This is a genomic window from Thalassospira tepidiphila MCCC 1A03514, from assembly GCF_001662875.1.
Taxonomy (GTDB): Bacteria; Pseudomonadota; Alphaproteobacteria; order Rhodospirillales; family Thalassospiraceae; genus Thalassospira; species Thalassospira tepidiphila.
Genome location: NZ_JPVZ01000004.1, coordinates 1 through 115,343, shown reverse-complemented (window position 1 = coordinate 115,343; position 115,343 = coordinate 1). Strand labels below are relative to the sequence as shown.

Annotated in this window: 103 protein-coding genes and 2 tRNA genes (1 of these 105 running past the window's edge); 42 read left to right on the top strand and 63 right to left on the bottom strand. The window is 55.8% G+C overall.

What is annotated here, in order from left to right; translation table 11 throughout:
- The 4 genes from TH4_RS10805 to TH4_RS10790 all read right to left on the bottom strand — a co-directional run.
- Nucleotides 1-274 carry the 5' end (the start) of a TonB-dependent siderophore receptor gene (locus tag TH4_RS10805; RefSeq protein ID WP_064781120.1) on the bottom strand. Its footprint begins 1,910 nt before the window's first position, so 274 of the gene's 2,184 nt are visible here — the first part of the coding sequence; its start codon is at nucleotides 272-274; the stop codon falls past the left edge of the window.
- A 148-nt stretch (nucleotides 275-422) separates the two neighbouring features.
- Nucleotides 423-1,310: a helix-turn-helix transcriptional regulator gene (locus TH4_RS10800; protein WP_064781119.1), complete on the bottom strand. Its 888-nt coding sequence runs from the start codon at nucleotides 1,308-1,310 to the stop codon at nucleotides 423-425.
- Nucleotides 1,311-1,543: 233 nt separating this feature from the next.
- Nucleotides 1,544-2,050: a disulfide bond formation protein B gene (locus tag TH4_RS10795; RefSeq protein ID WP_064781118.1), complete on the bottom strand. Its 507-nt coding sequence runs from the start codon at nucleotides 2,048-2,050 to the stop codon at nucleotides 1,544-1,546.
- 43 nt (nucleotides 2,051-2,093) lie between these two features.
- On the bottom strand, nucleotides 2,094-2,681 hold the full coding sequence (locus TH4_RS10790) for a YqaA family protein (RefSeq protein WP_064781288.1): 588 nt from the start codon (nucleotides 2,679-2,681) through the stop codon (nucleotides 2,094-2,096).
- 214 nt (nucleotides 2,682-2,895) lie between these two features.
- Here TH4_RS10790 and TH4_RS10785 point away from each other — a divergent pair.
- Nucleotides 2,896-2,981, top strand: a tRNA-Leu gene (locus TH4_RS10785).
- Between the two features lie 150 nt (nucleotides 2,982-3,131).
- On the opposite strand, the gene TH4_RS10780 is transcribed toward TH4_RS10785, so the two are convergent.
- Nucleotides 3,132-4,172, bottom strand: a complete 1,041-nt coding sequence (locus TH4_RS10780; RefSeq protein ID WP_064781117.1) for a LacI family DNA-binding transcriptional regulator — start codon at nucleotides 4,170-4,172, stop codon at nucleotides 3,132-3,134.
- Nucleotides 4,173-4,356: 184 nt separating this feature from the next.
- Here TH4_RS10780 and TH4_RS10775 point away from each other — a divergent pair, with 184 nt between their 5' ends.
- From TH4_RS10775 to TH4_RS10740, 9 genes are all read left to right on the top strand, one after another.
- Entirely contained in the window at nucleotides 4,357-5,379 is a 1,023-nt protein-coding gene (locus TH4_RS10775) for an ABC transporter permease (RefSeq protein ID WP_064781116.1), read from the top strand.
- 59 nt (nucleotides 5,380-5,438) lie between these two features.
- On the top strand, nucleotides 5,439-6,449 hold the full coding sequence (locus TH4_RS10770) for a substrate-binding domain-containing protein (protein WP_008889917.1): 1,011 nt from the start codon (nucleotides 5,439-5,441) through the stop codon (nucleotides 6,447-6,449).
- A gap of 99 nt (nucleotides 6,450-6,548) precedes the next feature.
- Entirely contained in the window at nucleotides 6,549-8,096 is a 1,548-nt protein-coding gene (locus TH4_RS10765) for a sugar ABC transporter ATP-binding protein (RefSeq protein ID WP_064781115.1), read from the top strand.
- Nucleotides 8,093-9,157, top strand: coding sequence for an ABC transporter permease (locus tag TH4_RS10760; protein ID WP_209272247.1), 1,065 nt, complete (start codon nucleotides 8,093-8,095; stop codon nucleotides 9,155-9,157). Before TH4_RS10765 ends, TH4_RS10760 begins: the two co-directional genes overlap by 4 nt.
- A 10-nt stretch (nucleotides 9,158-9,167) precedes the next feature.
- Complete coding sequence (locus TH4_RS10755; protein ID WP_008889920.1) at nucleotides 9,168-10,169, top strand: dihydroxyacetone kinase subunit DhaK; 1,002 nt, start codon at nucleotides 9,168-9,170, stop codon at nucleotides 10,167-10,169.
- 12 nt (nucleotides 10,170-10,181) lie between these two features.
- Nucleotides 10,182-10,817, top strand: a complete 636-nt coding sequence (locus tag TH4_RS10750; RefSeq protein WP_064781286.1) for a dihydroxyacetone kinase subunit L — start codon at nucleotides 10,182-10,184, stop codon at nucleotides 10,815-10,817.
- A gap of 152 nt (nucleotides 10,818-10,969) precedes the next feature.
- Nucleotides 10,970-11,971, top strand: coding sequence for an aldo/keto reductase (locus TH4_RS10745; RefSeq protein ID WP_245227840.1), 1,002 nt, complete (start codon nucleotides 10,970-10,972; stop codon nucleotides 11,969-11,971).
- Nucleotides 11,972-12,343: 372 nt separating this feature from the next.
- Nucleotides 12,344-12,442: transfer RNA gene (locus tag TH4_RS20650), tRNA-Ser, on the top strand.
- Nucleotides 12,443-12,655: 213 nt separating this feature from the next.
- Nucleotides 12,656-13,603 (top strand): cyclase family protein, encoded by a 948-nt coding sequence (locus TH4_RS10740; RefSeq protein ID WP_064781113.1) that lies wholly within the window; start codon nucleotides 12,656-12,658, stop codon nucleotides 13,601-13,603.
- Nucleotides 13,604-13,705: 102 nt separating this feature from the next.
- Here TH4_RS10740 and TH4_RS10735 read toward each other — a convergent pair whose 3' ends face one another.
- The 19 genes from TH4_RS10735 to TH4_RS10645 form a co-directional block, all read right to left on the bottom strand.
- Nucleotides 13,706-14,860 carry an iron-containing alcohol dehydrogenase gene (locus tag TH4_RS10735; RefSeq protein ID WP_064781112.1) on the bottom strand — a complete coding sequence of 385 codons (1,155 nt, stop codon included), beginning with the start codon at nucleotides 14,858-14,860 and terminating at the stop codon, nucleotides 13,706-13,708.
- Between the two features lie 21 nt (nucleotides 14,861-14,881).
- A complete protein-coding gene (locus TH4_RS10730) occupies nucleotides 14,882-16,357 on the bottom strand; it encodes an NAD-dependent succinate-semialdehyde dehydrogenase (RefSeq protein ID WP_167351213.1) in 1,476 nt (491 codons plus the stop codon).
- 18 nt (nucleotides 16,358-16,375) lie between these two features.
- The gene (locus TH4_RS10725) at nucleotides 16,376-17,530 is read right to left on the bottom strand and encodes an iron-containing alcohol dehydrogenase (protein ID WP_064781284.1); all 1,155 of its coding nucleotides are present in this window, start codon (nucleotides 17,528-17,530) and stop codon (nucleotides 16,376-16,378) included.
- A gap of 35 nt (nucleotides 17,531-17,565) precedes the next feature.
- Nucleotides 17,566-18,228 (bottom strand): ABC transporter ATP-binding protein, encoded by a 663-nt coding sequence (locus TH4_RS10720; protein WP_008889927.1) that lies wholly within the window; start codon nucleotides 18,226-18,228, stop codon nucleotides 17,566-17,568.
- On the bottom strand, nucleotides 18,225-19,001 hold the full coding sequence (locus TH4_RS10715; protein WP_064781111.1) for an ABC transporter ATP-binding protein: 777 nt from the start codon (nucleotides 18,999-19,001) through the stop codon (nucleotides 18,225-18,227). The genes TH4_RS10720 and TH4_RS10715 overlap by 4 nt, the downstream gene beginning before the upstream one ends.
- Nucleotides 18,998-19,945: a branched-chain amino acid ABC transporter permease gene (locus TH4_RS10710; RefSeq protein ID WP_063089114.1), complete on the bottom strand. Its 948-nt coding sequence runs from the start codon at nucleotides 19,943-19,945 to the stop codon at nucleotides 18,998-19,000. The genes TH4_RS10715 and TH4_RS10710 overlap by 4 nt, the downstream gene beginning before the upstream one ends.
- Before the next feature lies 1 nt (nucleotide 19,946).
- A complete protein-coding gene (locus TH4_RS10705; RefSeq protein WP_008889930.1) occupies nucleotides 19,947-20,846 on the bottom strand; it encodes a branched-chain amino acid ABC transporter permease in 900 nt (299 codons plus the stop codon).
- 94 nt (nucleotides 20,847-20,940) lie between these two features.
- Nucleotides 20,941-22,254 (bottom strand): ABC transporter substrate-binding protein, encoded by a 1,314-nt coding sequence (locus TH4_RS10700; protein WP_064781110.1) that lies wholly within the window; start codon nucleotides 22,252-22,254, stop codon nucleotides 20,941-20,943.
- 21 nt (nucleotides 22,255-22,275) lie between these two features.
- Nucleotides 22,276-23,613 carry an ABC transporter substrate-binding protein gene (locus TH4_RS10695; RefSeq protein WP_064781109.1) on the bottom strand — a complete coding sequence of 446 codons (1,338 nt, stop codon included), beginning with the start codon at nucleotides 23,611-23,613 and terminating at the stop codon, nucleotides 22,276-22,278.
- 244 nt (nucleotides 23,614-23,857) lie between these two features.
- Nucleotides 23,858-25,228, bottom strand: a complete 1,371-nt coding sequence (locus tag TH4_RS10690; RefSeq protein ID WP_064781108.1) for a sigma-54-dependent transcriptional regulator — start codon at nucleotides 25,226-25,228, stop codon at nucleotides 23,858-23,860.
- Nucleotides 25,197-26,873 carry a sensor histidine kinase gene (locus tag TH4_RS10685; protein ID WP_245227838.1) on the bottom strand — a complete coding sequence of 559 codons (1,677 nt, stop codon included), beginning with the start codon at nucleotides 26,871-26,873 and terminating at the stop codon, nucleotides 25,197-25,199. The genes TH4_RS10690 and TH4_RS10685 overlap by 32 nt, the downstream gene beginning before the upstream one ends.
- Nucleotides 26,874-27,063: 190 nt before the next feature.
- Nucleotides 27,064-28,686 (bottom strand): acyl-CoA dehydrogenase family protein, encoded by a 1,623-nt coding sequence (locus tag TH4_RS10680; protein WP_064781107.1) that lies wholly within the window; start codon nucleotides 28,684-28,686, stop codon nucleotides 27,064-27,066.
- 11 nt (nucleotides 28,687-28,697) lie between these two features.
- Nucleotides 28,698-29,159 carry an acyl-CoA thioesterase gene (locus TH4_RS10675; protein WP_064781106.1) on the bottom strand — a complete coding sequence of 154 codons (462 nt, stop codon included), beginning with the start codon at nucleotides 29,157-29,159 and terminating at the stop codon, nucleotides 28,698-28,700.
- A 22-nt stretch (nucleotides 29,160-29,181) separates the two neighbouring features.
- Nucleotides 29,182-29,661, bottom strand: a complete 480-nt coding sequence (locus tag TH4_RS10670) for a MarR family winged helix-turn-helix transcriptional regulator (protein ID WP_157193935.1) — start codon at nucleotides 29,659-29,661, stop codon at nucleotides 29,182-29,184.
- Between the two features lie 26 nt (nucleotides 29,662-29,687).
- Nucleotides 29,688-31,010 (bottom strand): TRAP transporter large permease, encoded by a 1,323-nt coding sequence (locus TH4_RS10665; RefSeq protein ID WP_064781105.1) that lies wholly within the window; start codon nucleotides 31,008-31,010, stop codon nucleotides 29,688-29,690.
- Complete coding sequence (locus TH4_RS10660; RefSeq protein ID WP_064781104.1) at nucleotides 31,007-31,567, bottom strand: TRAP transporter small permease; 561 nt, start codon at nucleotides 31,565-31,567, stop codon at nucleotides 31,007-31,009. The genes TH4_RS10665 and TH4_RS10660 overlap by 4 nt, the downstream gene beginning before the upstream one ends.
- A gap of 1 nt (nucleotide 31,568) precedes the next feature.
- Nucleotides 31,569-32,621: a TRAP transporter substrate-binding protein gene (locus tag TH4_RS10655; RefSeq protein WP_063089098.1), complete on the bottom strand. Its 1,053-nt coding sequence runs from the start codon at nucleotides 32,619-32,621 to the stop codon at nucleotides 31,569-31,571.
- Between the two features lie 156 nt (nucleotides 32,622-32,777).
- Nucleotides 32,778-33,557: a crotonase/enoyl-CoA hydratase family protein gene (locus TH4_RS10650; protein ID WP_064781103.1), complete on the bottom strand. Its 780-nt coding sequence runs from the start codon at nucleotides 33,555-33,557 to the stop codon at nucleotides 32,778-32,780.
- Nucleotides 33,558-33,589: 32 nt separating this feature from the next.
- Nucleotides 33,590-34,354 (bottom strand): SDR family NAD(P)-dependent oxidoreductase, encoded by a 765-nt coding sequence (locus tag TH4_RS10645; protein ID WP_063089097.1) that lies wholly within the window; start codon nucleotides 34,352-34,354, stop codon nucleotides 33,590-33,592.
- A gap of 244 nt (nucleotides 34,355-34,598) precedes the next feature.
- Here TH4_RS10645 and TH4_RS10640 point away from each other — a divergent pair, with 244 nt between their 5' ends.
- From TH4_RS10640 to TH4_RS10615, 6 genes are all read left to right on the top strand, one after another.
- The gene (locus TH4_RS10640; protein WP_245227836.1) at nucleotides 34,599-36,461 is read left to right on the top strand and encodes a feruloyl-CoA synthase; all 1,863 of its coding nucleotides are present in this window, start codon (nucleotides 34,599-34,601) and stop codon (nucleotides 36,459-36,461) included.
- Between the two features lie 5 nt (nucleotides 36,462-36,466).
- Nucleotides 36,467-37,717 (top strand): thiolase family protein, encoded by a 1,251-nt coding sequence (locus tag TH4_RS10635; protein WP_064781101.1) that lies wholly within the window; start codon nucleotides 36,467-36,469, stop codon nucleotides 37,715-37,717.
- Between the two features lie 206 nt (nucleotides 37,718-37,923).
- Entirely contained in the window at nucleotides 37,924-38,952 is a 1,029-nt protein-coding gene (locus tag TH4_RS10630) for a TRAP transporter substrate-binding protein (RefSeq protein WP_064781100.1), read from the top strand.
- A gap of 65 nt (nucleotides 38,953-39,017) precedes the next feature.
- Nucleotides 39,018-39,599 carry a TRAP transporter small permease gene (locus TH4_RS10625; RefSeq protein ID WP_064781099.1) on the top strand — a complete coding sequence of 194 codons (582 nt, stop codon included), beginning with the start codon at nucleotides 39,018-39,020 and terminating at the stop codon, nucleotides 39,597-39,599.
- Nucleotides 39,599-40,894 carry a TRAP transporter large permease gene (locus TH4_RS10620; protein ID WP_064781098.1) on the top strand — a complete coding sequence of 432 codons (1,296 nt, stop codon included), beginning with the start codon at nucleotides 39,599-39,601 and terminating at the stop codon, nucleotides 40,892-40,894. Before TH4_RS10625 ends, TH4_RS10620 begins: the two co-directional genes overlap by 1 nt.
- Nucleotides 40,895-40,904: 10 nt before the next feature.
- Complete coding sequence (locus TH4_RS10615) at nucleotides 40,905-41,360, top strand: DUF3237 domain-containing protein (RefSeq protein ID WP_063089091.1); 456 nt, start codon at nucleotides 40,905-40,907, stop codon at nucleotides 41,358-41,360.
- A gap of 74 nt (nucleotides 41,361-41,434) precedes the next feature.
- On the opposite strand, the gene TH4_RS10610 is transcribed toward TH4_RS10615, so the two are convergent.
- From TH4_RS10610 to hutI, 7 genes are all read right to left on the bottom strand, one after another.
- Nucleotides 41,435-42,982 carry a TRAP transporter large permease gene (locus TH4_RS10610; RefSeq protein WP_064781097.1) on the bottom strand — a complete coding sequence of 516 codons (1,548 nt, stop codon included), beginning with the start codon at nucleotides 42,980-42,982 and terminating at the stop codon, nucleotides 41,435-41,437.
- Nucleotides 42,982-43,503, bottom strand: a complete 522-nt coding sequence (locus TH4_RS10605; protein ID WP_008889950.1) for a TRAP transporter small permease subunit — start codon at nucleotides 43,501-43,503, stop codon at nucleotides 42,982-42,984. The genes TH4_RS10610 and TH4_RS10605 overlap by 1 nt, the downstream gene beginning before the upstream one ends.
- A 75-nt stretch (nucleotides 43,504-43,578) precedes the next feature.
- Nucleotides 43,579-44,673, bottom strand: coding sequence for a TRAP transporter substrate-binding protein (locus TH4_RS10600; RefSeq protein WP_008889951.1), 1,095 nt, complete (start codon nucleotides 44,671-44,673; stop codon nucleotides 43,579-43,581).
- A gap of 77 nt (nucleotides 44,674-44,750) precedes the next feature.
- A complete protein-coding gene (hutU, locus tag TH4_RS10595) occupies nucleotides 44,751-46,427 on the bottom strand; it encodes a urocanate hydratase (protein ID WP_064781096.1) in 1,677 nt (558 codons plus the stop codon).
- Nucleotides 46,424-47,227, bottom strand: a complete 804-nt coding sequence (gene hutG, locus TH4_RS10590) for an N-formylglutamate deformylase (protein WP_064781095.1) — start codon at nucleotides 47,225-47,227, stop codon at nucleotides 46,424-46,426. The genes hutU and hutG overlap by 4 nt, the downstream gene beginning before the upstream one ends.
- A gap of 2 nt (nucleotides 47,228-47,229) precedes the next feature.
- Complete coding sequence (hutH, locus tag TH4_RS10585; protein ID WP_064781094.1) at nucleotides 47,230-48,771, bottom strand: histidine ammonia-lyase; 1,542 nt, start codon at nucleotides 48,769-48,771, stop codon at nucleotides 47,230-47,232.
- A gap of 51 nt (nucleotides 48,772-48,822) precedes the next feature.
- The gene (hutI, locus tag TH4_RS10580; RefSeq protein ID WP_064781093.1) at nucleotides 48,823-50,025 is read right to left on the bottom strand and encodes an imidazolonepropionase; all 1,203 of its coding nucleotides are present in this window, start codon (nucleotides 50,023-50,025) and stop codon (nucleotides 48,823-48,825) included.
- 82 nt (nucleotides 50,026-50,107) lie between these two features.
- Between hutI and TH4_RS10575 the strand changes: the two genes are divergently transcribed.
- Both TH4_RS10575 and TH4_RS10570 read left to right on the top strand, forming a co-directional pair.
- Nucleotides 50,108-51,481 (top strand): formimidoylglutamate deiminase, encoded by a 1,374-nt coding sequence (locus TH4_RS10575; RefSeq protein ID WP_064781092.1) that lies wholly within the window; start codon nucleotides 50,108-50,110, stop codon nucleotides 51,479-51,481.
- A complete protein-coding gene (locus TH4_RS10570) occupies nucleotides 51,478-52,179 on the top strand; it encodes a histidine utilization transcriptional repressor HutC (protein WP_064781091.1) in 702 nt (233 codons plus the stop codon). Before TH4_RS10575 ends, TH4_RS10570 begins: the two co-directional genes overlap by 4 nt.
- Nucleotides 52,180-52,260: 81 nt before the next feature.
- Here the strand turns inward: TH4_RS10570 and yghX are convergent, their stop codons facing one another.
- The 3 genes from yghX to TH4_RS10555 all read right to left on the bottom strand — a co-directional run bounded on the left by yghX (nucleotide 52,261) and on the right by TH4_RS10555 (nucleotide 55,115).
- The gene (gene yghX, locus TH4_RS10565; protein ID WP_064781090.1) at nucleotides 52,261-53,148 is read right to left on the bottom strand and encodes a YghX family hydrolase; all 888 of its coding nucleotides are present in this window, start codon (nucleotides 53,146-53,148) and stop codon (nucleotides 52,261-52,263) included.
- Between the two features lie 308 nt (nucleotides 53,149-53,456).
- Nucleotides 53,457-54,410, bottom strand: a complete 954-nt coding sequence (locus tag TH4_RS10560) for a D-2-hydroxyacid dehydrogenase family protein (protein WP_064781089.1) — start codon at nucleotides 54,408-54,410, stop codon at nucleotides 53,457-53,459.
- 42 nt (nucleotides 54,411-54,452) lie between these two features.
- Nucleotides 54,453-55,115 (bottom strand): dienelactone hydrolase family protein, encoded by a 663-nt coding sequence (locus tag TH4_RS10555; protein WP_064781088.1) that lies wholly within the window; start codon nucleotides 55,113-55,115, stop codon nucleotides 54,453-54,455.
- Between the two features lie 230 nt (nucleotides 55,116-55,345).
- Between TH4_RS10555 and TH4_RS10550 the strand changes: the two genes are divergently transcribed.
- Nucleotides 55,346-56,188: a fumarylacetoacetate hydrolase family protein gene (locus TH4_RS10550; protein WP_064781087.1), complete on the top strand. Its 843-nt coding sequence runs from the start codon at nucleotides 55,346-55,348 to the stop codon at nucleotides 56,186-56,188.
- A 357-nt stretch (nucleotides 56,189-56,545) separates the two neighbouring features.
- Entirely contained in the window at nucleotides 56,546-56,932 is a 387-nt protein-coding gene (locus tag TH4_RS10540; protein ID WP_167351212.1) for a DUF2218 domain-containing protein, read from the top strand.
- Between the two features lie 140 nt (nucleotides 56,933-57,072).
- Here TH4_RS10540 and TH4_RS10535 read toward each other — a convergent pair whose 3' ends face one another.
- Entirely contained in the window at nucleotides 57,073-57,960 is an 888-nt protein-coding gene (locus TH4_RS10535) for a LysR family transcriptional regulator (RefSeq protein ID WP_064781084.1), read from the bottom strand.
- A 169-nt stretch (nucleotides 57,961-58,129) separates the two neighbouring features.
- On the opposite strand from TH4_RS10535, the gene TH4_RS10530 reads away from it, so the two are divergent.
- A complete protein-coding gene (locus TH4_RS10530) occupies nucleotides 58,130-59,629 on the top strand; it encodes a CoA-acylating methylmalonate-semialdehyde dehydrogenase (RefSeq protein WP_064781083.1) in 1,500 nt (499 codons plus the stop codon).
- Between the two features lie 82 nt (nucleotides 59,630-59,711).
- On the opposite strand, the gene TH4_RS10525 is transcribed toward TH4_RS10530, so the two are convergent.
- The 4 genes from TH4_RS10525 to TH4_RS10510 form a co-directional block, all read right to left on the bottom strand.
- On the bottom strand, nucleotides 59,712-62,477 hold the full coding sequence (locus TH4_RS10525; RefSeq protein ID WP_064781082.1) for a sensor histidine kinase: 2,766 nt from the start codon (nucleotides 62,475-62,477) through the stop codon (nucleotides 59,712-59,714).
- A 3-nt stretch (nucleotides 62,478-62,480) separates the two neighbouring features.
- Nucleotides 62,481-62,660, bottom strand: a complete 180-nt coding sequence (locus TH4_RS10520; RefSeq protein ID WP_064781081.1) for a hypothetical protein — start codon at nucleotides 62,658-62,660, stop codon at nucleotides 62,481-62,483.
- Nucleotides 62,661-62,743: 83 nt separating this feature from the next.
- Nucleotides 62,744-63,127: a response regulator transcription factor gene (locus TH4_RS10515; RefSeq protein WP_040823096.1), complete on the bottom strand. Its 384-nt coding sequence runs from the start codon at nucleotides 63,125-63,127 to the stop codon at nucleotides 62,744-62,746.
- A gap of 118 nt (nucleotides 63,128-63,245) precedes the next feature.
- Nucleotides 63,246-64,823: a helix-turn-helix domain-containing protein gene (locus TH4_RS10510; RefSeq protein WP_064781080.1), complete on the bottom strand. Its 1,578-nt coding sequence runs from the start codon at nucleotides 64,821-64,823 to the stop codon at nucleotides 63,246-63,248.
- A 202-nt stretch (nucleotides 64,824-65,025) separates the two neighbouring features.
- Here TH4_RS10510 and TH4_RS10505 point away from each other — a divergent pair, with 202 nt between their 5' ends.
- The 5 genes from TH4_RS10505 (at nucleotide 65,026) to TH4_RS10485 (ending at nucleotide 70,217) form a co-directional block, all read left to right on the top strand.
- Nucleotides 65,026-66,387 (top strand): ABC transporter substrate-binding protein, encoded by a 1,362-nt coding sequence (locus TH4_RS10505; RefSeq protein WP_082923636.1) that lies wholly within the window; start codon nucleotides 65,026-65,028, stop codon nucleotides 66,385-66,387.
- Nucleotides 66,388-66,505: 118 nt separating this feature from the next.
- The gene (locus TH4_RS10500) at nucleotides 66,506-67,522 is read left to right on the top strand and encodes a branched-chain amino acid ABC transporter permease (protein WP_008889976.1); all 1,017 of its coding nucleotides are present in this window, start codon (nucleotides 66,506-66,508) and stop codon (nucleotides 67,520-67,522) included.
- Between the two features lie 2 nt (nucleotides 67,523-67,524).
- Nucleotides 67,525-68,703, top strand: a complete 1,179-nt coding sequence (locus TH4_RS10495; protein WP_063089073.1) for a branched-chain amino acid ABC transporter permease — start codon at nucleotides 67,525-67,527, stop codon at nucleotides 68,701-68,703.
- Between the two features lie 3 nt (nucleotides 68,704-68,706).
- Complete coding sequence (locus TH4_RS10490) at nucleotides 68,707-69,468, top strand: ABC transporter ATP-binding protein (protein WP_063089072.1); 762 nt, start codon at nucleotides 68,707-68,709, stop codon at nucleotides 69,466-69,468.
- Entirely contained in the window at nucleotides 69,465-70,217 is a 753-nt protein-coding gene (locus tag TH4_RS10485; RefSeq protein WP_008889979.1) for an ABC transporter ATP-binding protein, read from the top strand. Before TH4_RS10490 ends, TH4_RS10485 begins: the two co-directional genes overlap by 4 nt.
- A gap of 94 nt (nucleotides 70,218-70,311) precedes the next feature.
- Here TH4_RS10485 and TH4_RS10480 read toward each other — a convergent pair whose 3' ends face one another.
- Entirely contained in the window at nucleotides 70,312-70,782 is a 471-nt protein-coding gene (locus TH4_RS10480) for an Lrp/AsnC family transcriptional regulator (protein ID WP_008889980.1), read from the bottom strand.
- A 163-nt stretch (nucleotides 70,783-70,945) separates the two neighbouring features.
- Between TH4_RS10480 and hppD the strand changes: the two genes are divergently transcribed.
- Complete coding sequence (gene hppD / locus TH4_RS10475; RefSeq protein ID WP_064781079.1) at nucleotides 70,946-72,058, top strand: 4-hydroxyphenylpyruvate dioxygenase; 1,113 nt, start codon at nucleotides 70,946-70,948, stop codon at nucleotides 72,056-72,058.
- 64 nt (nucleotides 72,059-72,122) lie between these two features.
- On the opposite strand, the gene TH4_RS10470 is transcribed toward hppD, so the two are convergent.
- The 4 genes from TH4_RS10470 to TH4_RS10455 form a co-directional block, all read right to left on the bottom strand.
- A complete protein-coding gene (locus TH4_RS10470; RefSeq protein ID WP_209272246.1) occupies nucleotides 72,123-72,575 on the bottom strand; it encodes a GNAT family N-acetyltransferase in 453 nt (150 codons plus the stop codon).
- Between the two features lie 104 nt (nucleotides 72,576-72,679).
- A complete protein-coding gene (locus TH4_RS10465) occupies nucleotides 72,680-73,993 on the bottom strand; it encodes a TRAP transporter large permease (RefSeq protein WP_064781077.1) in 1,314 nt (437 codons plus the stop codon).
- Complete coding sequence (locus tag TH4_RS10460; RefSeq protein WP_064781076.1) at nucleotides 73,993-74,529, bottom strand: TRAP transporter small permease; 537 nt, start codon at nucleotides 74,527-74,529, stop codon at nucleotides 73,993-73,995. Before TH4_RS10460 ends, TH4_RS10465 begins: the two co-directional genes overlap by 1 nt.
- The gene (locus TH4_RS10455; protein ID WP_083997060.1) at nucleotides 74,526-75,584 is read right to left on the bottom strand and encodes a TRAP transporter substrate-binding protein; all 1,059 of its coding nucleotides are present in this window, start codon (nucleotides 75,582-75,584) and stop codon (nucleotides 74,526-74,528) included. Before TH4_RS10455 ends, TH4_RS10460 begins: the two co-directional genes overlap by 4 nt.
- 203 nt (nucleotides 75,585-75,787) lie before the next feature.
- Between TH4_RS10455 and TH4_RS10450 the strand changes: the two genes are divergently transcribed.
- Nucleotides 75,788-76,630 carry an IclR family transcriptional regulator gene (locus tag TH4_RS10450; RefSeq protein ID WP_064781074.1) on the top strand — a complete coding sequence of 281 codons (843 nt, stop codon included), beginning with the start codon at nucleotides 75,788-75,790 and terminating at the stop codon, nucleotides 76,628-76,630.
- Between the two features lie 10 nt (nucleotides 76,631-76,640).
- Here the strand turns inward: TH4_RS10450 and TH4_RS10445 are convergent, their stop codons facing one another.
- Nucleotides 76,641-77,069, bottom strand: coding sequence for a MarR family winged helix-turn-helix transcriptional regulator (locus TH4_RS10445; RefSeq protein WP_064781073.1), 429 nt, complete (start codon nucleotides 77,067-77,069; stop codon nucleotides 76,641-76,643).
- 80 nt (nucleotides 77,070-77,149) lie between these two features.
- On the opposite strand from TH4_RS10445, the gene hmgA reads away from it, so the two are divergent.
- The 3 genes from hmgA (at nucleotide 77,150) to maiA (ending at nucleotide 80,271) form a co-directional block, all read left to right on the top strand.
- On the top strand, nucleotides 77,150-78,520 hold the full coding sequence (hmgA, locus tag TH4_RS10440; protein WP_064781072.1) for a homogentisate 1,2-dioxygenase: 1,371 nt from the start codon (nucleotides 77,150-77,152) through the stop codon (nucleotides 78,518-78,520).
- A gap of 66 nt (nucleotides 78,521-78,586) precedes the next feature.
- Entirely contained in the window at nucleotides 78,587-79,606 is a 1,020-nt protein-coding gene (locus TH4_RS10435; protein ID WP_064781071.1) for a fumarylacetoacetate hydrolase family protein, read from the top strand.
- Between the two features lie 11 nt (nucleotides 79,607-79,617).
- The gene (gene maiA, locus TH4_RS10430; protein WP_064781070.1) at nucleotides 79,618-80,271 is read left to right on the top strand and encodes a maleylacetoacetate isomerase; all 654 of its coding nucleotides are present in this window, start codon (nucleotides 79,618-79,620) and stop codon (nucleotides 80,269-80,271) included.
- A gap of 18 nt (nucleotides 80,272-80,289) precedes the next feature.
- On the opposite strand, the gene TH4_RS10425 is transcribed toward maiA, so the two are convergent.
- The gene (locus TH4_RS10425) at nucleotides 80,290-81,882 is read right to left on the bottom strand and encodes a gamma-glutamyltransferase family protein (RefSeq protein ID WP_083997077.1); all 1,593 of its coding nucleotides are present in this window, start codon (nucleotides 81,880-81,882) and stop codon (nucleotides 80,290-80,292) included.
- Nucleotides 81,883-82,022: 140 nt separating this feature from the next.
- On the opposite strand from TH4_RS10425, the gene TH4_RS10420 reads away from it, so the two are divergent.
- Nucleotides 82,023-82,736: a GntR family transcriptional regulator gene (locus TH4_RS10420; RefSeq protein WP_008889992.1), complete on the top strand. Its 714-nt coding sequence runs from the start codon at nucleotides 82,023-82,025 to the stop codon at nucleotides 82,734-82,736.
- Nucleotides 82,737-82,843: 107 nt separating this feature from the next.
- On the opposite strand, the gene TH4_RS10415 is transcribed toward TH4_RS10420, so the two are convergent.
- Nucleotides 82,844-83,269, bottom strand: coding sequence for a nuclear transport factor 2 family protein (locus TH4_RS10415; protein ID WP_064781282.1), 426 nt, complete (start codon nucleotides 83,267-83,269; stop codon nucleotides 82,844-82,846).
- Nucleotides 83,270-83,539: 270 nt separating this feature from the next.
- Between TH4_RS10415 and TH4_RS10410 the strand changes: the two genes are divergently transcribed.
- The 4 genes from TH4_RS10410 to TH4_RS10395 all read left to right on the top strand — a co-directional run bounded on the left by TH4_RS10410 (nucleotide 83,540) and on the right by TH4_RS10395 (nucleotide 89,485).
- Complete coding sequence (locus TH4_RS10410) at nucleotides 83,540-84,727, top strand: ABC transporter substrate-binding protein (RefSeq protein ID WP_064781069.1); 1,188 nt, start codon at nucleotides 83,540-83,542, stop codon at nucleotides 84,725-84,727.
- Nucleotides 84,728-84,832: 105 nt separating this feature from the next.
- Complete coding sequence (locus TH4_RS10405) at nucleotides 84,833-85,708, top strand: branched-chain amino acid ABC transporter permease (protein WP_040823102.1); 876 nt, start codon at nucleotides 84,833-84,835, stop codon at nucleotides 85,706-85,708.
- Complete coding sequence (locus tag TH4_RS10400) at nucleotides 85,708-88,272, top strand: branched-chain amino acid ABC transporter ATP-binding protein/permease (protein ID WP_209272245.1); 2,565 nt, start codon at nucleotides 85,708-85,710, stop codon at nucleotides 88,270-88,272. The genes TH4_RS10405 and TH4_RS10400 overlap by 1 nt, the downstream gene beginning before the upstream one ends.
- A complete protein-coding gene (locus TH4_RS10395; protein WP_064781068.1) occupies nucleotides 88,265-89,485 on the top strand; it encodes an amidohydrolase family protein in 1,221 nt (406 codons plus the stop codon). The genes TH4_RS10400 and TH4_RS10395 overlap by 8 nt, the downstream gene beginning before the upstream one ends.
- Before the next feature lie 51 nt (nucleotides 89,486-89,536).
- Here TH4_RS10395 and TH4_RS10390 read toward each other — a convergent pair whose 3' ends face one another.
- From TH4_RS10390 to TH4_RS10355, 7 genes are all read right to left on the bottom strand, one after another.
- Nucleotides 89,537-90,874, bottom strand: coding sequence for a sensor histidine kinase (locus tag TH4_RS10390; protein ID WP_064781067.1), 1,338 nt, complete (start codon nucleotides 90,872-90,874; stop codon nucleotides 89,537-89,539).
- On the bottom strand, nucleotides 90,871-91,560 hold the full coding sequence (locus TH4_RS10385) for a response regulator transcription factor (protein WP_064781066.1): 690 nt from the start codon (nucleotides 91,558-91,560) through the stop codon (nucleotides 90,871-90,873). The genes TH4_RS10390 and TH4_RS10385 overlap by 4 nt, the downstream gene beginning before the upstream one ends.
- Before the next feature lie 93 nt (nucleotides 91,561-91,653).
- On the bottom strand, nucleotides 91,654-92,256 hold the full coding sequence (locus TH4_RS10380; RefSeq protein WP_064781065.1) for a nucleotidyltransferase family protein: 603 nt from the start codon (nucleotides 92,254-92,256) through the stop codon (nucleotides 91,654-91,656).
- 10 nt (nucleotides 92,257-92,266) lie between these two features.
- Nucleotides 92,267-93,262, bottom strand: a complete 996-nt coding sequence (locus tag TH4_RS10375) for an XdhC family protein (protein WP_064781064.1) — start codon at nucleotides 93,260-93,262, stop codon at nucleotides 92,267-92,269.
- An 87-nt stretch (nucleotides 93,263-93,349) separates the two neighbouring features.
- Complete coding sequence (locus tag TH4_RS10370; RefSeq protein ID WP_064781063.1) at nucleotides 93,350-95,524, bottom strand: xanthine dehydrogenase family protein molybdopterin-binding subunit; 2,175 nt, start codon at nucleotides 95,522-95,524, stop codon at nucleotides 93,350-93,352.
- Between the two features lie 3 nt (nucleotides 95,525-95,527).
- A complete protein-coding gene (locus TH4_RS10365) occupies nucleotides 95,528-95,989 on the bottom strand; it encodes a (2Fe-2S)-binding protein (protein WP_008890003.1) in 462 nt (153 codons plus the stop codon).
- 285 nt (nucleotides 95,990-96,274) lie between these two features.
- Nucleotides 96,275-96,508, bottom strand: coding sequence for a hypothetical protein (locus tag TH4_RS10355; RefSeq protein ID WP_064781061.1), 234 nt, complete (start codon nucleotides 96,506-96,508; stop codon nucleotides 96,275-96,277).
- A 212-nt stretch (nucleotides 96,509-96,720) separates the two neighbouring features.
- Here TH4_RS10355 and TH4_RS10350 point away from each other — a divergent pair, with 212 nt between their 5' ends.
- The gene (locus TH4_RS10350; RefSeq protein ID WP_062955801.1) at nucleotides 96,721-97,158 is read left to right on the top strand and encodes an Lrp/AsnC family transcriptional regulator; all 438 of its coding nucleotides are present in this window, start codon (nucleotides 96,721-96,723) and stop codon (nucleotides 97,156-97,158) included.
- A 166-nt stretch (nucleotides 97,159-97,324) separates the two neighbouring features.
- On the opposite strand, the gene TH4_RS10345 is transcribed toward TH4_RS10350, so the two are convergent.
- From TH4_RS10345 to TH4_RS10320, 6 genes are all read right to left on the bottom strand, one after another.
- Complete coding sequence (locus TH4_RS10345) at nucleotides 97,325-98,398, bottom strand: ABC transporter ATP-binding protein (protein WP_064781059.1); 1,074 nt, start codon at nucleotides 98,396-98,398, stop codon at nucleotides 97,325-97,327.
- A 1-nt stretch (nucleotide 98,399) separates the two neighbouring features.
- The gene (locus TH4_RS10340) at nucleotides 98,400-99,776 is read right to left on the bottom strand and encodes an alpha,alpha-trehalase (protein ID WP_245227832.1); all 1,377 of its coding nucleotides are present in this window, start codon (nucleotides 99,774-99,776) and stop codon (nucleotides 98,400-98,402) included.
- Nucleotides 99,773-101,002 carry a carbohydrate ABC transporter permease gene (locus tag TH4_RS10335; protein ID WP_064781058.1) on the bottom strand — a complete coding sequence of 410 codons (1,230 nt, stop codon included), beginning with the start codon at nucleotides 101,000-101,002 and terminating at the stop codon, nucleotides 99,773-99,775. Before TH4_RS10335 ends, TH4_RS10340 begins: the two co-directional genes overlap by 4 nt.
- Nucleotides 101,002-102,315: a sugar ABC transporter permease gene (locus TH4_RS10330; RefSeq protein ID WP_083997059.1), complete on the bottom strand. Its 1,314-nt coding sequence runs from the start codon at nucleotides 102,313-102,315 to the stop codon at nucleotides 101,002-101,004. The genes TH4_RS10335 and TH4_RS10330 overlap by 1 nt, the downstream gene beginning before the upstream one ends.
- Nucleotides 102,316-102,386: 71 nt before the next feature.
- The gene (locus TH4_RS10325) at nucleotides 102,387-103,874 is read right to left on the bottom strand and encodes an ABC transporter substrate-binding protein (RefSeq protein ID WP_245227830.1); all 1,488 of its coding nucleotides are present in this window, start codon (nucleotides 103,872-103,874) and stop codon (nucleotides 102,387-102,389) included.
- A gap of 122 nt (nucleotides 103,875-103,996) precedes the next feature.
- Nucleotides 103,997-105,082 (bottom strand): substrate-binding domain-containing protein, encoded by a 1,086-nt coding sequence (locus TH4_RS10320; protein WP_157097738.1) that lies wholly within the window; start codon nucleotides 105,080-105,082, stop codon nucleotides 103,997-103,999.
- Nucleotides 105,083-105,825: 743 nt separating this feature from the next.
- Between TH4_RS10320 and TH4_RS10315 the strand changes: the two genes are divergently transcribed.
- Nucleotides 105,826-106,986, top strand: a complete 1,161-nt coding sequence (locus TH4_RS10315; protein WP_245227829.1) for an MFS transporter — start codon at nucleotides 105,826-105,828, stop codon at nucleotides 106,984-106,986.
- Nucleotides 106,987-107,113: 127 nt separating this feature from the next.
- Here TH4_RS10315 and TH4_RS10310 read toward each other — a convergent pair whose 3' ends face one another.
- The gene (locus TH4_RS10310) at nucleotides 107,114-108,355 is read right to left on the bottom strand and encodes a saccharopine dehydrogenase family protein (RefSeq protein WP_064781055.1); all 1,242 of its coding nucleotides are present in this window, start codon (nucleotides 108,353-108,355) and stop codon (nucleotides 107,114-107,116) included.
- Nucleotides 108,356-108,434: 79 nt separating this feature from the next.
- Entirely contained in the window at nucleotides 108,435-109,532 is a 1,098-nt protein-coding gene (gene nspC / locus TH4_RS10305) for a carboxynorspermidine decarboxylase (protein WP_064781054.1), read from the bottom strand.
- A 445-nt stretch (nucleotides 109,533-109,977) separates the two neighbouring features.
- On the opposite strand from nspC, the gene TH4_RS10300 reads away from it, so the two are divergent.
- A complete protein-coding gene (locus TH4_RS10300; protein ID WP_008890016.1) occupies nucleotides 109,978-110,466 on the top strand; it encodes a VOC family protein in 489 nt (162 codons plus the stop codon).
- 41 nt (nucleotides 110,467-110,507) lie between these two features.
- Here the strand turns inward: TH4_RS10300 and TH4_RS10295 are convergent, their stop codons facing one another.
- A complete protein-coding gene (locus TH4_RS10295; RefSeq protein WP_083997058.1) occupies nucleotides 110,508-111,539 on the bottom strand; it encodes a LacI family DNA-binding transcriptional regulator in 1,032 nt (343 codons plus the stop codon).
- Nucleotides 111,540-111,714: 175 nt separating this feature from the next.
- Between TH4_RS10295 and TH4_RS10290 the strand changes: the two genes are divergently transcribed.
- From TH4_RS10290 to TH4_RS10280, 3 genes are all read left to right on the top strand, one after another.
- Nucleotides 111,715-113,268, top strand: coding sequence for a sugar ABC transporter ATP-binding protein (locus TH4_RS10290; RefSeq protein WP_064781053.1), 1,554 nt, complete (start codon nucleotides 111,715-111,717; stop codon nucleotides 113,266-113,268).
- Nucleotides 113,261-114,274 carry an ABC transporter permease gene (locus TH4_RS10285; RefSeq protein ID WP_064781052.1) on the top strand — a complete coding sequence of 338 codons (1,014 nt, stop codon included), beginning with the start codon at nucleotides 113,261-113,263 and terminating at the stop codon, nucleotides 114,272-114,274. The genes TH4_RS10290 and TH4_RS10285 overlap by 8 nt, the downstream gene beginning before the upstream one ends.
- A gap of 64 nt (nucleotides 114,275-114,338) precedes the next feature.
- Nucleotides 114,339-115,295, top strand: coding sequence for an ABC transporter substrate-binding protein (locus TH4_RS10280; RefSeq protein WP_040823275.1), 957 nt, complete (start codon nucleotides 114,339-114,341; stop codon nucleotides 115,293-115,295).
- Nucleotides 115,296-115,343 lie beyond the last annotated feature (48 nt).

Genomic DNA, 115,343 nt, shown 5'->3' with positions numbered 1-115,343 from the left:
GGCCGATAACGGATACGGATTGCGGGATTTCCTCAATGGCGGTGCCGGTTTTTGAGCCGGTTGCACTGTGTGTAGCAACATATCCGTTTACAGGAGCATGTGCAGGCTCTGCTTCGGACTCAATGATCAGAGGTTTAAGGGTAGTGCTTTCGCCGTCACGTTCTGTCGCGTCATCTGCAGACTGCGCCAGCGCAAAATCGGGTGCGGCAAAAACCAACGCAAGTGCCGTACCCAGCAAAAGGGTCGAAGACAGTTTCTGTCCTGTAAAACGCATTTGGGATTCCCTGTATCGGTTGTCTTTGACGACGACCTGTCGGGCGGGAACCGGCGGGCCATCTATGATGATGGCCTTTCCGATATCACGCGGTGGGGGATGGAATATTGAACCGGATTTCGGCGTATTGAACGGGATTTGGCTTAAGTTACGCGATCTGTTCCTTGCGCCAGGCACCCGGCGTGGTGCCAACGATTTTGCGGAACACGCGGGTCAAATGCGCCTGATCGGCAAAGCCGACCCGAAGGGCGACCGAGGCAAGCGGCGTCTCGGCATCTTTAAGCAAGTTCTTGGCCCGCTCCACCCGGGCTTTCATCTGCCACTGTTGCGGCGGCATGCCGGTACTTTCGCGAAAGGCCGAACAGAAATAGGATTGTGAGAGCCCAGTCAACTGTGCCAGTTCATCAAGGCGGATGGTGCGTCCGCAATTCTGTTCGATATAATCGACAGACTTGCGCAAATGGTAGGGTGCCAGTTTGCCCCGTTTGCGCTGCGGTTCATTGGCTTGACCGGGCTGCAGCAGGGCTGCGGTCAGTGCGCTGATCAAACCTTCGCCATAGATCTGCGGGCTTTGGTGTTCGCTTTGCAGGTCGTCGGCCAGCAACCGGACCAACGTATTGATGCGCGGATCGCAAAAACCGATGCGCGGTGTTTCCAGGGTCGCGCGGTCAAGTGGCACGCCCATGCTGTTTTCAAGTGCGTCGACATCAAGATGGATATCAAGATGACGCAGACGACACGCGCCAAAAATCTCGGATGAGACCTCCATCCCCGCCGGGATGTAGGACAGGCATCCTTTGCCGCGACGTTGCTGATCTGCCGCGTCATCTGAGGAACGGACGTTGATACGCCCATCGCCCACGCAATCAAGGATCGCTACCAGACGCGGGGCTTGCGAAACGTAGGTTCCCCCGGCCTCTGCTTCACATTCCACATGCCATAAATCGGAAATGGCGGTGTTCCAGCGACGGAACCGCAGGTCATCAAGAAGGGAAATCCCTTCGATGTGGCTGGTCATATGCGGATGGAATGCCATGGCGCTCACGACAATGGGGTCCTTTATGCAGTCGGAACTTATGGTGCGAATGGGTCTCAATATAACTGGGAATTTTCTGCAAACAATAACAATTCTCATTATCATGCGAAGAATTGTCAGATTTCTGAGCAATTGTTCGCGCAAAAGGCGAACCGTAGAAATGCAAAAACCCGCCTGACGTGTCAGACGGGTTTTGTGAGGCTTGGTTTCAGCAGCTTCGAAGGTGTTCGCGGTTATTTCTTCATCCAACGCGACGGCGCAATCAGGCAGAAAACAGTGAGCGCTGCTGAAAAGAACACGTTGATGGTCGGCATGGTGATGCCAAACAGGGTCCAGTCGATCTTGTCGCAGCGAATGATCGGTTGCGCCATAAGCTGCGCCTTGAGGTCCGCGACCGATGCGGCACCGCTTTGCACGCCGCCACACATGGCGGGTCCTTCCCACCACAGTTCCTGAACACCAACGTGGTAAAAAGCGATTGCTGTCCCGACGGCAAAGGTCGCAGCACACAGATAAACCACCGCCCGTGCGGCGGCAGGAAAGCGGATCAGCAACAGCGCGATGATCGAAAGACCGGCAACCACATAAAACGGCACACGCTGATAAAGACACAGCACACAGGGAAGCAACTTCTGGACATATTGCGCGTAAAACGCAAAGCCGATGCTGCCTGCTGAAACCAGCAGCAGGGCAAGGGGCGGAAAGGCCGGGATGAAGCGTGGGCGCAGCAAATTGAACATCAGTGGGTCCGTTTATTGGCGTGCATAAGAATTTGGCGTCGGGTCAACCATGCGGGATCAGTTTGATTGCGGCAAACCCGCCGACAAGAACCACGATAAATATGGTGAAAACGAGGCCCAGTCGACGTTCGATGAAGTCACGGATGACAGGGCCGAATTTCCAGATCAGGGCGGCAATGACAAAGAACCGCAATCCACGCGCCAGAACCGATGCCAGCGTAAAGACAACCGGGTCAAGTGCGGTCACACCCGACAGGATGGTGATCACCTTGTAGGGGAATGGCGTTACACCGGCAATGAACACCGCCCAGGCACCCCAATCATTATAATAGTCGCGGAACTGATCAAACTTGTCGGCATAGCCATAAAGCTCCAACACAGGCTGTCCGACCGTTTCAAACAGGAAGAATCCGATACCGTATCCGACAAGTCCGCCAAGCACCGACCCGACGAGGCAAATCAGCGCATAACGCCAGGCGCGCGTCGGGGCGGCAATGATCATCGGGATCAGTAAAATGTCAGGCGGGATCGGAAAGACAGAGCTTTCAATTGCTGCAATGAAAAACAGGGCCCAGCCGGCATGGCGGTGGCCGGCAAGGTTCATGGTCCAGTCATAGAGGCTGCGGATCACGGCATAGCGCCTTGTCATGTTGTCTGCGAATTGGGAGCGGCGCTTGGCCTTGAAAACAGGCCAGATCAAACCGCATTTTGCCAGCAATCGCAATGGCGCAGTTTATCCGTATCTACGCAGACGTATTTTTGCACAAAGCCCCATTGACCCGGCGAAATTTACGGCTATTATCCGGCCCGTTGATGGAGGGTGCGCACACGCACCCGAATTGCCTGCCCCTGTGGCGGAATTGGTAGACGCGGCAGACTCAAAATCTGTTTCACTTAGTGAGTGGGAGTTCGATTCTCCCCGGGGGCACCATCGCTTTTCAAACCCGGCCGTAATCGGTTGGGTTTTGTTCTTTTAGCTTTCCACATCTTTTCCAGACGCTGCGAATTAATCGATATGTGCCACGTTGAGATACGGGGTGCTTAAAGGCAGTGTTGGCAATGGTGATGGAACATTGCGTTATCAGCCGGTTTTCTTCGGGGTTGTACTTGCGCGGACAACAAGCTCTGCGCCGACCTGAACCTTGACCGCAGGCAGGGAGCCCTCTGCATTTAAGAGTTCATCAAGTACCGTAACAGCCATGCTTCCGATTTTGCGTTTCGAAACATCTATCGTCGTTAAGGACGGGTCAAGAGTGGCGCTCATTGGAAGGTTATCAAACCCGACGATCGAGATGTCCTGTGGAATCTTATATCCTTTTTCTTTCAGGGCTTTGGTAAAGCCATATGCCATGATGTCGTTCGCGCAAAAATAAGCTTCGGCAACGCTGTCGTGATTGGAAAGCGCCTCCAAGCTATCTTCATATGCCGAGGCGATGGTGGATCCGATTGACAGGATGTGACTGCTGTTCACTGTCAGTCCGAGATGGTGCATGTTTTTCATGAAGGCTTTCTTGCGCAGAGCAAAGTTTCGGGTCTGCGTTTCACTGCCGACAAAGCCAATTTTACTAAAACCAAGATCTTTTAAGTGCGAAAGCACGGTGTAAACCGCATCGCCATTGTTCATGTCGACGAAGTTTGCATCAATGAGATCATAAAAAGAATCAATAAAAACAGTTGGTAATCTGAAGTCCTGGATTTTCTGAATATCTTCACGCGTTAGCTCGGTGCCAAGTATGATGGCGGCCGTTGCATCCGAATTTGCCAGGATGTCTGTGATGTCACTTGCTGTGACATTTTCATAGCTTAAAACCTGCAGCTTATAACCACGACTGGTTGCCTCTGATGACATGCCGTCAATGTAATCAGAAATGAAATGGCTATGGTCACGGTTCACAGTATGACCGTGTTTAGCGATCTTGAGAAACTTGATGGTTTTCGCCGTTTTTTCGCGATTTTTGGGAGCGCGCGGCAGGTAGTTCAACGAAGAAACAACTTCAAGGACCCGTGAACGGGTAACGCCGGAAATTTCACCCTTGCCATTCAGAACAAGCGACACCGTCGAAGGGGAGACGCCCGCCTGTTCGGCAATCTGTTTGATCGTCGGTTTATTATTTTTTTTCATGTACTTAACCTTGGTGCTCTTCCCTGATTCTTCATTGTTTATGTTTTTTAGTAAACATCCTGCCGGATATCAATGCAACTGTGATGTAACAGTTTGTGTCAAACAGATGCTTGCCAACATAAAAATGAATTGATAGTTTTTAGTCAATAAACATAAAAATTTACTAAAAGTATGGGGAGGATCCATGCGCTTTTTTGACGGGCACCTGACCGTTCTAATCGGGCTGATCATCACGTTGATGACGGCGGGCGCGATTGTTTCTGATGGAAACTATCTTTCGCTGTTTAATCTTCAGTCGATGGCGGGCCAAGTGCCTGAAATCGGGTTGTTGGCGATCGGTGTTTTGCTGGCGATGTGTGTCGGGAATGGCGGCATCGAATTGTCGGGGATCGCGTTGGCCAATCTTTCGGGCGTCGTCGCTGCGACCATTGCTGTAAGTTTTTTCTCTGCCTCTCAGGACCCGGAGATTTTCTCGCTCATCTTTATCGTGGTGGCATTGGCAACCGGGTTTCTTGGCGGTTTGCTGAACGGCCTGTTGATTGCCTATCTTAAAATCACGGCGATCCTTTGCACGCTGGGCACGCAAATGCTGTTTATCGGGCTTGCCGTTGCGATTTCCGATGGTCGTTCGGTAAGGGTTGGTGCACCGGGCCCGCTTTATGAAATCGGCAACGGATTGTTGTTTGAAATCCCGATCAGTTTCCTTTTGTTCATCGGGGTTGCCTGCATCATCGGTTTTGTTCTGCGCTATACGCCGTTTGGCATGTGGCTGATGCTCAATGGGTCAAACCCCAAGGCCGCTGAGTATGCCGGGTTTCCAAAAAACAAAGTGATTATTTCGACCTATACCGTAAGCGGCATCCTGTCGTCGCTTGCCGGGATCATAATTGCCGCGCGGACCATCAACGTGAAGTGGGATTACGGCACATCCTACCTTCTGGTGGCAATCCTGATTGCGGTGATGGCCGGTGTTAAACCCGAAGGCGGTTATGGGCGGGTGATCTGTGTTGTTCTGTCGGCAATCACGCTGCAGATGATGTCGAGCATGCTCAACTTCATGGGCCTTTCAAACTTTATTCGTGATTTCGCTTGGGGGGCCCTGTTGCTTGGATTCCTTGGGATCGGGCGGTTCAGATTGCTTGATCTGATTAACCTGCAAAAACATGCGATCTCTGCCTCTGTGCGCAGCCCTCACGCACAGAAGTAATCAAAAATCAGAGGGAAACATCTGGCCAAACAGAATATTTCCAATTGGGAGGAAACATTATGAAAATTGCCAACCTTATGAAAACCACAGCTTTCGCACTGGCTGCGATGTCTGTTCTTGGTTTTGCTGCTCCGTCCTCGGCGCAGGACACAAAATCCATTACGACTGTCGTTAAAATTAGCGGTATTCCATGGTTTGATCGTATGGAAACCGGTGTTACCAAGTTTGCCGAACAAAACCCCGAAATGGATATTCGTCAGGTCGGTCCGGCAACGGCGGATTCCGCCCAGCAGCTTCAGATCGTCAATGATCTTGTGGCAACTGGCGTAGACGCACTGGCTGTTGTGCCGATGGATCCAGATATTCTCGAAGGTATCCTTGGCCGCGCGATGGATCGCGGCACAATCGTTGTGACGCACGAAGCCGATAACCAGACCAACACCCATGCCGATATCGAAGCATTCGATAACAGCGATTATGGTGCGGCCCTGAACGAACGTTTGGCGCAGTGCATGGGCGAAAAAGGCAAGTGGACAACGTTTGTTGGATCGCTGGGAAGCCGTACGCACATGCAGTGGGTTGGTGCCGGCGAAGAAAATGCCAAAAAATATCCGGGTATGGAATTGGTCGACCCGAACAATGAATCGTTCGATGATGCCAATGGTACCTATGAAAAAGCCAAGGAAATCCTCCGCAAACATCCTGACATCAAGGGCTTCCAGACTTCGGCTGGCAACGATGTTCTTGGTGTCGGACGTGCGATCGAAGAAGCTGGTCTTGCCGGCAAGGTCTGCCTGGTTGGTACCGGTCTTCCGAACCCGTCAACGGCCTATCTGGAATCTGGTGCGATCACCGCAATTGGTTTCTGGGATCCGCAGAAAGCTGGCATGGCAATGAATGCCGTTGCCAAGCTGATGCTTGAAGGCAAAGAAGTTACCGATGGCATGGACCTTGGTGTTGAAGGCTACGAAAGCGTGACCGTCACACCAGGCGCAGGCAAAGGTCTTCTGATTGTTGGCAATGGCATGGTCCTTGTCGATAAGGAAACCTACAAAGATTACCTTTTCTAAGCGAACCCGGTTGAGGCAGCCCGGAATGTGTCTTGGCATGTTTCGGGCCGCCCGGCCTCGTCAAAGGCCGGGACATGTCAGCAGGAAAGGGTCTGACTGGTGACGCAAAACACGCAGAAAAATCGCTGTTTTCTTGAACTAAGAAACATTCACAAACGTTTTGGCGGTGTCCATGCCCTGCGCGGTGTTGACCTGTCACTTGAAGCCGGGGAGGTATACCACCTGCTGGGCGAAAACGGTTGTGGTAAAAGCACCGTGATCAAGATCATGGCCGGGGCGCATCCGCCCAGCGAAGGCCAGATTGTTCTTGATGGCGAGGTGTTTAACGAACTTACCCCCATTCAATCTCTCGATTTCGGGATTGAGACCGTCTATCAGGACCTGTCTTTGATCCCCAATCTGAGCGTAATGGAAAATGTTGCCCTTGGGGAGCAACTGGTCGAAGGCCACGGCAGGCTTCTGCGCCGTATTGACCGGGCGCGGATGCAGAAAACGGCGACCAAAGCCCTGTCGCAAGTGGGCCTGGACGTAACACCCGAACTGATGTCGACGATTGTCTCGGAACTGCCTTTGGCAACACGTCAGCTTGTGGCAATTGCCCGTGCGATTGCCTGTGAAGCACGCCTTGTCATCATGGATGAACCGACGACGTCGCTGACCCGTCGCGAGGTGGAAAACCTTATTGATGTGGTCTCACGTCTGCGGTCGCAAAATGTCGCGGTGCTGTTTGTCACCCACAAACTCGAAGAATGCTATCGTATTGGCGGGCATGCGATCGTATTTCGTGACGGGCAATGCGTGGCACAAGGACCGATTGAAAGTTATAGCAGGGCCGATTTGGCCGAACTGATGACAGGTCGTCAAATCAGCGAAAAGCGATACCGCGAAGGTAGCCCTTCGGAAGATACGCTGATGTCGCTTTCGAACTTCAGCATGCCGGGCCGTTTCAACGATGTCGGATTTGATCTTCGCAAAGGCGAGGTACTTGGCATTACCGGGCTGTCGGATTCCGGGCGAAATGAACTTGCTTTGGCAATAGCCGGTATCCGGCCTGCGGCAAGTGGCACGATCTCCATCAATGACAAGAACATCCGCATTGCAACAGCATCGGATTCAATTGATGCCGGCATTGCCTATGTCCCGGAAGATCGTCTGTCCGAAGGGCTGTTTTTAAGCAAATCTATCTATCAGAACGAAGTGGCTCTGATCCTGCGTAAACTTGCGGGGTTCATGGGCATTCTCGACATGAAGAAGGGTAAGGAAATTGCCCGCGAAATTTCGGCCGACATGCGTCTGAACACCGCAGATATCGAATTGCCGGTTTCATCGCTTTCGGGTGGGAACCAGCAACGCGTTCTGATTGGTCGCTGGTTAAGCATCAATCCGGAAATTCTCGTGCTGCATGGTCCAACTGTTGGTGTCGATGTCGGGTCAAAGGACGCGATCTATCAGACAATTCAGAAAATGGCTGAAGACGGTATGGGGCTGATCATCGTCAGCGACGATTTGCCTGAACTTCTTCAAAACTGTGACCGCATACTTGTGATGAATGCCGGCGAGGTCGTCTCAGACCTCAATGGGGCATCCGCAAGTGAAGACGATATTTACCAGGCGATGCTTGGTTCAGTACAGGAAGGTGCAGCATGAGTTCGGCTGGAACCTCAAACAAACCTGCTCCGGGCCATGTATCGGCATCCGGGCAATTGCAGCAGCGCCGGGGATTGGGTGATCTGATTGCCAAGAAACCGGAAATGGTGACCTTGGGTCTTCTTATTGCCATTTGTATCGCTGTCGCCATTGCAAACCCAGCCTTTTTGCAGCCATCCACCCTGATTGATATTGGCCGCGCCAGTGTCGTGACCGGCCTGTTTGCATTGGGTGTTTTTGTGATCCTGGCAGCAGGGGGCATTGATGTGTCGTTTACGGCCATCGCAGCACTGACGATGTATTCGATCACACTGCTGGCAATCAACCATGCACCGAACATGCCGATCTATGTCGTGTTTCTGATCGCGGTTGCCGGTGGCATTGCGCTGGGTGTTCTCAATGGCTTTCTGGTTTATACGCTGCGTGTGCCATCTCTGATTGTCACGATTGGTACGCAGTACCTGTTTCGGGGCGGCTTGCTGGCTTTTGTCGGCACGACCTGGATCATGGAGTTGCCCGGTCAGATGGGCACGTTCGGGCGTATTTCCCTGCTAGAATTTGAAACGGCAAATGGCGCAACGGTCAGTTTGCCTGTTTACTTCCTGATCCTGCCAGCAGCAGCGATCCTGACCTGGTGGATCATGCGCCGTACCCTGATGGGACGCGCCATCTTCTCGCTTGGTGGAAGTCCGGATGTCACCGCCCGTCTGGGGTACAACGTCAAGATCGTCCATCTTTTCGTGTTTGGTTATGCCGGTGCTTTGGCCGGCCTGGCAGGCATCGTTCATGTGACGGCCAACCGTTTGGCGAACCCGTTTGATCTTGTCGGAACCGAAATTGCGGTGATTGCAGCGGTTGTTCTGGGCGGGGCCCGGATCACCGGCGGAACCGGGTCGGTGATTGGCACCATGCTGGGCGTTTTGCTTGTCGTTGTGGTCGATAATGTTCTTGTGATGGTTGGAATTCCAAGCACATGGCAACGGGTGTTCGTCGGCGCGTTCATTCTGCTTGCCGCGGCGTTCTTCGTAACCCGTCAGCGCAAATTCAAACCTGCGAAATAAAGAGAAAATCATGAAAAAATTTATGAATGATCCGAAGAATTTCGTCGATGAAATGCTTGAAGGCATCTATCTGGCGAACAAAGAGGTCACCTATGTTGCCGATGACAAGCGCTGCTATGTCAAGGCCGAGCCGGTCAAAGGCAAGGTTGGCATTGCCACCGGTGGTGGTTCGGGGCATTTGCCGCTGTTTCTGGGTTATGTCGGCAAAGGCATGCTCGATGGTGCGGCTGTTGGCGGCGTGTTTCAGTCACCCAGTGCCGAGCAGATGCTTGAAGTGACCAAGCATATCGATCAGGGGGCGGGTGTCCTTTACATTTACGGCAATTATACCGGGGATATCATCAATTTCGATATGGCGACCGAGCTGGCCGACCTTGAAGACATCAAGGTGATGTCGGTTGTCGGCAATGATGATGTGGCGTCCTCTGTCGTTGGTGAAGAACACAAGCGCCGTGGCGTTGCCGGGATATTCTTCCTTTATAAAGCTGCCGGTGCGGCCGCACAGGAAGGCATGTCACTTGAAGAGGTCGTTCGCGTTGCTGAAAAGGCCAAAGATCGCACACGCACCATCGGTGTCGCGCTGAGCAGCTGCATCATTCCCGAAGTTGGCAAGCCATCCTTTGAAATCGGCGATGACGAGATGGAAATCGGCATGGGGATCCATGGCGAAAACGGTATTACCCGTAAAAAACTGACTGCTGCTGATCCGCTCGTCGACGAGATGATGGCGAAAATCTTCGCCGAGCAGGATTACAAGAAAGGCGACGATGTTGCCATTCTGGTTAACGGTCTTGGCGCGACACCGCTTGAAGAACTTTACATCATGTTCCGTCGTGTTTCCCAATTGATGAGCGAGCGCGACATCAACGTGAAGCATGTTTGGGTCGGTGAATTTGCGACTTCGATGGAAATGGCCGGTGCATCTGTTTCGGTTCTGCATCTTGACGAAGAACTTGATCGCCTGATGGCTGCCAAAGCCGACACGCCATTCTTCAAACATTTCGCGCAGTAATCGGAGGCCATGATGGACACAATTAATACCGGCAATATTGCCGCCCTGTTCGAGGCCTTTCATGCCACATTTCGCGACAAGCGTGATGAACTGATCGCCCTTGATGCCAAAGTCGGTGACAGTGATCTTGGCATCACTATGAATTCTGCGTTTGAGGCTGCCACTAAAACGGTCTCTGACATGGACGGTGAACCGCTGGGCAAGCAGTTCAAAATGGCTGGTGCGGCAATGGCAAAGGCAGCGCCCTCGACAATGGGGACGTTGACAGCAACCGGATTTATGCGCGGAGGCAAGGCTGTTGATGATGCTGACGCGATTGGCACCAAGGAAATGATGGCCTTCTGGCGGGCGTATGCCGACGGGATTGCCGAACGCGGCAAAGCCAAACTTGGCGATAAAACTGTCTTGGATGTGCTTGAGCCCATCGCCCAAAGCCTTGAACAATCTGCCGACCAACACGCCCCGTTGGTCGATGCGGTTGCAGACGCCGCACGTGCCGGACAGGCAGCGCTGGTAGCAACCAAGGATATGGTCGCCCAGCACGGCAAGGCTGCGGCGTTTGCCGATAAAAGCAAAGGTCTTCAGGATGCGGGGGGCACGGTTGCCTTCCTGTTGATTGAAACGCTCGCACGCTTTGTAAAAGGCTGACTTTCTAAGTCTCAGCATGATTGCGCCGTGCTTGGGCGGCATGCTGAGACCTTTTCCTACTTGCGCCACACCGCAATGACTTGCATCGAAAGGACCGGGTTATGGAGTATAGAACACTAGGCAGATCAGGGTTGAAAGTCTCAGCCCTTTCGATGGGAACATTTACTTTTGGCGGCGACGGACCGTTCGCAATGGTCGGTTCGCAACAAGTGCCCGAAGCACGCCGTCTTGTCGATTGCTGCATTGATCACGGTGTGAACCTGTTTGACACTGCCAATATGTACTCGACGGGCCTGTCCGAGCAAATCCTTGGCGAAGTCCTTGACGGCCGACGTGATCAGGTTCTTGTCACATCCAAGGCCCGCATGCGGATTGGCGATGGCCCGAATGATGAGGGGGTAAGTCGCTATCACCTGATCCGGGAATGCGAAAAGACGCTCAAGAATCTGCGCACCGACCACATCGACATCTATTACATGCACGAATGGGATGGCGTCACCCCGGTCGAAGAAAAGATGGCCGCTCTTGATGCTTTGGTCACACAGGGCAAGGTGCGCTATGTCGGTTGCTCAAACTATTCGGGCTGGCACATCATGAAATCATTGCAGGCATCCGAACGGGATCGCCGTGTGCGGTTCGTCACACAGCAAATTCATTACACCCTTGAAGCCCGCGAAGCAGAATATGAACTTCTGCCGATTTCGGTGGACCAAGGGCTTGGGGTTTTGGTCTGGAGCCCATTGGCGGCGGGATTGCTCTCGGGCAAACATCGCCGTAGTCAGCCTGTTGCGGAAGGGTCCCGGCAGGCTGCGGGCTGGACCGAACCACCCATCCGGGATCAGGATCGTTTGTGGGACATAGTTGACGTCCTGATCTCGGTGGGTGAAAAACATGGCGTTGAAGCCGCCCAGATTGCACTGGCTTGGTTGTTAACTCGCCCCGCAGTTTCATCGCTTGTAATTGGGGGCAGCAATATCGATCAGTTCAAAGCTAATTTCCGTGCGTTTGATGTCAAGCTTGATCCAGATGATCTTAAACGTCTTGATCAGGTCAGTGCTCCGCCGTTGATTTATCCTTACTGGCATCAGGGGCAATTTGCACATGACCGTTTTTCCGAAGGTGATTGGGCCTTGCATGCTAGGCCGGGTAAATAGCAGGCCCTCTCGGAAACTATCGTCCATGAGTTAAGCCTGATTTTCTTTTCAATTAGAATAAACCTGTCTTGTTGAGCAAGCTGTGATGCGTGGCCCTCGTTTCCAATTTTGGGGGCGTAAAAGTTGAATGTGCCCATCAAATGAAAGGGATTTTCGTTTGAGAAAGCCCCGAGTTCTTCGGCGAGCGGTCATCTTCGCCTATCGATTTTTCATAGCCTCGCTGAACGGCAGGTTGAATAATCATGTTGTTTCAGCTTTGGAGTTGACAGCAATCTGAGCCGAGAAATCTTAAGTACTGCGGGGTCAGCGGATATGATGAAATCCATTCCGTAAATTCATTCACGAAGTACAAGATACAAGCTCCGAAATGCTGCCTGTATTTTGGAAATGTACTGATTTCATTGAGTTTTCTCCGCCCTCAAAATCTGTTTCACTTAGTGAGTGGGAGTTCGATTCTCCCCGGGGGCACCATCACTTTTCCCAAAAGATAGAATGACAAAAATTGCGAGCTTGGTGAGACAGGCTGATCGCCTGCATGTTTTGCCGGAGCGATAACCGATCATGTCAGGTGTTCGATTGATCGGTTGCCGCTCAAATTCCTTTTGAAGATCACCGTTTTAAGCCATTTTTTGTTGGCATTAGAATTGCTGTTCCCTGAGTCCTTATCAACTTAGGGAGGAAAAAATGCAAAAAGCAAAAATGCTTGTCTCTGCATCCATGATGCTTGGTCTTATCGGCGCAGTCGGTACCGCTTCGGCCGATGACCGGTTCTCATCACCGTTTGGACCTGATGATCAAATCGGGGCAGCGAACTATCTCACTTCGGAAGTAACACTTGCAGCCAGTAAGCTGATTTCCGAAGGCAAGGTCTATTCACTGGGGATGGAAGTTTCACGTGATACACCGGCCTTTGCACCACGTGGTGTCGCTGTGACGGTTTTCTCGCCCGGACAAAGCGGTAACAAAACAATCGGCAGCAATGCAGGAACCTATAACGATGACATGTTCACCGGCTGGCTCGGTGTCGGGACACAGATTGATGGTCTGGGTCATCTGGGTGATCATCATACCTATTATAACAATAACCACGCCGAAGACATGGTCGCAGCCACCGGCCTGACCAGGCTTGGCATCGAACATGTGCCACCAATGGCAACGCGTGGTGTCTTGCTCGACGTTGCTGCGATCAAGGGGACTGATCGTCTTGAAGGCGGCTATGTCATCACCCTTGAGGACATCTTGGCAGCCCAGAAAGCGGCCGGTACCGAAATTCGCAAGGGAGATGTGGCTCTGATCCATACCGGATGGCTTGATTTGGTCGGGAAGGACAATGAGCTTTACGGAACGACCGAACCTGGCCTTGGTCTGGAAGCAGCGGAATGGTTGGCAAATCAGGGTGTTGTCGCCGTTGGCGCCGATACATGGGGGCTTGAAGCTGTTCCCCATGAAGATCCCAGTGCTTTCTTCCCGGTCCATGTGAAGCTTCTGGCAGAAAACGGTGTCTATATTCTTGAAAATATCGTCACCCGGGACCTGGCCGCAGACCGGGCGCACGAGTTCCTGTTCGTTCTCGGGCAGGCGAAGCTTAAGGGCGCTGTACAGATGATCATCAACCCGGTTGCCATTCGCTAAGCCGGTCTGATCATTTGATAACTTTAGAACCGGCGGCCAAGCGACCAAACAGGCCGCCGGTTCTTGTGCCACGATACAAACCGAAGTTTGCAGACGGGCAAATTAATAAACGCTGCGATAAATCGCCTCGATCTCCTTGGCGGTCATGTCGCGCGGATTGCTGTCGATCAGGCGATGGATCTTGGTAAAGACTTCCTCGGCCATTTCCGGCAGGGACTCTTCGGTGACGCCAAGATCGCGCAGGCGGATTTCAAGACCGCTGGCCGGGACCATTTCCTCGATCCTTTTGACGAACGCCTCGGCGGCGGTGTCTTCGCTGTCGAAATCGCCCCCTTCGATCAGGCACGGGGCGAGTTCGGCGTACAGCTTTTTCGCGGCTGGCAGGTTAAAGCGGATCACCTGCGCCATGACCAGCGCATTGGCATGACCATGCGGGATATGGAAACGTGCGCCCAGCGGATAGGCCAATCCATGAATGGCGGCAACCGATGCATTGGCAAACGCCATCCCGGCAATCAGCGATCCCTGCAACATGGCAGAGCGCGCTTCTTTGTCACCTGGATTTTCAATCACCTTCATCAGGTTCTTGCCAAGCAGCGAAAGGGCGGTGACCGCCATGCCATCGGCAATCGGGTTTTTGCGTGTGCGGCTGGTATAGCCTTCGATCGCATGGACCATGGCATCAAGGCCCGTGGCCGCTGTGACCTTTTGCGGCAGGCCATAGGTCAGTTCCGCATCAAGAAGGGCGATATCGGGCATCAGTTGCGGGGTGTAGACAACCTGTTTGAGGTGGTCGTTATCTGTAATTACCGACACCCATGTAACTTCTGATCCGGTCCCGGCGGTGGTCGGGATCTGGATCAACGGTAGGCGGTCACCAGTTGCCTTGTCCACCCCATAGATCTCTTCGATGGTCTGGTCGCTGTTGGCAAGCAATGCAACCAGCTTGGCACTATCAAGCGAGCTGCCGCCGCCAAGACCGATTACGCCATCCGCCTTCCAGTCACGTGCCCCGGTAATGGCGGCTTCGACAATTTTCTGGGGCGGGTCGGCTTCGACGTCAGAAAATACCTGAACCGCGATACCGGCGGCCTCAAGTGCATCTTGCGCCTTTTGCGCAAAACCCAGTTTGACGATGCCCGGATCGCAAACGATGATGACACGGCTGGCGCCGAGTTCCTGCATCAGGCTGCCGGTCTTGGCAATGCCACCGGCTTCGCAGACGATGCGTGGCACGCTTCGGAACATGAAACTCATGATGTGTCTCCTTATCCGGGATCAGTTGGCGTTCCCGGCGAGACCGCCGAGGCACATATATTTAATCTCGACGAAATCATCGATGCCGTATTTCGACCCTTCGCGGCCGATGCCGGATTCCTTGACCCCGCCAAACGGTGCTGCCTCGGTCGAAATGATGCCTTCGTTGATGCCAACGATGCCGTATTCAAGCGCCTCGCCAACCCGCCAGATGCGACCGATATCACGCGCATAGAAATAGGCCGCCAGACCAAACGGCGTATCATTGGCCATGCGAATGGCATCTTCTTCACTGCTGAACTTGAACAGCGGTGCAACCGGACCAAAGATTTCCTCGGAGAAAATCCGCATATCTGACGTAACCCCGGTCAGAATGGTAGGGGTAAAGAAGTTGCTGTCCGGTTTGGCGCGGTCACCACCAAGAACAGCCTTTGCCCCACGTGAAACCGCGTCTTCGACCAGTGCTTCGACCTTTTCGATTGCCTTGGCATTGATCAGCGGGCCCTGTGTGATGCCTTCTTCGGTGCCCAAACCGACACGCAATTTGCCAACGGCCTCGGCCAGTTTGGCGGCAAAGGGGTCATAGACACCTTCCTGAACCAGAATGCGGTTGGCACAGACACAGGTTTGACCGGCATTGCGGTATTTCGAGGCAATCGCGCCTGCGACGGCCGCATCCAGATCGGCATCGTCAAAGACAATAAACGGTGCGTTGCCGCCAAGCTCCAGGCTGACTTTTTTGACGGTATCAGAACACTGACGCATCAAAAGTTTGCCGACCTGGGTGGAGCCGGTGAAGGACAGCTTGCGCACGATCGGGTTGGCAGTCAGTTCACCGCCAATTTCCGCCCCGTGTGATGCCGTGACGATATTGATCACGCCATCGGGGAACCCGGCACGTTTGGCCAGCTCGACCAGTGCAAGCGCGGTCAGCGGGGTATCTTCCGCCGGTTTGATGACGACCGTGCAACCCGCGGCAAGGGCCGGGGCACATTTGCGCGTGATCATTGCCATCGGGAAGTTCCACGGCGTAATCGCCGCAACAACACCAATCGGCTGTTTGACGGTGATGATGCGTTTGTCCGCCCCATGCGACGGGATAACATCGCCATAAATGCGTTTGCCCTCTTCGGCAAACCATTCAAGGAAGGACGCGCCATAGGCTACTTCGCCGGATGCCTCGGCCAGGGGTTTGCCCTGTTCGCGGGTCATCAGCAATGCAAGGTCGGCCTGTGCCGCCATGCAGAGGTCAAACCATCTGCGCAAGACGTTTGCACGTTCCTTGGCGGTTTTGGCCCGCCAAGTTGGAAGGGCGGCATTGGCGGCATCAATCGCACGACTGGTTTCGGCCGCGCCCATATCGGGAACATCGGCAAGATGTTCGCCGGTGGCCGGGTCAACAACCGCAAAGGTCTTGCCGCTGTCGGATGCGACCCATTTGCCGTCGATATGCCCCTGGGTTTGCCAAAGGCCAGTATCATTTAGCTGGATGGTCATGGTGGCTATTCCTTTTCGTTACAGCACGGCGGCATAGATCGCGCGTGCGGCGTCGAACGTCATTTCACGCGGATTGTTGATCAAAAGGCGTTCCACCTTCATCGCATCGGTCGCCAGCATGTCGAGATCGCTTTCCGCCACGCCGACTTCGCGCAAGGTGCGGCTGAACGGCATGCGTTCGACCATGTCGGTCATGAAAGCAATGAAGCGATCACAGGCAGCATCGTCATTTGCGAACTTTTCACCCGGCAGAATGGCGTGGGCGAGTTCGGCATATTGCGATACGGCCGCATCCCGGTTGAATTTCAAAACCTCGATCAGGACCAGCGCATTACTGTGTCCATGCGGGACATGGAAATGCCCGCCCAGAGGATAGGCAAGGGCATGAACCGCTGCGACCGGTGCATTGGCAAAGGCCATTCCGGCCAGCATGGACCCCTGAAGCATGGCTTCACGGGCTTCGCGTGACGGGGTGGCAGAAACCGCATCATCGATATGGGCTGTCATCAGCTGCATCGCGCGGATGGCAAGTCCGTCCGACAGGGCATTTTTCTTGTGCTTGGTGGTGTAGGCCTCAATGGCGTGCACCATGGCATCAATGCCGGTCATGCCCGTGATCGGGGCCGGAAGGCCCATGGTCAGCTTGGCATCAAGCAGTGCGACATCGGGATAGAGCAGGCTGGATACCACGCCCTTTTTCTCGTGCGTCGGCGTGGTGACAATCGAAATCGGCGTGACTTCCGAACCGGTGCCCGCCGTGGTCGGCACCTGAATAAGCGGCAGGCGCGGACCGGTTGCCAGACCGATGCCATAGATCTCGTCAAGTTTCTGATCCTTGCCACACAGAAGGGCGACCAGTTTTGCGGTATCAAGCGATGAACCGCCGCCAAGGCCGATGACGATATCGGCCTTGAAGTCACGGGCACCCTTGACCGCGGCAAGAATGCTTTCCTCGGGCGGGTCTGCCTGAACATCGGTCCAAAGCAGGGTTTCAATCCCGGCTTCTTTAAGGGCTGCATAAGGGGCGTCGATCAGGCCAACCTTCTGCAAGCCCGGATCGGACAGAAGAACGGCGCGTTTCGCGCCGAACTCCTTGCACAGGGTGCCGAGTTGCAAGGCACCGTCGAACTCGCAGATGACGCGAGGGGTGGTTTCAAACACAAAGTCTGACATGGGGACCTCGTCTTTTGACATGTCTGTTGTCGGGATCAGGCGGTTTCCAGTTCAGCCTTGGAAACGGTGCCACGTTCGATGCGATAACTGCCCGCCACCAGATCGGCGGAGTGGCTGTCATCAGATTCAGAGATCAGAACGCACAGCCCGCTGCTGCCAAGATCGGAAATGACTTCCGACAGGCGGCGTGACAGGACCGGTGCGACCCCTTCGAACGGTTCATCGAGCAACAAAAGATTGCGACCGGGCATCAATGCACGCCCGAGCGAGACCAGTTTCTGCTGACCACCGGAAAGCTGCAGCGCACGGCGATCCCGGAACTGGGCGATTTCCGGCAGCAGGTCATAGACCCATTTCAACCGTTCCTCGGCGTCCGCAATACCGTTGGTCCAGGCCGGAAGAAGAATGTTTTCCTCGACCGTCAGGGACGGGATCAGACGGCGATCTTCGGGCATATAGCTGATGCCGGCTTTGGCACGGGCAAAGTCAGCCATCTTGCGCAGGTCCTGCCCATCAAAGGTGATGGTGCCCTGATCTGCGTCCAGAAGGCCCATGATGGCGCGCATCAGCGTGGTCTTGCCCGCCCCGTTATGGCCAATCAGGCCAAACATTTTGCCGGACGGCACCGAAAGCGAGACATCGCGCAGGATCGGAATATTACCGATCGATACATCGAGATTACTGATTTCCAGGGTCATGATGCGCCATTCCCTTGTTTGGTGGTGGGACGATGGCCGGTCACAAGATCGCGGACCTGCTGATCGGCCAGAACAGCCGCAGGTTCGCCATCAGCAATGATTTCGCCGCTATAGAATGCCAGAACGCGCGAGACATAGCGTTCGACCACATCCATGTCATGTTCGACAAACAGCACCGTCACGCCATGCTGACGCACGGCATTCATGACCGTATCCATCAGGTCGGTTTTTTCATCCACGCTGACACCACTGGTCGGTTCATCAAGCAGCAGCATCTGAGGATTGCCGATCAACGCCATGGCGATATCAACCAGTTTACGCGCACCCTGCGGAACGGCGGTTACCAGTGAATCGCGATAGTTTTCGACACCGAATTCCCTAAGGATTTCCTCAGCCCTGGCGATGCGGGCATCGCTGCGAAGGGGGCTTAGGAAACTCGGACGGGCGCTTTCGGCAGCAGCCAGCGCGACAATCAGGTTGTCGATCACGGTCATTTCCGGGAACAGCTGCGCAACCTGGAATGAACGCGCCATACCGGCCCGCGTGATCGCACGCGGGGAATGGCCCATGATGGACTTGCCGTTAAACAGGATCTCGCCGCGCGTCGGCTTGAGATAGCCCGTCACCATGTTGATGAAGGTCGTTTTACCAGCCCCGTTGGAGCCGATCACACCAACGACTTCACCCTTGTTGATCTGAACGTTCAAATCCTTTGCGGCGATGACCGCGCCGAATTCCTTGTTCAGCGAACGTGTTTCAAGAATGCAGGTCATGCCCGTTCTCCTGTTTTTTCACGGCTGACCAGGCTCCACAGCCCTTTGGGCAGGAAGATAATGACCGCAAGCAGCGTGAAACCGAGGATCATCTGCCAGGTATGGGGAACGAATTCGATGGCGTAGGTCCGCACGAACGAGAAGACGATGGCCGCAATAAACGGTGCAGCCACGTGGCCCAAACCACCCAAAAGCGCGATGAAGACAAATTCACCCGATGTGGTCCAATAGGCCATCTCCGGATCAACGTGGCCGGTGGCAAGGGCCGTCAGACCGCCGCCAAGGGCCGATACCGCTGCCGCAGCAACATAGTTGCCATAAAGCAACCAGCGCGGTGACAGACCAAGATATTCAACACGGACTTCATTTTCGCGAACAGCCTCGCAAATGACGCCAATGCCTGCCTTGGTATAACGATGGATCAGAACAGCAACGATCAGACCAGAGACCACAGTCATGGTAAAGACGGTGTGCTGGCTGCCAGCGCCTGCTTCGGGGGCCCAGCCAAACAGGGTCCAGTCATGAACGTTAAAGCCGTCCGTGCTGCCCAGTTCCTGACTTTTGACAAGGATGCCAAACAGGATCATCGAAAATGCCAGCGACAGCATGGCAAAGAAGATTTCGCGATAGCGCGTCAGCAACAGACCCAACAGCATGGCAACAACGATTGCGACAAACATGCCAAGTGACAGGGCGGCAATCGCATCATGAATGCCAAAGAACTGGCCGCCCATGCCAACGGTGTAACCACCGATGCAATAGAACAGACCCTGACCAAAGGATACGAGTCCGGAACGCATCTGCATGACGACGCCCTGGACGACAAGTGCCTTGGCCAGTGCGATGGTCAAAAGAAAGATCAGCCAACCCGGCGAAACGAAGCCGAACAGAACGCAGGCAAGCGCCACCAGTCCGAGCGAGATTTCAGTTTTATCAAGACGCATGTCAGATTTTCCTCGCCAAAGTACGGCCAAACAGGCCTTCGGGACGGAACGCCAGAACCAGTGACATCACGCCATAAATGACGAACAGTTCGAATTCAGGGGCATAGTGAACGGCCGCTGCACGGCTTAGCCCGACCAAAAGGGCACCAACAGCGGCCCCCCCGATGCTGCCAAGGCCACCGATAACCACCACGGCAAAGGCCAGAACGATCACTTCGATGCCGATCCCCGGCACGACAGAGATCGCGGGCGCAGTCAGCGCACCGGCAAGTGCGCCCAGTGTGGTGCCCAGAACGAAGGTGATGGTGAACATCAGTTTCACGTTCACGCCCATGGCAACCGCGATTTCGCGGTCATGGATCACTGCACGCAGGACCTTGCCCTGATTGGTGCGTTCAAGCCACGCCCACAGGCCAAGCCCGAGCAATGCGGACACCCCGACCAGAGCGACGTCGTAATTGGAAACCTTAAGCAAGCCGAGCGATGTTCGCCCAAGCTCGGAATAAGGCTGATAGGCGAAATACGGGCTGACACCCCAGACGATTTTCATACCGTCTTCAAGGATCAGAAGGAGGGCATAGGTAATGATCACCATCAGGATTTCGTCGCGGCCATACATAAGGCGCAGCAATCCGCGTTCGACGATCACACCGACAATCAGACCGGCAACCAGCGCGGCACCAACCAGCAACAAATAGCTGACCCATGCCGGGCCCATGCCGTTGTTGAAATACCAGCCAACCAGTGACGCTGCCGAATAGGCGCCGATAGCATAAAAGCTGCCATGCGCCATGTTCAGGATGCGCATCACCCCGTAAATCACGGTCAGGCCGGCAGCCACAAGAAACAGCCACGATGCATAGATCGAGCCATCAATCAGGACGGCAAGAAGACTTGTCATCACAAATATCCAGTGTGCAGGGAAAGGGGCGGACACCCCAAGGGAGACGGGATGTCCGCAGGATCAGGAAGCTCTGTAAAACAGAGCGGGCAACTTAGTTACACTTAGCGCCCGGGAAGCCGTCTGCGATCCAGTCCGCAGCAGCAACACCTTCCGGGGGTGTTACGCATTCGCCATCAAACGAAACAGCGTTCTTGATCGAGGCAACGCCGTCTTCGTAGTGGTATTCACCATAGGTGATACCCTGCATGGCCTGATGACCATTGCCGCGTGCCATTTCCACCGTGCCCGAAACCGACTCAAAGGTCGCACCTTTCATCGCAGCAGCAAGTTGTTCTGCCGACGGGATTTCCTTATCGGCGACACCGGCGTTCTCGGCGGCATACTTCAGACCCAGGATCGCCTGGGCCATCTTGGTTGCCGGATAGACCGGCTCAAGGTCATAGGCGTTCTGATAGACACCCTCAAACCAGGTGTTCAGTTCGTTGTCCGGGGCAAATTGGCCAAACGGGCCACGTGCACCGATGATCATGCCGTTCGGGGCCTGATCCTTGTAGGTGGCAAAGGATGCTTCACCGCAGGTCAGAAGGCCGGTGGCGTCTTCAAGCAGGCCACGGGCATTTGCCTGCAGAACCAGTGCTTCCATGTCACCACCCCAGAAGGAGCTGTGAACGATTTCCGGGCGTTTCACGGACAGGGCAGAGATTTCAGCACCGTACTGGCCCTGATAGATTTTCGGGAACTGTTCTTCGACAACTTCTGCTTCAGGGAGGAGTGCCGATGCAGCGGCGGTGAAGTCAGCCCAGCTGTCCTGACCCCAGGAATAGTTCTGCTGGATGCCGGCAAGACGTGTAACGTCCGGGCGGGTCGCGGCAAGGTAACGAACAGCACCGATGTTATCGACCGATGCGTCAAGACCGGTACGGAACATGTATTGCGCGTCCGGGTTATCCGCAAACAGACGGGGAGTACCGCAATCATATGCGATGGTGAAGGTTTTCAGTTCTTCGGCAACCGGTGCAATTGCCAGGCAGTCACCCGAAGAAACATAGCCGATGACAGCATCGACTTTCTGACGCTGAACAAGGTTGCGGTATTCTTCAACCTGCTTGGTTGCACCACCGGCTTCGTCGATGATCACGGCTTCGATTTCGGCACCATTGATGCCGATCTTGTCGTATGGTGCGGGCAGGTTGCCCTTGTTCAGTTCTTCAACAAGGACCTTGGCGGCATTTGCCGACGGAACGCCGAACGGACCAGCTGCCGGACCGGACAGGAAGGTCACGATCCCGACGCGGAATTTGCCGTTCTCAGCAGCCGATGCAGAACCGGCTGCGCCAGCTGCAAGGGCAAGCGCTGCGACGCCCGATACAAGGTATTTGCTGAATTTTGATTTATTGTTCTTCACTATTTCCTCCCTTGGGAAAGGTCATGGAGTTGGCGGTGGAACTGCCTCCGACCCGCCGGCCACGGCATCGCGGCGACGTTTGACCATCTCTTTTGATGGTTTGAGGTCTTCGGCATCGTAGATCGCCCAGTTCCCCACCATCAGTTTCGATGGCGGAAAGTTTTCGTTGTGGACGACCGTGCCCACGGCTTGCGCCTGGACAATCTGGTGAGTTTCGGGATCGATATAGGATGCAAAGCCCGGCGGATCTTCGGGCAGGGCCAGTTGCAAACCCTCAAGTGCGGTGATGAGCGCGCGGTCATCGTCAACGCCGCCAGCCTTTTCAATGGCACGTGCAATGGCGATGATCCCGGTATAAGCGCCTTCGGCCGCATAGGTCGGATAACGCCCGGTCATGTCGTGAAACTGTTTGACGAACCGCTTGTTACGTCCGGTGTCGGGCCAATTATTGTGATGGCGCGCTGACAGGATCAAACCCGGATAGGGCTGATCACCAAGGGCCATCATCACATCGTAATTTGCACCGGTATCGAAATTGGCCAGACGGGTGGTTTCAAAGAAACGGGTTGATGCCGCCTGTTTGATAAAGGCGATGAAATCCCCGCCCCAAAGGGCGGTTACGACCACGTCGGCCTTTGCTGATTGCAGGGCGTTGATATAGATCGAATAATCCGGCTCATAGAGCTTCGGCCACAAATCGCCGACGGTTTCATATTCAACATCCAGTTCATCAAGGGCGAGTTGCAGATCCGTCCAGGAGACATGGCCGTAATCGTAATCCGGTCCGACAAAGGCAAGGCGTTTCCAGCCGGTTTCCTTTTGCAGATCGCGTAAATAACGCGCACCGGCGGCCATCGACGTCCAGCTGTCATTGGTGACGCGGAAGTAATAATCGTGGCCGGCCTCGATGCTGAGCCGCGATGACGCATGATCGGTGCCGACCATGATGATCTTTTCGTTTTTGGCGAGATCGCTTACGGCGTGGGCCACACCCGATGACACGATGCCACAGAAGAACTTGGCATTGTCATTGGTGATGAAATCCTGTGCCAGCCGGACTGCATAGGATGCCTTTGATCGCGGGTCATCGGCGATGACGCGCAGATTGGGCACATCCAGGCCGGATTTTGCTTCGGCTTCGAGGTCCTGAAGGGCGATTTTGATGCCGGAAATACTGTCGCGGCCATAGGTGGCCGACCGTCCGGTCATCGGGTACAAACAGCCGATGACAGCATCTGCGTTCTGTGCAGATGCGCCCAGCTCAAAACGTTCTGCCTGTGCGGTATTGGCCGCAAACAGTGCGAACGTGGCTACAATAATGGTGATGCACCCGGAAACCGGGTGTTTGAGCATCTCCATGACTTTCCTCCCTGCGAATGGTTGTTCCATCCGCGTTTGTACCTTTGTCTCGCTATTCCGCAAAGGCTGTGCCAGTTGCGAAATTTCGGTGCAAAGTCAGGAAAGCCGCGCGATTGACCGTTTTGGGCCAAAATCATGGAGCGGTTTTGAGCGCGAATATGAGCGTTAGGCGCTCAAGCAGCAAAACACCCTTGAGCGGAAACCGCTCAAGGGTGCGTCGGAAATGCTTCGGGTTGGGGGTAAGTTATTGCAGCCCCAGCCTTTGTAGTCGGCGTTTCAGGGCATGACGTGAAATACCAAGTATTTCTGCCGCACGGCCTTTGTGACCGTCGGCCTGATCAAGCGCATCTTGCACCAGATGACGCTCGGTGTTGTCCATGCGGTCCTGCAATTGCGCATTGCCATCCGAAACTCCGCCATGCCGATCATCCGGGTTATCATCCGTGACGTGGAATTCAGCCGGCAGCAGATCCGGTGAAATCTGTTTGGACGGATAAAGAATGGTCAGACGCTCAATCAGGTTTTTAAGTTCGCGCACATTGCCGCGCCAGCGATGATGGCGCAGCAGATCAAGGGTTGCATCGTCAAAATGGATCGGATGGCACCCTTCGGCCTTGGCCTGATGATCGGCGAAATGGTCGACCAGTTTGATAATGTCCTCGCCGCGGTGGCGCAGTGCCGGGATATCAATGGTGATGACGTTAAGGCGGTAAAACAGGTCTTCACGGAAATTGCCCAGACGGACTTCCTCGGCAAGGTCGCGGTTGGTCGCGGCAATCACGCGGACATCGGCTGATGCGGAATGTTCGCTCCCGACCGGGCGATAGTCGCCGTTTTCAAGGAAGTGCAAGAACTTCGCCTGCAGCGCCAGCGGCAATTCGCCGATTTCATCCAGAAACAGACTGCCTCCATCGGCAAGACGGACAAGGCCGGTGCGTTTCTGATGCGCACCGGTGTAGGAGCCCTTTTCGGCGCCAAACAGTTCGCTTTCAATCAGCTGTTCTGGCAGGGCGGCACAGTTGACTTCGATAAAGGCGTTTGAAGCACGCGGGCTTTCGCCGTGAATGGCACGCGCAACCAGCGCCTTGCCGGTCCCGGACTCGCCTTGCAGCAGGATGCGGCTGGCACTGCTTTGTGCGACACGGTCGATCGTTGTGCGCAATTCGCGCATCGGCGCGCATTCGCCAATCAGACCGTTGGTCGGGACATTGCGCTTGCGGTGGTAATCAAGCTCAAGTGCGGTGCGGTTCTGATCAAGGGTGGTGTTGATCGTGTGGATCAGCTCATCAAGTTCGAACGGCTTGCTCAGGTAATCGGCCGCACCGAGTTTGACGGCCTTCACCGCCGCACGGGTATCGCCATGGGCCGAAATCATGATGACTGGCACATCGATATCAAGTTTACGGATGCTATCAAGGACCTCCATGCCATCGGCACCGGGCAGGCGCAGATCAAGCAGGATGATATCGAACTTGTTTTCACGGACTTGCAAAAACGCATCTTCACCGGAATGGACGCCGGTGACATCCATGCCTTCGGTACGAAGCGCAAAGCTTAGTGATCGGACGAATGATTCCTCATCATCAACGATCAGAATCCTGATCTGGCGGGGCATTTTTAGATGTTTCCTCCTTTGAAGTTTCCGATTTCGTTGCCGGGAACTTCAATGTGATTGTCGTGCCCTCTTGCGGGGCACTTTCAATATTGATTGAACCGTTATTTGACTCGACCAGTTGTTGGCTGATTGTCAGGCCAAGTCCGGTTCCTTTGCTTTTCATGGTAAAAAATGGCTGCACGACGTCAAGCAAATGCTCTTTGGGGATGCCCGAACCATCATCGGTGACGCGGATCTCGACCTGATCCTTGTGGCGTTCTGCGCGCAGGCTCACCGTGCCACCGGGCTGGCAGGCCTGAATGGCATTGATCCCGATATTTAGCAGGATCTGCAGCACCTGATCCGGGTCGACAAAGATCGTCAGGCGGGAATCGCCGCTGGTGTAAAACCGCACCTGGGCCTCTTCGGCGACCGGGGTCAGGACGCGCGATGACTGTCGGAACAGATCCCGTATTTCGGTTTCCTGCGGGCAGGCTTCACCGGGTCGGCCATAAGCCAGAAGATCATTCACCACGCGTGACAGACGATCAATCTGGTGGCCCATATCATCCAAAAGTGTTTTGCGCTCGCCATCGGGCTCCTTGCGCACAAGGGCCTGAACGGTGGTTTTCATGGTGGCCAGCGGATTGCGGACCTCATGCGCGACACCGGTGGCAAACTGGCCCAGAACGGCAAGTTTTTCGGCGCGTACTGTCCGATCAATCAGGTCTTTAAGCTGCCATGCCATGGTGTTGAAGGCCTTGGCGACCGTGCTGATTTCATCGCGACGGCGACCTTCGGGCAGGCGGTAATACAGATCGCCCGACGCAATACTGTGTGCCCCCTGAACAAGCGTATCGACCCGCCGCCGCAGGCTGCGTGACAGGGCAAAAAAGATCGCCAGAATAACCACAATGATGACGGCGGCTGTCACCGCTAGCCAAAAGCGCGTTTCATCAATCGGTTGCAGGATGGTGCCCGGTCGAACACTCATCACAAGGTTCCATCCCGGAAGGATGCTGGGGCCTTCAATTAGCTCGCTAGTGACCTCGGTTGGGCGCCCCGTCGCATCAAGAACAATGCCGCCCGGCGTGCGCAAAAGCGGATCAATCACGCCCGATACCCCGGCACTTGCCAGAAGCTCGGTTAGGGATGCCAGACGCACATGCAGGGCGACAGACGTGTTCTGCCCCAGGCCGGTATCGCGAATATGTGCACGCATTAAAATCCAGCCGGAATTACCATTTTCAGGCAATTTGGGGCCGATAAACTCAATGCCTTCATGTTCGACACGTGGAAGGCCGGAAATATCCCAGCCGTTTTTCGACCAATAAGGCGGTCCCGACGCGGCTTGGCCTGCGACCAGCCGATCAAGATTATCGTACCAGTCAAAAAACAGCACACCATAAAGGTCAGGCGAATCTGCCTCCACCCGAAGCAGGGTCAGGGCTTCTTCAGCCTGCGGGGAGTTCGGCGCTTCAATAAAGGCCGGCAGGGCCGGGTGGTTTGACAGGGTGACCAACTGATAGATGCGCGCATCTAGAAAGGCAGAAAGTTTGTTTGACGTTGCCGCGACCTGCGCGCTGAGCCGTTCGCCTGTCAGACGGTCAATCAGTTCATTGGAAAAGCGCTGATAAAAGAAACTGAGTGCCAGAAGCGCACACACGACAACACCTACCGATAACAAGGTATATCGGCCGACAAGGCTCAGTCGTTGATTTCGGGACCAATGAAAACCGGCCAAAAGCGTTCCCTTGAATTAGGACTCGGTTCTCGAACTATAAATTGGCCCACGTGCCAAAGAAACGTGTTTAATTTAAATGCTCGATTTTGACGGCGAGGAGGCATCCATGGCTTTAGGGATGCGCCATACGTGCGGTGCTGCAGGCGAGTGTCACAGCACCCCATTCCGTTACCTGCGCCATGCATTTCTCATAGCGGCTGGTTTGATCGGGTGAAAGTCGATCCGCCAGTTCTGTCCAAAGTGCCACGCCATAGGTTGCCGCGCTGATTTGCATATAGTCTTGGCCATACTGCTCTGGCGTGTCGCTGGCGATGATTTCTGATGTCATCTGTTGCCAGTATGTCAAAAGCTGCTTTGCCAGCTCGGTATTACCGCGGGTGCCAGCGATCAGGTCGCTGATCAGGGCCTCGAACGCCTTGGCACTTGCACCGTCCTTGTGGCGGGTCAAACGACCGGCAAGGGTCAGGGAATGAATGCCGTTTGTGCCCTCGTAAATCTGGCAGATGCGCGCATCGCGCAATGTTTGTTCCACCCGGTATTCTCGCAAATAACCATAACCGCCAAGGACCTGAATGCCGATCTGGGCGGCTTCGACCCCGGCATCGGTGCAGAACGATTTGCAAATCGGGGTCAGAAATTCGATCAGGTCGGAATTTGTACCCGTCTCCATCAACGCAAAGGTCTTATAGGCCATCAAGCGGCCGGTCATCGCAAGCATGTCCTGACGTGCCAGCATGCGCGCAACGTCATGATGCTGATCGATTGCAATCGGTTGGCCGGTGTTTCGGTCGCGGCCCTGCTTGCGCTCCGCGGCGTAGCTTTGGGCGATGTGATGGGCGCGGGTGGCGTGCGCCACACCCTGCAAGGCGACATCAAGGCGGGCATGGTTCATCATGGTAAACATGCACATCAACCCGTTGCCAATCCGGCCAATCGGGGTGGCGGTTGCGCCATCAAACGCCAGTTGGCAGGTGGGGGAGGCATGCAAACCCATCTTTTCTTCGATCCGGGTGACCGTGATGGCGTTGCGTTCGGTCTCGCTTGAATGTGACGGACAGAGAAAAAGGGTCAGCCCCCGAACCCCGTCTTCGCGGGTGCCGGTCCGCGCCAGAACCAGATGCACGATTTCATCACTCAGATCCTGATCCCCACCAGAGATAAAGATCTTCTCCCCGGTCAGAACCCAACTGCCGTCTTGTTGCTGGCTTGCGACCGTGCGGATGTCTGAAAGGTCCGATCCTGCTTGCGGTTCGGTCAGGCACATGGTGGCAAGATGGCTGCCTGATGCCAGTTTGGGAAGCCATGTCTGCCGTTGGTCATCGGTGCCAAATTGGGCAATCAGTCTGGCTGCACCGGGGACTAGTCCGGTGACCATCTGATAGGAATGACAGGCCCCAGCCAGTATTTCGCTGATCGCGCCACAGACGGTGGCCGGGGCGCCCTGACCACCAAATTCCTCAGCCAGTGAAATCGACTGCCATCCCTGTTCGACATAGGCCTGATAGGCGTTGATAAAACCCGATGGCATCCGGACCCGGCCATTTTCGATCCGGCAGCCTTCCTGATCGCCCGGCTCATCAATCGGGGCGATGACGTCTTCGGCAAAGCGGGCAAAATGATCCAGAATTTCGCTGGTGATTTCCGCGTCAAAGCCCTGATCTGCGGCGCGGTTTTCATCGCCGGTCACTGACAGGGTAAACAGAATATCGTCAATCGGCGCTTTGAAGGGGATCACGACAGCGTCTCTTAAACTTGCGTTTCCTGATGGAGTGTCAGGCGGATAACTTTGTCTTCTGACAAGGCAGCCTTGACCGCATCGGGCACGGGAACAGCCGCCAGACTTGCCGGGTTGTCCGGGTTGGCGCGACCCCAGACGCGGGTTTGTGATCCTTCAAGCAAGGTGGTTTCACCCAGCGTAAAGCGATGGGAAAGGTCGAACGATTTCCCGCCCCAGCGTGATACTTCGACATGGTGCACGATCAAATCCCCGACCCGGGCAGGCGCCATAAAACTGGCATCACCACGCACAAGCGGCGTTCCGCGAAAATCCACGTCCTTTGCGATCATTGTGGCAAGGTCGAACCCGGCAACTGAAAGCAAGGCCAGAAGTCCGCCTTCCATCCAGTCATAGAAGTTCGGGTTATAGACAATCCGGGCCGGGTCACAGTGACCCCATTCAACACGGATTTCACGGGACAGTCGCAACATGGAACCTTACCTGATCTAAGCGTTATTTGACCTGCTGAATACGGATCAGCATCTCTACAAGGTGTGCGCGTTCTTCGGGATCGAAGCCTTCCAGAAGTTTGTCTTCATGCTTTTGAACCGCACGGCTGGCCTCAAGGAAAAGCTCGATCCCCTTGGCGGTGGTGCGCAGCGCATAGACACGACGATCGGTTGGCACCTTGTTGCGCACGATTAATCCGCGCGCCTGAAGTTCATCGACCATGACGACAATGTTCGACCGTTCCATGGCAAGGGACCTGGCCAGATCGGTCTGACTGATGTCTGGGTTTTCATTGATGATGGCAAGCGCACTATAGGTCGTCGGCTTCAGATCAAGATGCGTCAGGCTGGCGACAAAATCGCTATGGATCGACATATAGGCACGCTTGAGGTTATAGCCGACAAAGCCCCGCAGCGGACTGTCGGGCGACAATCCGGCAATACCGGTATCCGTATCGTTTTTCTTCTTTTTGTTTGCTTGCAACGGTGTCTCCATCTTTTTGGACGCGGCTATCCTGTGACGATATCCACCAGCCAGAATGTCAGTACCGGGAACGCGACAATGATCGCGATGCGCAGGCACTCGACCAGCAGGAACGGCACCGCCCCGCGGAAAATCTTGCGGGTCGGAATATCGGGTGCCATCGCTGATATCATAAACAGATTAAGCCCGACCGGGGGTGTGATCATCCCCAGTTCGACAACAATCAGGGTGATGATACCAAACCACAGCGCCTGATGGGTCGGATCCATACCGAAATCCATCGCCATGAAGGCAGGGAAAAACACCGGCACGGTCAAAAGGATCATCGACAAGCTGTCCATGATGCACCCCATGACGATGTAAAACAGGATCACCACCATCAGAACCGTCATCGGTGCGATCCCGGCCGTGCCGACCCACTCGGCCGCCATGGTCGGCACCCGGGTCAGGGCAAGCGCGACATTGAAAAGATCCGCGCCAAAAATGATGGCAAAGATCATCGCCGTGGTCCCGGCAGTCTCGATCACGCATTCAAAAAGGCCTTTCACCGAAAGGCTGCGCATCAGAAAACCGGTCAGCGCAATCAGGACCACACCAACAGATGCCCCCTCGGCAGGGGTGAAGACACCGCCATAAATCCCGCCCAGAACGGCAATGAAAACAAGCGCAACATGCCAGATCCCGCCAAGCGACCGGATGCGTTCGCGCATCGGAAGCCCCGCATGGGCCGGGCCTTCTTCGGGGAACAGGCGAACGTAAACGCCAATCGCCAGAATAAAGCCAAGAACGGCCAGAAGCCCCGGAATGGTCGCGGCCAGGAACAGTTTGACGATGTTCTGTTCGGTCAGAAGGGCATAAATGATCAAAACCACCGACGGCGGGATCAGGATGCCAAGCGTGCCACCCGCGGCAAGTGTTCCGGCCCCAAGTGCGCCGGAATATCCGTGGCGCCGCATTTCGGGCAGGGCCACCCGGCCCATGGTGGTTGCGGTCGCAATCGAGGATCCGCAAATCGACCCAAATGCCGCACAGCCGGCAACCGATGCCATGGCAAGTCCGCCCCGCCAATGACCAAGCCAGGCATTGGATGCGGTAAAGATCGCCCGGCTGATGCCCGTCCGGGTGGCGATCTGCCCCATCAGGATAAACAGCGGAATGACGGCAAGGTCATAGGAAATGTATTTATCGACAATTGCGGTCTTGAGATAAGCCGACAGCGGCAACCATCCCGACAGAACGACATACCCGCCCGCCCCGACAACGGCCATCGCCAATGCAATCGGCATGCGCAGGAAAATAAGCGCCAGCAGGACGACGACCATAATGATGCTGATTTCAACCGGGCTCATTGTGGGGCATCCGTTTGCGATGAGGTGGTTGGGCGAACAAACTGTTCGATCACGTTCGACAAGGCGGTCAGGGCTGAAAGCCCAAGTCCGAACAGTGCGAAGCCGTAGATAATCCAGGTGGGCATTCTCAAAAGCATGCTGCGGTCGTTATAATCAAACATATCAATCAGGCCGTAAGCGACCCGCCAGGAAATAATCACCCAGCCACAACAGAACAGGATCTCCCAGAGTTGATCCAGAATGGTGCGGGTGCGTTGGGGGAAGGCCATGCTGAAAATGTCGACCATGACATGGTTGCCCTTGCGCTGGCACAACGGCAAAAACAGAAATGCGGCAATCCCGCATCCCATTTCGACAATTTCAAAGTCACCACGAATGCCGCCAATGCCGATATATCGCATCGTCACTGATAGCGTTACCGTGACGGCGACAGCAAGCATGACGGCACCCGCAACAGTAGCGGATGCAATGCAGGCACGATCAACAAACTGACCAAGAAAATAAATGGGCGCAGCGCGATTGCCGCGCCCATTGTGATCACGGGTGGCTCCTGACATGTCAGGCGGTCTCGGCGTCGATCAGCTGATTAAGGCGATCAATCATCGCCTTGCCATCATGTCCGGCATCATTGAGGGTCTCGATCCACTCATCGACGACCGGCTGGGTCGCGGACTGCCAGCGTTCAATTTCGTCTTTGGGAATCTCGACGAACTTGTTGCCGCGATCAGCACACATTTTGTAGCCAACCGATTCAAAGCTATCGAACTGTTTGCCAATCTGGCGTGACAGATCGATACCGGAATTGGCATCAATCACCGCTTTCAGATCATCTGGCATACTGTCATAGGCATTGCCCGCCATCAAAAGCGCAAACGAGTTGGCATAAAGACCACGTCCGCCTTCTGCCGGGGCGCAATGCACCGACGTCAATTCATGAAGTTTGAAGGCCGGAACCACTTCATAAGGCAGGCATGTGCCATCAATCACGCCATTGGCAAGGCCGACAGCCATTTCCGTGACCGGGAAGAAGACCGGCTCAGCCCCCAGAATGGACAGGGCCTTACCGACATTCTGGTTCGGGGCGCGGATTTGCAGGCCGTCAAGATCCGCCTGATTTTCAATCGCCTTGTCGCGCATGTGGAACTTGCCACCGGCATGAACATGATAGGCCAATGGCTTCATGCCGCGGTATTCGTCCTGACCAAATTCATCCATGAACTTGTGCATGGCAACCGATGTTGCCTCAGCGGTTGTCACCATGAACGGCAGGCTCAGCGTTTCGGAAATCGGATAACGACCCGGCGTGTAGACGGTTAGCGTCCAGGCGATATCCACAACGTTGTTTGCCACCTGTTCGGCAAGCTGCGGCGGTTTGCCGCCAAGCTGCATGGCCGGGAAGATCTGAATATCGATACGGCCATCGGACTGTTCGCGGATGGTCTTGGACCACGGTTCGAAGAACGCCTTGTGCATCGGTGCCACCGGCGGCAACATATGATGCAGACGAAGGGTCACTTCGGCTGCACGTGCCTTGCCAATGATTGCAGGGGCTGCAAGTGCGCCGCCCATGATGCCGAGCATCTGGCGGCGATTAACGGAAAATCCTGACATCGAACGTCTCCTCACATTATGGGCGCACCGGTTTTTTGGGTGGCCCTGTTCCTTCCTGATTGTTCTGGCGTCCGCTTTGTGCGGTTTCTTGCCGATCCTTGATCTTATGGTATGCGATCTGATGGCCGCAATTATCTGCGGCTCTGTTATAGGCGGTTACTTGAAATTAGGTGCACGTTTTTCAAGAAACGCCTTCAATCCTTCCTGTGCATCTTCGCTGGTCTGGGTCAGGGCGGCACACAGGCTTTCGGTAAACAGGCCATCGGTTTTTGCCATGTCTTCGATCCGTGACAGGGCCTGGATCATGACATAGTTCGAAAGCTGCGCATTTTCGGCAACCGTATTGGCAAGCTCGATGGCCTTTGCTTCGGCGGCTTCCTCGCTGTCACAAACATAGTGGGTCAGGCCAAGGCGAAGGCCGTCTTCGGCGTTGTATTTGCGCCCGGTCAGCATCATCTCGATCATGCGATCCGCGCCCAGAATACGGCCGACCCGGACCGATGCGCCGCCGCCAACGAAAATGCCACGGCGCCCTTCGGGAAGCTGGAAAAACGTTGTTTCATCGGCAATACGGATATGGGTCGCACTGGCCAGTTCAAGGCCACCGCCGATGACCGCCCCCTTAAGCAAGGAAATCACCGGCAATCCACCATACTGGATCATATCCATGATGCGGTGCCAGTTGCGTGAATGGCGCATGGTATCGGCGGCATTTCGTGCAACATGCTCGGCCAAATCAAGCCCGGCTGAAAAATGCCCGCCTTCACCAGCCAGGATAACAACCCGCACCCCTTCGGGCGGATTGGCAAAAAACGCCTCAAGTGCTGCCATCAAAGTATCGCTGACCGCGTTACGCTTTTCAGGTCGCGTGATGGTCAAACGGGCAATCGATCCGTTGATTGCGACGTTCAATACGTCATTCGCGCCGTTGGTCATGTTCTTGTTCCTTACGTAAAGCAATCTGGTCTTTATTTTGCCTGCAGGCGAACCGCGCCGTCGATTCTGACGACTGTGCCATTCAGCATGGTATTTTCGACGATATGGCGGGCGAGGTCGGCATATTCCTGCGCCTTGCCCAGCCGCTTGGGAAACGGAATGTTGGCTTCAATCGCCTGACGGGCTTCCTCGGGCAGGGTGTCGGTCATTGCGGTGGAAAAAAGACCCGGCGCAATCGCCATCACCCGCACGCCGATCCGCGCCAACTCGCGCGCGGCTGGCAACGTCATCGAGGCAATCCCGCCCTTTGATGCCGCATAGGCGCACTGGCCGATCTGCCCGTCTTCATACCCGACGGATGATGTATTGATGATCACGCCGCGTTCGCCATCGTCATTTACCGGGGTGGCCTCCGACAGCAACTGCGCGGCATAGCTCATGGTGATGTAGCTGCCGGTCAGATTGACGTTCAGTGTTTTGATAAAATCATCAATCGGAAGGCTGCCATCGCGTGGCAAAATGCGGTTGGCGGTGCCAATGCCAGCGCAATTCACAAGGATGCGCGGCAGGCCAAGATTTTGTTTCACGGTCTTGAATGCAGCTTCGACCGAGCTTCGGTCAGAGACGTCGACTTCCAGGCCAATTCCGCCGGTTTCACTTGCGACTCGTTTGGCGGCGTCACCGTTGCGATCAAACACCGCGACCTTCGCGCCTGCAACCGCAAATGTGCGTGCGGTGGCGGCACCAAGGCCGCTGCCGCCGCCGGTAATGATGGCGGGAACCTGATTGAGCTGCATTTCCTTACCCAAAGTTTGTTATGTTTTATAACAATTATGTTTACACAGTAAAAGAGCGGCGTCAATCGTCATTAGTCAACTGAAATCGCATCAAAATTCGCACCTCTCGCGCGCGAGCATAATTATACTCAAGGTCAAATTGTTGGGTCCGTGTACACGCATAAAGATATTGCGCTTGATGTGATGAATTATGATTGTTATGAATTATAACAAATAAGAAAATGAAAACTGGAGGTTTCGTCTCATGCCTATGATTGCTGAACCCGGACTCCGTCCGGTTCGCATGGGAGATACGCGTGTCTCGATGTCCAAAAAGGACAACGGCACGATCTATATCCGATCAACGGAAACGCCGGATGACTATCCGCGCGCCATCACCGACAAGCTTGACCATTGGGCGCAACAAACACCCGATCATCTGTTTCTGGCCGACCGTGACAAAACCGGCGGCTGGCAAAAACGAAGCTTCCTTGAAACCCGAAACGAGGTCCGCAGTCTTGCGCAGTACCTCATCGAACAGGACCTGTCCGAAGATCGCCCGGTCCTGATCTTGTCGGGCAACAGTCTTGAACATGGGCTTCTTGCATTGGCATCGATGTATGCCGGGATTCCCTATGCGCCGGTGTCGCCGGCCTATTCGCTGGTGTCATCCGATTTTGCCAAGCTGCGCCATATCTGTGATCTGTTGAACCCCGGTCTGATCTTTGTGGATGATGGTGCCAAATATGCCAAGGCACTGGCCGCCGTCATGCCAAAGGATGCCCGTCTGCTGGTTCTGGAAAACCCGCTGTCGCAATATGATTGCGATGTTTTCAAAGATGTCCGTCAGACCACGCCGACCGATGCGGTCGATGCCGCCAATGGCAAAATCACCGAAGACACGATTGCCAAGTTCCTGTTCACGTCCGGCTCCACCGGGATGCCAAAGGCCGTGATCAATACCCAGCGCATGCTGTGCTTTAACCAGATGATGCTGCGTCACGCGCTGGCGTTTTTGCAGGATGAACCACCGGTGATGGTCGACTGGCTGCCATGGAACCATACCGCGGGCGGCAACCATAATTTCGGCATCGCGCTTTATAATGGCGGCAGTTTCTATATCGATCAGGGCAAACCGACCCCGGACGGTATTCATGAAACCGTGCGCAACCTTTGCGAAGTATCGCCCAACATCTATTTCAACGTCCCCAAGGGGTACGAGGCACTTGTCCATCATCTGCGCGAAAACAAAACACTGCGCGAGATGTTCTTTGCCAAGCTCAAACTGATGCAATATGCCGGTGCCGGCTTGTCGCAATATGTCTGGGACAATCTGGAAAAGATCGCCGAGGACACGGTTGGCGAAAAGATCGTCATCGTCACCGGCTATGGCTCCACCGAAACGGCCCCCTTTGCCTTTACCACCACCTGGGCGGTTGATCAGGCGGGCAGTGTTGGTCTTCCGGCCGTCGGGCTTGATATCAAACTGGTGCCCAATGCCGAAAAGCTCGAAGTCCGCCTTAAGGGACCCAGCATTACACCCGGCTATTGGAAGCAACCTGACAAAACCAGCGAGTCTTTTGACGATGAAGGCTATTACCTGATTGGTGATGCCCTGAAATTTGTTGATCCGGACAATATCGAACGGGGCTTCCTGTTTGATGGCCGGGTTTGCGAAGATTTCAAACTCTCGACGGGCACCTGGGTGCATGTCGCCGCCATCCGGACGGCCATTGCCCAGACCTTTGCGCCTTATGTGCGTGATGCGGTGCTGACCGGTCTGAACGAAGGCTATGTCGGTGCGCTGATCTTTGCCGATTTCACCGCCTGCAAAAAACTGTGCCCGGATCTGCCCGCCAACGCGTCGGAGCGCGATATCGCAACCCATCCGGCCGTGCAGGCGCATTTTCAAAAATGCCTCAATGAATTGGCGACCAAATCGACAGGCAGTTCGAACTTTGTCGCGCGCGCGATCCTGCTGGAAAGCTCGCCGGAACTCGATGCGCACGAAGTCACCGACAAGGGCTCGATCAACCAGCGTGCGGTTCTGACCAAACGCGCTGACAAGGTCGCCGAACTTTATACCGACCCGTCACCCGCCGGGGTCATGATTGCCAAAAAGGGATAAGCAGAATGACTGCGAACGCCAAAGGTCTTCGGACCGAATTTGAAGATGTCTGGCTGCTGGGCGGAAAACGCACACCGTTTGTCGATTATACCGGGGCCTTCGGGCTGGTCTCCCCGATTGATCTTGGCATCAAGGCGGCCCGCGCGGCCATCGAGGACGCCGGGGTGAATGCGAACGATATCGATTTCACCGTCGCCGGATCGATGGCCCAGGCATCCTATGATGCCTATATGACGCCGCGCCATATCGGGATTTACGCCGGGGTGCCGGTGGATCGCCCAGCCCATCTTGTGCAGCGGATCTGCGGGACGGGCATCGAAGTCATCCTGCAGGCTGCTGATCATATTTCACTCGGTCGTGGCGATCTGGCCCTTTGTGTCGGCACTGAGTCCATGAGCCGCAACCCGATTGCCGCCTACACCCATCGCAGTGGTTTTCGCATGGGGCAGGTCGAATTCAAGGACTTCCTGTGGGAGGCCCTTTTGGATCCGGCGGTCAGTTGCACCATGGGCGACACGGCGGAAAACCTTGCCAAGAAATACAACATCACCCGCGAAGAAGTGGACCGTTTTGCCGAACGCAGCTTTGCCCGCGCCGTGAGCGCACAGGAAAACGGCTTCCTTGCTGGTGAAATCGCAACCGTGACCAACGAAACCTTTGAGTTTGCCGATGGCAATCCGCGCTCCATCCGCCTGCCGCGCAAGATCGATCAGGTCGACCGCGACAGCCACATTCGGCCATCGCCCTATGACATTCTGGCAAAGCTCCGCCCGGCCTTTGGCGGGGTTCAGACAGGTGGCAATTCATCAGCCGTGGTGGATGGCGCTGCCGGTGTTGTTCTGGGCAGTTCCGATTATGCCCGCAAACACGGCCTGACACCGCGTGCCCGCATTATTGCAGGCGCAGCGGTCGGTGTGCCGCCGGAAATCATGGGCATTGGCCCGGTCCCGGCCATTAAGGCTGTTCTTGATCAAACCGGCATGACCCTTGATCAGATTGACCGGATCGAAATCAACGAAGCCTTCGGGGCACAGATCCTGGCCTGCATCCGCGAACTTGGTCTTGATGAAGACAAGGTCAACGTCAATGGCGGCGCGATTGCCATTGGTCATCCGCTGGGCGCGACCGGGGTTCGGATCACCAATACGCTGGCGCGCGAACTGGTCAAATCCGGTCAGCGTTATGGCATCGCATCGGCGTGCATTGGTGGTGGGCAGGGCATTGCTGTTCTGATCGAAAACGCGAAATTGGCATAGGCACGACCAACGGCGCCATCAGCTGCGCCGGGTCGCGACAAACGGAGACGTTATTTTTGACCGGGACATTGGTTTTGGGCCCGGTTTGGCGATCAGCCCAACCCTTGGGGCAAAGGCTTCCAAGGGTGGTCTGATCAAATCGAGTTACCGACAGACAAGGCAACAAAAACAAAATTGCCGGTGTCGGTTTTCTCAGGGAGGAAATAATGAAACGACTTAAACTTGGTTCAGTGATTGCCTTGGCGTCAGTTGCCGCCATGTCTGCCATTTCCGGTGCGTCTGCCCAGGAAGTGAATTTCCGTCTGGCCCACTGGCTGCCGCCAACCCATCCGGTCCAAACCATGGGTCTTGAAGAATGGACAAACTCCATCCGCGAGGCATCCGGTGGCAACATCGATTTCACGATTTTCCCGGCGCAGCAACTGGGCTCCGCACCTGATCACTATGACATGACCCGCGATGGCATTGCCGATATCGGCTATATCAATCCGGGTTATCAGGCCGGGCGTTTCCCGATCTATGGCCTGACCGAGGTACCATTTAATGTGAAGGATGCGGTCAATGGATCGGTCGCCCTTCACAAGTGGTATGACAACTACGCCGAACAGGAAATGCCGGAAGTCAAACTCTGTCTGGTCAATCCGCATGATCCCGGCACCATCCATTCAAAAATGCCGGTCCGTGTGCCGGAAGACATCAACGGCCATGCCGTACGTCCGGCCCATGCGACCATGGCACGGTTTGTAAACCTGCTGGGTGGCGCAAGTGTTCAGGTCCCCGCACCCGAGGCCCGCGAAGCCATCGCCAAGGGTACGGCAGATGCGATCACCTTCCCGTGGAACTCGATCTATATCTTCGGGATTGATCAGGAAACCAAGTATCACCTTGATATGCCGTTCTATGTCTCCTCGCAGATCCTTGTGATCAATCGCGGTGTCTATGACGGATTGTCAGCCGAAAACCGCAAGGTGATGGACGATCACTGCACGCCGGAATGGTCCGGTCGTTTTTCCAAGGGCTGGGCCGAGAACGAGGCATCTGGTCGCGACAAGATGATGGCATCGGGCGATCACGAACTGTATCAGCCGACCGCCGACGAACTGCAACAATGGCGCGATGCCGCCGAACCGCTTGTTGCCCAATGGCGCGAAAGCGTTACGGCCAAGGGCGGTGACGCTGATGCCATTTACAAGGCCTTCATCGACGCGCTCGAAGCCGAGAACGCCAAGTATTGATGACCCTCCCTGTATCGGCGGCATCGCATGTCGGTGCTGCCGATACCTCTGAAAGTGCATAAATCATGCGGGTTCTTCATCGCTCCCTGACATATCTCGAAGCCTTTTCGCGCAAGGTCGAAATGGTCTCGGCCATTTTGCTTGCGGTGATCACGTTGCTGGTTTTGGCATCCGCAATTGGTCGCTACCTGTTTGCATGGCCGATCCCCGATGCATTTGATTTTTCGCGCCTGTTTCTGGGTGTGGTGATCATGTGGGGTTTTGCCTGCGTGGGCTATCGTGGGTCGCACATCAAGGTCGATCTGTTTGCCCTGATGCTGCCCGCGCGCGTTCGTCGATGGACGGATTTCTTTGCCTGGATAGTCTTGCTGGGTTTCACCGGCTTGCTGTGCTGGAAGATGCTGGCGCGTGTCACCAGCGCCTATAACAGTGGCGAGACGACATTTGATCTGCAGGTTCCCGTCTGGCCGGTCATGGGGCTGATCTGGCTTGGCGTTGCGGTCAGCATGCTGACCATTCTGGCGCGTGCCTTGATGATCGCGCTGACCAACGCCGGTCTGGATGATTTTGAACCCGCCGAGTCAGAGCCGCATATTGCCTCCGACCCCAAAAAACAAAAGCAAACTGCTGGTTCAGGGGGGAACTGATGACTGAAGCCGATTTTGTCGCACTTGGCGGGTTTATTGCGCTGTTTGCCCTGATGCTGCTTCGGGTGCCGATCGGCATTGCGATGGGGATTGTTGGTGTCGGGGGCTTTGCCGCGATCGTTGGCCCGACGCCTGCACTCAACCTGCTGGCGCAATCTCCGATCCGCACCATCACCGATTTTAACCTCAGCCTCATTCCGTTCTTTATTCTGATGGGCGTTCTTGCCACCAATTCCGGCATGTCGCGCGAACTGTTTCGCGCGGGGCAGGCGTGGCTGGGATCATTTCGGGGCGGCATGGCGCTTTCGACCATTGCATCCTGTGCCGGGTTTGCCGCCATCTCGGGATCATCGGTGGCAACGGCGGCAACCATGACCAAGGTCGCTTTGCCGGAAATGCAACGCAGCGGCTACCGCGATCATGTCGCGACCGGGGTGATTGCTGCGGGCGGAACGCTTGGCATTCTGATCCCGCCATCGGTTGTTCTGGCGGTGTATGGCTTCATCACCGAACAGGATGTCGGCAAGCTTTTCATTGCCGGGATCATTCCCGGCCTTCTGGCGATTGTGATGTATATGCTGGCCTTTCGGGTGACTTATGCCCGCGGGTTGCCGGCGGGCGAACCGTTTGATTTGCGCAACGCCATTCGATCCTTGCGCGATGTGTGGGCGGTTCTGGCCCTGTTCATCGCCATTATCGGCAGCATCTATCTGGGTATTGTTACGGCAACAGAGGCCGCAGCAGTTGGGTCTGTCCTGACTGCCCTGATCGGGGTGATCCGGGGGCGGCTTGGCTGGCGCAGCATTCTTGATAGTCTGGTCGAGGCCCTGCGCACCTCGGTCGCGATCTATACCATTCTGATCGGTGCGATCCTGTTTGGCTATTTTCTGGCCATCACCCAGACTCCACAAAAGATCACCGCATGGCTGGTCGGGCTTGATATCGGGGCCTATCCGACACTTGCGCTGATCCTTGTGTTCTTCCTGTTGCTGGGCTGCATCCTTGATGCCATGGCGATGATCATTCTTCTGGTGCCCATCGTGTTTCCCGTGGTTACCCAGTTGGGGTTCGATCCGATCTGGTTTGGCATCATCGTTGTCATGACGGTTGAACTTGGCCTGATCACCCCGCCTGTCGGGATGAATGTGTTTGTCATCAATTCGATTGCCCGCGAAGTGCCCCTGCAAAAGGTCTTTCAGGGTGTCATCCCGTTTGTTGCGGTCGACATCATTCGCCTGATCCTGCTGGTTTTGGTGCCATCCATCGTTCTTTTCCTGCCGACGACCATGAATTAAAGAGGCCGATATGAAGCTTGAACTTGAACATTTTTGCGATCTGACGGTCGAGCTGGAAGCCCCGATGGAGCTCGGCAACTCAATGCGCGGCACACGCAGGATCATTCCGATCATTGGCGGTCATGTCGAAGGTAAATCGTTGAATGGTCGCGTTCTGGCATTGGGTGCAGACTGGCAAACCGTTTTCGAAAACGGTGTGGCCGAACTCGACACCCGATATTGCATCGAAACCCACGACGGGGCGCTGATTGATATCCGCAATTTCGGGTTCCGGCATGGTCCGAAGGATGTTCTGGACGCGCTTGCACGCGGTGAACATGTCGATCCGTCGAAATATTACATGCGCACCCAGCCCCGGTTCGAAACCGGCGATGAACGCTATAGCTGGCTTAATCACCGGATCTTTGTCGGATCGGGGCAGCGCGAAAAAAGCACGGTCTATGTCTCGGTCTACGAAGTCCTGTGACAGCCGCTTTGGCCATGACCCAAACAAAAACGCCCCCAGAAATCGGGGGCGTTTTTTCATTTTCAGTTCTTTGCCTAGAACACCACGCTTGGCAGCCAGTTGGCCAGTGATGGCCACAGCCAGATCACGAAAATGCCAAACAGCTGCAGGGCGATGAACGGCACCACACCCTGATAAATCTGGCCGGTGGTGATTTCCGGCGGGGCGGCACTGCGCAGGTAAAACAGCGAGAAGCCAAATGGCGGGGTCAGGAACGATGTCTGCAGGTTGATCGCAATCAGGATCGCCAGCCACACCGGATCGTGACCCATCATAATCAGCCCCGGCGCAATCAGCGGCAGCAGGATCACCGTGATTTCCACGAAATCAAGGAAGAAGCCCAACACAAAGATCAGCGCCATACAGAAGATCAGCGCCCCTGTCGGGCCACCAGGCATCGATTCAAGGATTTCCTCGACATGGTCTTCACCGCCCAGCCCGATAAACACCAGCGAGAACATGCTGGCTGTCAGGATGGTGGCAAAGATCATTGAACTGACCGTCATGGTCGATGTCAGCGCCGATTTCAGAATGTCGGCTTTCCATGCCTGACGCAGGCAGGCGAGGATCGCGACAATCCCGACAACAGCCAGCGCCACATAACCAGCACCCAGGGCATAATCAATACCGGTCAGATCACTGCGCTGGAAACGCACCGGCGCGACACCGGCCATGATCGCCAGAATCAAAAGGGCGACAGTCCCGGTCAGAACCAGATTGCGGTTCGCCCCCTGACGGACGCCCGCCATCAGGATCGCGCCGATCGCGCCAACTGATGCCGCCTCGGTCGGGGTGGCGACCCCGCCCAGAATGGCCCCTAGAACGGCAATGATCAGAAGCACAGGCGGCAAAACCGCACCGACCACTTCGCCCGCGCTGGGGCGGCCATCATCGCTTTGAACCGGTGGCATGTCGGCCGGGCGTATCAGCCCGCGCAGCAGGATATAGATGATATAAATCGCCACCAGCGTCAGGCCTGGAATCAGCGCACCGGCAAAAATCTGCCCGACCGAAATGGTTTCAATCGTGAATTTGCCCTGTTCATATTGCGCCTGCTGATAGGCCGATGACATCACATCAGACAGAATGATCAAAAGCGTCGAGGGCGGGATGATCTGGCCCAATGTGCCTGCGGTGCAAACAAGGCCTGATGCCATTTTCGGGTTATAGCCGGTGCGCAACATGGTCGGAAGCGCGATCATGCCCATGGCAATCACCGTGGCCCCGACAATCCCGGTCGAGGCCGCCAGTAACGCACCCACCAGCACCACCGAAATGCCCAGACCGCCGCGCAACTGCCCAAACAGTCGGCCCATGGTATGGAGCAAATCTTCGGCAATGCGCGACCGTTCAAGGACGACACCCATAACGACAAACAGCGGGATGGCGATCAGGACATCATTGGTCAGCGTGCCAAACACGCGCTGCCCGAACGCCCCCATCAGGCCGATATTCATCGTATCGGTGACCCAGCCGAGATAACCGAAAATCACCGCCGTTCCGGCGATTGAAAATGACACCGGAAAGCCCAGAAGGATGCAGCCCATCAGGGCGGCAAACATCAAAAGATCAAGATATTCCATCACTTCGCACCGCCTTGATCTTCAACATTGCCGCGCAGCAAAACCACTTGCCTGAGCAAGCAGGCGACAGACTGGATAATCAACAGAATACAAAAGGCCGGGATCAGGGATTTCAAAAACCAGACGGCCGGAATGCCCCCCACCGAAATCGCCCCTTCCATCATCGAGATCGAATTGATCACTGATGGCCAGGTCCAATACAGCAGGGCTGCCATCGACGGGATTGCCAGTACCACATAGCCAAACGCATCAATCCGCGCCTTGGTCTTGTCGGTGGCTGCGGCATAAAAAATGTCCACCCGGACATGGCCATCAACCAACAGCGTATAGCCCGCCCCCAACATGAACAAAGCGGCATGCAGATACAGAACGCTTTCATTAAGCGCGATTGAACTAAACCCGAAAACATAGCGCAGCAAGACCACGGTAAACTGCAACAGAACCATCAGAAGTGCGAACCAGCGCACGGTCATCCCGGTCCAGTGGTTTATCTGGTCAAGTGCATCAGCAAGGCGTTGCATGACATCTCCCCGTGAAAGGCACGCCTGAAAAAAGAAACCGGTGCCGGATATTTCCGGCACCGGTCATAACGTCTATCAGAAGCCAAGCGCTTTGGCGCGTGCATTCATCTGACCGTTATCGGCATAGGTCATGTAACCACCGATCAGGTCACGATAGGCAACAAAGCTTTCGGTGACCTTTTTGGTCAGTGCATCGTCGCTTTCGCGAAGCTCCGCAATCACCTCGGCACCGGCTTTGGCCATGGCTTCAACAACTTCGTCCGGAAGCTTGCGAACCTTCACATCCTGTTCTGCGACAAGCTGTTTCAGGGCCATGGCATGCTTGGTCTCGTACTCGGTCCAGACTTCGTTATAAAGGCTGTCTGCCGCGAACTTGACGACGGCTTTCAGGTCATCAGGAAGGTCGGCATAGGCCTTGGCATTGACCGCACATTCCTCGGCTGAGGACGGCTCACCAACACCCGGCCAGTAGTAGTTCTTGGCAACCTGATAGAAGCCAAGCGCACTGTCGCTCCACGGGCCAATGAACTCACCGGCATCAAGCGCACCAGACTGAAGTGCCTGGAACATGTCACGACCGCCCATGGCCTGAACCGCCATACCAAGTTTCGAGCACATCTCCGATGCCAGACCGGTGGTACGGAACTTAAGACCCTTAAGGTCATCGACCGAGTTGATTTCGTTGCGGAACCAACCTGCCCACTGCGGGCCGGAGTTACCGCACAGGAACGGCTTCAGACCGAACTGGCCATAGATTTCGTCATACAGTTCCTGACCGCCACCATAGTTCAGCCAGCCAACCTGTTCATCGGCACGCAGGCCAAACGGCTGCGAACCAAACAGAAGGATACCTTTGGATTTCGAACCCCAGTATGCCGGAACCGCGTGATAAATCTCGGCCGTACCTTCGGCAACGGCGTCAAACACACCATTGCCCGGAACCAGTTCGCCAGCCGCATGAAGTTTGACTTCAAGACGACCACCCGAAAGTGTGGTGATACGGTCTGCCAGCTTCTGTGCAGCCACACCCGGCCCAGGCAGGTTTTTCGGCCATGCGGTCACCATGTTCCACTGGCGCTTGTCCTGTGCGATGGCAGGGGTTGCGAATGTTGCAGCGGCCGCTGCACCTGCGCCGGCAACACCGGCGGTCAGAAATTCACGTCTTTTCATGTTAAGAAGCCTCCTTGATTGTACCCTGATAGGGCGATGCAGGGGCAGTCGTCACTGCCCCCACGCGTGAGTTTTAATTACTTGCCGAGAATCCCGGGCAGGTTCAGCCCGTGTTCCCGGGCGCAATCCAGTGCGATGTCATATCCTGCATCCGCATGACGCATCACACCGGTTGCCGGATCGTTCCAAAGGACGCGTTCGACCCTGCGTGCGGCATCTTCTGTGCCGTCACAACAAATCACCATGCCGGAATGCTGCGAGAAGCCCATTCCAACACCGCCGCCATGATGCAGCGATACCCAGGTTGCCCCGGACGCCGTATTGAGCAGCGCATTAAGTAACGGCCAGTCACTGACCGCATCCGAGCCATCTTTCATGGCTTCGGTTTCGCGGTTCGGGCTTGCAACCGAACCGCTGTCAAGATGGTCACGCCCGATGACGACCGGGGCTTTCAGTTCACCATTCTTGACCATTTCGTTGAACGCCATACCCAGGCGGTGGCGCTGTCCCAGACCGACCCAGCAAATACGCGCCGGCAGGCCCTGGAACGAAATGCGTTCGCGCGCCATGTCCAGCCAGTTATGCAGGTGCGGATCATCGGGGATCAGTTCCTTGACCTTCTGGTCGGTCTTGTAGATGTCCTCGGGATCACCCGAAAGGGCCGCCCAACGGAACGGACCAATGCCCTTGCAGAACAGCGGGCGGATATAGGCAGGAACAAAGCCCGGGAAAGCAAATGCGTTCTCGAACCCTTCTTCAAGCGCCATCTGACGGATGTTGTTGCCATAATCGACCGTCGGGATACCCGCCTCGTGGAAGGCAACCATGGCTTCGACCTGAACGCGCATTGATGCGCGGGCGGCCTTGGAAACAGCCTTGGGATCAGATTCCTGTTTTTCGCGCCATTCGGCAACGGTCCAACCCTGCGGAAGGTATCCATGCACCGGGTCATGTGCCGATGTCTGATCAGTCACGATGTCCGGGCGAACGCCGCGCTTGACCAGTTCCGGGAACACATCCGCCGCATTGCCGATCAGGGCAACGGACTTGGCTTCGCCTGCTTTGGTCCAGCGCTCGATCATTTCAAGCGCTTCATCCAGCGAATGGGTTTTCTCATCGACATAACGGGTCCGCAGGCGGAAATCCGCACGGGTTTCATCGCACTCAACAGCCAAACAGCATGCACCGGCCATCACAGCCGCCAACGGCTGTGCGCCACCCATGCCGCCAAGGCCACCGGTCAGAATCCACTTGCCCGTAAGGTCGCCGTCATAATGCTGGCGGCCCGCCTCGACAAAGGTTTCATAGGTGCCCTGAACGATGCCCTGTGACCCGATATAGATCCACGAACCCGCCGTCATCTGGCCATACATCGCCAGACCTTTTTTATCGAGTTCGTTGAAATGGTCCCAGTTGGCCCAATGCGGCACAAGGTTGGAGTTCGCGATCAGAACGCGCGGCGCGTCCTTATGCGTGCGGAACACACCAACCGGCTTGCCCGACTGCACCAGAAGGGTCTGGTCATCTTCAAGTTCCTTCAGGCTGGCAACTATCTGATCGAAATCCTTCCAGGTGCGCGCTGCTCGGCCAATGCCACCATAGACAACCAGCTCATGCGGGTTTTCGGCAACATCGGGATGCAGGTTGTTCATCAACATGCGCATCGGCGCTTCGGTCAGCCAGCTTTTCGCCGAAATCTTGCTTCCGGTGTCGGGATAGATATCACGCTGGTTGTGACGCGGATTGTTGGTCATGACTTGCCTCTTAGTGCTGGGGCCAAATCGGCCAGTGTCTTCAGGATTTCAGTAAGATGCGTGCGCAATTTTGCTGCACGGCTTTCGTCATAGGACCAAGGGGCTTCCTCGGCCGTCAGATAGTTGGATTGCGCCAGTTCCATCTGGATGGCGTGTTGATTGATTTCCGGGCGGCCATAATGGCGGGTGGTCCAGCCGCCTTTGAAACGACCGTTCAGAACCGCGCTGTATCCTTGGGCCTGCGAACAGATTTCGGATGTCAGCGTCTCGATCATCGGATCGCATGTCGCGCCCAGATTGGTGCCGATATTGAAGTCCGGCAATGTGCCGTCAAACAGGAACGGAATGTTTGAGCGGATCGAATGGCAATCATAGAGGATCGCCACACCGTGTTTGGCGCGCACGCGCTCAAGCTCGGCCGCCAGTGCCTTATGATACGGCGCATGAAATGTTGCGGCCCGATAGGCGATGTCGTCTTCGGTCGGTGCCACGTCCCATATATTCTCGCCGTCAAAATCGGTCAGCGGCACAAGGGTGGTGGTGTTCTGACCGGGATAGAGGCTGACACCTTCGGGGTCGCGGTTGGCATCAATCACATAACGATGAAACGTCGCACGCACCGTCGTCACACCATCAAGCAACCCGTCATAAAGGGTGTGAATATGCCAATCGGTATCAGCCAGTTCACGGCCACGATCATTCAGTTTCGCGGCAATGTCACCCGGCACATAAGTGCCCGTATGGGGCAGTCCCAGGACAATGGGACCATCACCGCGTTTGATTTCAACCGGATCGGTCATGGTTATGCTGCCTCCCCAACGACAAAGCCCGAAAGATTGGCGGCATCTACAAGCGTGCCGCCAGTGACAAGTTCGGCGGCCTTCGCCAGATCCGGCGCCATGTAACGGTCTTCCTTGACGGTCGGAATGTCAGAACGAACCGATTTCAAAACATTGAGCAGCCCCGGGCTGGTCTTAAGCGGGGCACGGAATTCAACACCCTGTGCTGCACAGATCAGCTCGACCCCAAGGATGTAGGAAAGGTTGGCATTCATCCGCGCCAGTCGCCGCGCGCCGTGGGCCGCCATCGACACGTGGTCTTCCTGATTGGCACTGGTCGGCGTGCTGTCGGTCGAACACGGGTTGGCCAGATGTTTGTTTTCACTCATGAGTGCGGCAGTGGTGACCTCGGCAATCATCAGACCGGAATTCAGGCCGGGCTCCGGCGTCAGGAACGGCGGCAAATCGTGCGACAGGGTCGGATCGACCATCAATGCAACACGGCGTTGGGCAATCGCCCCGATCTCGGCAACCGCAAGCGCGATCTGATCGGCGGCAAACGCCACCGGCTCGGCGTGGAAGTTCCCGCCCGAAACAATGCGGCCGTCTTCTTTCAGAACCAGCGGGTTGTCGGTCACGGCATTGGCTTCGATCTCAAGCGTCTGGCCGGCAAAGCGTAGCAAATCCATCGCCGCCCCGGTGACTTGCGGTTGGCAACGGATGCAATAGGGGTCCTGAACGCGGGTATCGCCTTCGCGGTGGCTTTCGCGGATTTCCGATCCGGTCATCAGATCGCGCATTGCACGTGCGACATTGATCTGGCCCGGATGCCCGCGAAGCGTATGGATTTCATCGACCAGCGGGGCGGTCGAACCCATGATCGCATCGGTCGAAAGCGACGATGTCACAATCGAACTCGCCGCATTGCGCCAGGCCGAAAATAGCCCGGCCAGCGCGCAGGCGGTTGAAAACTGCGTACCGTTAATCAGCGCCAGACCCTCTTTCGGGCCCAGCACCACCGGCGTCAGGCCCGCCTTCGCAAGTGCCTCACCACCCGGAAGGGTTTTACCTTCATAGATGGCATCGCCCGCGCCGATCATGACCGCAGCCATATGCGCCAGCGGGGCCAGATCGCCCGATGCGCCAACCGATCCTTGCGACGGGACGACGGGGGTAACACTCTTGGCCAGCATGCCTTCGATCAGTTCGATCAGATCCCAACGCACACCTGATGCGCCGCGCCCAAGCGACAGTAATTTCAACGCCATCATCAAACGGGTGGTCGCGATATCAAGCGGCTCGCCCACGCCACAGCAATGGCTGAGGATCAGGTTGCGTTGCAGGGTTTCGGTATCTTCCGGGGCAATCTTGACCGAGGCCAGTTTGCCAAATCCGGTATTCACGCCATATACCGCATCGCTGCCGTCGGCGGCCTTGCGCACCATTGCGTGCGCCGCTTCAACACCGTCGCGGGCTGCGGGATCGAGTTTGACTGCGACCTGATCACGCCAGATGCGTTCAAGCTCTGCCAGTTTGACCGAAGCGGGGATAAGGGTGACAGTCATAATCTATCCTCAAGGGCACATGTTGATGCGGTGGCGCGGTTATCTTTGGGCTCAGGCGGCGATGCTTTCACCGCCAACAATGCTTTCGAACAGCGGGTTGAACCCGATGCGGTATGCAAGCTCGGCCGGGTGTTTGGCATTCCAGATGGCAAGATCAGCCCGCAGGCCTACCTTGATCCGACCGGTATCCGACAGGCCAAGGGCGCGCGCCGCATGGGCAGTCGCGCCAACAAGTGCCTCTTCAGGCGTCAGGCGGAACAGCGTGCAGGACATGTTCATGGTCAAAAGGATCGATGCCAGCGGCGAAGAGCCGGGATTGCAGTCGGTCGCAATCGCCATCGGCACGCCGTGCTTGCGGAATGCGTCAATCGGCGGCAACTGGGTTTCATGCAGGGTGTAAAACGCACCGGGCAGCAGCACCGCGACGGAGCCAGCCTTGGCCATGACGATGGCGTCTTCTTCAGTGGCGTATTCGATGTGATCGACCGAAATCGCCCCATATTCGGCGGCCAGTTTGGTGCCGCCGATGTTTGATAGCTGTTCGGCATGGAGTTTGACCGGAATGCCAAGCTCGCGGGCAGCGTCAAACACGCGTTTGATCTGATCAGTGTTAAAGGCAATGCCTTCGCAGAACCCGTCAACCGCATCAACCAGACCTTCAGCGTGGGCAGCTTTCAGGGTCGGAATGCAGACCTCATCAATATAGCCGTCCGGATCGTCTTTATATTCAACCGGCACCGCATGGGCACCAAGGAAGGTGGTTTTGATCCGCACATTACGATGGGCGCTAATCATCCGGGCTGCGCGCAGCATGTTAAGCTCGGTGTCGCGATCAAGGCCGTAACCCGACTTGACCTCGATCACCGACACGCCTTCGGCCAGCAGCGCGTCCACGCGCGGCAGGGCGGATGTCAAAAGATCCTCAATCGATGCTTCACGGGTCGCCTTCACGGTCGAAACAATGCCGCCGCCAGCACGCGCGACTTCTTCATAGCTTGCACCCTTCAGGCGCATTTCAAACTCAACCGCACGGTCGCCGCCATGGACAACATGGGTGTGGCAATCAATCAGGGCCGGGGTGATCAGGCGACCTTCAAGGTTACGCACTGGACCGTCAAGGTAGGCTGCCGGGATGGCGTCATCGGCACCGACCCAATCGATCAGGCCGTCCTTGATGGCAATCGCGCCGCACTCGATCAGGCCATAACTGTCCTGATCCCCAATCGTGACGATTTTTGCGTTTCGAAGCAGCATCGCGAAGCATCACCCCTTGATAAGTTTGTTATTAAAGATAATATGTACGTACATAATATTTCTGTCAAGACGGGTAGAGGCAATGAAGGTTCTTTGGGCAAATCAGGCACTTACGACGGCGGGTTGGCAAAGCAATGTCCGGATCGAGATCGATGAGAATGGCAGAATTGCTGCGATTCAGGCCGATTCTGCTGCGCCATCCGATGCCACCAGCAAAACCGATATCCTTCTTCCGGCGATTTCAAACCTGCATAGCCACGCGTTTCAGCGCTCGATGGCTGGCCTGACGGAACGGCGCGGCCCCGACCCGCGCGATACCTTCTGGACCTGGCGGCAGTTAATGTTCCGCTTCCTCGATCAGCTGACCCCGGACCATGTCGAGGCGATAGCAGCCTTCGTTCAGATGGAAATGCTGGAAGCCGGGTATGCCAACAATACAGAGTTCCATTACCTGCATCATCGCCCCGGCGGGCATTTGTATGACAATATCGCCGAGATGGCCGAACGTATTGCGGCGGCCACCGAAATCACCGGCATCGGCCTGACGCTTCTGCCCGTGCATTATCAATATGGCGGCTGTGACAAGCGCCCGCTCGGCCCGGGTCAGATCCGTTTCGGCAATGATCCCGACCAGTTCACCAAGTTGTATGAGGAATCCGTTTGCGCGATCAAAAACCTGCCCGCCGATACGGTGATGGGGGTTGCGCCGCATTCCCTGCGTGCCGTTGGTCGCGAAGATTTGCTTGCTACAAGCCTGCTGTCGAAAGATGGCCCGATCCACATGCATCTGGCCGAACAACTGGCCGAGGTGGATGAAGTGCGCGAAAGCTGGGGCAAGCGCCCGACGGAATGGTTGCTTGAAAATGCCGATGTGAATGCGAACTGGTGTTTGATCCACTGTACCCAGATGGAAGAACACGAAACGCTTGAGCTGGCTAAAACCGGTGCGGTGGCCGGTCTCTGCCCGATCACCGAAAGCAGTCTGGGCGATGGTATCTTTGATGGCGTTCGTTATCTCAATGCCGGGGGTGTGATTGGTGTGGGATCGGATTCCAATATCCGTATTTCGCTCTCGGAAGAATTGCGAACCCTGGAATACAGCCAGCGCCTGCGTGATAACTCCCGCGCGGCTTTGGCGACCGAACAAAAATCGACCGCACGGCGCATTTATGACGCAGCGGCCAAGGGCGGGGCACAGGCCGCCGGGCGCGATTCAGGCCGGATTGAAGTTGGCGCACTGGCCGATTTGATGGCCCTTGATGGTTCGGCGGTTGACCTGGTCGGTCGGACAGGCGATACGATCCTCGATACATATATCTTTGCCGGAGATGATCGCATGGTGCGTGATGTCTGGTCGGCCGGTCGCCATGTTGTGACCGAGGGCCGCCACATCGCCCATGACGCGATCACGAGCCGGTATCGCAAGGTGATGGAACAACTCAAGGAAGCAGTGTGAACAGCCTGGAACAGCAAAGCTGGCAATCCGTCCATGACGAGGTTTTGCGCCGCATTCATACCCGTGAGTGGAAACCCGGCGACCTGATCCCCAAGGAAGTCGAACTTGCCGAGCAACTTGGCTGTGCGCGTGCCACCGTGAACCGTGCGCTGCGTGAACTGGCATCCGAAGGGTTCCTCGATCGCCGGCGCAAGGCGGGCACGCGGGTGGCGGCCCACCCGGTGCGGCGGGCCAAGCTTGATATTCCGGTCATCCGGCTTGAGATCGAAGGGCGCGGGCAGAAATATGCCTATGGCCTGCTGTTTAGCGAACGGCGCACCCCGCCGCCCGAAATCTGCGCCAATCTGGGCGTCACCGCCGAAAGCGATATGCTGCATATCACCTCGCTCCATCTGGCCGATGGCAAGCCGTTCATGTTTGAGGATCGCTGGGTGTCGATTGCCGCAACCCCGACGATCCTTGATGCCGATCTTGAAAAAATCAGCGCCAATGAATGGCTGGTGTTGCATGCGCCCTACACGCGCGGCGATATCTATTTCTCCGCGGTCAATGCCAGCGCGGCAGAGGCCAAGGTGCTGCGCACCGATCCCGGCACATCGCTTTTTCTTATGGAACGTACCACCTGGGAAAACCAGACCGGCATCACATCGGCCAGACTTCTGTTTGCACCGGGCTATCGCAAACATTCTGCGATCTGATTTTAAATCCAAAAAGGGCGAGCCGGTTTGTCGTGAAACACGTCCGGCTAGCCCTTTTATGCAGATTAAAGGCAAAATGCTTTAGGACAGGTATTTGTTGAACCAGTCAATGGTGCGTTGCCATGCCAGTTCGGCTGCGTCCTTGTCATAACGTGGTGTGGAATCGTTATGGAAGCCATGGTTGGCGCCCGGATATATATAGGCCTCATAGACCTTGTCATTGGCCTTTAATGCCTCTTCGTAGACAGGCCATCCGGCATTGATACGCTCATCAAGTTCACCGTATTGCAACAGGATCGGTGCCTGAATACGGGGGACATCCTCGACCGCGGGCTGACGACCATAGAACGGAACGGCGGCCCCCAATTCCGGATAGGCAACTGCGGCGGCATTGGAGACACCGCCACCATAGCAGAAGCCAGTGATACCGATTTTTTCCGTGGTGGCCTCGTGGGCGGCGAGGAACTCAATGGCGGCAAAAAAGTCGTTCATCAGCTTGGTTGGGTCGACTGTGCGTTGCAATTCACGGCCCTTGTCGTCATTGCCGGGGTAGCCTCCAACCGATGTCAATCCATCCGGGGCAAGTGCGACAAAGCCTGCCTTGGCCACACGCCGCGCGACATCTTCGATATAGGGGTTCAGACCCCGGTTCTCATGCACGACCACAACACCGGGTACCTTGCTGGTCACATTGGCCGGTTTGACCAGATAGCCACGCACTTCACCGTGACCGTTGGGCGACGGGTACATGATGTATTCAGCAACAATATCGGGATCGGTAAAGTCGACCTGATGAGCCATGGCATAGTTTGGGCTCATGGCATTAAGGATCGCAAGGGCGGTCATTCCACCAACCGCATATCGGCCCGCACGATCAAGAAACTCACGGCGATCAATCATGCCGTGGGCATAGAAATCATAAAGTTCGAGAAGCTCCGGAGAAAAATCCTTGGCAGTCAAACGTTCCATCATGCGATCCTTGTGAAATTACACATCAGATTTTGGGGCGTGCTGGTGACGAATATCTGATTATCCGGATTGAACTGTCAGCCTGAATCAGGGACCAGCATGTCGCGCTGCATCCTGATCTCCATCTAATTTCCATTTTCGACGAAGTTGGAGAATTCGCAAATCACAAACGTGCTACCTGCGAGATTGGCGTTACCAGGATCACATATGTCGCTGTCTTTCCAAGTCATCTCTCGGGCGTCTGGCGGTGGCTGGTTTTGCCATGTCATCGAGCCCCTTTGAACTTGGAAAATTGTTAAATGCGCTTCTTAAGGCCCGATAACCCGGATCGGGTTGCCGCTGCGCCAAGCCAAAATGGCCTCGACCGTCTGGCCGTAAAACACGTTCCAGGTGTTGCGGGTGACATAGCCAAGATGGGGGCTTAGCAAAAGGCCATCACAATGACGCAGGGGATGCGATACGGGCAGTGGTTCCTTGTCGTAAACATCGAGTGCGGCACCGGCAATCTCGCCGCTGTTGAGCGCGTCAATCAGGGCAGTGTCATCAACGATCGGGCCGCGTGATGTGTTGATCAGATAGGCGGTTGGCTTCATCTGATTGAGCTCATTCGTACCAATCAGGCCATGGGTGCGATCAGACAGGCGTTGATGGATGGTGACGAAATCCGACGCGCGCAGCAGGTCTTCCTTGGTTGCCATATGGGTTACGCCCAATTCGTCGCAGCGTTCCTGCGTCAGATTGGCGCTCCAGGCGCAGACATGCATGTCAAAGGCCTGCGCCATTTTCGCGACCTTTGCGCCCAACCGTCCAAGCCCGATAATCCCCAAGGTTGAACCTGCAAGGTCCTGGCCGATCCCGACTTGCCAGCCGCCGGCGCGCATCGATGCGTTTTCCGCCATGAGATTGCGGGCAAGTGCCAGCATCAGGGCAAAGGTCAGTTCGGGCGTTGCCGTGGATGGGGACTCTGTGCCGCAAACTGTGATGCCCAGTTCACTTGCGGTTGCGACATCAATGGCGTCATTGCGTTTGCCGGTGGTTACGATCAGCCGCAGGTTCGGAAGGGCGCGCAAAATGTCGCCGGTAAGAGCTGTGCGTTCACGCATGACACACAGGACGTCAAATGGCTCAAGGCGGCTGATCAGATCGCCCGTATTGCAAACATGATCGTCAAATACGGTGATCTCGCCGTGATTTTGGACGTCTGTCCAGTCGGCCGACTGCAGGGCAATGTTTTGATAGTCATCAAGAATGGCAATACGCATCTGGGCTGTGTTTCCAATGGGTCAGGGCTGGGGGCTGTCGCGTCAGGCTGCGACATGAAGGGCAAGAAATTCGGCTGTGCGGGCATGTGCAACTTCGGCGGCCGCTTCGACATAGGCGGATGGACGTGCTTCGTTGGCAAAGGCATGACCGGCTTCATACATATGTACTTCCATGCCGGGCAAAGCTGCCTTGGCGTCTTCGATCATCTCAATCGGGACGTGACCATCAGACAGGCCGAAATGCGCCAGAAATGGCGTGTGCAGCGGCTTATCAAGATATTGGTCGATGCGCGTGCCATAGAATGAAACACCTGCCGCGATATCAAGACATTGGGCGCTGCGCAGTGCCAACCCGCCGCCCCAGCAAAAGCCGATCACGCCAACCCTGCCACCGTTGGCAGACAGGGCGCGGGCGGCGGCATCGATGTCGGTCAGGGTGTTTGAAAGCTCGGACGCCATCATCAACGCACGCGCCCGATCAAAATCGTTGAAGTCAACAACCGCACCACGCTCCACCCGGTCAAACAGGGCAGGGATGGCAACCTCATAGCCAAGGGCGGCATATTTGCGCGCAACCCCCTTGAGCTGCTCGGTGACGCCAAAGATTTCCTGCAGGATTACAATCGCGCCGCGTCTTGTGCCAACGGGTGGTTCAAACCAGCAATCAAACTTGTGCCCGTCGGCTGCGGTAAGGGTCTCCATCATGTCCTGTCGTTTCCTTTCTCGGCGCAGAGGTCTTTTCGGTGATGATATCGAATTGCCGGGCGAGAACAATCATCATGGTCACTGCGGATAATGTATCCTCAATTGGCTTGCCCTTTGGGATCATGATGTGACATCACTAAGGTATGAGGGATAAATTGTTCTTTTTGCAGGACTTGGCTTGGTCAAGGGCCCAGAAAGAACCCGCGTGACGATATCAGGAGAGAGAATTCATGAAGCTTTTGCGCTATGGCCCGGTCGGGGCGGAGAAACCGGGGCTTTGTGATGCGGATGGCTTAATCCGCGATCTTTCCAGCGTGATTGATGATCTTGATCCGACCACGATTTCCGATGAAACCTTTACACGTATTGCGGCACTTGATCCGGAAAGCCTGCCGGTCGTGTCGGGTGATCCGCGCATTGGCGCCTGTGTCGGGCGGCCCGGCAAGTTTATCTGCATCGGTTTGAACTATTCTGACCATGCGCAAGAAGCCGGTATGGAACTGCCGCCAGAACCGATCATTTTCCTTAAGGCAACCTCGGCGGTTTGTGGCCCGAATGACACGATTGAAATTCCGCGCGGTTCGACCAAAACCGATTGGGAAGTCGAACTGGGCGTGGTGATCGGCAAGCACACCAAATATGTCGACGAGGCCGATGCACTTGATCATGTCGCAGGTTACTGTCTGATCAATGATGTTTCCGAGCGCGCGTTTCAGCTTGAACATTCAGGGCAATGGGTGAAGGGCAAAAGTGCCGATACCTTCGGCCCGATTGGTCCGTGGCTTGTCACTCGCGATCAGATTGCCGATCCACAGAATCTTTCCATGTGGCTCGATGTGAACGGCAAGCGTTATCAGGATGGCAGCACGAAAACCATGGCCTATGGTGTTGCATTCGTCGTTAGCTATCTTTCGCGTTTCATGAGCCTGCAACCCGGTGACATTATCTCGACCGGCACCCCGCCAGGTGTGGGTATGGGGCAAAACCCGCCGGTTTACCTCAAACCCGGCGACGTGATGGAACTGGGAATCGATGGTTTGGGCGCGCAGCGTCAGGAAGTCGTTCAGGGCTAGGCAACGCTGCCATGCAAATATCGGGATGCAGCAATCCAGATCACGTCACAGCAATGTGATCTCGGCTGCATTCCGTTGTTAAACAACGATTTTTTACGATGATCTGCGTGATCTGGCGGATCGTCACGCAAATATTTCAGAAATTTTTGCCGACAGACTTGCGCTTTGCCCGATTCAGGACATTTTGTCAGGACAAAGTGCATTGACGATCTTCTGTGATGTGCGATAAATGACTAGTAGTCATTATTGTTCAGTGCTTAAGCAATGTGAAATGCGTGTCCAAGGGGTATGGGGATACCGTGCGCATAAAGCGCCCTTACAGGATTGGTGATGCACATGTCTAATCTGGCGATCAAAGTGAACGAGTCTTGGCCGGTTTCGGTCAATCCGATGGATGTTTCAGTTGATGAGGCTGGCCCTGTGTCTCGGACTTCAAAGGCACAGGATGGTGTCGGTAGCTTTGCGTTTGCAGATATCTATTTGCGCGGCGCGCCTTGCTTTCTCAAGGGGATGATGCTGCAAGCCCGTGGCGAAGACGTCAAGGGTACCCTGCGCAAACCCGATGCTGGTGTACTGGCATTTGAAAATGGTGCATGCGAGCTGACAGCGACGCCGCTGTTTCTGACAGTTGCGATGTCTGCGGCCGATGAACACAGCCTTGCGGACATGCAGGCTTATTTCGAAGACAAGCTGCGGACCCTCTCGCCGCAGACCAAGATCGAGATAGACTGGCGAAATAAATGACCATTTGTCACTTTTTTGTGATCAAGAAGCCCGTTCAGGATTGAACGGGCTTTTGTTTTGTTTGCCTGGTCACAACGGGTATGTGATGGCGATCCGCTTTGCGCATTCAGGCGTTTGCCGTTGACGGCAATTGTGTGTTCTCAGCTCATGATAAACCGATCACGAGCCCCGCGTACAACGCGCGTTATATGATCGACAATGGCTGCGACACTTCGCGTATCCTTGGTGTCCGGGTGCTGGAGCATCCAGTAGTTTCGGGTGAAGCGGATTTCAGGCAGCAGGCGAACGAGGTCGGGGATGCCGTCGGTGGCGTAGTCGTGCAGGATGCCGATGCCATATCCGTTGCGCACGGCCTCCATCTGGGCCACCACACTGCCGCATTCAAAGCGGCGTTTCATCAGTTTGCCAAGGCGGGCGGCGTAATCCAGTGCGCGGCTGTAAATCAGGTCTTCGATATGGGTGACAAACAGGCGGTCTGTCAGATCGGCCTCGGTTTTGACCGCGCCAAAACGGTTGATATAGGATTTGCTGGCATAGACACTGAGTGTGTAGTCGGTGAGTTTGCTGATCACCAGGCGCCCTTGCTTGGGTCGATCCAGCGTGATGGCGATATCGGCTTCGCGTTGCGATAGCGAGAATGTCCGTGGCAGCGGCACCAGCTGGATCACAAGATCCGGGTGATTGGATGCAAAGTGAGCTAACTCACTTGCCAGAAAATAGTTGCCCAATCCATCGGGGACGCCGACGCGGACCGTGCCGCTGATCAGCTCTGACTGGTTGGAAACGGCGGTGCCCGCACGTAAAAAAGCCGACTCTGCGGCCTCTGCTGCCTGCATCAATTCCCTTCCCGCCGGGGTCAGGTCCGATCCGGTGGTGCGCCGTTCGATCAGTTTGGTGCCGAGTTCCTGTTCAAGCGCAGTCAGCTGGCGCCCAACTGTTGCGTGGTTCAGGCCAAGCTGCCGGGCAGCGGCAAGGATCTGACCTTGGCGGGCAACAGCCAGAAAGATGCGGAAGCGATCCCAATCCATGGTGGGTGTGATCCTGTCATGGCTTTAATTTTTGCACATCGAATTTGCGGAAATGATAATTGATGTGCATCCCTGTGCATAGTCATAATGGTGCAGGTTATTAAGGGGGAAGACCCCCACTTATATTAAGATCGTCCCACTGATCATCAGGTTTATCGGGAGAAACCCAATGGCAACCCAACTTACCCATTACATCAACGGCAAACGCGTTGCCGGCAACTCCGGCCGCTCAGTACCGGTTTTCAATCCTGCGACGGGCGCACAGAGTGCGACGGTTGATCTGGCATCGAAGGCCGAGGTCCGCGCCGCTGTTGAATCCGCGTCCGCAGTTGCCGCCGAATGGGCCGCAACCACGCCGCTACGCCGTGCGCGTATTCTGAACAAATTCCTTGGCATCCTCGAAGATCGCTCCGAAGAACTGGCTGCGGCCATCACCGCGGAACACGGCAAGGTTCTGTCCGATGCGCTGGGCGAAGTCACCCGCGGGATTGAGGTTGTTGAGTTTGCCACCGGCGCGCCGCAGTTGCTGAAAGGTGAGTTCACCGAGAATGTCGGCACCAAGGTTGATAGCCATTCCATCCGTCAGCCGCTGGGCATCGTTGCCGGTATCACGCCGTTCAATTTCCCGGCCATGGTGCCGATGTGGATGTTCCCGGTCGCCCTTGCCTGCGGTAACTGCTTTATCCTCAAGCCGTCCGAGCGTGATCCGTCCGCGTCCCTTCTGCTGGCTGAATGGCTGACCGAAGCCGGCCTTCCGGATGGCGTGTTCAACGTTGTTCAGGGCGACAAGGAAGCAGTGGATGCGCTTTTGTTTGATCCGGATGTTTCGGCCATCAGCTTCGTCGGATCGACTCCGATTGCCAAATACATCTATGAAACCGCGACCGCGCAGGGCAAACGTTGCCAGGCGCTTGGTGGGGCGAAAAACCACATGATCATCATGCCCGATGCCGATATGGATCAGGCGGTTGATGCCCTGATGGGCGCGGCGTACGGTTCGGCTGGCGAGCGTTGCATGGCAATCTCGGTTGCGGTGCCGGTCGGCAAGGAAACGGCCGATACCCTGATCGAGAAGCTGGTTCCGCGCATCAATGAACTGCGCGTGGCACCGGGTATTGATCCGGCGGCCGAAATGGGACCGCTTGTGACCGCTGCCCACCGTGACAAGGTTGTCGGCTATATCAACAAGGGCGTCGAAGAAGGTGCCAAGCTGGTGGTTGACGGCCGGGACATCAAGCTTCAGGGCTACGAAGACGGTTACTTCGTCGGTGGTACCCTGTTTGATGACGTCACCCCGGATATGAGCATCTACAAGGAAGAGATCTTTGGCCCGGTTCTGTCGGTTGTGCGTACCGATGATTTCGAAACCGCTGCCAACCTTGTTGATGACCATGAATATGGCAATGGTACCGCGATCTTCACCCGCGATGGTGATACCGCCCGTGAATTTGCCGCACGTACCCAGACCGGCATGGTTGGCATCAACGTGCCGATCCCGGTCCCGATGGCCTTCCACTCGTTTGGCGGCTGGAAAGCATCGCTGTTTGGAGACCATCACATGCATGGTCCGGAAGGTGTGCGGTTCTATACCAAGCTTAAAACCATCACCACGCGCTGGCCGACCGGCATTCGCAAGGGTGCTGAATTCGTCATGCCGACCATGAAATAAGTGGTGAAATAAGTATTGCACTCATCGCAATACCAAAGGGCGCGCAAAGCCAAATTTGCGCGCCCTTATTTGTTCGGGGGTGCTAGCTGCCAAAGGATGCCGGTTTGGCGGGCTTGATGGCCTCCATGATGGTGCCGGGAATGAAAACGCGGAAGGTTGCCCCGCGTCCCGCAGGGCTTTCGGCCCATATCTTGCCCTGACAATGTTCGACAACATGCTTGGCAATCGCAAGGCCTAGGCCCGAACCGGATGGCTTTGGTTTGTCATCGGCGTATTTGCCGCCGCGCGAAAACTTGTCAAAGATGATTTCAAGCTCGTTCGGCGCAACGCCCTTGCCGTTATCAGTGATCGAAACCAGATAGCCGCCATCCATGGCTTCCCCGCGCACTGATACTTCGGGGTGGTCGGGGGCAGAGAATTTGGCAGCGTTCGATAACAGATTGATGAAGACCTGTGTCAGGCGATCGCGATCAACATGCAACAGGGCCGAATTGCGCGAATATTCCTTGGTCAGAACAACACCCTTGGCATTAAACAGGCCTTTGACCGCATCAATACTTTCATCAAGCACCGTGCGCGGGTCCACCTCGACCGCGCGCCAATCGGAATGACCGGCTTCAAGACGGGCAAGATCAAGATGGTCATCAATCAGGCGAGTCAGGCGTTCGCTTTCGCGGACAATGATTTCAAGGAAGTGATCGGCTTGTTTCGGGTCCAGGTTCGGGGAGTCGACCAGAATTTCCGAAAACGACCGGATCGAGGTCAGCGGCGTTCTGAATTCATGGCTGACCATGGTCAGGAATTCATCCTTAAGCCGGTCCAGTTCCTTGAGCCGTTCGTTGGCGGCACGCAGTTCGGCCGCGGCTTTTTCAAGTTCGCGCGATTTGGTTTCAAGGCGCTGGGAATATTCGATGACGTGCGAGGTTTCTTCGAGGATCTCAAGCACTTCATCAAGGCTGACCATCTCGCCCTTGGCGACAGATGACACCATCACACGGGCCGATGCCGCCCCGATGGAGCCCGCCAGAAGCCGTTCGGTAAAGGCAATCATGTCGGCATCGGCTTCGCCCTTGCCCCGCCAGGATGGATCGATGCTTTGATCAAACTGGCGGAACGACTGATAGGCGCGATCCCGGCCCAAAAACCGTTCGACCAGTTCATAGAGATCATTGGCCGAGGCCGATGACCGCCAGATCACGGTGTCCTGCCCCTTGCGGGAAAATGCATCGACAAACAGGGTGGCCTGAATGCGTTCAAGTGCGCTTGGTTCGGTAAACAGACTGATCAACACATAGGCCGCTGTATTGAGTGAAATCGACCAGATCAGCGCATGGGTCAGGGGTGCAAAATCCGTCAGACCAAACAGGCTTTCGGGGCGCAACCACGGATGACCAAACGCGCCGTTCAGAATTAAGGACGGATCCATCCAGCCGCTATCGGCAAGCGATGGCAGCAACAGGGTATAGCCCCAAACGGCAAAGCCGAGGGTCAGTGCCACCTGCGCGCCGGTCCGTGTGCCGCCCTTCCAGTAAAGCCCGCCAATCATGATCGGAATGAACTGGGCAATGGCGGCAAAGGAAATCAGCCCGATTTCGGCCAGCGCATCACTGGCCCCGGCAGACCGGTAATAGGCAAAGCCCATAAACACCACGACGACGATGGAGGCCCGCCGAATAAAGATCAAAAGCCCGGTCAGATCATCGCGTTCGGTCAGGCGCAGGGGGCGAATGCGCAAAAGTGCGGGCACAATCAGGTCGTTACACACCATGGTCGAAAGCGCGATGGTCGCAACAATCACCATGCTGGTGCTGGCCGACAGTCCGCCGACATAGGCGAGCAACGCCAGCATCGATTGGTCTTCAAACAACGGCACAGAAATCACGAAAAAGTCCGGGTCCGACCAGACCGGAAGGGCGCCAAGCCCGGCCAGTGCAATCGGCAGAACAAACAGGTTCATCGCCAGCAAATAAAGCGGGAAGGCCCAGCTTGCGGTGGCAAGGTGACGTTCATCGACATTTTCAACAATGATCACCTGAAACTGGCGCGGCAGGCACAGGATGGCCGCCATCGACAGCATCATAAGCGTCAGCCAGCGCGAACTCCCCCCTTCGGGCAGCATCAGAAGCTTTGCCGTAGCGGCGTTTTCGGCAGATTGGGTAAACAGGTCACCAAGCCCGTCATACATCACAAACGAGACAAAGAAGCCAACGGCCAAAAGGGCAAACAGCTTGACCAGACTTTCAAAGGCGATGGCGGCAACCATGCCTTCGTGATGTTCATCGGCATCAATGAAACGCGTGCCAAACAGAATGCCAAACAGCGTCAGGCCAACCGCGGCCCAAAAGCCGCTATCGGAAAAGATACTGACCGTTTCGCGGACCGGTTCGACCATGCCAAATTCCCAGCCGGTCAGCACGGTGTAACTGGTGGCAATCGCCTTGAGCTGAAGTGCGATATAGGGCGTGGTGCCGATCACCGCGATCAGGGTCACAAGGACCGAAAGCTGCGTGCTTTTGCCATAGCGTGACGAGATAAAGTCGGCAATCGAGGTAATGCGATGGGCCTTGGAAATGCGCAGCATCTTGCGCAACAAAAACCACCATCCGAGAAAGACTACGGTCGGGCCCAGATAGATCGTCAGATACTCAAGCCCGTTGCGCGCAGCGGTTCCGACCGCGCCATAAAACGTCCAGGACGTGCAATATACCGCGATGGATAAGGTATAGACCGTCGGATTGCGGACCCAGGAATGGCCATCACGCGCACGCTTGTCGCCCCACCATGCAATCGCATACAGCAGGCCGACATAAATCAGCGAAACAAGGATGACCAGTTCCGAGGATAGCATGGGCTATTTCCTCTCGATCTGGGCGGCACTGCGCAGCGCACGCGTCAGAACGGCGCACAGCACAATAAGGATGGCCCATCCGGCAAAGAAATAGACAAACAGGATCGGCAGGCCAAGGATGGTGCCATCAAGCGAAAACATCCCCACAATCGGCGGCAGCCAGATAAACAGCGCCACCAGCATCAGAACAAGGGCGCGTTCGGTAAGTTTGCGTGGTGGTGTGATGGGGGCCTCCTGCGCATTGATTGGGAACGCAAACGCGCGCGTCAGTTTTCCGCACGTTCCAGCAGGGCTTTGACCCGGGACACAACATCGCGTGTGGAAAACGGCTTGGTGACAAAGTCATCCACGCCAAGTTCAAGCCCCTTGCGGCGATCCACTTCGCGGGTTTTGGCAGTCAGCATCATGATCGGCATTTGTCGGGTGTTGGGGTCGTTACGCGCTGCGCGCACGACTTCAAACCCGTCGCAAACGGGCATCATGACATCAAGTAAAACCATGTCCGGAATATCGCGCGCAATCATCGAAATCGCCGTACGGCCATCTGTTGCAACACTGACGTCATAGCCTTCCTTTTCCATCAGAAAGCTGAGTGATTCGACAATGGTTTCCTCGTCTTCGGCAATCAAGACCTTTGGTCTCTCATTCAAGGACGTTCTCCCCGATTTTTTGGATTTTTATATTCCCAATCCTAACGACTTACGGGCTGAATGATAATGCTACTTTGGGGTGGTATACATAAGACGTTGCTTGAAAGCCCTCATCGGATCATTTTTTGGCGGTTTTCGGCGTGCCATCGGCCATTTCATAGGCCCGCTGTGCGCAATCGTCGCGCGGGCACTGGCGGCATGAAATCCCGACCGGCACCGCCGATTCAGGACGATCAAGCGACAATCGGTCGCCATAAACCACATCATTTGAAAAGGCCGTGTCGCAACCGATCATCACCGAATGAACCGAGCGCGGAACACCATATCCCCCGGCTCCGGATCGCAAGGCACGCGCAACAAACAGAAATTCGCTGCCATCGGGCAGGCGGACAAATTGCGGAATGACACGTTCGGGCGCGGTATAGGCTTCGTGCACCACCCAGCGCGGGCAGGCCCCGCCATAACGCGGCAATTGCAGGCCGGATGCCGAAAACCGTTTGGAAATGTTTCCGGCAATGTCGGTGCGCACCAAGTGGAACGGAATGCCTTCGGCGCCCGGGCGGCGAAGCGTCGTCAGGCGGTGGCAGATCTGTTCCCAACTCGCGGCGTAGCGTTGCTGCAAAAGTTCAATGTCATGGCGCATCCTACGCGCATCATCCAAAAACAGGTCATAGGGGAACAGCAGTGCGGCGGCAGTATAGGATATCAATGCCTCGGATGCGCGAACCCGTCCGGCTTTGCTGCCGATCTGGGCGCGATCCAGTATCTCATTGATCGGGTCGGCGGCTTCGAGCCGGCAAATGGTGCGTGCCGCCTGAAAGCGCGCCGAGGTGATCGGAAGCGCGCGGGAAATGCGCAGGGTATTGTTCTTGGCATCCCACTGATAGCCGCTTGTCAGGAAGTCCTCGGACGGGCGGCGTTCGATCCGGGTGTTGTGGGTGTCTTCCAGATAATTGATCAGATCGGTCAGATAGAGCCCGCCATCAGGATCAATCACCGGGCGCATCTTGTTGGCGTGGTCTTCAAGGGCAGGGAAGTGGTTGGCATTGTCATATAGCAGATCATCAACTTCTTCGGCCGGGCTGGCGGCGGGGCGGCCGGCCTCGCCACGTTCAAGGAAGTTAAAAATCTCGGTCGCTGATTCGGCAAGGCGCTGGGATTCGCGCACCAGTGTCGCGTTAAAGCGTGCCCGCTGGTCGCGTGACAGATCATCATAGTCATCGAAAATCTCGGCCACTGTGCGGATCGAGGTAATCCGGGTCAGGATCGAATGGCTGGCCTCGGTCAGGAACGGATCGTGGCTGAGCCGCTCCGACAGTGCGTCAATATCATCAAGACCACTGCGATAGGCGCGATACAGCGACAAGAACGCGGTGATCATGCCCGGTGAGGCCGCAATCATGGCGGGGAATTCGCGGCTTTCGACCGGGGTGGTGCGAAAGACCGGGTCGGATGCAACTTCGGCCAGATCCGAAAGCAACCGGCTTTCCTCGGACCCTGACAGGCTATGAGGATGAATTTCCAGTGCCTCGGCAATCCGCATCAACAACCCGCCGCCGATCGAGCGGCGGTTATGTTCGATCAGATTAAGGTAGGACGCCGAGATACCCGCCGCCTTCGCCAGGGCATTCTGGGTCATCCCGATGTCTTTTCGCCGTCCGCGAATGCGGTGTCCGATGGGGGCCTGACGCGCCATACTAAAGTCTTACCTGTTGACAGAATTTACTAATTTTCACAAAGCTCATCTATATATTTACAAAAAAGTTCTTTTATATCAACTAGGTGTTGATTCATTTTCAGATGATCCTCATTGTTTTGTCAGGTCGATAAAAAAACGAACCAAAAAACAGGCCTCAGATTTCTCTGAAACAGATCCCAAGACATTGGGGAGGAAAACCATGTCGGAGACTAAGCTTATCGGAAATGTATCTCGTCGTACGATCCTGAAGGGATCCGCGGCAACCACGGGTGCAGCCCTCATCGGCGGCACTTTCCCGATGCATTTCATCAAAAACGCGCATGCCCAGACCTTCCGGGGTGATCCGGGCAGTGCTGCCAGCGTCAAACTCGGTTTCAACGTGCCGCAGACCGGCCCGTATGCCGATGAGGGTGCTGACGAATTGCGTGCCTATCAGCTTGCGGTCAAGCACATCAACGGCGAAGGCGACGGCGGTATGCTCAATACCATCAAGCCGCTTGAGCTTAAGGGTAACGGCATCCTCGGCAAGAAAGTCGAGTTCGTGACCGGCGATACCCAGACCAAGTCCGATGCTGCGCGTGCTTCTGCCAAGCGTATGATTGAAAAAGACAATGTGGCGATGGTCACCGGTGGTTCGTCCTCTGGTGTGGCAATTGCCGTGCAGGGTCTTTGCCAGGAAATGGGCGTCATCTTCATGGCGGGTCTGACCCACTCGAACGACACCACCGGTAAAGACAAAAAGCGTTATGGCTTCCGCCACTTCTTCAACGCTTACATGTCCGGTCAGGCGATCGCACCGGTTCTGCTCGACGAGTATGGCGCAGAACGCCGCGCCTATCACCTGACGGCCGATTACACCTGGGGCTGGACCCAGGAAGAATCGATCAAGGCCGCGACCGAGAATATCGGTTGGGAAACCGTGAACACGGTGCGTACCCCGGTTGGTGCGGGTGACTTCTCCCAGTACATCACCCCGGTTCTGAACTCTGGCGCAGATGTCCTGATCCTGAACCACTATGGTAAGGACATGGTCAACTCCCTGACCCAGGCCGTTCAGTTCGGTCTGCGTGACAAACAGGTGAATGGCAAGAACTTCGAAATCGTTGTTCCGCTCTATTCTCGCCTGATGGCACAGGGTGCTGGCGAAGCTGCAAAAGGTATCCTTGGGACCACCAACTGGCACTGGTCGCTTCAGGATGCCGGTTCGCAGGCCTTCGTGAAATCGTTCGGTCAGGAATACGGCTTCCCGCCGTCCCAGGCTGCACATACCTGCTACGTCCAGACGCTGCTTTATGCAAACGCGTGTGAAATGGCCGGTACGTTCGCACCTTGGGAAGTCATCAAACAGCTCGAAGGTTTCGAGTTCGATGGCGCGGGCAATGGCCCGACCCTGTACCGTGCAGAAGACCATCAGTGCTTCAAGGATGTTCTGGTCGTGCGTGGTAAAGAAAACCCGCAGTCCAACTTCGACCTTCTTGAAGTCGTCAAGGAAGTGCCGCGGTCACAGGTCGAGTATCCGGCCGACATGTTCGGCGGTGAACTGGGTCCGTATCAAGTCTGATGCACCCAAATTGATGCAAGCAGGGCCGGCCATCTCCCAATGGTCGGCCCGTTTGCCCTCTGGCCTCGGCCTGTACGACTTTTGACTAAGTCCCTTACGAATACGCGGCGGATATCTGATGGACGCTATATTTCTTCAAATCCTGAATGGTCTGGACAAGGGCGGTGCCTATGCACTGATTGCGCTTGGCCTGACCCTGGTGTTCGGCACGCTTGGCGTGGTGAACTTCGCGCATGGTGCCATCTTCATGATGGGCGCATTTTGCGCGGTAACTCTCGAAAAACTTTTGACCCTCTCGGTCAAGGTCAAGGATGAGTCGGTTACCTTCTTTGACGCCTACAAGGAAACGCCCTACCTCGAACTGTGGTTTGGCGATACCGGGACGGCGATCATTGACTGGTCGGTGCCGTTATCAATCATTCTGGCAATACCGGTGATGTTGCTCATCGGCATTGTCATGGAACGCTCGCTCATCCGGCATTTCTACAAGCGTCCTCACGCCGAACAGATTCTTGTGACCTTTGGTCTGGCCATCGTGCTTCAGGAACTGGTCAAGGCCGCCTTTGGCGCAAACCCGATCCCGCAGGGCGCACCGGATATCGTTTCCGGGTCTGCTGCCGTTGGTGCGATCTTTGGTCTGGGCGAAGCGGTGGTTTATCCGTGGTGGCGTCTGATTTATCTGGCGTTCTCGCTGATCACCATTGGCCTTGTGTTCTCGTTCCTGCATTTCACCACCTACGGGATGGTCGTGCGCGCCGGGATGGCTGACCGCGAAACGGTCGAACTTCTGGGTATCAATATTGAACGTCGCTTTACGATTGTGTTTGGCATCGCGGCTGTGGTCGCGGGTCTGGCAGGCGTGATGTACACGCCGGTTCTGCCCCCGGATTACCATCTGGGCATGGACTTCCTGGTGCTGTCATTTGTCGTGGTTGTTGTGGGTGGCATGGGCTCTTTGCCCGGTGCGGTGGCCGCTGGCTTCCTGCTGGGGATCCTGCAGTCCTTCTCGTCCATGACCGAGGTAAAAGACATCTTCCCGGGCATTGACCAGATCATCATCTACCTTGTTGCCGTCGTCATTCTGCTGACCCGTCCGCGTGGTCTGCTGGGACGCCGGGGCGTGATGGAGAGCTAATAATGTCAAATACAAAAATCGTCTCGCCCAAGAAAGATATGATCTTTATGGCCATCCTGTCGGTCGTGGTTCTGACCATGCCGATCTGGTTGCAACCCTTTGGGGCGGCCTATCCTGACCTGATGCAGAAGTTCATGATCTTTGGCATCTTTGCCATCGGCTATAACATCCTGTTTGGTCTGACCGGCTATCTGTCCTTTGGTCACGCAGCCTTCCTGGGTGTGGGGTCTTATACCGCCGTCTGGTCGTTCAAACTGCTTTCGATGAACGTTATTCCGGCCATGATCTTTGGCACGGTGCTCTCAGGGCTGTTTGCGCTCGCGATCGGCTTTGTGTCGTTGCGTCGTTCGGGGATTTACTTCTCGATCCTGACACTGGCCTTTGCGCAGATGTCCTATAACCTCGCCTATTCGGTACTGACCCCGATCACCAATGGTGAAACCGGTCTTCAGCTTGAACAGGCCGACCCGCGCGTTCTGGATCGGATGTCGGGCATTGTCGATGACGGATCGCTTCCGACCCCGAACCTGTTCGGGATCGAGGGGATCGGTTATTCCGGATTCTACATCTGTGCCGCCCTGATGCTGATCTCGTTCTTCATATATCTGCGCATCTTCCGATCCCCATTCGGGCTTAAGCTGCGCGCGATCAAGTCGAACCAGAACCGCATGGGTTATACCGGGTTCAGCACCCGTCCATACCTGATGACCGCGTTTGTCATCTCGGGCATGTATGCCGGTCTTGCCGGTTCGCTTCTGGCGGTAACCGATCCGCTGGCCGGGGCCGAGCGCATGCAATGGACCGCATCGGGCGAGGTCGTTCTGATCACGATCCTTGGCGGTGTCGGGACCCTGATTGGTCCGCTTCTGGGCGCTGGTATCATCAAGTATTTCGAGAACATCTTCTCGGCCTTTAACGATACCGTGTTGCTCAATGCGTTTTCCTTCCTGCCCGATTGGCTGGCCCATCCGGTGGCATCCGTGGTTGGTCTGTTTGTCGGCGAAGGCTGGCACCTGACCCTTGGTCTTGTCTTCATGCTGATCGTGATCTTCCTGCCCGGTGGCATCATGGAAGGTATCACGCGCCTGACGCGCCTGGTTACCAAACGTGACAAGGCCGAGCCGAAGTCCGAAGCCCACGAAACCAAAGAAAAAGAACAAACATCGGCGGGGGAGGTCTGATCCATGTCCGAATACATTCTTGACGTCACCGACGTCGACAAGAACTTTGGCGGCCTGCAGGCGCTTTCCGATATCAACCTTCGGGTCAAGGAAGGCACCGTGCACGCGATCATCGGGCCAAACGGGGCTGGCAAGTCGACATTGCTGAACGTGATTGTCGGACGTCTGGCTCCAAGCCGCGGTCGTGTGTTGCTTGGCGATCAGGTTCTGACCGGCAAGGAACCGCACGAGATCAACCAGCTTGGTGTCGCACGTGTTTTCCAGACGCCGGAAATCTTCCCGGAACTGTCGCTTTTGCAAAACGTGATGGTTCCGGCCTTTGCCAAGCGCGAAGGCATTTTCAAGATGAACTTCCTCAGCAGCCTGTTTGCGGAAAAAGAAGTCCGCGAACATGCCGAGCACCTTCTTGAAGATGTCGGCTTGCTTCAGCACAAGGATCATCTTGCCGGTTCGATGTCGCGTGGTGACAAACGTCGTCTTGAACTTGCCATGTGCCTTGGCCAGCAGCCGAAACTGTTCCTGCTGGATGAACCGACCGCTGGCATGTCGCGCCATGACACCAACCGCACGATTGATTTGCTCAAACGGATCAAGGAGCGCGGCATGACCAAGGTGATCATTGAACACGACATGCATGTTGTCTTCAGTCTTGCCGATCGCATCAGCGTCCTGGCCCAGGGGGCCATCATCTGTGAAGGCACACCGGAAGAAGTACGTAACGACCCACGGGTCAAGGAAGCCTATCTCGGAGGGGAAACGGTATGAACGCTTTGCCAAAACAGGAACCCGTCCGTAAACAGGGCGGAGATCCGGCGTTTTTCTCGGTCTATGACATCCACGCCTATTACGGCGAAAGCTATATCGTTCAGGGGCTGTCCTTTGACGTCCGCGAGGGTGAAATTCTGGCCCTTCTCGGTCGTAACGGGGCGGGCAAGACATCGACACTTCGCACGCTTGCCCGCATGGGCGACCCGGAACTCAAACACGGTGAAATCTGGCTTGATCACCAGCCATTGCACGAAATGAAGGCATGGCAGGCCGCCCGTCTGGGTCTGCAACTTGTGCCCGAAGATCGGCGCATCATTCCGGGCATGACGGTTCAGCAGAACCTTGAACTGGCCCAGATTGCCGAACCGCATGGCTGGTCGATCCAGCGCATCTATGAACTGTTCCCGCGCCTTGGCGAAAGGGCGGAACAGGAAGCCATCACCCTTTCCGGTGGCGAACAGCAGATGCTGGCGATCGGGCGCGCACTGGCCCGTGACATCAAGCTTTTGCTGCTTGATGAACCGTATGAAGGCCTGGCGCCGGTCATTGTTCAGGAAATTGAAAAGACCCTGCAAAACGTCAAGAAGCTCGGCATTACGACGATTATCGTCGAGCAGAATGCAATTGCAGCCCTGAAGCTGGCCGACCGCGCGATTATCATGGATAGCGGCGAGATCGTCTTTGACGGCACTGCGCAGGCTGTTCTCGATAACGAGGAACTGCGCGATCAGTACCTTGCCATCTAAAGACAGGGGGGCGTCACCGAAACTTTTTTGTAAGGGGAGTTTCGGGACAGGTAAGGCCGTGCCTTCGGGGCGCGGCCTTTTCCCTTCTTATGGCTCAAAGATCCGGATCGACGGCAAGCCCCTCGAAATCCTTAAGCACATTTAGCACAATCGATGTCTTCACATGCTGGACCGAGTCATGGGGCAACAGCACCTCATTGACGAAATGCGAAAGTGCGGCCAGGTCCTTGGTCGCGACCTTAAGGTGGTAATCCATCTCCCCGGTCAGCGAAAACGCCTCCAACACTTCGGGCAAATCCGCCAACAGTCTGGCAAACCGTTTGGCATTGTCGCGGTTATGGGTGGCAAGTGTCACCGAAATCACCACCAGCAAGCCCATGCCCATCTTTTGCCGGTCAATATCGGCACGGTATCCACGAATGACCTTGTCGTCTTCAAGCCGGGCACGGCGGCGCGAACATTGTGACGCCGAAAGACCGATGCGTTCTGACAAATCATTGTTTGTCAGACGGCCATCCTTTTGCAGTTCCGCCAGCAGTTTAAGGTCCAGTCGGTCAAGTTGCATGTTTCACGCGCCAAATGGTTATTTAATGCATGATGTATGCAAAGAATTCCGAAAAGCAAGCGTAAATGCACGCACGTTGCACGCGGTTTGGCGCACGATTGGGACATAACAAGAATTCGAATAATTCCAATCATTCGAATGTGCCAATCAAAGGAGACTTCCGATGGGTCCGTTCCCGCATGATGCCCCGCGCGCAACCATTAGCGATGAAAACCCGGCCGGAACCGACGGGTTCGAGTTCGTCGAATTCGCCCATGAAGACGCCGAAAAGTTGGAAACCCTGTTTGCCCGCATGGGATACAGCCCGGTTGCCAAACACAAGACCAAAAACATCACTGTCTGGCGTCAGGGCGATATCAACTACATCCTCAATGCCGAGCCATCCTCCCACGGCATGAAATTCGTTGAAAAGCACGGCCCCTGCGCACCGTCCATGGCATGGCGCGTGGTGGATGCCAAGCATGCCTTTGACCATGCAGTGTCAAAGGGGGCAGAACCCTACACCGGGGATGACAAGACGCTTGATGTGCCCGCCATCGTCGGCATTGGCGGGTCGTTGCTGTATTTCGTCGACAAATACGGTGAAACCGGTTCGACCTATGATGCGGAATTTGACTGGCTGGGCGAACGCGATCCGAAGCCCGAAGGTGTTGGTTTCTATTACCTCGATCACCTGACCCATAACGTCTATCGCGGAAATATGGATAAATGGTGGGACTTCTATCGCGACCTGTTTGGTTTCAAGCAAATCCACTTCTTTGACATTGCCGGCAAAATCACCGGTCTGGTCAGCCGCGCGATCACGTCCCCCTGTGGCAAGATCCGCATTCCGCTTAATGAATCGACCGATGACAAAAGCCAGATCGAAGAATACCTGCGCAAATACAAGGGCGAAGGCATTCAGCATATCGCGGTCGGCACCGATGGCATCTATGACGCCACCGACAAGCTTGCCGCCAATGACCTGAAATTCATGCCCGGCCCGCCGGAAACCTATTACGAGAAATCGCATGAACGCGTGCACGGCCATGACGAGCCGATTGAACGTATGAAAACCCACGGCATCCTGATCGATGGCGAAGGTGTGGTTGATGGCGGCACGACCAAGATTTTGCTGCAGATCTTCTCGAAAACCGTGATCGGCCCGATCTTCTTTGAGTTTATTCAGCGCAAAGGCGACGAAGGCTTTGGCGAGGGCAACTTCCGCGCCCTGTTTGAAAGCATCGAAGAAGACCAGATCCGCCGTGGCGTGCTGAAGGTGGATGCCGCCGAATAATGATTGGCAATAGATTTTACAAAAGCCCGGATGACATCAATCCGGGCTTTTGCTTTTGGGGGCGCTAGGCCGACAGCGTCTTTTCAAAATAAACCCGCTTAAAGCCGTCTTCCGTGCGTCGGTCTGTTTCGACATAACCAAGATGCGGGTAAATCGATAAATTCGCCGACATTTTTTCATTGGTATAAAGACGGACACGCGAAAACCCTTGCTGCCGTGCGGTTTCCTCGCAGACGGCCATCAGGCGTTTGCCAATACCACGCCCATTTTGCGCGGGCGTAACCGCGATGTTTTCAAGCATCATGGTCGTGTCATCATCCGGGTAAAAAACAACAAAGCCAAACGGCCGGTCGTCGTCATCGGTCGCGACATGAATGTGTCCGGCGCTGATTTGTGCCGCAAAATCGGCGGACATCGGGGCCGGCTTTCGCCCGATCACAGCAACATATTGCTGATAAGCCGAGATGGCGCACTCGCGGATGGCGGGTTCATCGCTGGGTTTTGCCGGGCGGATCATGTGCTTTCCAATCAGTTACGCCACCATAATTTCTTATGGTGGCGTTTGGGAATCAATGTGTTTTGATTGTTTCAGCTTGCTGTGCCGAAAACAAGGTGACGTAGTTAGTAGGCACCAAATCCCAGCAAATGCGGCAACCACAAAACCAGTCCCGGGAGTGCAATCATCAGGATCACCCGCACAAAGTCAGCCGCCAGAAATGGCAGGATACCGCGCGCAAGGGTGGTGATCTTCATGTCCGGTGAAACGCCCTGAATGATAAACAGGTTCATGCCAATCGGCGGGGTGATCAGGCCGATTTCAACAACCGATACCAGGACAACGCCAAACCAGATCGGGTCATAGCCGACCCCGGTAATCACGCCATAGGCCGGAACCACGGTCAGAAGGATCATGGACAGGCTATCCATGAAGCACCCGAGAACGACATAGAACACCAGAAGCGCGATCAAAACGACAAGCGGCGAATAGCCCTGTGTGGTGATCCAGTCGACCAAGGTCTGGGTCAGTCCGCTGGTTTCAATGAAGAAATTGAAAAGTGCCGCGCCCACCAGAATAAGGAAAATCATCCCGGTCATGCCGGCCGTTTCGCGAATACCGGTGCGCAAAACGCTCCAGGTCAGGCGCTTGCGCATAAAGGCAAACAGCAACGCTGCCCCCGCACCAACGGCCGCGGCCTCGGTCGGGGAAAACAGGCCGGCATAAATGCCACCAATCACCAAGGCGATCAAAAGGACCGCATCCCACATTTGCAACAAGGCCCCCCAGCGTTGCGACCAGGGCACATAGGTGCTGACCGGCGCAAGCGACGGATCGCGCATCACCTGAATGCGGATGGAGGCGATATAAAGCACCGTCGCCAACAGACCCGGGATCATCGCGCCGGCAAACAGCGCGCCAATCGATTGTTCGGTCATCAGCGCGTAAATCACCAGCAGGATCGATGGCGGAATGAGAACGCCCAGTGTGCCGCCCGCCGCAATCGATGCCCCGGCAAGGCTTTTGGCATAGCCGCGTTGACGCATTTCAGGCAGTGCCACCCGCCCCATGGTCGCACAGGTCGCAAGCGACGATCCGCAAATCGCGCCAAACACCGCACTGGCCCCGATGCTTGATGCGGCAAGTCCGCCCGGACGATGTCCGGAAAACGCCGTGATACCGCGAAACAGGTTGCTTGAAAGGCCGGAATGTGAGGCGAACACGCCCATAAAAATGAACAGTGGCACCACCGAAAGGCCATAAGGGAAAATCGCCTCAAACGGCAGGCTTGCCATCACATAGCTTGCCGACATCCAGTCGGTCAAAAGCAGCGTTCCGATAATACCAACCACCGCCATCGCAACAGCAACCGGTACGCGCAAAAGGGCTAGTGCCAGTGCTGCAACAAACCCGATCAATCCCGCCCATTCCGTCGCCATCAGTTATTCTCGTTCGTTAAAAGCATTTTCAGAAAATGGACAAGACAGACCACTGTCGATATCGCCATGCCGCTGAGAAGGAAGCCCCAGAACAGGATCATCGGAATCTCAAGGTTCTGCGACACATCGCCATAGCTCCATTGTTCCATCGCGCGTCCCCATGACAGATAAAACAGGAACGCCATCAACCCCGCACACAGAAGCGGGATCAGGGTGTCGATGATGCGAAACAGGAAACGAAGATGGTTCTTGCCCACCAGGTCGACCGTGACATGGGCATGGGCGCTAAACGCATAGGGGATCGCCCAGGATGCCGCCGCCATGACACAAAACTGGGTCAGGTCAACCGCACCCACCATCGATTGGCCGCCAATGCGGCGCCAGATGATGTCGACAACCACAATGGCAATCGCACCGATCAGGGCGGCCATGCCGACAAACGCCAGAATGTCGGTCAGTTTGTTCATAAAGCGGTCAGTGCGGTGAACCGCGGCATAAAGCCGCGATCCACCGAAGTTTTCAGTCGGTTGGGTCATTTGTCGCCAGCGTGATATTTGGCATCAAATTCCGCGATAAGTTCCTGCGCGCGCGCATAGATCGCCTCAGGATCTGAAACGCCTTTTTCCTTCAGGCTGGCAAGGTATTCCTTGATCATCGGCTGGGATGCTTCCTGCCATTCGGCGCGGGTGGCGTCATCAATCGTGATGATTTCATTGCCGTGTTTTTCCGCATCAGCCCTGCCAACGGCTTCCCATTTGTCCCACCAGTCGCCGAATTTCCCGACAAGGACATCGCCGGAAATTTCGTCAATTGCGGCCCGCACGTCGTCGGGCAGGCTGTCATATTTTTTCTGATTCATGACGAAATAGAAGCCGGCGGTATAGGCTGCGGCATCGGTGTGATATTTCAAAAGTTCATTGGCCTTGACCGCATTGACCAGATCCCAGGTGGCAACCAGACCTTCGATATTGCCTTTTTCAAGGTTTTCGTAGATGGCTGATGGCGGCAGGCCGACCGGGGATGCGCCAAAGGATTCCAGCATTGCCGAAATCGCCGGGCTTGGTGTGCGAAGACGCAGGCCCTTGAGGTCATCAAGCGATCTGACCGGTGTATCAAGGGTGTGGATCAGGCCACCCGGATGGGTAAACAGGCCAAGGACCTTGAAGTCCTGATAGTCACTGCCTAGCAGGCCTTCCTTGTAAAGCTGCCACAGGGTTTCCGACCCGGAATCGGCATATTTCACCAAAAACGGCAGTTCAATCACCGAGGCAGCCGGATAACGGTCACGCGGAATACCATTCAGGCCCACGGCCATATCCATAACGCCCGCGCGTACCTGATCGGCCTGACGGTCGATTTTGCCAAAGGCCGACGTGGCGTCATAGATCTCGACTTCGACTTTGCCGCCGGTTTTTTCCGACAGTTGCTGTCCCCAGCTTTCAAGGAAGTCCTTCTGGAAGCCGTGGCTTGGTGGCAGATAGTGACTGACTTTAAGGGTGATGTCGGCCGCATGCGCGATACCGGCACCGGCCAGAATGGTTGCGCCGGTCATAAGACCAAGCAGCGTTTTACGAAGAGTAGGATGTTTCACGGATGTCTCCCTGTTTTTTTAAGTCGTTCATTTGGTCTTGCGTCTGACCAGCTTCGGGCCAAGCGATTGCTGTGCAGTTGCCATCAGCCTGTGCGTGTCTGGGATGGCAGTCTGGGATCGCGCCTGGAATGCTGTTTTTTCTTTGAATTGGAATTATGATATATATAATCAATTACGCAATATGAAATTTATGCAGGTAAATTTTGACCAAAGCCTCGCCCAAAAATATCCCGGATAGCGAAACCGAACATGACATCGCCGACGTGGTTGATGCCGCTGACAAGCGCAAAGGCATCCAATCGGTCGAGGTCAGTGGCGTCATTATTGCCGCCTTGTGCGATTTCAAATTCCCGGTGCCGCTAAAGGACCTTGCAGACGCGGTTTCTATGCCCGCGGCAAAGGTCCATCGCTATCTTGCCAGTCTGGTGCGCATCGGCCTTGCCTGGCAGGATGACCAGACGGGGCTGTATGGTCTTGGCCCGATGGCGTTGCGCATGGGCGTTTCGGCGATTGAACGCAATGATGTGGTAATGCGCGCCGGCCGGCTGTTGCGCAATCTGGCGATTGATTTGCGATCATCGGGGCATCTGGCGATCTGGGGTGAACGTGGCCCGGTTCTGATCCGCACCGAACATGGTGGCCCGCCGATCATATCGACCATGGGGCTTGGCACGGTGATGCCGCTTTTGCGCTCTGCAACCGGGCAGGCCTTTTTGGCCAGTATGCCGCGCAGCGCGATTGAACACGTTATTTCGGCCGAACAGGAAATCCTGCATTGGGATGACGCCACGGTGGACCGGCTGATTGTCGACACCAAACAACGCGGGGCGGCCGTAATCGAAGGCGATATCGTGCCCGGTTTATCGGCGATCAGTGCGCCGGTTTATAATCTCGACGGGGCGGTGGCCTGTTGCGTCACGCTGATGAACCCCAATGCCAATTACTTTCAGCCGGGGCAGGCGGCGTTCGATGTGTTTACCCGTGCCATTGCCGATTTCACGCAAAGCTGGGGTGGCACGCCGCGCGCGGAGCCTGATCAGGCTTAAGGGGCTAAGGTCACAGGTCGTTAAACCGTTTCAGGAGGTCTGAAAGACGTTTGAATTCATCTTCGCCCAGAAAGTCGCGCACTTTCCGGTCATAGGCGATCCCCGCCTCACACAGTGACGTGAAGGCCGATTTTCCCTGCGCTGTCAGGTCAAGGCGATGCACACGGCGGTCATTTTCATCCTGAAACCGTTTCAACCAACGCCGTTTCTCGATGGAAAAGACAGCCCGCGAAACCTTGGTTTTATGCAGTCCGGTATGGGTCACGATTTCGGTCGCGGTTAAGGCGCCATACTGGCCCAGTGTCGCCAGAACCCGCCATTCGGACCGCGTCATCCGGTATCGGTCGCGATATATATCGCGAAAGCCAAGGCTGAGCTTTTCACTGGCGTGATGCATCAGAAACGGCAGGAAACTGTGAAGATCGAATTCGGATTTCATTGGCTTCAAAAGGCTGTTTGATAGTTACAAAAATTACAGTTACGAATGTAACTATATCAAAGATTGGGAGGAAAAAGGCAATGACGGATCACAATGAGCCGACCAAAAATGCCGAAAAAGGCGGTGCCAACGATCTGCGTTACATGCCCGGTTTCGGCAATGATTTTGAAACCGAAAGTCTTCCGGGTGCGTTGCCGCAAGGGCAAAACAGCCCGCAAAAATGCGCCTATGGCCTTTATGCCGAACAGCTTTCAGGATCGCCTTTCACCGCCCCGCGCGGCACCAATGAACGGTCCTGGCTGTATCGCATTCGCCCAAGTGTAAAACATAACGGGCGCTTTGCGGCCCTTGATCGACCGTTCTGGAAAACAGCACCTTGTTTGAATGATCACAGCCTTGCGCTGGGGCAGTTGCGCTGGGATCCGGTGCCGATGCCAAAGGACGCGGTTGATTTCATATCGGGCATGCGCACCGTCACGACCGCGGGCGATGCCATGACCCAGACCGGCATGGCAAGTCATGTCTATGTATGTAACACCGACATGGTCGATGACTATTTCTTCAATGCCGATGGTGAACTTCTGATCGTGCCGGAAAGTGGCACGCTTCGCATTTTTACCGAACTTGGCATGATGGATGTCGCCCCGCTTGAAATTGCGCTTATTCCGCGCGGCATGCTGTTTAAGGTCAGCATCCTCGAGGCCGGGATTGATGGTGGTGCGCGCGGCTATGTCTGTGAAAACTATGGCGCCAAATTCACCTTGCCCGAACGCGGGCCGATCGGGGCCAACTGCCTTGCCAATCCGCGTGATTTCAAAACACCCGTGGCCGCCTATGAGGACAAGGAAACCCCGTGTCGGGTGTTGGTCAAATGGTGCGGGCAGTTCCACGTGACCGAAATCGGCCATTCGCCGCTTGATGTCGTCGCATGGCACGGCAACTACACGCCGTTCAAATATGATCTTCGGACCTTCTCGCCGGTCGGCGCGATCCTGTTTGATCATCCCGATCCGTCGATCTTTACCGTCCTGACCGCGCCAACCGATGAGGCCGGCACCGCCAATGTTGATTTCGTGATCTTCCCGCCGCGTTGGATGGTGGCCGAAAATACCTTCCGCCCGCCATGGTATCACCGCAACATTATGTCAGAATTCATGGGCCTGATTTGCGGCCAATATGACGCCAAGGAGGAGGGTTTTGTTCCCGGCGGAATGAGCTTGCATAACATGATGCTGGCCCACGGGCCGGATGCCTACGGGTTTGACAAGGCATCAAATGCCGAACTGGGTCCGCAGAAACTTGATGGCACCATGGCCTTCATGTTCGAGACCCGCTATCCGCAGCAGCTGACAAAATTCGCAGCCGAACTGGAAACGCTTCAGGACGATTATCTTGATTGCTGGTCGGGGCTGGAACGCAAGTTCGATGGCACGCCAGAAGGTCGCCCGTAAGTCACCGCGACCCCAAAAAACAATCACTCAGGACTTAACGAAAAGAATGCCGGAGGCACAAAAACAATGAAACTCGCCACCCTTAAAAATGGTACCCGCGACGGCCAGCTGGTGCTGGTTTCCAAGGACCTGTCGGAATATGTCGATGCCAGCGCGATTGCGCCAACCCTTCAGGCCGCGCTTGATAACTGGGCTAATATTGCCCCGCGTCTTCAGGATCTGGCAGGCGATGTCGAAGCCGGATCAGGTCCGGCCAAACGCGTTGCATTTGATCAGACCGAGGCGCATTCACCCTTGCCGCGCGCGTTCCAGTGGGCTGATGGATCGGCCTATGTCAATCACGTTGAATTGGTCCGCAAGGCCCGTGGTGCCGAAATGCCGCAAAGCTTCTGGACCGATCCGCTGATGTATCAGGGCGGGTCGGACAGCTTCCTTGGTCCGCGCGATGATATCCTGATGGGCGATACCGCCTGGGGCATCGACATGGAAGGCGAAATTGCCGTCATCACCGATGATGTGCCAATGGGTGCAACCCTTGATCAGGCGCGTGATGCCATTCGGTTGATCATGCTGGTCAATGATGTGTCGCTGCGCGGTCTTATCCCCGGCGAACTGGCCAAAGGATTTGGCTTCTTCCAGTCCAAGCCGTCTTCGGCCTTTTCCCCGGTTGCCGTGACCCCGGATGAACTGGGCGATGCGTGGGATGGTGGAAAGCTTCATTTGCCGCTGTGTGTCGATCTCAATGGCAAGCCGTTCGGGCGTGCCAATGCCGGGATCGATATGACCTTTGACTTTGCCCAGCTTGTCGCCCACGCCGCACGCACCCGTCCGCTCTGTGCCGGGTCGATCATCGGGTCGGGCACGGTATCGAACAAGCTTGATGGTGGGCCGGGCAAACCGGTTGCCGCGGGTGGTGCGGGTTATTCCTGCATTGCTGAAATCCGCATGATCGAAACCATTGAAAATGGTTCGGCGGTAACACCGTTCCTGCAATTTGGCGACAGCGTCAAAATCGAAATGCTTGATGCCAAAGGCCAGTCGATCTTTGGTGCGATTGAACAAACCGTCCGCCAATACAAACCATAAGGCCCTCCACTATGAGCGAGATCGTTTTGTATGACTATTGGCGATCCTCGGCGAGTTATCGCGTGCGGATTGCGCTGGGGTTGCTCGACCTTCCGTACCGGACGGTGCCGGTTGATCTGCTGGCTGGCAGCCACAAAATCGGCGAACACCTGGTGCGCAATCCACAAGGCCTCGTCCCCGCCCTTGAAATCGACGGGGTCATGATGACCCAGTCGGTGTCGATCATTGAATATCTTGATGAAACGAGGCCGGGGCAGGGGCTTTTGCCGACCGAAACGCTGGCCCGCCAACGGGTGCGGGCGCTGTCGCATGCGATTGCCATGGATACCCATCCGGTCTGTAATCTGGGGGTGGTGCGCCATGTGATGGATATCGCCGAGGCGCACGGTGATGACGCCGATGCCGCACGACAGGAATGGATGGCGAAATATATCGGATCGGGCTTGGCCGGGTTTGAAGCCATGCTTGCCGGTGACGGCACCAACGGCGATTTCTGCCACGGTGACCGCCCGTCCATGGCCGATATCTGCCTGATCCCGCAGCTTTATAACGCGCGCCGCTGGAATGTGCGCTTTTCTCACCTTCCGCGAATTTGCGCCATAGAACAACGCTGTAACGCCATTGCGGCCTTCGCCAACGCCCACCCGGACCAGTGCCCGCGCTAGACCAAGTGAACGAAGACTCTAAACGCCAATCGCCTTGCCGTCACTGCGCGGGTCATGCGCACCTTCGACAAAGCCGTCTTCGTCGATGCGAACGATCCCCGCCTGACCGGCCAGCGCACTTTGCGGCTCAATGGCGCGCAGGATGTGGCCGCGTGCGGCCAGTTCGTCAAACACGTCATCGCCGGCATCGACTTCCAGTTTCAGGCTGTCATTGGTGTCTGAAAACGTCTTGCCAAGCAGGAAGCGCGGCTTGGCGAGCGCGTCCGTCGGCGACAGGCCGAAATCAAGCAGGCGGGTGAGCAGCATCGCAAGGGTCTGTGGCTGCCCATCTGCCCCTTGCGTGCCATAAAGCAGATGCGGCTTGCCGCCCTTAAGCGCCATACCGGGATTAAGCGTATAGAACGGAAGCTTGCCCGGTGCGAAGGCATTGGGGTGGGTGGGATCGGTGCTGAATGCGGCCCCACGGTTTTGCCAGACAATGCCGGTATCGCCCGCGACAACGCCGCTGCCCCAATCGAAATAGGTGCTTTGCAGAACACTGGCGCAATTGCCATTGGCATCTTTGGCGGCCAGAAACACCGTATCGCCATGCCGGAACGGATGCGGCCAATCAAGCGCCTTGGTGGGGGAGATGTCCTTGGCGTCTGCGGCCAGATCGGCGTGAGCCAGAAGGGCCGTGAAATCGGTGCTGGTAAAATCGGGATCGGCGATCTGATCGCGCTTCAGGAATGCGCGTTTGATGGCCTCGACCACCAGATGGTAATGATCCGCCGTTCCCTCGGCCCAGTCCTTATGCCCCAGTTCGCGCAACACCCCCATGGTCATAAGCGTCGCCAATCCTTGCGTTGGCGCGGGCGGGGCAAACAGGGTGACATCACCATAATCAAGCGATACGGCATCCACCGTGCGGGTGCGGGTTTTTGCCAAATCCCCCTTGCTGATCGGCGATCCGACGGCCGACAGGCCTTTGACAATCTGATCGGCAAGATCGCCTTCATAGAAATCGCGCGCGCCATATTCGGCAATGCGTTTCAGGCTTTGGGCCAAGTGCTGCTGATGAAATGTCTCACCGACATGTGGCATCCGCGCATTCGGGGTGAAGACATCCATAAAGCCCGGCCAATTGGCGATTTCCTCTTTACGGAAATCAAGCCAGAAACATTGCGACGGACTGATCGCAAAGCCGTCTTCCGCAAGCGCAATCGCAGGCGTGATCAAGTCCTTAAGGCTTTTGGTCCCGCCCCAGTTTTTTGCCGAATGATCAAGCGCGTGTTGCCAGGAATCCACCGTGCAGGCAGTGGTCAGGGTCGAGCCCGGACCGCGCAGCGGAATTGGGGTGCCGGGCGTGATTGTGTCGCCGCCTTTTTCGGCGGCCTGACCAATACCCAGGAAAGACTGCACCTTGCCCGTATTGTCTGAAACCATCCAGACCGCATCACCACCAATGCCACAGAAATGCGGGTATGTTACCGCCAACACTGCCGCAGTGGCGACGACGGCCTCAATCGCGGTGCCACCGTCGCGCAAGACTTGCGCACCGGCTTCGCTGGCCGCTGTGCTGGGGCTTGTGACCATGGCGCGATGTTCGGGGGCAGTTTGATGGTCGGTCATGGGCTTGGTTCTTTCAGCCAAAAGGATTGATTTCAAACAGGTTAGCGTTATGCGTGCATCGGTTGTGGCGAAATTGCATGCAATCCTTTATACAGACGCAGGCAATAAAGTGATCGAAACAAGAAACTTGGCGGATCGGGATGAAAGCAGCGGACAAGGCAAAGCATCGCACAGACATGATCAGTTCGGCATTGCGTTCGGCAATCCTCGAACGTGTTCTGATGCCTGGCATGAAGCTGCCCGAAGATTCCCTTGGCGAACGGTTCGGCGTCAGCCGCACCCTTATTCGCCAGTCGCTTGAACGGCTTGCCGCCGAGGGGCTGGTCGAGCTTCGCCGCAACAAGGGGGCTGCGGTTGCCAAGCCCAGCCTTGAAGAAGCGCGCGATCTGTTTGAGCTCCGCACCCAGATCGAAGACCTTGTCATCAGCCGGGTGATCAAGAATATGAGCCCGGAAATTCTGGGCGAACTTGAAGCCCATCTTGCCAAGGAAGTCGAAGCCGAAAACGCGTCCGAGCCGATCTCGATCCGTCTTGCCACCGAATTCCATATTCTGCTCGCCCGCCTTGCCGGAAGCCCGGTCTTGCTGCGCTATGTCGAGGAAATCGGCTATCGCTGTGGCCTGACATTGTCGCTTTATGCCCGCCCGCATTCGACCGATTGCGGCATTCAGGAGCACCGCCAGATCATCGAGGCCCTTGCCAAGGGCGACGAAGATGCGGCGCGCAAACTGATGCGTCATCACCTGACGGCGGTCGCCGACCGCGCCCTGTTTACGACCAAGGAAAGCGGGCCGTTGTTGTATCTTGATGCGCTGGAACCCTATGCCAAAAAGGTGCGTGACGGCACCAGCTAAGCCCGCGTGCCCCACAGCCATATCAGAAGCCGCGCACGGGACTTCGCGCGTGGCGTACTGATCGCAGATGGCTGGTTCGGGCTGCATCATTCGGGTTCCTGTCTGGCTCAGGCCTTGATGCCCTTGCGGATCAGGATGCGTTCCGCACTTTCATTCCAGACATCCATTTTGATGATCTTGCCGTTTTCAATCACGAAACGGTCGACATAACGGTTGCCTTCAAACGGGGTGCCGTCCGGCCATTCGCCGTAAAGCCATCCGGTGCTGTAAACAACAGTCTGGCCATTGGTAAGGGCGACATCAAACTGCCCGAACTTCTTTTTCACCCATTTATAACGCGCTGCGTTAAACGCCGTGGTGCCCGATGGATGGTCGTATTTCTGACCATCGGTAAAGGTGATGACGACATCATCGGACATGAACGTCGCCGCCAGTTCCGGGTCGGGCTTCATGGATGCATCAAGAAAATCACGCACCGTCTGCGCCTCTGGCGGCAGGGTATCGAGCACATTTTCCACGGTTTGGTCACTCATTTGGAAGGCCTCTGTTTTCGGGAATTGATCTGGCATCAGCATAAACGCTGTGCAGAAATTTTGCATGCACTAATTTTATGCAAAAATTGCATGCAATCTGCGTATACATGAGGCAATTCTGTTTTCCGAAGGGGTGGGAAAACGCCTAAGTCCCTGATTTTGAATAATTGTGATTCTTGGCATGTCGCTTGCTGCAGTGCGGTGACGATTTGGTGCGCATGCCGAATTTGCGACGCCGGACGACGCAGACACATAATCAGGGAGTCTCACATGCCTATTTCTTCGCCTTTCCGGAAAATAACGCGGCGTGCCGCCCTTCTCGGGGCTGCAGCTGCGCTGATGTTCGCCACCACCTTGCCTGCCCATGATGCCCGTGCAGAAGACACTGTGAAGCTCGGCCTTGTTGCCGCACTCAGCGGTCAGTCGGCCAAATCGGGCGAAGCCATTACGCGCGGCATCACCCTTGCGATTGACAAGATCAATGCCGAGGGCGGTGTTCTTGGCAAGCCGCTTGAACTTGTTTCGCGTGATGATGAAAGCAACCCGGGCAAGGGTCTGGTTGCAGCCCGTGAACTGGCCCAGCGCGAAGGCGTTGCGGCGATCATTGGCGGCCTTGATACGCCGGTATCTTTTGCCATCGTGCCCTATGTGAACCAGCAGAAAATCCCGTTCATTGGCCCGTGGGCTGCCGGAACCGGGATCACCAAAAACGGTGCCGAGGAAAACTATGTCTTCCGCGTTTCGGCGGTTGATGAATATGTCGACGAAGCCATCACGGAATATCTGATCGCCAATTACGCTGCCAAGAAACCGGGCATGATCCTGATCAACAACCCGTGGGGGGAGTCCAATGAAAAGGGCTTGCTCAAGGCGCTTGAAAAGCGTGGCATGGAACATGCCGGGATCGAAAAGTTTGAATCAAACGATGTCGATGTTGTCCCGCAGCTGACCCGTCTGAAGGAAAATGGTGCGGACTCGCTGTTTGTCGTTGCCAACGTTGCCCCGACCGCACAGGTGATCAAGTCGCTTGATCGCATGGGTTGGGATGTGCCGATTTCCTCGCATTGGGGTCCGGCCGGTGGCCGCTTCACCGAACTTGCTGGCAAGTCGGGCGAGAAAGTCCACTTCATCCAGACCTATCTGTTTACCGATCCGGCAAATCCGATGTTCGTCAAACTTCAGGAAAAGTTCCCGGAAATCGAAACCCTTGCTGACGTAACCCCGGCAACCGGTATTGCCAATGCCTATGACGCGACCCTTCTGATTGCAGCGGCGATTGAAAAGGCCGGTTCGACCGAAGGTCCGGCCATCCGCGAAGCGATGTATGAAATCAGCGGTGTCGAAGGCATGATCAAAACCTATGACAAGCCGTTCACCCCGGATGATCAGGATGCGCTTGGTCCGGAAGATTACACCTTCGCGCATTTCGTCGAAGGTCAGATCATTCCGATCAAATAAGCGATTTATCTAACCCCGTCGGCGTGTTCCCCAATGCACGCCGACGGGGGATTTATTCATTTTAAATGATGCACTTGCGTGCACGGCATAAGCAGGCGGCTGGCAATGACACTCTTAATCGCAGCTCTGATAACCGGGATCGGTCTTGGCAGTATGTACGGGCTGATCGCACTTGGTTTCCAGATCACCTATTCGGTGTCCTCCAAGGTCAATTTCGCGCAAGGATCGATGGTGATGCTGGGCGCTGTTCTGGGCTTTGTGTTCTGCGAACGATACGGTTTTCCGGTCATTGTCGGCTATCCGCTGGCCATTCTGTGCTGCGGGCTTGCCGGTATTCTGGTTGAATTTTTCCTTGTCCGTCCGTTTGCCATTCGCAATTCCGAAGCCTGGCTGATGGCCACTGTCGCGGGCGGTATTTTGCTCGATAACGCGGTGCTGTTTACCTTTGGCAACGAACCGCGCACCCTGCCATCCGCCCTTGTCGGTGAAAGCTGGAACGTGTTTGGCACCGGCGTTTACCCGCAACAAATCCTGATCCCGGTGGCGGCCATTGGTGTCGCACTCGCACTGCATGCCCTGTTCCGTCATACCCGTCAGGGCCGTGCGCTTTTGGCGGTGGTGCAAAACCTTCAGGCCGCCAAGCTGATGGGGATCAACACCACCTTGATGGTGACCGGATCCTTTGCCATTTCATCGATGCTGGCCGGCTGTGCCGGGCTTTTGATTGCGCCGCTGTTTTCGGTGCATTCCGATATGGGCACTCTTTTTGGCCTCAAGGCCTTTGCGGTTGCTATTCTGGGCGGCATGACATCGGCCTATAGCGTGATGTTGGCTGGCTTTATCTATGGTCTGGTTGAGGCCGGTGTGACCACCTATCTCGGATCGTCCTACACCTTCATCGTCGTCTTCGCGCTTGTGATCGCGGTTCTGACCGTCAAACCAAGTGGCCTGTTTGGCCGTGCTGCGATCAAGAAGGTCTGATGATGAAACGCGAAATCAAATTCAAAAATCCGATGCCCAAACTCAATAAATCCATCGCCCTTGATGCGACCATTCTGGCCGCCATCATCGCCGGTTTGATCGGTGTCACGATCACGGGCGGCTATACCCAGTTCGTCATCGGCCTTGTCGCCATCACCACCGTTCTGTGTGTGGGGCTGAACGTTTTGTATGGCCTGACCGGGCTGGTGTCGCTGGGGCAGGTCGGGTTCTTTGCCATCGGGGCCTATGCCAGTGCGATCCTGACTTTGGCCGGGCTTAACTTCTGGATGGCGCTGATTGCATCGACCCTGATTGCCGGGTTGGCAGGCTGTGTCCTGGCACTGTCGGCGGTGCGCATGGCGGGGCCGTTCCTTGCCATGGTGACGATTGCCTTTGCCTTTATTGTCGAACATGGCGCGATTGAATGGCGCGCATTGACCGGGGGGCAAAACGGCCTGATGGGTTTCCCGATGCCGGAATTGTTTGGCTATATGTTTAGCGAACGCGATCTTGTGATGCTGTGTGTCGTTCTGGCCGGGGTTGCGCTTTTTGCCTTCCGTCGTTTGGCAACAAGTGGCTGGGGCATGGCGATGACCAGCATGCGCGATGCGGAAATTGCCGCAAGTTCGCTGGGTTATAACGCCTTTGCCGTCAAGGCGACCGGCTTTGCGATTGCGGCTGCCATGGCCGGGCTTGCCGGTGCTTTGTTTGCACCACTTATGATGTTTATCGCGCCATCAAACTTCCCGCTTAGTCAGTCGATCCTGTATCTGTTTGCCGTCATTCTGGGCGGGGCGGGCACGGTGCTGGGGCCGCTGGTCGGCGCATCTGTTTCGGTCTTGTTGCCCGAACTGCTGGCCGATTTTGCCGAATATCGCCTGCTGATTTTTGGCGGACTTTTGATTGTCGTGTTGCTGATTGCACCGCGCGGGATTGTTGGTGTTATCGAACGGTTCATCCCGCTGACCAAGCGCGGCGTCACCGCCACCCCGGCGCACGAGATTGAGGCCGGGCTTAAGGATTACGCCAAGTCCGATGGCCTGATGGTGGAAAACCTGTCCATTGCGTTTGGCGGGGTCAAGGCGGTCAATGCCGTTTCCTTTACTGCCAAGCCGGGCGATGTAACATCGATCATCGGCCCGAACGGGGCGGGTAAAACGACACTTTTGAACATCATCAGCGGATTTTACAAACCGACCGAAGGTGTGGTGCGCATCGGGGATCAGGACATCGCAGGCAAGCCAACCGATTTTGCCGCGCGCAATGGCATTGCACGCACCTATCAGGCGACCCGTCTGTTTGAAAACATGTCGGTGATCGACAACGTCATTGCCGGTCTTCCGGTCGGTCGCTTTGGCAAGCCATTCAGTGCGATTGCATCGGATGCCAACCGCAACCACGCCGCCGGGCTTCTGGCCTTTTGTGGCTATCATGGCGATATTGATGCCCGTGCCGGTGACCTGCCGCATGTTGATCGCAGGCTGGTTGAAATTGCCCGGTCGCTTGCGACCAAACCCGGGGTCTTGTTGCTCGATGAACCGGCTGCGGGCCTGATGCATGCCGATAAGGTGTCACTGGCGAAATTGCTGCGCCAACTGGCTGATGCCGGGATTACGGTGGTGCTGGTCGAACATGACATGGAAATGGTCATGGGCATTTCCGATCAGATCCTGGCGGTGGATGCCGGAACCCCGATCATCTTTGATACCCCGCAGGCGGTGCAGAATGACCCGCAGGTGATCGCGGCCTATCTTGGTGATGGGGAAATGAAGGCCCGCCCGCGCCCGATCCCGTTTGAGGCCGGGGACTCCCCGGTGATCGAAACGCTGCGTTTAACGGCCGGATATGGCGCCGCACCGGTTCTGCATTCCATTGATCTTAAGGTCCGTCAGGGCGAAATGGTTGCACTGCTGGGGGCAAACGGTGCGGGCAAGTCGACCTTCCTGACCGCACTGGCCGGGTTGCTGCGCCCCGTGGATGGCAAGATCGTTCTCAATAACGAATACATCCATGATCTTGCCCCGCATCAGATCGTCGAACAGGGCTTGGTTCTGGTGCCCGAAGGCCGTCAGGTCTTCCCGGAACTGACCGTGCGCGAAAACATTGAACTGGGGGCCTATAAGCAACCAAAACCTGTCAGTTCCGACGAACTTGAAGCCATCCTGAACCGTTTCCCGCGCCTGCGCGATCGCATCAACAGCCCGGCTGGTCTGTTGTCCGGGGGCGAACAGCAAATGATGGCAATTGCCCGTGGTCTGGTCGCCAAGCCAAAGGCGCTGTTGCTTGATGAGCCATCGCTTGGTTTGGCCCCGGCCATGGTCGAGGAACTTTATGCCATTCTCGGCGAATTGCGCGACGAAGGGGTGACAATCCTTCTGGTCGATCAGATGGCGACCATGGCGCTTTCGGTTGCCGATTATGCCTATGTCCTTGAACAGGGACAGGTGGTTGCCAAAGGCAAGGCATCCGAGCTGAGAAAAGATGAACGCCTGATTGCCGCCTATTTGGGGGGCTCGGAACAAGGTGATAAGAAACCAAAACAGGAAACACACGAGAATGCTTGATTATCTGGTGAGGAACGCCTGCCTGAATGGTGAGAATGCACTTGTCGATCTTGCCGTGGCGGATGGAAAAATTGTTGAAATTGCCCAGTCGATTACGGGCAATGGGCCAAGCTTTGACGCAGCGGGCCAGTTGCTCAGTTGCGGCTTTGTTGAAAGTCACATTCACCTTGATAAAGCCTGCATTCTGGACCGGGCCAAAAACGAAACCGGCACGTTAAAGGGCGCGATCAGTGCGGTCGCCAACGCCAAAAGCGGCTTTACCGAGGATGACATTTACGCCCGTGGTGCCCGAGTGATTGAAAAGGCAATTACCGAGGGCACCAATGCGGTGCGCACCCATGTCGAAATCGATCCGGGCATCGGCTTGGCAGGCTTTAACGCCATCAAGCGGCTTAAGGCCGACTATGCCTGGGCAATGGATATCGAGATTTGCGTCTTCCCCCAGGAAGGCCTGTTTAACTATCCCGGCACCGAGGAGCTGTTGCGCGCAGCATTGGACAATGGTGCCGATTTGCTGGGCGGTTGTCCCTATATGGATACCGATCCACATGGTCAGATCCTGCGTCTGTTTGAAATGGCGCGCGACTATGATGTTGATCTGGATTTCCATCTTGATTTCGATCTGGATGCCAGTTGGCGGCACTTGGATGAAGTCGCCAAGCAATCCATCGCCTTTGGCTGGCAGGGCCGGGTGATGATCGGGCATGTGACCAAACTGTCGGTACTGCCCAAGCCCGAACTTGAAGACACGATTGCCATCATGCGCGATGCCGGGATCGGTTTGACCGTGTTGCCCGCAACCGACCTTTTCCTGACCGGGCGCGATCATGATCATTCCGTGCCCTGTGGTGTCGCGCCTGCTCACAAGCTTGCCGCCCATGGTGTGTGCTGCACGATTGCGACCAATAATGTGCTGAACCCGTTTACGCCTTACGGCGATTGTTCGCTGTCGCGCATGGCCAACCTGTATGCCAATGTCAGTCAGCTTGCGACCGAGGCCGAGCTTGAAAACTGCTTTGCCATGGTGTCAGACGCCCCGGCAAAACTTCTCGGCCGATCCAACAAAATCGCGGTCGGCGAAGCCGCAAGCTTCATCGTCCTGCCCGCCGAAAGCCGCGCACAAGTGGTCTCCGAAATCAGCCGTCCGATCTGGGGCATGAAGGATGGCCGGGTAACGTTCGAACATCCGGCGGCAAGGCTGTTTCGACCATAAGTCAGACCAATAAAAAAGGGCAGCCCATGGGCTGCCCTTTTTGTGTGAGGATTAGTTTTCAACCAGTTCGGGTTTGCGCTCAACCCGCGTTTCGGCGCCCGGATCCAGGCAAACCGACATGCCGCCATTGGGCAGATGCGTAAGTGTGCAGGTCCAGTCAAGACGTTCACAAATACGCCGGACGAGTTGCAGGCCAATGCCTTCGCCCTGTGGCATTGTGCATTGTCCATTGCAGGTCAGGATGGCGTTTTCGACACAGATCTGTGTGCCGGAAAGCGTAATCTTGACCTCGCCCTTTGGCGTGTGCTGGAACGCATTTCGGATCAGGTTGGACACCACAATCATCAGTGCCGCGCGCGAGGTCGCGATCTCGGTTTCGCGGCTGTCAGGTTCAAATGTGCAGGTAACGTGTTTGCCCCCCATCAGATAGGAAAGATCACTGATTTCCTGTTCGATGAAGCTGCTGATGTTGATCGTTTCGGTTTGGCCAAGCGGTGCATTGTCACGGCCCAGCCACAACAGCGTTTCAAGCAATTGCTGCATATTGCGGTTGGCGCGTTTTATCCGGGCCATGACGCGTGCCTGCGTTGCGTTGAGCGGGCTTTTTTCCAGAAGTTCGACATTGCCCGAAACGATGGTAACGGGCGTGCGCAGCTCGTGGCTGGCCTGACGGAGGAATTCACGTTCACGGGCAACGAATTTGTCGATCTGGTCAACCGATCGATGCAGTTCATGGGCAACGTCATTCAGCTCTTCAAACCCGAAATCCGGGATCGGTTCGCGCAGGTTATCTGCGGTCAGATTGTTGGCCCAGTTCTGAAGGTTCTCGGATGGCTTGGTCAGGCGTTTGCCAATCACCCACAGGAACCAGGCAAAGATGCCGACAACCGCCATGGCAAACGGGATCGATAACAGGGCCAGCTTGTGCAGGCGCACGAAATAGATGCTGTCTTCATCCCCGGCGTGATAGGTCTGCAGGATCAGGATGTCATCCCCATTGCGCAGCTGATAGGGGAAGACCAGAAAGACCGGATTTTCCGGGTTTTCTTCGGCGGCATACTTGTCGGTGTTAATGTAGAAAAGCTCGCCAATCTCAAGATCGTCTGGCGTTGCATGCGCGCGCAATTCTGCCGGCAGCTGATCAAACCCGGTGAAGGTTTCAATATTGAAACCCTTGGGCAAGGGGGCTTCGCGGTTTTCGGCCAGTTCATTGTCATACTGTTCGGCAATGACCTGCAGCTGGAAGGACGCCACCATCCACTTGCCATACAGCATGTAGAAATTGACGACCACCGTATAAAGCACGAGCGTAATCACCAGACCCAGCAGCACATAATTGCGCACAAAGCGGGAAAAGGATCGGGTCTTGGGTGCGCAACATGTGCTCATAGCGGCTGCTCGCGAAGGGCCACGCCCTGGCCCGGAATGGTGTGAATCAGATTTTGCTCAAACGGTTTGTCGATCCGATGACGCAGTTTGTAAAGATGTGTCTTCAGCGCATTGGTATCAGGTGGATCGCCTTGCCAGAGCGCCATCGACAGGCGAGAACGGGTTACAACCTGCGGACTGTTTTGCGCGAGAACCTCCAAAATGGTCCAACCCGTTGGCGATACACTGATATTCTGACCAGCCCGCACCACGGAACGGTTTTCAAAATCAATAAGCAGGTCACCAAGCGAGAAACGCCTTACCTCGCCACTGCGTCGACGCGATAAAACACGCGTGCGCAAAAGAAGCTCTTCAAGCTCAAACGGTTTGACCAGATAATCGTCCGCCCCGGCGTGGAAGCCTTCGATTTTGTCATCAAGTGTATCGCGCGCGGTCAGCATAAGAACCGGGGTGTCCACCCCTTCGTCGCGCAGCGCCTTGCAGATGCTGATGCCATCACGGAATGGCAACATCAGATCAAGCAGGATGACGTCATATTCGCCGGTCAGCGCCATCTGATAGGCGGTTTCACCATCATAGGCATGGTCGCATTCAACGCCTTCAATCGTCAGATAGTCACTGACGGTGGCGGCGATATCCATGTTGTCCTCGACCAAAAGGACCATGATGTGGGCGGTTGCTTTCATTCACGTCATCTCGTTTTTCAAGACATGCAAGCATGCCGCAATTCAGCCGACGGGTCAGCAGGAAACAAGCCGCTACCCGGTTTGGCATATAAGTTAGTCTGTCACTTGCTTCAGATCATCTTGGGTATCGATATCAAGTGCGGCATTTACAAGTGATACGGCCATCACGTTATCGGCATGTCTGTCGATGATTTTGCGCGCGCCAATCGGCCCGGCAAGGCTTTGCAAATCATCAAAGACAGATTTTGGAAAAATTGCGGGCACACCCATTCCATCGCTGTGCCGGGTTGCGACAATCTGTTTGCCGTCAAAGGCCGTGATCAATCGGGTGTAATCATCGCCGGTCAGATTGACCTGATCACACAGGGCAATCAAAACGCCATCATATCCGCCGTTGGTCGCGATTTTCGTCATGCCGCACGCAATCGAGCTTCCCATCCCCGTGGCCCACTTGTCATTGGTGATGAGGATCACGCCGTTATTGAGACGTGGCGCGATTTCATCGCCATAGGCACCAAGAACCACAAAGGTGTCAGATGTTGGCATCCCTGACAGGGCATCAAGCGCATGTTCGATCATGGGTTTGCCCTTGATATCGGCAAGCTGCTTACGCCCGCCAAAGCGCGCACTTTGCCCGGCCGCCAGAAGAAGCGTGGCCAGTTTCGGTCTCGGGATGTCTGTGCGTGGCGTCATCATCAAGGTCGCATTACTCGGCGGCTTGTGCCAGGGCCGGCGCCGCTGATTGCTTGAACAGGGCGGCATGAATGCCTGACAACATCGAAAGAGCAATGCTTTCAGGAAGTTGTCCGCCGATATCGAGACCGGCCGGACTTGAAACATCAAATGCCAGATCGTTCCTCGAAATGCCAGCTTCGTTCAGAACATCGCGAAACCGATGGCGTGGACCAAGGGCGGACAGATGTTTGATCGGTGCATCACAAAGCACCGTAAGGGCCGCGGCATCAATGCTAACACTATGAGCCATCAGAATAACTGCATCGACTTTGTGATCGGTCACATAGGTTGCCAAATCACCATCAATCTTGCGCAGAATTTTGCCTGCTGTCGGGAAATGCTCCGCCCGGGCATTTGCCGGGCGCGGATCGACCAGCGTTGTTTGCCAGCCCATCTGATGGGCAATGCCAATCACCGGGCGGGCATCAAGGCCACCGCCCACCACAAGAACATGGGGTTCAGGCTGGATCGGTGTCACCAGCCAATTGCCGTCTTCACGGTTTTCAATATGGGCCGGGCGTTGCCCATAAATCACGCCAGCCTCGAAATAGCCTTCGACTGCATCGATTTTCTGGAAATAGACGCCGCTTTGACGTTTTTGCAGGGCTTCATACAGATCGCCAAGGCCCAGATCATTCCAGGCAGAAAGTGGCTGGAGCATGATATAGACCGTGCCGCCGCATCCCACGCCAAGTTTGAATGACAGATCATCTTCGTCAGTGCCGTCATAGGTCAACGTGACAGGCTTGCCGGTCACCATCGCCCTGCGTGCATTGCGGATAATGTCGGCCTCAAGGCAGCCACCGCTGAGTAGTCCGAACTGTTGCCCGTGACCGTTGATCAGCATCATGGCACCGGCCTTGCGATAAGCAGATCCCTCGGTGCGATAAACCGTTCCCAGCACCCATTCAGTGCTGTCACGGTTTTCCTGCCAGATGCCAAGCATTGCAGAAAGTTGATTGGTCATATTCCTCGCCCTTTCAGCAAAAGGGTAACTGCCCGGGAAACCACGGGGTGGGGGATGGGGGAAAATGATTCCCCGAGCAGTTATCTCTTACACGAAGTCGAAACCAGCCTTGGTCATGGGAAGATCCAGGATCCGCGTGCCGGTTTGCGCAAAGATCGCATTGGCAACGGCCGGCCCGGTTGGGGGCAGACCCGGCTCGCCAACGCCGGTCGGTGCACCGTTCGATGGAACGATGGCGACCTCGACTTCGGGCATTTCGGGATTACGAAGCAATTCGTAATCCGGGAAGTTGTACTGATCGACTTCACCGTCGGTCAGGGTGATCTGATTGCGCAAGATCGCTGTCAGGCCGTAGCCGGCCCCGCCTTCCATCTGTGCGCGAATGACATCGGGGTTTACAGCCACACCGCATTCAACCGCCATGAACAGCTTGTTGATATGCACGCTGGTGTCATCGACCGAGACATCCGCCACAACCGCGACGCAGGTATTGAACGAGAAGTGGCAGGCAAAGCCGCGCTTGTCGCCTTCTTTCCATCCGGAAATTTCACGCACGTGCTTGATGGCTTCAATCATGCGGGCCTGGTTTGGCTGTGCTGCGTCCAGCATCGACAGGCGCAGTTCGATCGGGTCCTGACCGCTTTCGGCTGCGACCATATCCATCAGGGTTTCCATGGCATAGGCGGTGTGGGTATGTCCCACCGAACGCCACCAAAGAACCGGCACCGGGTTATGGAAGTCCGTCAGGCCGATGGCCTGGTTCGGGATGGCATAAAGGCTTTCGGAAACGCCTTCGACAGAGGTCGCATCAACCCCGTCACGGACCATCATTCCCTCAAAGCTTGTGCCTTTCATGATCGACTTGATCGCAAGGCGATGGTCCCATCCGACGATCTTGCCATCCGCATCAAGGCCAATCTTTGCCCGGTGTGCCGACATAGCGCGGTAATAACCGCCCTTCATGTCGTCTTCGCGGCTCCAGACCAGTTTGACCGGGACTTTCTTGCCCGAAACGGCAAAGGCCATGGCAGCCTCGGCATTGTAATCCGCGGTCGGGTTGGCGCGACGGCCAAACGAACCACCGGCATATAACGTCTTGATTTCGACCTGTTCGGGCTTAAGCCCAAGGATCGCTGCAACCGTCGGGCGGGTGATGGTCGGGAACTGACAACCGTCATGGACACGCACGCCAAAATCGGTTGGCTCAATCGTGCAGTTCAGCGATTCCATTGACGCATGCGCCAGATACGGGAAGGTGAAGTCAGCCTCGATGGTTTTTGACGCACCTTCGATCAAGGGTGCAACATTCTCGGTCGTGATTTCGTGACCGATTTCGAATTCCGGTTTTTCATCAAGCAGGGCCTGATGGGCTGCGATCAGGGCATCGGTGCTGCGGGTTTCAGCAACGCTGAAGTCCCATTCAACCGAAAGCGCATCACGCGCCTGGAATGCCGACCAGGTGTTTTTGCCAAAGGCAACCACACCGGCCTTGTTTGGCAGGACCTGTGCGGCGATGAAACCACCGACATCCTTTGCCGCACTGTCATCGAAGGATACAACAGTGCCACCGAATTTCGGGCTGTGCATGATCGCGGCATAGATCATGCCGGGCAGATTGACATCCATGGCAAAGATCGCGGTCCCGGTGGTCTTGCCGTGATTGTCCTTGCGATGGAGCTTTTCGTTGCCAATCAGTTTGAACTGATCCGGGGTCTTGATCGTCGGCTTTTCAACGGCGTCAAGGGTTGCTGCGATCGCAACGAATTCGCCAAAGTGCCCGGAATTGCCCCCCGATGAAATGACGCCGTTCTCAACAGAGATGGTTGATGCATCTACACCCCAGCTTTGGGCCGCAGCACGGACAAGCAGATCGCGCGCGGCAGCACCAGCTTCGCGGTACTGCATGAATGAATTGGCAATCGAGGTCGAACCACCGGTCCCCTGCGCGCCAAAGAACAGGTTCTTGTAGCGGACATCATCGGCCGGTGCGAAATCGGTTTTGACGCTGTCCCAGTTGGCATCGATTTCTTCGGCGACCAGGGTGGTCAGGCCGGTGGTCGTGCCCTGACCCATTTCGAAATGTTTGATGATGACGGTGACAACACCGTCGGCATCAATTTTGACAAATGGGTTCAGGTCGGTATTTGCCGCAGCCGAGCTTCCGGCAGCCAGAACACCCTTGGCATTCACACCGACGAAAAGGGCTGTGGCGCCTGCGGCCGATCCCTTAAGGAAGCCGCGACGGGATACACTGATGTTCATGGCTTAGGCCTCCAGCTTTTCAGATGCGAGCTTGATGGCTTCGTTGATGCGGACATAGGTCACACAGCGGCAGGCATTGCCGTACATGTAATCCTTGATTTCCTCATCGGTCGGATTGGGGTTTTCGGTCAAAAGGCCGATGGCCGACATGATCTGACCGGACTGACACCAGCCGCACTGCACGACATCTTTTTCCTGCCAGGCGGCCTGAACCGCCTTGGCGACCTTGTCGGTCGCACCTTCGATGGTGGTGATTTCGCTATCGACCGCATCCTCGACAAAGGTCTGGCAGGAACGGGTCGGGTAACCGTCGACATGCACGGTGCAGGCACCACAATAGGCAACGCCGCAACCAAATTTGGTGCCGGTAAGTTCCAGTTCGTCGCGCAGAACCCAAAGCAGCGGGGTGCCCGGTTCGACATCAACGGTACGGGATTCTCCATTGATCTTAAGCTGATATTGCATGACCGCCTCATCTCTCTTTTGGCTTGTTATGCCTGATCATCGCGTGGGGGCAGGTAACCAAGCGGTAAACGCCCGGAATGCGTGATCTGGTAGCGATGTGATGGCGATCTCCCGGCCGGTCGCAGGGCAATACAGGCAGTCTGCCAAGGGATTTAAGGCGGATGGCGCGGGCCGTAGCGGAGTAAGTGATCAAAACAAAAAGCCCGCCAGTGCATGGGACACCGACAGGCTTTTAAAGCCGGTCCGTCAGGTGGGGCGCCTGATGACCGTTAATGAGGGAGGTCGTTATCTCGGCAGGTGACCATGTTCGCAGACGAACGCGACGTCTTTGCGGGCAATGCCGATGTCTTCAAGCACTTCGCGCGGGGCATTGCGGAGCATTTCCGCATCACGGGCGACCTTGTAGGCTTGTGCCCATTTGCGCGGGAAAAGGACGAGCCAGCGCCAGATGGTTACGCCTGATACCGGCGCGACATTGGTGGTGGCGACGAGGGATCCATTTGTAAACTGTGCTGGCATGATGCTGGCTCGCTAGTTTGTTTGCTAATAAGGGGACAAAGTTTCCTTCGGACCCACAAACAATTTACGTCTGGATTATGTGAAACGGCGCGCAAAGTTCGCAAATCCGTGCGAGATTTTCGCAAAGAATCTGTAAAAACGATTTTCTTTCGCTGGCTGCTTCGGTCATGTTTATCCGAAGGTTGTTACAGCGTCGTTTGGGATATTGGACCTTGGCGGAACTCGATAAATTTGACTATCGCCTGCTGGAATTGTTGCAGGAAAACAGTCGCTTAACAGGTAATGAGCTGTCCGCGAAAGTTGGTCTTTCATCGGCGGCCTGTTTGCGCCGGGTGCAGCGCCTGCGTGAAACCGGGGTGATTGAGCGCGACGTTGCGATCGTGTCGCCCAAGGTATTTGGCAAGAAGATGATGGTGATCGTGCTTCTGACCATGGAGCGCGACCGCCCGGACCGGTATATGCTGATGCGTGAGGAATTCGGCAGAATGCCTGAAGTTGTGCAGTGTCATCATGTGACAGGCGCGCATGATTTTGTGCTGCGCATTCAGGTCAGCGACATGGAAGAATACAGCGCCTTTGTCGATCGGGTTTTTCATGAACCCTATATCAAACGCTATGAAAGTCTGGCGGTTTTGGGGTCGCTGAAATAGCGCAAAAAGAAGGTTTTTGGGTATTCGATTAAAATGAATAACCAGGCCCATTATTCAATATTGGTGAAAAGTCAGACATCGGGCGCAAAGCCCGATATTGGACGTCATTTTAATTGTATGAGGATTAAAATGACGCCCAAATCGAAAATCCGGCATGCGGGTTTGGTCATGCCGGGATGGTTTTTTCCGATGCGTCGAACAGATGGACATCGCCGGATGCGAAATGCAGGCCGACCATGTCGCCTTCCTTGGCGTCGGAATGACCGACAATGCGGACGGTAAACAGGCCGACATCGGGCACATTGACATAGGCGAAGCTGTCGGAGCCGAGATGTTCCATGACATCGATCTGGCCGGTCAGGATGGCCTTGGAGGCATCACTAGTGTCATTGGCGTCACAAAGCGCCATATGTTCGGGGCGAATGCCCATCTTGGTGGCGCCTTCGGCATTGCGGGCAATATCGGATGTGTTGCCGTTGCCAAATGTCAGTGCCGTGCCCGTGCCGGTGCAGTCGACCACATTCATTTTTGGTGAGCCGATGAACTGGGCGACAAACAGGTTGCCCGGATGGCGATAGAGATCAAGCGGGGTGCCGATCTGTTCGATCTGGCCGGCCTGCAGAACGACGATCTTGTCGGCAAGCGTCATGGCCTCGACCTGGTCATGGGTGACATAGACCATGGTGGCACCGAGTTTCTGATGCAGGCGGGCGATTTCAAGGCGCATTTCCACACGCAATGCCGCATCAAGGTTGGAGAGCGGTTCGTCAAACAGGAAGGCGCGCGGTTCGCGGACAATCGCCCGGCCAATCGCCACACGCTGGCGTTGGCCGCCTGACAGTGCCTTGGGTTTGCGATCCAGATAGTCTTCGAGTTTGAGCGTTGCGGCGGCTTCATCGACCTTTTGGGTGATTTCGGCCTTTGGCATGCCGGCAACGGTCAGGGCAAAGCCCATATTTTCGCGTACCGATTTATGCGGATAAAGGGCATAGGATTGAAACACCATCGAGAGTTCACGTTCGGCCGGTGGTTTGCCGGTGACGTCATCGCCATCAATCAGGATCTGGCCATCGGATGCCTCAACAAGGCCTGAAATCAGGCGCAAGAGCGTTGATTTACCACAGCCGGACGGGCCGACAAAAATCACCAACTCACCTTCATTGATCTGAAGATCGATGCCCTTGATGACATCAATCCCGCCAAATGATTTGCGGATGCCTTTAAGTTCGATCTGGCCCATTTTATGTGTTCTCCTGATCTGCGGTGCCGGTTTGGGAAAGGTGTGGGGTGATGGGCAAAGTTTCGGGACGGGCCGCCCAATAAAGCGACATCGATGCCGTCCACGAAAAATCCGTTCCCCCGCCACCACGGCCGGTCACCGGGCAGAAATATTCACGAAAATCGGATTGGTCGATAAGCGCCTGCGTGTCACGCCGGATGCGATCGGCAAGATCGGTTTCGCCATGTTCGATCAATCCGGTGGCGATCATCCAGTTGATCATCGCCCAGACCGGACCGCGCCAATAGCGAATGGAATCAAACAGTTCATGATTGGGATCAAAACTTGGAACCCCGTGTTTGACCTGCGACAGCCAGTAGGTCAGGGTTGCCGCCATCTTGGTTGCGCGCGCCGGTTCGACAGGCCCGGCAAACATCGCAAGCCAGCTTCCCGATGTCAGGCCGGTGGCGTGTTCATCGCGCCTGAGATCAAGCGTGACATAGCCGCCAACCGTTTCAGACCAAAGCTGTTCAAACCCGGCATCAAGACGGGCGAGGCGGGCGGTGGCGCGGGCGGCGATATCGTCCTGGCCCAGAAGCGTTGCCATATTGATCAGGTCGCGCTCGGCCCGGCGCAGGATGGCGTTCATGCCCGGTTCGGCGACCCAGAACGGGCAGTTACGCGCGATGTGGTCGGTGTTCCAATTGCAATCACGACCAAACCGGACCAGCGCCATGTAGTGATCGTAGTCGTCGTTTTTCGGACGTTCGTCCTTATTGACGATATCGGTATCGCGGCGGTGATAGGTGCCAACACCGGTGGTATCGATGAACGAAAGCGGGCGATCCCAGTCGGGCAAATTATCGCGGCCACTTTCCCATGGATGCATAATGGCAACCACACCGCGCCCATCCGGGTCACGGGCATCGAGAAACCATTGATGCCAGCGATCAAGTTTGGGCAGAAGTTTTGCTGCGCGGTCGCGATGGGCATCAATGTCTTCGGCCAGAAGCCGTTCGATCACGGTTGCCGCAACCGGTGGCTGGGTGATGCCCGATGTTGGCGGGGTTTTGGCAATATCGGTCGTGCCCCACTGTTCCGGTCCGGGGAAGTAGCTTTTTTCCTCCTTCCAGAAAATGATGTGCGGCACCATGCCGTTGTCCCATTGCGCGGAAAGCAGGCTTTCGACTTCCTGCCAAGCGCGATCAGAATCAAACACCGAAAAGCCAAGCGCGACCAGCGCACTATCCCAGTTCCACTGGAAAGGATAGAGCTTGGCACTTGGCACGGTATAGCCGCCGCGATCATTGCCAAGAAGGATGTCGGCCGCACGTCTGTTAGTACCCGTAAGCTGATCGAGGGATAGGCGCATCTGGCTCATCTGACTCATCTGGCTCATCCTTTGACACTCCCGGCGGTGAGGCCCTGCACAAGGAAACGTTCAAACCACAGGAAAATGACCAGGATCGGAACCGTTGCGATCACCGCACCGGCCATCAGATGTTGACGCGGAACTTCGGATGAATTGAGCGATACCACCCCGCGCGACAGGGTGAAGATGTCGGGATCATCGAGGAACATGAAGGCAAACAGGAATTCGTTCCAGGCGATCATGAAGACATAAAGCGACACCGATGCCAGGGCCGGCAAGGCGAGTGGCAGGGTGATTTTCCAGATGACGCCAATGCGCGACAAACCATCCATCAGACCGGCTTCTTCCAGTTCGGCCGGAAGGCCGCGGAAATAACCCTGCAGCATGTAAAGCGCCACGGGGACCGTGGTGGCCGGATAGACGATCAGAAGGCCAACCACCGTATTGCGCAGGCCAAGCTGGCTGAACACGGCATAAAGCGGGATGACCAGAACGATCATTGGCACGAGATAGATCAGCAGGATCGAACTTGAAAGTACCGTTTGTCCGGGGAACTTCAAACGCGCCACCGCATAGGCGCCGGGGATCGAGAAGGCCAGCGTGATCAAAACGGTGCAGACCGACACGATGGTCGAAATCAGCAGGAAGCGGCCAAAATTGAACTTGGTAAACAGTTCGACATAGCTGTCAAACAGGCTGGCAGCGCCCTGTGTCAGATCAATCGACAGATCCAGCGGGTTCAGGAACAGATCCTGCTGGTTTTTCAGGCTGGTCATCACCATCACATAAAATGGCAGGATGACGATCACGCTAAAGAACACAAAGCCAAAGCCCTTAAGCGTTCGGACAATCACCAGATCAATTTTGTAGCGTTTGAGCATGCCCGACTGAATGTCGATCAGCACTGCGCGGTTGGCAAAGGTCACGGCAAGCGCAATCAACCCGACGCCGAAGGCCTGAATAAGCGAACTTTCAGAGAAGGCCAGACTGAACGGTGCGCCAAAGGACACCAGCATCATGGTTATGATAACGCCAGCAAAGGCGACAAGATAAAGCCCCGGTGTGCGATCTGCGGGCGCGCGCAGCATGATGATGGCGGCATTGACTGCCCCGCCAAGCGCACCTGCCGAGATGATCGGTGTGGCCGGAAGGCCGGTGATCAGGGTCAGTGAAATGCCGGTGAGGGCAACCGCAATCGTGCCCCAAAGCAATCCGGTCAGCAGACCCAGAAGAAGACCCGTACCGATACGCATTACGAATCCTCCCGATGGACGAATTTGAAATAGAACACGGCAAACACCAGAAGCAGGATAAAGATGGCAACTGCCACTGCCGCCCCGGCCCCGAGGTTGGACAGGGCAAAGCCCTGTTCATAGACATCGACTGTCAGTGTGCGCGTGCCCGCCGCCCCGCCGGTCAGAAGGAAGATGTCGTCAAACTTGTTGAACGTCCAAATGAAGCGCAGCAGGAACAGGGTCGACAGAATGCCCAGAAGTTGCGGCAGGGAAATGTGCCAGAACTGTTGGAGCGGCGTGGCGCCATCGACCTCGGCGGCCTCGTACATATCTGATGAAATCGACTGCATGCGGGCCAGAATGAACAGGAAGGACAGCGGGAAATAGCGCCATGCCTCAAAGGCAATCACCGTTGCCAAGGCCAGCGGGAAATCGATGGTGAGCCCAAAAACATCAATGGGAATGTCGCGTTGACCAAAGAAGTTTACGCCTTCGTCGGCAAGGTTCATGCGCTGCAAGATGGCATTGAAGGTGCCATTGAACGGATCAAGCAGGATCACCCAGGTAAAGGCGACTGCGATCACGGGGGCGACATAGGGAAACAGGAAAAGCCCGCGAATGATCGACCGCCCGGCAAATGGTTTGTTGAGCATTTGTGCGGCAAACAGGCCCAGAACCAGTGCGCCCAAAGTGCCAAAGACGGTGTAGGTGATCGTCACCCACAGCACCGACCAGAATTCGTGGGAATCAAATATCCGCGCGAAGTTATCAAGGGTGAATTCACTGTTGGTCAGAATGTTTTCAGCCGTGCCGGTGACGGTTGGTTCGCTGTCACGCGGCGAGACGGGGTTGGCGGCAAACGTTTCATCAGCCACAGCGGTCATTTTAAGCCGGGTGCGTTCACCAGCCGGAAGACCATCAAGCGCACAGCGGACCTCAGACCCCGTGACCGTACAGACATCCCCCGGATCAGTGACCGTAATGCCCGCGGGCAATGTATCGGTCAGGACGACGTCGGTGATATCGCCGTCGCGCGATGAATTGCGAAGGCGATACTGGATTTCAAATTCCTGTCCGGCGATGTCAAAATCGCCCCGGACCCGTTCGGACACCACCGGGGTTGGCGGGCGCAAATCCGATAGTGTGACCGGCTTGACCGAAATCCAGAAATTGGCCAGCAACGGAAACAGGACAATGCCCATGACAATCAGAAATGTCGGGGCCAGCATCCAAAGGGCAAGCCGTGCTTCGCGCCGGGCCATCGGGCCCAGTTTGCCTTTGCGCGGCTGGCTGGTTGCCGGGGGTTGAGCGGTTGAGTTGGAAGGGGCCATCGTCTTGAAATCCGTTGTGAAAATCGGAAATCCGGGGCGCGGTGATAATCTGCGCCCCGGATCAAGATCGTTTATTCGATGTTGCTGACTTCTTCGTTGATCAGATCAGCAGTTGCATCGGCATCACGTTCGCCATCGATGAATTCGCGCACACGGCGATTGATGACCTGACTGTTGATGATGCGCGATGCCTTGGCCAACTGGCCTTCGGCAACACCCCAACGGTTTGCGGTTTCAAGACCGGATACGATATCGGTGATGACGGCCGGGTCATAGAGCTCTGACAGCGGCTTTTTGCGGTCCACACCAACCGGCAGGGTCGACCATGCCTTAACAAATTCATCCGGATTGTCGGCGGTGCCATGACGGACCGGGAATTTGCCTTCGGGTGCGATGGAAAGGGTGCTGGTGTAACCTTCACCGAGCGAGAATTTGACAAATTCCTCTGCCGGGTCGGTATCGGCATCATTGGTGATACCGAAATAGCGGATGTCACCCCAGGCCGCGCCATTCGGATTGGACGGGCCCATCAGGCGGGTGACAACACCGGTTTTAGAGGCAAGCTCGCCCGAGGTCGGGTCGTTATTGATGGTGGGCGGCGCACTGTCGCGCAGGCCTGCCAGTTCATCAAGGATGAAGGGCGACCAGATGATCATCGCTGCTTTGCCTGCGAAGTAAACCTCGCGCGACTGTTTCCAGTACAGATCACCGGGGGGCGATGCGTCGGCGAGTTTTTTATAAAACTCAAGCGCCTCGACGAGCTTTGCCTTGTCAAAGCCGACCGAGCCATCGGCGGCCACCGGGGTCGCGCCGTTTGCCAGGAAGACATGTTCGAGCACCTGGCTCATGAAGTTTTCGTCGATCTTGGTCGCAGCGACGAAGCCATACATTTCAGGCGGATTGTGCAGGGCTTCGATGGCCTTGACGATATTGGCGTAGGTGTTGGGGGCCTCCAGGCCGGCTTCGTCAAACAGGTCCTTGCGATAAAGCACCATCTGGGTCCAGCCATCTGATGGCACTGCGGCAACTTCGCCATCGAAATCAGCCATGCTGAGTGCGGCCGGTGCGAAGGTATCCTTGCCCAGCTGGTTGACGACTTCGTTATTGGCCTCGGTATCGAGGATGCCGGCCTCGGACCAGGGCAGGACATATTGCAGGGTCAGATAAATGACGTCTGGCAAGTCACCGGCGGCGTAGGCCGCGGTGGCACGCGTGCCAAGTTCGGTTTCAGTGACCGGAATGACTTCGACAGAGGTGCCGGTTTTGGCTTCGAACTCCTTGGCCATTTCTTCTTGCTTGGCCAGGCGTTCGGGTTGTTCTTCGGTGGTCCAGAACCGCAGTTGCGCACTGGCGATGCTGGTGGAAACCAGCAGACCAGCGGCAGCAAGCGTTAAAGCACGTGCAATACCAACGGCTCGGATTCCTGACCGGTTGGACTGTCTTGTCGCGTCTGCTGGCGAGGCGTGTTTCGCGCCGTGGTCTTTATGACCAAAAGCGTGACACAACGATGTCCAGAGGGCGCGACAAGACAGCCCTTTGGGTGGGGCAAACTCGCCCATCGGCTGCGTTCCGTCGCTTGCCCATATCCCCGATATGACCGGCGCGACGCGCCTCGCCGCCTGGACGAGTTTGCCTCCATCAAACCGATCAGGAATCCGAGCCGTTGGTATAGACCTTGTTTTCATGAGATGCCTCCCTTGGCATTTGCGGCCAGCTTCAATGCTGGCGGGTTGGCTGACCCACGGACGGTCAGCGATGCTTCCCACAGGATTTGGGAAAATACGGATGCAGGCGAATTTGCCTTGTTCGCCTGCGCAACAACGATCCGCCCGACTTCACGGCCGATCTGATAGCTGGCCTGGCTCATGGTGGTCAGGCCGGGATGAATGGCCTCGCCCATCGGCAGGCCATCAAAACCAATCACGGACATTTCCGATCCGACGTCGATACCGGCATGGGCCAGCGCATGGATCGCGCCGATGGCAACGGCATCGGTGACGCACAAAATGGCGGTCGGATGATCGGGCAGTTTGAGAATTTCCAAAACGGCCTCGCGGGCAGCCAGTTCGTTGGTGATGCCGTCATGCATGTAGCCCGGCGCGATATCGCAGCCATTGGCCTTGGTCGCGGCAAGATATCCCGCGCGGCGTTGCCAGGCGTAATTAAGTTCGGGATCGCCGCCGAGATAGGCGATTTTGCGATGGCCAAGGCCGACAAGGTAATTCACCGCATCGACAAAGGCCTTTTCATTGTCGATATCAAGCCATGCGTAATCGTCACAGTTTTCGGTGCGGCCTTGGGCCACAAACGGGATATGGGATGTGCGCAGGAAATCGATGCGCGGATCATGGCGTTTGGTGCGGGCAACCACAAAGCCGCCGACCTTGCCTGATTGGATCAGGCGGTCCATGACTTCGACCTCGTCATGACCATCAGGGACGGCCGAGACCAGCAAGTCCCAGTCAGACAGGGCCAGTTCGGTGGCAAGCCCGTCGAGAATTTCGGCCAGAAACGGATCAATCTGATGACCGTCACGCGCAGGCAGGACAAAGCCGATGGTTTCAACAACACCACGGGCAAGACGCCGTGCGGTGGTCGAGGGGCGATAGCCCAGCTCATCGGCGGCCTTGCGCACACGGGCGACGGTCTTTTCAGCGATATCGGGATAATTGTTAAGCGCGCGCGAAACGGTTCCCTCGGACAAACCAAGATGTTTGGCCAGCCGGGCAATCGACATGGTTTCGTTTTGCTTCCGAACGCGCGGCACGGAACCTCCCTGAGTGTCTTCGTTAGAGCCTGTTGCATCAAATTTGCCTCACTTTGCCGAGGACATCCTTCTGTCCGGCAAAGAAAGGTCCGCTGTGCGTAGCGGGGCTACGGTAAAAGGACCTTGACGCTGCGGGGCGGAAGAATGTCCCGGCCCACAGGGTTTGTTTTTGGCGGCGTTTCGCGGCGTTACACCGTTTGACCGATGCGCCGCATCGCTCTGCACGCTGTGCCTTGCCAAACGACACACCAAAAACAAACAAAGCGAAGCAAATTTAATGCAACAGGCTCTACTGCTTTTCACCGCCTTTTTGACGGTGTTTGATGCTCCGAAACCGCTTTCGGAACAGGGAAACGCTATCCGAAACCGCTTTCGGTTGTCAAACAGTTGATTTTGAACGATTTATTTTGCAACGCGGCAGCGGGGTCAGGCTACCCGCAAGGGTGGGGAAAAATCGCGTGTAATTCATGCACGCCAAGCCTTCTGCGTAAATTCATCAACCAAAGGTATAGAATTCAGTGCGCGCCGTATTTTGCGGCGCAAACCTTTGTGTTGCCGGGCGTGGGCTGTGTGTTTTGGCTTGTTGGACGGTGACTCGCGCCGTTACTTTATCCAAGGCGGTGTGTGATGCGAACATCGGCAATCTGGTTGGGGATGGTTCCGTTAGCGAACGGACCTCGTTTTTATCTGCTAAGTATTGAATTTCCTTGCCTAAAACAGGGAAAACCCTATCTCATGGCATGATGACAGACCAAAATGCCGAGATTAATCCGAATGCCATACGGCAAGTAAAGGTTCTGGCCCTGCTTGGCGCGGTGTTGCTTGTCGGGTCGAATTCGTTTGTTTTAAGCCCGATCCTGTCCGAAGTTGCAGGCGGGCTTTCGACGCAGCCCTATCACGTGGCCTGGGCGATTTCGGCGTTCGGGGCGGCGACGGCCCTATCGGCGCTGACCCTGGCTGGGATGATTGACCGGATGTCGGTCGGGCGTGTTTTGGGCGGTGCGGCCCTTTTATTGGCGGTGGCGCAGGTTTCAAGCGCGCTCAGCCAGCATTGGATGTGGCTGTGCCTGTCGCAGGCGCTGGCCGGGGTGGCGGTTGGTGTGTTGTTGCCGGGATCCTATGCCACGGTCACCGCCACAGCCCCCAAGGGGCGCGAGGCAGCACGGCTTGGTGTGGTTCTGACCGGGTGGGCGTTATCATTGGTGGTGGCAGTCCCCGCCGCGGCGTTCATTACTGAGCATCTTGGCTGGCGGATGGTTTATTTCCTGATGGCCGGGTTGTCGGTCCTGGTGGCCGGTATTCTGGTGATGTTGCTGTCGGATGTGCGCGGCGGGATGAGCAAGCGGACATCGCCCTTACGCGCATTTCGGCTGCCGGGTGTGTGGCAATTGCTGGCAGTGATGCTGGTTTATATGACGGCGTTTTACGGCTGTTTTGCGTTTTTCGGGGTCGGTGTGCGCACGGCCTTTGACCTGTCAGCACAGGGCAGCGGTATGTTTGTCATGGCCTATGGCGTGGGGTTTGGCGTCATGGGATTTGTTTTGGGGGTGATATCGCCCAAAATTACCCGCGGGTATTTGTGTCTGGTGTTGCTGGCGATTGCGACAAGCTATGCCACCTGGGGATTGACCCTGCAAAGCCAGACCAGCGCCATGGCCGGAACCGCCATTTGGGGGATGCTTAATCAGCTTGGTCTGAATGCGATGGTGGTGTCGCTGAACCGTCAGGCGTCTGATGCGCGCGGGGCGGTGATGGGGCTTAATAGTGCGGTGACCTATTCGGCCGTGTTTGCCGGGCCGATGATCATGGGACCGATATATGCCGGGTTCGGCTTTGCCGCCGTGGCCGGGTTTGGAGCCGTTCTGGTGATGTGTGGTGTGATCGTCAGTTGGCGACGCGCCTGAGATCTGGAATCTATCGCGGTTCGAATGGCGCGGGATTCCCGCCTGCGCGGGAATGACGACCTTATCAAAAACGCAAAATGGCGGGCAATGTGTGCCCGCCATTTCGTTTGTATTTTGTGAGGTGCGCTTAGGAGAAGTCGAGTGCGCGGTCGCCGTTGGCGTCCTTGATGCGGGTCGGAAGACCCATGCCGTTGAGCAGGTTGAGGAACGGTTTGGATGGCAGTTCTTCGACGTTTGCCATCTTTTTCACGTCCCACTCGCCGGTTGCGATCAGCATTGCAGCCGCGACGGGCGGCACGCCTGCGGTATAGGAAATGCCCTGGCTTCCGACTTCGTTGTAGGCGTCCTTGTGGTCCGCCACGTTATAGATCAGGACTTCGGTTTCCTTGCCGTCTTTCGTACCCTTGACCAGATCACCGATGCAGGTCTTGCCGGTATAGTCCGGTGCCAAGGAGCTTGGGTCCGGCAGGCAGGCCTTGACGACCTTGAGCGGCACGACTTCGAGGCCCTCGGCCGTGGTGACCGGTTTTTCGGACAGCAGGCCGATGTTTTTCAGGACCGTGAAGACATTGACGTAGTGATCGCCAAAGCCCATCCAGAAGCGGACGTTGGGCACGTCAAGGTTCTGGGACAGGGAATGGACTTCGTCATGGCCGGTCATGAAGGTCTGGCTTTCGCCGACAACCGGCATGTCCCAGATCTTTTTGACTTCGAACATCTTGTTGGCCTGCCATTTGCTGTCCTGCCAGGAATAGACCGTGCCGGTGAATTCGCGGAAGTTGATTTCCGGGTCGAAGTTGGTGGCAAAGTATTTGCCGTGGCTGCCGGCATTGATGTCGATGATGTCGATCGAGTCAATTTTATCGAAGTAATCTTCGACAGCCAGTTTGGCATAGGCGTTCACTACACCCGGATCGAAGCCGACACCAAGGATTGCGGTCGTGCCAGCGGCTTCGCATTCTTCGCGGCGCTTCCATTCATAGTTGGCATACCATGGCGGGGTTTCGCAGATTTTGTCCTGCTCTTCATGGATGGCGGTATCGAGATAGGCGACACCGGTTTTGATGCAGGCCGACATGACCGGCATGTTGATAAAGGCAGAGCCGACATTAATGACGATCTGGCAGCCGGTTTTTTCGATCAGGGCCGCGGTTGCATCGACATCGGTTGCATCGAGCGCGTGACCTTCAAGAACGCCTTGCTCTTTAAGGTTTTTCTTTTCGTGGATGCTGTCGATGATGGACTGGCACTTTGATGCCGTACGCGATGCGATATGAATATCGCCAAGCACGTCATTATGCTGCGCGCATTTATGTGCAACGACCTGGGCGACGCCACCTGCGCCGATAATCAGAACATTCTTTTTCATGTCGGGCCAAAAACTCCCCTGTTTTGAGAGGTGGGGAAACACTTCCCCGGTTCGCTATGAAAACTGCGCTTTCGTGTTTTTACGAAAGGCTCGAAACGTAGTCGTCAAAGGTGAACTCACGCACAACGCGCTCTGTTCCGTCGAGTTCCCGGATCACGATGGACGGCATGCCGACCCCGTTAAACCAGTTCTTTTTGACCATGGTGTAACCGGCCGCATCCTGGATGGAGATACGGTCGCCGACCTTGATCTCGTTTTCGAAATCAAATTCGCCAAACACGTCACCCGCAAGGCACGATTTGCCACAGATCATGTAGGGGTGATCACCCGTGTTCGGCAGGACCTTGGCATTTTCGCGATAGATCAGAAGATCAAGCATGTGGGCTTCGATCGAGCTATCAACGATGGCAAGGTTCTTGCCGTTAAACAGGGTATCCAGCACCGTGACCTCAAGGGTGGTGCTTTTGGTGATCGATGCTTCGCCGGGTTCAAGATAAACCTGCACGCCGAATTTCTCGGAAAACGCCTTGAGCCGCGCGCAGAATTTATCGAGCGGGTAGTTTTCACCAGTGAAATGGATGCCGCCGCCGAGGCTGACCCATTCAACGCGCGCCAGAAGTGAGCCAAACTTTTCCTCGATATTGCCCAGCATCTGATCAAACAGATCAAAGTCGGCGTTTTCGCAGTTATTGTGGATCATGAAGCCAGAAATCCGGTCCATCACCGCTTCGACCTTGGCGACATCCCATTCGCCCAGACGCGAGAACGGGCGGGCCGGATCGGCGAGATCAAAGCTTGAGGTCGAGACCTGCGGGTTCAGGCGCAGACCACGCACGATGCCAGATGCCTGATCGGCAAAGCGGGTGAGCTGGCTGATGGAATTGAAGATGATCTTGTCGGCATTTTCAATGACTTCGCCGATCTCGTCATCGGAATAGGCGACGCTATAGGCGTGGGTTTCCTTGCCGAATTTTTGACGGCCGAGCTTGACTTCATAGAGCGACGAAGACGTGGTGCCGTCCATGTATTCGGACATGAAGTCAAACACCGACCAGGTCGCAAAGCATTTCAGCGCAAGCAACGCCTTGGCACCGGAATGTTCGCGCACATAGGCGATCTTTTCCATGTTGCTTTTAAGCTTGGACTTGTCGATCAGATAATAGGGCGTTGCGGGCATGGACGGCTCTCTACAACTATGTCACGGGGAATGCGGGTGAACTCGGAACGCGCGATCACGCTGTCAGGTTCCGGGTTTGGGCAAAATCACCAAATTGGTGGGGGCAACCGGCTTTTCTAGTGGTCAGCCTGACGGTGCGTCATCCAATAGACGGAGACAGATAAACTGTATTCATTCATCAGATGCCTCCATCCTTCGGGTTTGCCAAATGCGTTTTGCTGCGTCCCAATAGCAGCGGGGGCAGGGGCGGTCAATACTGCAATGTCGCCTTTATTAGGCGATTTCGCGCCTCTGTGCATGTTGTGGTTTCATGACGGTTTGATCAAGGGGCAATCGCATTGATTTCGAAGGGCCATTGCCCCATCTGTTGATCATGGGGCGCATTCATGATTACCATCATGGTGTCGCGCCCGTAACACGGATACATTCAGACGGAGGAGGCCCCATGTCACCTGCACCTGTAAGTGTCGACCATCTTGCATTTCCGACCCGCGATCTTGAGGCGACCGACCATTTTTATTCCAAAGTGGTGGGCGCAACACTGGTCCACGCGGAAAGTGGCTATAGCCCGTCGTGGAAATCCGATTATTTGCTGATTACCTATGCGCTGCCCGATGGCACGCGCCTGTCCTTCTTTGACTGGCCGGCCGATACCGGGCCTTATCCCGATGATCCAAACATGCCCGATGATGTGTTTCATATCGGGTTGCGCTGTGCCGCGCCGCGCGATGTGATCGCCTGGCAGAACCATCTGTTCCAGCACAAGGTGGTGTATCACAGCGAAGATGACGGCAAGTCGCGCCGGTTATTTATGCGCGATCCCAATGGTATCCGGTTTGAAATCTTTGCCTCTGAAATTGCCAAATCCGGCGAGGATCATGAAGGAAACGCGCGTTCCGTCATGGGCGAGTGGCAGAAGATTGCCAGTGCCTGAGATTAGAGGTGCCTGAGATTGCAGATGCCTAAGAGGGGCCGCTAACCGGGGCAGGGGCCGGTGCTTTGACGGACGATCAGTTCGGTCGGGATGATTACCGGCCCGGTTTCGCCGTGCGACGGCGGCGTTTTTGATCCCAGACGATCCAGAAGCAAAGCAATCGCCTGTTCGCCCAGACGGCGGCGGGGTTGGCGGACGGTTGTGATCGGCGGGTCATAGGCCGCGGCATGCGGAATATCGTCAAAGCCGACAACCGATAGATCATGCGGGATGCGAAGCCCGTATTCCTTGGCCGCGACAATCACCCCGATCGCCATGCCGTCACTGGCGCAACACACCGCCGTTGGTCGGGTCTTTGGATCGGCCAGAAGCGCACGACCGGCGGCAATGCCGGAATCGATGGAAAAATCGCCGCGATAAATCAGGCCTGGTTCGTGGGTGATGCCGGCTGATTTCAGGGCGCGGCGATATCCGGTCACGCGATCCGTGGTCAGGATGTTGCCCGTCGGGCCACTGACATGGGCGATGCGGGTATGGCCGAGATCAATCAGATGGTTGGTCGCAACAAAGGATGCCTCGTCATTATCAATGATGACGGTTGGCAGCGCACATCCCGGAATGCGTTCGCAGGCAATCACCACGGGTGGTGTGGCGTTTGCCGGGGCCTTGGCAAGTGGTGCCGGAAGCCTGCCATTGAGCAGGATCATCGCATCGGCCTGATTGCTGCGCAGATAGGCGGCATAGGTTGCTTCGCGTTCGGGATCGTTTTGCGTATCGCCAATCAGGACATTGTAGCCTGCCTGGCTGGCACCCTTTTCAATGCCGGACAGAATCGCCGAAAAGAAAGGGTTTCCGATATCGGGCACCAGCAAAAGAATCATCCCCGAACGGTTCAGACGCAGGTTCCGGGCCATGACATTGGCGGTGTAACCGGTCGCGGCGATGGCTGTTTGCACTCTTTCGCGTGTGGTTTCGGAAACCACATTGGGTTTGTGCAAGGCCCGGCTGACAGTGGCAATAGACACCCCTGCCTGGCGGGCAACATCTTCAATCGTCGCGATTTTTTCAGTCATTCTTCTTCCTACTCCGCCGGTTGCAGGCTGTCCAGCGGCATTCGACGCCCGGATCGGCAGGTGATTTTGATCACTCCGAGCAAAATGTAAAGGTTTACATCGAAAATGAAAACGTTTACACAAGCCTTAATAAGCAGTTGATCGCAAGAAATGCGACGCTAGGGAGGATATATTCATGACGGATGCGGCTGTTCACGCCGTTAATCCCGATCAGCAGGCGCGCGTGCGGCTGTCCGGTCGGGAGATTTGCAAGTCATTTGGCCCGGCACAGGTGCTTTTCGATGTTTCCATCGATCTGCATGCGGGGGAAGTGCATGCGCTTTTGGGCGAAAATGGTGCGGGCAAATCGACCTTAGTGAAAATCCTGTCTGGCTATCATCAGCCGACCAGCGGCGCGCTTAGTCTTGATCAGGCTGAAGTCACGTTTGAAGACAGTGAAGTTGCCGAAAATCATGGTGTCATCCTGATCCATCAGGAACTGAACCTGGCCGAGCAACTGACCGTCGAAGAAAACATTTTCCTTGGCCGCGAGATCAAGCGGGGCTGGTTCCTTGACAAGGCGGCGATGCGCGCAGAAGCAAAAAAGCTTCTGGATCAATTGCAATGCGATGTCGATCCGCGCACGCGCATCAAGGATCTTGCGGTTTCGGACCGTCAGATGGTCGAAATTGCCAAGGCGCTTTCGAAAAATGCCGATATTCTGATCCTTGATGAACCGACCGCGGTCTTGACCGGGCGCGAAGTTGATATCCTGTTTGATCAGATCCGGCGCCTGCGCGAACAGGGTGTCGCGATCCTTTACATTTCCCACAAGCTGGACGAGATCAAGGCGATTGCCGACCGGGTGACGGTTTTGCGCGATGGCCGCCTGATCACGACCGAACCGGTGGCCGAAGTTGAAAAAGACGACATGGCGCGCCTGATGGTGGGCCGCGATATCAAACAGATGTTCCCCGACCGCGCACCGGTTGAGGCCCATGATGTGGCCATGTCTGTCCGCAATCTATCCGTTGACGGCCAGGTGCGTGACGCCAGCTTTGATCTGCGTCGCGGCGAAGTTCTGGGCTTTGCCGGGATTGTCGGGGCCGGGCGGACAGCCTTGATGGAGGCGATCATTGGCCTGCGCGACAGATCATCTGGCGAGATCGAACGCAATGGCGAGCCGGTTTCGATCCACAGCCTGCAAGATGCCAAAAAATGTGGCATTGCCTATCTGACCAAGGATCGCAAGGGCAGCGGGTTGTTGCTGAATATGGATATGCGGCCCAACCTGACTTTGCTGGCACTTGAAAAATTCGGGACCGTGATCCTCAATCGCAAGGCCGAAGAAGCCGCACTGGCAAACGCGATCGAGGCCTTTGATATTCGCGCGGCCGATCCGAAAGCCAAGGTCGGTGATTTTTCCGGCGGCAATCAGCAAAAGCTGTTGTTGGCGAAGGTCATGGAAACCGACCCGGAAGTCGTGATCATCGACGAGCCGACGCGCGGCATCGATATCGGCACCAAAAGCCAGATTTATCATTTCATCGGCGATCTTACCAAACGCGGTAAATCCGTCATTCTCCTGTCGTCTGAAATGCCGGAAATGCTTGGCCTGTCTGATCGCATCGCGGTCATGGCGGCGGGGCGTATCACCGGCATTCTCGAAGGAAACGACCGCAACGAGCATGAAATCATGCGGCACGCGACAGGAATTTCAGGCAAGCAGGGAGTGTCTGTTCATGAGTAGCCTTGAGCGCTCTGAAGCTTCGACTTCGAGTGGTTTCAATATCGATTTCAAAGCCTTGGGTCCGTTTTTGGCCCTCGTTGGCCTGTTTGTTCTGGGCACGGTTATTAATGACGCGTTCCTGAGCGGCGGCAACCTTTCGAATATTTTCACCCGTGCGGCCTTTATCGGCATCATCGCGGTGGGTGCGACCTTTGTGATCACCGCGGGCGGCATTGACCTTTCGGTGGGCTCCATGGCGGCGTTTATTTCGGGTGCGATGATTGTTGTGATGAACACGCTTGTCGCAACGCTGGGGGCCGGGATCGAGACGGTTTTGATCGGTGTGGTGTTGTCAGTCTTGCTGGGGATTGCGGCCGGTGCCGTCAATGGCCTGGTCAGTACCAAGGGCAAGATCGAAGCGTTTATCGTCACACTTGGCACCATGGGGATTTACCGGTCGCTTGTGACCTATATGGCTGATGGCGGGACGCTGTCGCTTGATTTTGATGTGCGCGGTGTTTATCGCCCGGTCTATTACGGCGACATTCTGGGCATTCCTGTGCCGGTGCTTGTGTTCTTTGCCGTGGCGGTTGCGGGCTATGTTTTGCTGAACATGACGCCGTTCGGGCGGAAATGCTTTGCGATTGGCTCAAACGAGCAGGTTGCGCGGTATTCGGCAATCCATGTCGACCGTGTGAAGACCCTGACCTATGTCATTCAGGGGCTGTGCGTATCGGTTGCGACCATCATTTATGTGCCGCGTCTTGGGTCGGCCTCAAGCTCGACCGGGGTGCTTTGGGAACTTGAAGCGATTGCTGCCGTGATCATTGGTGGCACGATGCTTAAGGGTGGCTATGGCCGGATCTGGGGCACGGTGATCGGCGCGATCATGCTGACCACGATTGGCAATATTCTGAATTTGACGGATGCGATCAGTAACTATCTGAACGGAGCAGTTCAGGGTCTGATCATCATCGTTGCGGTATTCCTGCAGAGCGGGGACTGGCGACGCAAAAAGAGCAAATAACCGGCGATCAACGTCCGGGAAGAATGTGAAAACGCATCATTTTTTTGATCAGGAGGAAACGTTGATGAAAACGTTTACAAAATATCTGGGGGCCGCCTGTGTTCTGGGCCTTGGTTTGGCATCGACCGGTGCAATCGCACAGGAAAAGATCAAGATCGGGGTTTCGATCCCGGCAGCGACCCATGGTTGGGCAGGTGGCCTGAACTGGCATGCCGAACAGGCCGAAAAGCGTATTGAGGCAACCTATCCCAATATCGATGTCATTGTGGTCAGCGCGAATGGTGCAACCGAACAGGCAAACGACCTTGAAGATCTGGTGTCGGTTCAGAATATCGACGCTCTGGTCGTTCTGCCGTTTGAATCTGATCCGCTGACCGTTCCGGTCCAGCAGGTCAAACAGGCGGGCAAGTTTGTTACCGTGGTTGACCGTGGTCTTTCGCTTCCGGGGATTGAAGACGTCTATGTTGCGGGCAACAACCCGGAACTTGGCCGTGTTTCGGGCGAGTACATCCGTGAACGCCTGAATGACGAAGGCAAGATCGTTGTTCTGCGCGGCATTCCGACCACGATCGATACCGAGCGTGTGGACGCGTTTGTCGAAGCGCTTGACGGCTCGAACATCGAAATCCTTGATATGAAACATGCCAACTGGAACCGTGATGACGGCTATGAAGTGATGCAGGACTTCCTGTCGCGCTTCCCGGAAATCAATGCGGTCTGGGCGCAGGATGACGACATCGCGCTTGGCGTGATCGAGGCCGTCAAACAGGCTGATCGTACCGATGAGATGTTCATCGTTGGCGGTGCTGGCATGAAAGACATCATCAAACGCGTGATGGATGGCGATGAACTGACCCCGATTGACGTTCTGTATCCGCCGGCAATGATCGCAACTGCGATGGATGTGACGGTTATGAAGTTCACCTCCAATGCGCCGGTTGAAGGTCGCTATATCCTGGGTGCGACCGTTGTTACCCAGGAAAATGCCGAGAACTTCTATTTCCCGGACAGCCCGTTCTAAACGAACTTTGGTTGGGACAAGCACTCTTGCGTCGGGCGGTCGCCGCCC

Excerpts from the sequence above, each read along its gene's own strand:
- TH4_RS10390 (WP_064781067.1), bottom strand. The coding sequence starts at position 90,874 with ATGAGCACATGTTGCGCACCCAAGACCCGATCCTTTTCCCGCTTTGTG.
- TH4_RS10555 (WP_064781088.1), bottom strand. The coding sequence starts at position 55,115 with ATGATGGAGACCCTTACCGCAGCCGACGGGCACAAGTTTGATTGCTGG.
- TH4_RS10375 (WP_064781064.1), bottom strand. The coding sequence starts at position 93,262 with ATGACCAATCAACTTTCTGCAATGCTTGGCATCTGGCAGGAAAACCGT.
- TH4_RS10800 (WP_064781119.1), bottom strand. The coding sequence starts at position 1,310 with ATGGCATTCCATCCGCATATGACCAGCCACATCGAAGGGATTTCCCTT.
- TH4_RS10510 (WP_064781080.1), bottom strand. The coding sequence starts at position 64,823 with ATGGCGCGTCAGGCCCCCATCGGACACCGCATTCGCGGACGGCGAAAA.
- TH4_RS10325 (WP_245227830.1), bottom strand. The coding sequence starts at position 103,874 with ATGGGCGAGTTTGCCCCACCCAAAGGGCTGTCTTGTCGCGCCCTCTGG.
- TH4_RS10625 (WP_064781099.1), top strand. The coding sequence starts at position 39,018 with ATGCGGGTTCTTCATCGCTCCCTGACATATCTCGAAGCCTTTTCGCGC.
- TH4_RS10395 (WP_064781068.1), top strand. The coding sequence starts at position 88,265 with ATGCTTGATTATCTGGTGAGGAACGCCTGCCTGAATGGTGAGAATGCA.
- TH4_RS10300 (WP_008890016.1), top strand. The coding sequence starts at position 109,978 with ATGTCACCTGCACCTGTAAGTGTCGACCATCTTGCATTTCCGACCCGC.
- TH4_RS10675 (WP_064781106.1), bottom strand. The coding sequence starts at position 29,159 with ATGTTGCGACTGTCCCGTGAAATCCGTGTTGAATGGGGTCACTGTGAC.
- TH4_RS10695 (WP_064781109.1), bottom strand. The coding sequence starts at position 23,613 with ATGGAGATGCTCAAACACCCGGTTTCCGGGTGCATCACCATTATTGTA.
- TH4_RS10345 (WP_064781059.1), bottom strand. The coding sequence starts at position 98,398 with ATGGGCCAGATCGAACTTAAAGGCATCCGCAAATCATTTGGCGGGATT.
- TH4_RS10620 (WP_064781098.1), top strand. The coding sequence starts at position 39,599 with ATGACTGAAGCCGATTTTGTCGCACTTGGCGGGTTTATTGCGCTGTTT.
- hmgA (WP_064781072.1), top strand. The coding sequence starts at position 77,150 with ATGACGGATCACAATGAGCCGACCAAAAATGCCGAAAAAGGCGGTGCC.
- TH4_RS10610 (WP_064781097.1), bottom strand. The coding sequence starts at position 42,982 with ATGGAATATCTTGATCTTTTGATGTTTGCCGCCCTGATGGGCTGCATC.
- TH4_RS10770 (WP_008889917.1), top strand. The coding sequence starts at position 5,439 with ATGAAAATTGCCAACCTTATGAAAACCACAGCTTTCGCACTGGCTGCG.
- TH4_RS10720 (WP_008889927.1), bottom strand. The coding sequence starts at position 18,228 with ATGACCCTGGAAATCAGTAATCTCGATGTATCGATCGGTAATATTCCG.
- TH4_RS10335 (WP_064781058.1), bottom strand. The coding sequence starts at position 101,002 with ATGCGTATCGGTACGGGTCTTCTTCTGGGTCTGCTGACCGGATTGCTT.
- TH4_RS10435 (WP_064781071.1), top strand. The coding sequence starts at position 78,587 with ATGAAACTCGCCACCCTTAAAAATGGTACCCGCGACGGCCAGCTGGTG.
- TH4_RS10640 (WP_245227836.1), top strand. The coding sequence starts at position 34,599 with ATGCCTATGATTGCTGAACCCGGACTCCGTCCGGTTCGCATGGGAGAT.
- TH4_RS10730 (WP_167351213.1), bottom strand. The coding sequence starts at position 16,357 with ATGACCATCCAGCTAAATGATACTGGCCTTTGGCAAACCCAGGGGCAT.
- TH4_RS10505 (WP_082923636.1), top strand. The coding sequence starts at position 65,026 with ATGTCGGAGACTAAGCTTATCGGAAATGTATCTCGTCGTACGATCCTG.
- TH4_RS10400 (WP_209272245.1), top strand. The coding sequence starts at position 85,708 with ATGATGAAACGCGAAATCAAATTCAAAAATCCGATGCCCAAACTCAAT.
- TH4_RS10415 (WP_064781282.1), bottom strand. The coding sequence starts at position 83,269 with ATGAGTGACCAAACCGTGGAAAATGTGCTCGATACCCTGCCGCCAGAG.
- TH4_RS10290 (WP_064781053.1), top strand. The coding sequence starts at position 111,715 with ATGACGGATGCGGCTGTTCACGCCGTTAATCCCGATCAGCAGGCGCGC.
- TH4_RS10480 (WP_008889980.1), bottom strand. The coding sequence starts at position 70,782 with ATGCAACTTGACCGACTGGACCTTAAACTGCTGGCGGAACTGCAAAAG.
- TH4_RS10340 (WP_245227832.1), bottom strand. The coding sequence starts at position 99,776 with ATGAGCCAGATGAGTCAGATGAGCCAGATGCGCCTATCCCTCGATCAG.
- TH4_RS10660 (WP_064781104.1), bottom strand. The coding sequence starts at position 31,567 with ATGTCAGGAGCCACCCGTGATCACAATGGGCGCGGCAATCGCGCTGCG.
- TH4_RS10370 (WP_064781063.1), bottom strand. The coding sequence starts at position 95,524 with ATGAACATCAGTGTATCCCGTCGCGGCTTCCTTAAGGGATCGGCCGCA.
- TH4_RS10665 (WP_064781105.1), bottom strand. The coding sequence starts at position 31,010 with ATGAGCCCGGTTGAAATCAGCATCATTATGGTCGTCGTCCTGCTGGCG.
- TH4_RS10355 (WP_064781061.1), bottom strand. The coding sequence starts at position 96,508 with ATGCCAGCACAGTTTACAAATGGATCCCTCGTCGCCACCACCAATGTC.
- TH4_RS10550 (WP_064781087.1), top strand. The coding sequence starts at position 55,346 with ATGAAGCTTTTGCGCTATGGCCCGGTCGGGGCGGAGAAACCGGGGCTT.
- TH4_RS10535 (WP_064781084.1), bottom strand. The coding sequence starts at position 57,960 with ATGGATTGGGATCGCTTCCGCATCTTTCTGGCTGTTGCCCGCCAAGGT.
- TH4_RS10470 (WP_209272246.1), bottom strand. The coding sequence starts at position 72,575 with ATGATCCGCCCGGCAAAACCCAGCGATGAACCCGCCATCCGCGAGTGC.
- TH4_RS10295 (WP_083997058.1), bottom strand. The coding sequence starts at position 111,539 with ATGACTGAAAAAATCGCGACGATTGAAGATGTTGCCCGCCAGGCAGGG.
- TH4_RS10645 (WP_063089097.1), bottom strand. The coding sequence starts at position 34,354 with ATGCAGCTCAATCAGGTTCCCGCCATCATTACCGGCGGCGGCAGCGGC.
- yghX (WP_064781090.1), bottom strand. The coding sequence starts at position 53,148 with ATGGAACGTTTGACTGCCAAGGATTTTTCTCCGGAGCTTCTCGAACTT.
- TH4_RS10740 (WP_064781113.1), top strand. The coding sequence starts at position 12,656 with ATGCAAAAAGCAAAAATGCTTGTCTCTGCATCCATGATGCTTGGTCTT.
- TH4_RS10405 (WP_040823102.1), top strand. The coding sequence starts at position 84,833 with ATGACACTCTTAATCGCAGCTCTGATAACCGGGATCGGTCTTGGCAGT.
- TH4_RS10380 (WP_064781065.1), bottom strand. The coding sequence starts at position 92,256 with ATGATGACGCCACGCACAGACATCCCGAGACCGAAACTGGCCACGCTT.
- TH4_RS10650 (WP_064781103.1), bottom strand. The coding sequence starts at position 33,557 with ATGACCAACGGCGCGAATGACGTATTGAACGTCGCAATCAACGGATCG.
- nspC (WP_064781054.1), bottom strand. The coding sequence starts at position 109,532 with ATGCCCGCAACGCCCTATTATCTGATCGACAAGTCCAAGCTTAAAAGC.
- hutH (WP_064781094.1), bottom strand. The coding sequence starts at position 48,771 with ATGACTGTCACCCTTATCCCCGCTTCGGTCAAACTGGCAGAGCTTGAA.
- TH4_RS10750 (WP_064781286.1), top strand. The coding sequence starts at position 10,182 with ATGGACACAATTAATACCGGCAATATTGCCGCCCTGTTCGAGGCCTTT.
- TH4_RS10420 (WP_008889992.1), top strand. The coding sequence starts at position 82,023 with ATGAAAGCAGCGGACAAGGCAAAGCATCGCACAGACATGATCAGTTCG.
- TH4_RS10710 (WP_063089114.1), bottom strand. The coding sequence starts at position 19,945 with ATGCGTCTTGATAAAACTGAAATCTCGCTCGGACTGGTGGCGCTTGCC.
- TH4_RS10775 (WP_064781116.1), top strand. The coding sequence starts at position 4,357 with ATGCGCTTTTTTGACGGGCACCTGACCGTTCTAATCGGGCTGATCATC.
- TH4_RS10690 (WP_064781108.1), bottom strand. The coding sequence starts at position 25,228 with ATGCCCCGCCAGATCAGGATTCTGATCGTTGATGATGAGGAATCATTC.
- TH4_RS10630 (WP_064781100.1), top strand. The coding sequence starts at position 37,924 with ATGAAACGACTTAAACTTGGTTCAGTGATTGCCTTGGCGTCAGTTGCC.
- TH4_RS10525 (WP_064781082.1), bottom strand. The coding sequence starts at position 62,477 with ATGCTATCCTCGGAACTGGTCATCCTTGTTTCGCTGATTTATGTCGGC.
- TH4_RS10795 (WP_064781118.1), bottom strand. The coding sequence starts at position 2,050 with ATGTTCAATTTGCTGCGCCCACGCTTCATCCCGGCCTTTCCGCCCCTT.
- TH4_RS10575 (WP_064781092.1), top strand. The coding sequence starts at position 50,108 with ATGAAGGTTCTTTGGGCAAATCAGGCACTTACGACGGCGGGTTGGCAA.
- TH4_RS10655 (WP_063089098.1), bottom strand. The coding sequence starts at position 32,621 with ATGTCAGGATTTTCCGTTAATCGCCGCCAGATGCTCGGCATCATGGGC.
- TH4_RS10490 (WP_063089072.1), top strand. The coding sequence starts at position 68,707 with ATGTCCGAATACATTCTTGACGTCACCGACGTCGACAAGAACTTTGGC.
- TH4_RS10760 (WP_209272247.1), top strand. The coding sequence starts at position 8,093 with ATGAGTTCGGCTGGAACCTCAAACAAACCTGCTCCGGGCCATGTATCG.
- TH4_RS10485 (WP_008889979.1), top strand. The coding sequence starts at position 69,465 with ATGAACGCTTTGCCAAAACAGGAACCCGTCCGTAAACAGGGCGGAGAT.
- TH4_RS10500 (WP_008889976.1), top strand. The coding sequence starts at position 66,506 with ATGGACGCTATATTTCTTCAAATCCTGAATGGTCTGGACAAGGGCGGT.
- TH4_RS10780 (WP_064781117.1), bottom strand. The coding sequence starts at position 4,172 with ATGAAAAAAAATAATAAACCGACGATCAAACAGATTGCCGAACAGGCG.
- hutI (WP_064781093.1), bottom strand. The coding sequence starts at position 50,025 with ATGCTGCTTCGAAACGCAAAAATCGTCACGATTGGGGATCAGGACAGT.
- TH4_RS10465 (WP_064781077.1), bottom strand. The coding sequence starts at position 73,993 with ATGGCGACGGAATGGGCGGGATTGATCGGGTTTGTTGCAGCACTGGCA.
- TH4_RS10385 (WP_064781066.1), bottom strand. The coding sequence starts at position 91,560 with ATGAAAGCAACCGCCCACATCATGGTCCTTTTGGTCGAGGACAACATG.
- TH4_RS10735 (WP_064781112.1), bottom strand. The coding sequence starts at position 14,860 with ATGAGTTTCATGTTCCGAAGCGTGCCACGCATCGTCTGCGAAGCCGGT.
- TH4_RS10425 (WP_083997077.1), bottom strand. The coding sequence starts at position 81,882 with ATGACCGACCATCAAACTGCCCCCGAACATCGCGCCATGGTCACAAGC.
- hutU (WP_064781096.1), bottom strand. The coding sequence starts at position 46,427 with ATGACCAACAATCCGCGTCACAACCAGCGTGATATCTATCCCGACACC.
- TH4_RS10725 (WP_064781284.1), bottom strand. The coding sequence starts at position 17,530 with ATGTCAGACTTTGTGTTTGAAACCACCCCTCGCGTCATCTGCGAGTTC.
- TH4_RS10310 (WP_064781055.1), bottom strand. The coding sequence starts at position 108,355 with ATGAAAAAGAATGTTCTGATTATCGGCGCAGGTGGCGTCGCCCAGGTC.
- hppD (WP_064781079.1), top strand. The coding sequence starts at position 70,946 with ATGGGTCCGTTCCCGCATGATGCCCCGCGCGCAACCATTAGCGATGAA.
- TH4_RS10715 (WP_064781111.1), bottom strand. The coding sequence starts at position 19,001 with ATGACCTGCATTCTTGAAACACGTTCGCTGAACAAGGAATTCGGCGCG.
- hutG (WP_064781095.1), bottom strand. The coding sequence starts at position 47,227 with ATGACCGATCCGGTTGAAATCAAACGCGGTGATGGTCCCATTGTCCTG.
- TH4_RS10600 (WP_008889951.1), bottom strand. The coding sequence starts at position 44,673 with ATGAAAAGACGTGAATTTCTGACCGCCGGTGTTGCCGGCGCAGGTGCA.
- TH4_RS10635 (WP_064781101.1), top strand. The coding sequence starts at position 36,467 with ATGACTGCGAACGCCAAAGGTCTTCGGACCGAATTTGAAGATGTCTGG.
- TH4_RS10520 (WP_064781081.1), bottom strand. The coding sequence starts at position 62,660 with ATGCTGGTGGCGCTGTTTATCTGGCTGCCGCCGATTGTGGGGATGTTT.
- TH4_RS10530 (WP_064781083.1), top strand. The coding sequence starts at position 58,130 with ATGGCAACCCAACTTACCCATTACATCAACGGCAAACGCGTTGCCGGC.
- TH4_RS10605 (WP_008889950.1), bottom strand. The coding sequence starts at position 43,503 with ATGCAACGCCTTGCTGATGCACTTGACCAGATAAACCACTGGACCGGG.
- TH4_RS10285 (WP_064781052.1), top strand. The coding sequence starts at position 113,261 with ATGAGTAGCCTTGAGCGCTCTGAAGCTTCGACTTCGAGTGGTTTCAAT.
- TH4_RS10755 (WP_008889920.1), top strand. The coding sequence starts at position 9,168 with ATGAAAAAATTTATGAATGATCCGAAGAATTTCGTCGATGAAATGCTT.
- TH4_RS10615 (WP_063089091.1), top strand. The coding sequence starts at position 40,905 with ATGAAGCTTGAACTTGAACATTTTTGCGATCTGACGGTCGAGCTGGAA.
- maiA (WP_064781070.1), top strand. The coding sequence starts at position 79,618 with ATGAGCGAGATCGTTTTGTATGACTATTGGCGATCCTCGGCGAGTTAT.
- TH4_RS10330 (WP_083997059.1), bottom strand. The coding sequence starts at position 102,315 with ATGGCCCCTTCCAACTCAACCGCTCAACCCCCGGCAACCAGCCAGCCG.
- TH4_RS10560 (WP_064781089.1), bottom strand. The coding sequence starts at position 54,410 with ATGCGTATTGCCATTCTTGATGACTATCAAAACATTGCCCTGCAGTCG.
- TH4_RS10410 (WP_064781069.1), top strand. The coding sequence starts at position 83,540 with ATGCCTATTTCTTCGCCTTTCCGGAAAATAACGCGGCGTGCCGCCCTT.
- TH4_RS10705 (WP_008889930.1), bottom strand. The coding sequence starts at position 20,846 with ATGACAAGTCTTCTTGCCGTCCTGATTGATGGCTCGATCTATGCATCG.
- TH4_RS10365 (WP_008890003.1), bottom strand. The coding sequence starts at position 95,989 with ATGCAATATCAGCTTAAGATCAATGGAGAATCCCGTACCGTTGATGTC.
- TH4_RS10280 (WP_040823275.1), top strand. The coding sequence starts at position 114,339 with ATGAAAACGTTTACAAAATATCTGGGGGCCGCCTGTGTTCTGGGCCTT.
- TH4_RS10445 (WP_064781073.1), bottom strand. The coding sequence starts at position 77,069 with ATGAAATCCGAATTCGATCTTCACAGTTTCCTGCCGTTTCTGATGCAT.
- TH4_RS10495 (WP_063089073.1), top strand. The coding sequence starts at position 67,525 with ATGTCAAATACAAAAATCGTCTCGCCCAAGAAAGATATGATCTTTATG.
- TH4_RS10460 (WP_064781076.1), bottom strand. The coding sequence starts at position 74,529 with ATGACCCAACCGACTGAAAACTTCGGTGGATCGCGGCTTTATGCCGCG.
- TH4_RS10745 (WP_245227840.1), top strand. The coding sequence starts at position 10,970 with ATGGGAACATTTACTTTTGGCGGCGACGGACCGTTCGCAATGGTCGGT.
- TH4_RS10315 (WP_245227829.1), top strand. The coding sequence starts at position 105,826 with ATGACAGACCAAAATGCCGAGATTAATCCGAATGCCATACGGCAAGTA.